Source organism: Motilimonas pumila (assembly GCF_003596335.1).
GTDB classification, from domain to species: Bacteria; Pseudomonadota; Gammaproteobacteria; order Enterobacterales; family CBDFNC01; genus Motilimonas; species Motilimonas pumila.
This window is the reverse complement of sequence record NZ_QZCH01000002.1, coordinates 57,672-173,014: the sequence shown is the minus strand read 5'-3', so window position 1 is coordinate 173,014 and position 115,343 is coordinate 57,672. Positions and strand designations below refer to the sequence as shown.

Below are 115,343 nucleotides of genomic sequence, written 5' to 3'. Positions count from 1 at the left end.
GTGTTGAAACTTTATAACCAAACTGAAAAATAGCTCCACAATGTTCGCTATGACTTTTTTTCTATATTTGATTACGGTAGCATGCGCGGCTTCTTTTTTAGCCATCCCTTAGGTATTTGATTATGTTTGCAGGCTTTGATTACGGCACGTCTAATTGTGCAATCGGCACCATGCTTAACCAACAAGTTCAGCTGTTGCCCCTTAGCCAGCAAAGCCCCTACCTTGCTTCTACCGTGTATGCTCCCGAACGAGACATCATCAGTGCATGGTTAGCACAAGTTTTGCCCGAGTCAGAGCTAAAACAAGCGTGGTTAAAACAACAAAGCAGTACCATTTTTAAAGGCAAACAGATTAGCCAAGAGCTGTCACTCGACGGCATCGCTGCCAACTTAAGTTTTGGTCCACAAGCCCTTGAGCTTTATTTAGAAGAGCCCGACGAAGGCTATTATATTAAGTCCCCTAAATCATTTTTAGGCGCTTCTGGGTTGAACCCACATCAAATCGGTCTGTTTAAGCATTTAGTGTGCGCCATGTTTTGCCATATTAAGCAACAAGCAGAAGCCTGCTTACAGCATACTATCGATCAAGTTGTGATTGGCCGCCCAGTCAACTTTCAAGGCCTCAAAGGTGAAGAAAGTAACCGCCAAGCCATTAATATTCTTACTGAAGCAGGCAAAATGGCCGGTTTTAAAGATATTGAATTTCAATACGAGCCGATTGCAGCAGGCTTTGCTTATGAAGCAACCATGACACAAGAACAAAAAGTCTTGGTAGTGGACATAGGTGGCGGAACCACAGATATATCGATGATGTTAATGGGGCCAGAATTTGCAGCGCAAACCGATCGCAGCGCAAGTGTCCTAGGTCACGCCGGTGAACGCGTCGGCGGTAACGACTTTGATATTCACTTAGCCTTACGTGGTCTGATGCCAGAATTTGGTTTAGGCAGCCAACTAATAACAGGCAAGCCAATGCCCTCACAGCCTTTTTTTGATGCGGTAGCCATCAATAACGTCGCCAGCCAAACCCGCTTTTACAGCCGCGAGAACCTGCTTAGCTTGCAACAATTGCAGCAAGACAGCCAACAACCAGAGCACCTCAACCGCTTAATCAAGGTACAACAACACAAGTTGAGCTACCAATTGGTCAACCAAGCAGAGCAAGTTAAAAAGCGACTTTCTGAACAAGACCAAGCCTACGCTGACCTTAGCTTTATACAAAAACCACTGGCGGTAGAATTAAGTCAACAGCTATTTGCCAATGCCAGCGCGCCGCTGTTACATCAAATTCAACAACTGATCTCTGCCACTCTGGCACAAGCGCAAACGCAACCCGATGTCATTTTTATCACCGGTGGTAGCGCCAAGTCGCCGTTATTCTCCACTTTCTTACAGCAAGCGTTCCCAACCACACCTTTGGTGGAGGGTGATCACTTCGGCAGTGTCGCCAGTGGTTTAACTCGCTGGGCTGAGCGCTGCTTCACGCCTTAAATGAGTGCGCCTTATTCCAGGGTTAACTATGACACTGGATAATTCTCTTTGGCAGCGCTAAGATAACTGTTTTTATATACAGTTAGAGTTTACCTTGAAGCTTTATATTGCTGAAAAACCCAGCTTAGGCCGCGCAATTGCCGATGCATTGCCCAAACCTCATAAAAAACAAGACGGCTACATCGAGGTGGGGAATGGAGATTGCGTCAGTTGGTGTATTGGACATTTACTCGAGCAAGCAGAGCCTGATGCCTACGACCCAAGCTATAAAAAATGGCGCCTTGAGAGTTTGCCCATTAAGCCAAAGCAGTGGCAATTAAAAGCAAAAAATAAAACTAAAAAACAATTAAGTACCTTAAAGAAACTTATAAAAAAAGCCGATCAACTTGTGCACGCGGGTGACCCTGATCGCGAAGGTCAATTATTAGTAGACGAAGTCATCGATTTTGTGGGTACGCCAACGGCCAAAAAGCAAGCGACCTTACGTTGCCTGATCAGCGACCTTAACCTCAGCGCGGTAAAAAAGGCGCTGGCTAAACTGCCGAGTAATCGTGAGTACATGGCATTATCTATCTCAGCTTTAGCTCGCAGTCGCGCCGACTGGCTCTATGGCATGAATATGACAAGAGCTTATACGCTACAGGGCCAAAAAGTCGGGTTTCAGGGCGTATTGTCCGTTGGCCGCGTGCAAACTCCGTTACTGGGGTTAGTCGTAAGAAGAGACTTGGCGATTGAGGCTTTTCAACCAAAGCCTTTTTATGAAGTCATCGCCCATATTAGCCTTGCCGCTGACGATCAAAATATATGTTGCCAAGCAAAATGGTCCCCCAGCGAAGCATGTGAACCACATCAAGATGAAGAAGGCCGAATTATCAACCGCAAATTAGCGGAAAACGTGCAACGCAGAATCCAACAACAGCCAGCTCTCGTCAAAAGTTCCCAAAAGGAACTTAAGAAGCAAAGCGCGCCTTTGCCTTATAATTTATCGAGTTTACAGATAGACGCTGCCAAACGTTTCTCAATGTCTGCTAAGCAAGTGCTGAATGTGTGCCAAACCTTATATGAGCAATATAAATTGATCACCTACCCACGCTCAGATTGTCGCTACCTGCCCAAAGATCAGCACAGTCAAAGCCAAAGTGTGATTAATACTGTGGTGCACAATGTCTCCGATTTTAATAGCGTGACGCCGCAATTAAATCCTAAGCAAAAAAGCCGTTGCTGGAATGATGCTAAAGTCAGTGCCCATCACGCTATTATTCCGACTCTTAAAAGCAAACCTAGCCAGCAACTTGGTAAGCAGGAACAAGACATTTATAAGCTTATTTGCCAGCAGTATTTGATGCAGTTTCTGCCCGCCCACGAATATCAACAAACTCAATTAACATTTGAGATTGCAGGTGGTTTATTCATCAGTAAAAGCAAACAAATCACGGTTGTGGGATGGAAAGTTTTCAACAACAAGCTGCAGCAAGACAGTCCCCCTTTACCGCGAGTTAGCAAAGGGGACAGCCTATACTGTCAGCAAGGAGAACTGCTAGAAAAGCAAACTCAACCTCCGGAGCATTTCACCGATGCAACTTTGTTAGCGGCGATGACAGGTATCAGCCGTTTTGTCAGCTCTGCCGAGTTGAAGAAGATCCTAAAAGAAACCGATGGCCTTGGTACAGAAGCTACACGGGCAGGAATTATCGAGTTGTTGTTTAAACGTCAATTCCTTCAGCGCCAAGGCAAAAAAATTCTCGCAACGGCCGCAGGTCGAGGCTTGATTGCGAGTCTGCCTGAACAAGCGAGCTACCCAGACATGACCGCACACTGGGAGCACCAACTTGAGCTGATCTGTAATAAACAGGCTTCTTATCAGAATTTTATGGAAAGCCTTGAGGCGCAAATAGAAGCTTTAATGGCTCAAGCTAAAAGTCAGTTGCCAACAGCACTGAGTCAAGTTACTCAGTCGCCTTCATCGCCCAAGCGCGAACGAAAAAAGCAATACCGGCGTAAACCGCAAAAAAGAAAAGCACCTCGAGCGAATAATTAAAGTATGATAAAAGAAAACTCCAGCTTATGACTATGTACCTTTGCCCACTCTGCCAATCTCCTCTGCAACGTGAAGCCAAAATGGCACGATGCCAGCATAATCATTGTTTTGATTATGCCAAAGAGGGTTACCTGAATTTGCTGCCAGTAAATAAAAAAAAGTCTGCCGATCCCGGTGACAACAAACAGATGATGCAAGCAAGAAGAGACTTCCTTAATGCAGGTCATTATCAGGTGTTGGCGGAGCAACTGAGTGACATTTGCCGCCGTACCCTGCCTCAGGCATCACAGCTATTGGACATCGGCTGCGGTGAGGGGTATTACACCCAATACTTGTCTCAAGCATTCCCTGAAGGTAGCCAAAGCTATGGCTTGGACATTTCTAAATCAGCGATAAAGTTTGCAGCAAGGCGCGCGAAACAAACGCAATTTTGCGTTGCCAGTGCTTACGACCTGCCTTTTGCAGCAAACAGCTTTGATTTAGTCTGTCGTATCTACGCGCCATCACAAGCCAGTGAGTTAGCGCGAGTGATTAAACCTCAAGGTTACTTACTGACTGTCAGTCCAGGTGCAGAACATTTATTTCAGTTAAAGCAACAGATTTACCAGCAGGCAGAAATGCACGATGAGTCAGCTGCTAGCATTGACGGCTTTACCCTGCAGCACCAGCAACAGTTAAAACACCGCTTGCACCTTACCCAAAGCCAAGACATTAGCAATTTACTAGAAATGACACCCTTTGCGTGGAAGTTAAGCCCAGAGCAAAAAGCGGGCATTGCGCAGCAGCCTCTCACCCTGGATATTGCATTTAATATCGAATTACATCAAAAAAGTTAACTAAGCGACCTTTCAACTCACTTGGTTTAAGCTGAACAAATGTGCAGGCACTGGTCTTGCTCGTGCCACTGCCACCACTTTTCGTGATTAAAATGAGCGCCGCCAAGCCAGAAATCAAACTTCACCAGCTTACTTAAATGCTGCTGACCGGCTAACACATCATGACCCAAAGTGGTTAAACTCAACTCCGTTGACCAATCGACATCCGCTGGAGTAATCAAGCCATATTGAGCCAGCTGTTTGACTCTTGCCATAAACACCAAGTCAGTCATAAAACGGTAAGCTTCCTGCTGTTGGTAGCCGCTAAATGCCGTTTTACAATCCAAGCTCTGTTGTTGTACGAGTTGTAAAATAGTGGTCTGCGTCAGGTTTAAGCCAGTGCTTTGGCTTGGGAACTCTTGCAGTAAACGTTTTAATGCATCGTGTAATTGCGGCAGGCTAGAAAGATCTGAGGTGAGACAATCAACCAATAATTCCGGTTTTCCGCCTGTGAAGGCCTGCCATACTTGATTGGCAGATATCAGCATTTGCGGCATCAAAGGTACGCTGTTAGCTTGTAACTGATGCAACTCCGCAGCGCTGTATTCCGATAAATAGCCCGGCGCAAACGCTAGCGTGACTTTGGGGAGCTTTTGCTGGTAATGATGTAACCAGTTGAGAATTTGCACCAATTGCAATTGATCGTATAAGTCCCCTTCAAACCACAAGTTAATCTGTTTGTAATAACTCAGTCGTTGTAGCTGAAAATCACGGGTACGAAAGCTATTGATGACTTCTGGGTAATAAGCCCAGCCCATAGATGCAATGTACTCGGCACGAACTTCTGCTAGTGCCGGTAAAGGAAGATCAGGAACGGGACCTTCATGCAACACGTCTCGCCAGGGTAAAAAATCACCTTCGATATGGGCCGCTCGCATAACATCAACCGCGTGGTCACCATTGGTAATATTAAGAATTCGGGACATAAACTCGCCTAATGGACTCAATCTAAAATCAGTAACTCATTTATTCTAGAGGAAAAATAGAGAGACGTAGCGAAAAGTTCAGGGCACAAACCACAAAAACCTAACCTGCTCTGATTAATCACTCAATTATCTTAAATATTACGGATAAATCCAGTATTAAACACTCAATTTCGCACTAATATCAGGCTTCTTTTTAGCCACAATCGCTACTTATCGCGGTCGCCTAAACACGTGCATTAAAAAGTGGGTAATCAGCCAAACAAAAAAGCCAGTCAGCAAGGCTGACTGGCTCAAGATTTCCATCAAACATGGAAATTATTTACGATTGCATATTCTCTTATAGTGAGAAAGGTACAATCAGCATTAGCTTAAGATCTTGCTCATCTTGGAACGCATTCTTAAAGCCAGCCCAGCTTGGCTCATTAGACTTGTTGTTGTAGTCAGTGTAATGCAGCTTAGCTGTCGTGCCTTTGAAAGAGCCTTCAGGTACCGTGTACGCGATATCTAGGTTATAAGCTTCTTCACGCAGTTCTTCTGTGGTTGTGATTGACTCACCGCCCCAACCGTAAGCGTAAGAAGCACCCACGCTCCAGCCTTTCGCACCCAAGTCGCTTAGGTCACGCCATAAGCCAACAAATACCGCTTTCTCTTCATCATGGTTCCAGTCAGAACGCGCGTCCCACCATGGTTCGTACGCACCATTAGAACCGCCGTAAGCACTGGTCATACGGTAAGCGAATTGGCCTTGATGGTAAGATTCACTTTGCGGTGCTTTCGTGTATAGACCTTCTGCTTTCACAGTGTAAGGGCCCGTGTTCCAACGCGCACCTAGGTAATGCTGGTAGGCATTGCCATCGAAGTTTTCATTTTCATTATCATGGCTGTTTACGTCAGACATCATGTATAACTGATAAGTAAGGTACAAGCTGTCATCTTGACGCACTGTCATGTTGTGCTTGGCTTTAAAGTGCGCGTTAGTAAGGTAATCTTGTGACTCACCGTAAGCAACTTCTACTGACGTGCCAAAATCGAACGTGTAACGACCACCCACAGACCACATGTAATCAACGTCTGTTTGGCCATCATTCATCTTAAAGCCGTAGGTATCTTTGTACCATGGCGCTTTGTATTCAGAAGCGTATGCTGTCGCAAACTCAAAACCGTTCATGCTTACGCCGGCTTCACCACCTAGGTAAGTACCCGGCATAAATGACCAGTTAACACCCATTACACCAGGACCAGAAGGCTGGAAGTAACCGGCTTTAGCCCATGCTGGGCCGCCTTTTACTTTTACTGCGGCTTTATAAATAGATGCGCCAGAGTCAGCTTTAGATTGGCTCCAGTCAATATCCCAAGGGTTGTTTGAACCAGGGAAGAAAGACATTTCATGGTGCGGGTCGCCGTCATTGCGTAAATCTGCAGCAAAGAAAACACCAAGGTCAACACCAATCACGTCATAGGCGTAGCCTGAAGTGAAGTCTAAGTTAGCGTTGATAGTTGTGTGGGATAGGTTCGTTTGAAAATCACCGTCTGGCGCGTCTAAACGGTCACGGTTACGATCCCAAAGGTATAAGCCACCAGAAAGAGAAGAGTCGTCTAAGAACTGATTGGCGCCTTCAGCTTGTACAGCTGGGGCAGCAGTCATACCTAAACCGGCAACAGCGGCAATAACCGCAGCACCGATGGAATTTAATTTAAAAAAGTTTGAACCTTTTTTCATGGATGAACTCCTAGAAGTAATACTTGTTAATGCTGTGCGGCTAATTGCTTGGTAGGCCTTAACGCTCAGCTTAATAATTATCTTTAGGTGAAGCTTTCTCATCCATGAAGAAGGCTTCTGCCTAATTCAAGCAGTAATTTATGCTTTATTTTTCAACCCCTCAAGATTGTTAAACTAAATTTGCGCTCCTTATAGCAAACATATCACTACCTTAAGTTTTCTTAATGGCTGTTCAGCTTACGTTCAGGTTCAGACTTCGAGAATGGTTTTGCAGCAGGACTCGCTGTCAAGAGAGAGGGATTTCCGTTTTATAAATTGGCAGGCTTTTCTGCTTTCACCCTTCACTTAAAAAACAATTTAAAAACAATTTAAAAACAGGAAATTAGAATGAAAAGAACCATTTTAGCTTTACCTATTGTGCTCGCCTTAGCGGCTTGTGCAAACACTGAAAAAGTAGAAAGCGCAGCCGATATCACGCCACAAATGATCAAAACGCTTCCTGAACGAGAACTGTGTGAAGTATTGGTAAACAAAGGCAGCAGTGATGAGCAAGTATTACTTGCGTTCGAAGAATTGACTCGCCGTGACGTAAACCCAACGCTTTGTCGCGGCTTTTTAACGCCATCAGAAAGCTAAACGTCATACGTATCAGTAAGGCTTCCGCAGGAAGCCTTTTTTGATTCTAATTTTTAGAACAAAATATCTAATATAATCCTCTTTTGTTCTATTGTTTTTTAGGTAATGATGTAGCGATTAGGCTATATGTTAGCACGAAGGAAACAATAGATGTTGCGCAATACTTCCCAAGGGTATGGCTTGGTTGCCATCACCATACATTGGCTCGTCGCCGTGGTGGTCGTAGGCTTGTTCGCCGTTGGCCTATGGATGATAGACCTCAGTTACTACTCGAGCTGGTACCAAACCGCACCTATGTGGCACAAAAGCGTTGGCTTGACGTTGTTTCTGGTAATGATGTTCCGCTTAGTATGGCGCTTAATGTCGGTTCAACCGGCATCGCCTAGTCAGCATCATGCTCTTGAAAAGCTGGGCGCGAAGCTTGGTCATGGCGCTATCTATGTATTGCTGTTTGTCATTATGGTTTCAGGCTACCTGATTTCTACCGCAGATGGCCGCCCTATTTTGATGTTTTCTATGATTGAGATCCCGGCACTTGTCACCGATATACCGCAACAAGAAGATATTGCCGGCTTGGTGCATGAATATGCAGCTTGGGCACTGATCATTATTGCTTCAGGCCATGGCTTAGCCGCTTTGAAACATCACTTTGTTGATAAAGACAACACCCTTAAACGCATGCTAAAACCAGTAAAATAAATAACAAGGAACCCTACACATGAAAAAGATTTTCGCTGCCGCGCTGATTTCTACCGCCAGCTTTGCAACCGCACTGCCAGCCATGGCTGCCGATTATGCTATCGATACTCGCGGCGCTCACGCGTCAATTAACTTTAAAGTGAACCACTTAGGATACAGCTGGCTGCTAGGTCGATTTGATACCTTTAGCGGTGAGTTCAGCTATGACAAGAGCAACCCAAGCGCTGCAAAAGTAGCGGTTGAAATCGATACTAAGAGCGTCAACTCCAATCATGCAGAGCGCGACAAACATATTCGCGGCAATGACTTTTTAGCCGTGGACAAGTATCCCAAAGCCAGCTTTGTCAGCGACAAATTTGAGTCAACTGATGGTGAAACAGGTAAACTTTATGGCAAACTGACACTGCGCGGCGTCACAAAAGATATTGTCATTGACGTCACCAAAGTCGGTGAAGGCCAAGATCCGTGGGGGGGTTACCGCGCCGGCTTTGAAGGCTCAACCAGCTTTTTAATGAAAGATTTTGGCATTGATAAAGATCTGGGACCACAAGCTGCCAGCGTGCACATGGACCTCCATATCGAAGGCATAAAACAATAAAATACGCCTGCATCAAGCAGAGTATTGTGCGGCGCACACGGGTGACTGTTTGCGCCGTTTTTGGTTCTAAAAGACAAAGGAGACACGGTGAACAAAGACGACATAGACTGGGTGTTATTTGATTTAGGCGGCGTATTGGTACAACTCAACGGTCTGCCGTTTAAACCAGAATGGTTTAACGACCCATCACAACAGCCAATATTGCATGAATGGGGCATTTCAGAAGTCGTACGTAACTATGAAACAGGGAAAGCCAGCGTGACTGAGTTTGCTCAATTTACCCTCGAGCAATTCCAACTCAAAACGTCAATTGATGCCTTTATTGATGAGTTCACTCGTTGGCCTGGACCATTGTTTGATGGCAGTTTAGTCATGCTTGAGCAGCTTGGTTCACAGGTGAACACCGCTATTTACTCCAATACTAACGGTGAACATTGGCCAAGGTTAATGCAAGAAATGGCTTTAGCAGACACAGTAAAACACGCTTTTGCTTCTCACTTGATTGGCTTGGCAAAACCAGACTTAGCTGGGTTTAAATACGTGCTGGCGCAACTGAACACGGTACCTGAGCGAGTATTATTCTTAGACGACAATAAAACCAACGTGGAGGCTGCCGCCAGTCTGGGCGTTCAAGCTCAGCAAGTACAAGGTATTAAGCAAGTGATTGAATGTTTACAGCAGGCTGGCTTTACGTTCAACAGTGAGGTAACGGCGAGTTAACCGCGAAACTAAACCAAGTTAAGCCCAAGCAAACACCCGGCGTTCATTTTTCCGCCAATAGCTGCTATGTTAGAAACATGGAACAGTTAGAGTTTTTCAACCTACAAAGCCCGTGCCGCGGTATCTGCCAAACAGACAGCCGAGGCTACTGCTTGGGCTGCATGCGTAGCCGAGATGAAAGGTTTAACTGGATGAATTTATCGCCAGCACAGCAAAAAGAAGTGTTACGTTTATGCCGTCAACGCTTGTTACGAAAACTGCGAGCAAAACGTGCGGCAGAACTGGCTAAGCAGCCCAAAGGCGATAACCCGCAAGGTGATCTGTTCTAACTTATCAAGCTTAGTTAAGGGCGTATTTCTATCGTGGTTCCGTCTTTAACCAAGTTCCAAATTTCCCACATATGGTTGTTCAATAAAGCGATGCAACCGTCGGTCCAATCTTGGCCATGATATTTATCTATCAAATGACCTTTGCCATTGGGCAAACCGTGTATAAAAATGGCTCCGCCAGGGTTGTAGCCTTTTTCACGGGCATACGCTAAATCGGCTTGGTTAGGGTAATTGATATGAATTGAACGAAAGAACTTACTCTCAGGATTTCTAAAATCCAACGTGTAAACGCCCTCTGGAGTGCGTTTATCGCCGCGCCACTTCTTATGGCCTTCGGGACGTTTCCCCAGCGAAATTTGGTATTGCTGCACCACTCTCTCGCCATCAAGCAAGTACAAGGTGCGATCGCTTTTAGATACTAGCACCTTGTCCACTTCAGTGGCCCAACTGGGCGCCGCAAAACAAACCAAGCAAAGTAATACTGCAAACTTCTTAATGATGGTGGTGATGCTCATGATGATGCTTTTTCGCTAATAGGCTAGCCGGTAATAACTCAGCCAAAAACGCCCGCGCTCCTCTTTTAAATAACGACACCGCAAACAATACACATATTAATGCCAACGAGACATATTCCAACCATTCCTGCGCCCAATTGTGATCATGCTCTAACCAAGGCAGTGGCGTCACTGCGGTGTATTGATTGAGCAACATCGCCATCACAAATGCCACCGCGCAAATCGCCAAGGCTAAACTAATCGCAACCCACTGGCCTTTTTTGTCTTTAATAAAGCTCAGCAGAGGTAAATTGATCGTAGGCCCGACTAAAAGTAACGCAATAATCGCCCCTGGAGAGACCCCCATTAACAGTAATACCGCAGCAATCGGAGTGAGCCCCGTTGCGCATAAGTGCAACGGAAACGCCAGTACTATCACCAGTAGCACTTGCAACCATAAATGGTCGGCAAAAAACTGCCAACCCGGGGTGGGCGCCAGAGTAGCCGCGACAGTCCAACCCACAATAACCCAAGGCGCGGTATGGTCTAATAGGTGCTCATAGCTGTGCTTAAAAGCATTAACCAAACGAGAGCCTTGAGCTTGAGTATCCTGAATATGTTCTTGAGGAAGCTGATCGTCTTGCTGTTGTTGTAACCAAGAACCCATCAAAAAGCCAATCAGTAATACCATAAGCAGGGCCAAGGCTAAGCGCAGCACAATCCATTGACTGCCCAGTAATGGCCAAGACAAAATCAACGCATCAAAGCTCAACACAGGAGCAGCAATAAGAAATGACAAGGCAAACACTTGACTAGCGCCACGGGACTGAATTTGTTGGTACATTTTGGCCGCGTCTGGTACGCAAACAGGCACCGATAAGCCTAACATTGCGCCTTTTAAGCTATCAAACTTACTCGCAGAGCGATTGACGTGCCTGAGCCCTAACCAGGGCATGCGAATAAAATTCAGCCAATAGGTTAAGAAATACGCAACCAGCAGCGCCGGTGAACTGTGCAGAGCCAAACTGAAAAAGCGTTGTAGGGCGAGCGCCGTGTCACGGCCATGTTCAGCCACTTCTCCAGCCGCTGCTTGTTGCCACATTTGGGTGCGGTCCCAAATCGATTGCGGGTGCACATGGTCATGGGAAACATAACCCAACCAATGGGGTAACAACACGGCGGCCAAACAAACCAAGCCAAGTAAAGTGCCAATACCGGCTGCTTTTTTCTCTTGCTCTTCAGAACCTTGCTGTGATTTATCTTGATAAGGTCGATGAAATACTACATGCAATATTGAGCCAGTAACCAAGGCTTGAAACCACGCCATCCACTGACTGCTTAAGTGAGGAAATACCTGTTGCCCAAAGTAGCTGCCCGCAATTGTCGCCATGGCCATGGCCAGCAATACCATCAATGGCAGCATGCGACCATATTGAGGCTTTAATAGCCACCACACGGTCAAACCAACCGGTAAGCGGTGCAAGATCACGCCTAAGGCTAATAACCAAGCAGTGTGAGACTCATTCACCACTAACGCGCCGCCATCCGTCACCGCGTGTAATACCAAACCACCCACGCCAAATAGCAAAGTAAAGTTGTGGGTTTTATTGGCAATGGCGTGAAAGTGTTTTTCTATCATGCCGGGGCCAAATAAGCCCGCCGCCAAGAACACAAGGGCTATTAAGCCGCCGTGATACAAGGCCTCTGGCAAGATGTGAAATAAGACAAGCCCGGTAATAGTGACAAAAATGAAAGCGTCAAGCAGCGAAAACCAGCCGCGCTTTTGCTGCAAAGGCTGGCAGGCAAGTGGGCCAAGAAACAGAGCTAAAATACTGAAGGCAACTAACATGGAAATTGGGCTCAAAAAACTGGGACGTGATAATATAACAAAACTTGAACTGGGTCATACTAATTTGGTGAAAATTTCCGCATTGAATCATCACAAACTGAACTTCGCACGTAGGCAACTGGATAAATTATCGTTAATATAAAAGCAAAGCGCTATTTATCGAAGACAAGCTACAATTCCTGTCTCACTCGTCTAAAGGAAGCTATATGAAACATCATCTATTGGCAGCCTGTTTATTGGGCCCCGCTATGCTGTTAAGCCATGGCGCTTTAGCCGATCCACACGAAGATGATGCGGTCGCACAATTGATTGCCAATCGCAGTCAACAAGGTCCTAAGCAGGCGCTAGAAATTGCGACCGTTAACTATACGGGTGTCATTACAGATTTTGAACTGGATGATAAAAACGACCGCATCGTTTACAAAATCACCCTGGTTCACTTGGATAAAAACACCAAAACCATTTTGTTTTACGACGCTGAGACGTTTGACCTAGTGGACGAACAATCCGATACGCTGATTGGTTGGTTTAAAGACGAAGACGATCAGGCTGAAATTCAAGCATTAGAAGAAATTCAAAACAACGGTTTCTCTATGATTCAGGCACTTGAAATTGTTCAAGAAAAACACCCAGGTTTTCTGGTTGAAGCAGCCCTTGAAAGCAAAAAAGGCATTCACTTTTTTGAGATCAAACTGGCTTCACCTGAAGACAAACAAAGATGGCTGGTGGATGTCAGCAGCCGCGACTTGATCCCGGTGTATCGCAGATAAAGCAGGAACCCAATGAAAATACTGGTAGTAGAAGACGATAAAACAACCCTAGAGTACATTCAAAAAGGATTTCAAGAGCAAGGCTACGCGGTAGACGTCTCAGAAAACGGACCCGATGGGTTATTTCTCGCTACGAGCCAGGAATACGACGTAATTATTTTAGACCGCATGCTGCCGCAGATGGATGGCCTAAAAGTATTATCGGCCCTGCGCGCAACGGGTAGCCAAACCCCAGTCATTTTCTTGAGCGCATTAAGTCACGTTGATGAACGCATTAAAGGCTTAAAAGCGGGCAGCGATGATTACCTCACCAAACCATTCTCATTCCAAGAGCTATTGGTTCGCGTTGAAATTCTGATCCAACGTAATAGTCAGCAAAGCACTTTGGTGACAGAACTAAAAGTGGGGGATTTGTTGATGGACTTGGTTGGCCACAAAGTGACGCGCGCCGATCGTGAAATAAAGCTGCAACCAAAAGAATTTCAATTATTAAGATATTTACTTGAGCACCAAGACCAAGTGATTTCTCGTACCTTGCTGTTTGAATCGGTGTGGGATTATCATTTTGATCCAAAAACGAATGTGATTGATGTGCACGTCGCCAAATTACGTAAGAAGTTAGAAGAATACGGTGAGAGCCAGTTAATCCATACAGTTCGCGGTGCAGGTTATGTGGTCCGCGCACCTTAAAATATTTACTCGTACCTCAATTTGGCGCTTTACCCTTACCTTTACCTTTTTAGTGTTATTGATCAGTGGCGGTATTTTGGCAATGGTTTACCACTTCTCCATTGCCGGCCAGCAAAGAGAACAAAGCCAACGACTAAACCTTGCTACGCAAGGTTTTGTTTCTTTAGCCAATGCTGAAAGCATGACGCCACAAAGCTTTATCGGCTCGGTGTCCAAGCGAGCTGCGCTCACCAATAACATGGTGTTGGTATTGCGCCGACAAGGTAATATTTACGGCAATCTCAACCATTTACCCAAAAATATACCTCACTACCCTAACGTGATTCATTTACCGATTTTAGCGTCCAACTTTTTGGGGGAGATGGAACTCAAGAAGGTCATGGCGACCCGCTTAGATACCCGCTTTGGTAACTTGATGGTCGGCTTGATTGATGACACCAATGAATCATTAGACGAAAGCTTTACCACTGCCAGCCTCATCGCTTTAGGCACAGGTTTGATTGTGACCTTGTTCGTGGGTTTTATGTTTAACTCGCAAGTATTATCGAGAATTAAGCAAATCAGTAAACTCACGTCAGAAGTAAAAGCAGGCGAGCTGCACGCGCGCTTGCCGATCACCAATAAAAATGATGAGTTCGATCATATTGCCAATCAAATCAACCAGATGATGGACGAAATTGATGAGTTAATTGGCTCGGTATCAAGCGTTACTGACAACATTGCCCACGACTTGCGCACGCCATTATCACGTTTACGGATCCGCGTCGAAGATAGCCTTAACAAAGATCCTCAAGCAAAAGACGAAGAGTGGCGCCAAGAGTTACTGCAAGAGCTTGATCATATTATTGAAACTTTTAACGCTATGTTAGAACTGTCTCGTCTAGAAAAAGGGGTTTCGGGTACGGAACATAAAGCGTGCGATCTGGTTTCGATTACCCATGACGTGGTTGACTTAATTCAACCTATCGCCGAAGACAAGCAACAAGCCCTCAGTTACGAACACCAACCCAGCATGGTGCTGTCGGGGGATAATAATCTGCTGTTTAGGGCCATTTATAATTTGGTGGATAACGCCGTTAAATATGGGCCAGAAGACACCGAGATAGCAGTATCCATTGCCGACAATATTGTTACCATCAGCGACCAAGGCAGTGGTATTCCAGACGAGGAAAAAGAACACGTGTTCCAACGCTTGTATCGCCTCGATAAAAGCCGAAACAGCGAAGGGTTTGGTATGGGCTTATCCATCGTAAAAGCCATTATTCAGCTACATCACGGGGAGATTGAACTGTTCGATAACGACCCTGGACTGATTGTTAAAATCACCTTCCCCGAACTCGAAGCAGCCTAAATACTCACTCCGCTTGCTATTGCCTTTACCTGTGATGTTTGGCGCGCTCAGTCAGATGCGTCAAACATCCACCTCACATGCCTTCTAACTAAAGCTTGTTTGAATAGCACTTTCGTACTATTAATTAACTATGAGAAAAGGCACAGTAACTCGCATGGCTATCTTGCGCACCGCGCTCGATTTAGCCTCCCGTGAAGGGCTCAAACACATCACCATTGGCAGCTTGGCTAAAGCCAGAGGCATGTCGAAAAGTGGCGTTTATGCGCACTTTAAATCAAAGCAGAAGTTACAACTGGAAGTCGTACAATACGCGCAATTGATGTTTAGTGAGCGGGTATTGCGGCCTACCCGTGGCATTGAAGACACGTTAGCGCGCCTACAGAAAATCGCACATCATTGGTATCACTGGAGTGACCGTTTATCCGGAGGTTGCTTTTTTATTGCCGCAGTGGTCGACTTTGACGATCAAGACGATCCGGTGGCACAAGAACTGAAAATGCAGCAACAAAGTTGGTATGACCACCTGACGCTGTGTTTACGCCAAGGCATCAAACAAGGTGTATTACCCGAAGACCTGGATTTCTCAGCCTTTCTTAATGAATTTAACGGCTTGTATTTAAGCGCCCAGTGGCATAATTGGCTGCTCGACAAGCCCCAAAGTGAGGCGCAATACCAACAGGCGGTCCTCAAATTACTGCAACGTTATCAAGTTACAGACTAACCGCCATGCCTATCAAGACGATGACTTTTTACCGTAACCCGACTGCTTTAAGGTAAAACCGGCATCATTGCTCCAAGCGTCTAACCCACTGCGAGCATTACCGGCCACAAAACACGCCGCCATACTGGGGCTGGCAAACTCATACTCTTTGGTAAACTTAAGTTGATTACCTTGCTTCACCACCGTACCTTCGGCCAGAAGCGCTTCACGCAGTTGTTTGATAGAAGGCCTGAGCGAGCCAACGTTGGAGTTGTTTGCCGTAGAGTCACGCAATACCACAAAAGCCGGTTTGTCTAATGGCCCTTTCGGGTATCCCTTCGCCACCGCATTTTTGGACTCAAAGTGATAGCTTTCTTGCTGCGCAGGCTTTAAGGCTTTGATTTCTTTTTTAATCGAGACCAACTCGTTATACAAGTCGATAGGTAGGACAACAGCTTGACGCACGCCATTTGCGTCGACGATAAATTGCACTTGCTTGTTCACGGTGTTCTTCCCTAAAGCGGACCAATAACCTTAAAGCGTTCCTAAGAGCGTATTAAGAAATGTGTTAATGACACTTATTACAGCAAGAAAACGAAATAGCGGCAAGGATGCAAGTCACACCCTATTTTCTTAACCAAATTTGTTCGACCTGGTGATTCAGACCCTTTTTGAGGATTAAATTAGCGCGTTGTTTGGTTGGCGTGATGTTTTCAGTCAGGTTGACGCCGTTAATCTCATCCCAAATGCGGCTCGCGGTTTTGCTGGCTTCGGTTTCACTCAAACTGGCATAGTGATGAAAGTAAGCGTCAGGATCGGTGAACGCGCCTTTGCGAAAGCTCAAGAAACGCTGGATATACCAATCCTTCAGTAACTCTTCTTCAGCATCCACAAAAATAGAAAAGTCGACAAAGTCAGACACAAATACGCGATGCAGCTGGTTAGGATAGTCCATGCCACTTTGCAGTACGTTCAACCCTTCCAAAATAACTATGTCAGGTTGCTCTACCTTTTGCTCTACACCGGGCAAAATGTCGTAATCTAAATGCGAATACACCGGTGCTGACACGCTCGCTTTTCCGGCTTTAATATCGGCTACAAATTGCACCAAACGGCGAATATCATAACTCGCAGGAAAGCCCTTCTTTTTCATCAAGTCACGGGCTTCAAGCTCTTGGTTGGGGCGTAAAAAACCGTCCGTTGTCACCAGTGCCACAGAGGGGTGGTTAGGCCAACATGCGAGAATGGCCTGTAAAATACGGGCAGTAGTACTTTTGCCCACGGCCACGCTGCCAGCAATGCCAATCACATAAGGAGATTTCGCTGAATCAACGCCTAAGAATGACTCTTGCACCGCACTGCGCTCTTGCCGCGCTGATACATATAGGTTTAGTAAGCGGGAAAGCGGCAAGTATATCTGCACCACCTCTTCCATTGAGATGTCTTCATTAATGCCTTTAAGTCTAGAAAGGTCTTGTTCTGACAGCGTCAGCGGCACGTTGTCGCGCAAATTCGCCCAACTGTTGCGATCAAATTCCAGATAAGCCGAATGAATGAGCTCTTGGCTATTTGTTAATGGCATTAATAATTCCCTGTATAGCGAAGGCGCAACATACAATAGTCTAAGCCCAAATAACAAGCGCTTTAGGCATTACGTACCTGTAATACGACAAAAAAAGCAATAACGCTCAGTATTGCACACGCAATAAATACGGCGTTAAAACCAAACCACTGCGCGACTGCGCCAGCCACCACACCGCCTAAAATACCGCCGGTTTTAATCGAGTTCGAATACAAAGTAGTGACCTGTCCCATTTTTGCAGGCTGTAAATCTTGGAAATAAGAAATGCCCAGCGCCGACGTCACACCAATAAAAATGCCGTTAAAAAGTTGTAAGCACAAAAAGCCTAGCACGCTTTCGTTGATTGCTACTCCAGCATAAAATATCACCCCCGCCACCACTGCAGCGGCGGTTAACCGTCTTTTGCCAAAACGTACCGCATAACTGCCGGACAATAACATTACAGGAATTTCAATTAACGCCGCGGTGCCCATCATAAAACCCGCAAGTGCCGAGTCGAGCTGTAATTCGGTCGCGATATACAAAGGCATACTAATAAGGTACATATTATTGGCCGCATACATGGCAAGAAACGCCACGCTAAGAGCCAATAAATCTTTGTCGCGCCATAACGCGGGAGCCGCGACGGCGTCTTGCTGAGCACGCTCGCGTTCACTGCTAGGTAAGGTGAATAATACAACGGCAAGCAGACATACATACAACAAGGCGGCAACGATAAACAACCATTGAAATCCCACGCCCTCCGCTAAAAAGAACGCCAACGGTGGCCCCAGCACCCAAGCCAGTGCTATTTGAGCCCTTAGTACCGCGCTGAACTTGTCGGCAGCTTGCTGTCGCTTGTCCAATACCTCTCTGGCGAGAGCAAACACTTGCGGCAATGAAGCAGAAGAAGTGCTTAAAAAAATCAAAGCGCTGATCAGCAATACGGTGAAGTCGCGGCTAAAAGCAAACACGAGAAAACCGATAGCGCCCATGGTATTGCACACTAAAATGATCGATTTACGGTCTTTACCTTGGTCCGACCACCAAGCTAAGGTTTGGCTCACGGCTACGCCAGCAATGGCTACCAATGCAAAGAATACCCCCAGTAAGGCGGGTTTCACGCCGACTTCCTGAGTCATAAATAAACTCATTGTTGGCACGGTAAAAGAGCCGGCAATGCCTACAAACAGGCAAGTAAACAACAGAGAAACCGTTGTTCTGTCCGGTTGATGCCCCGGAAACAAAGAATAGAGATACTGCTTCATAAATGGCTGTGCGCACCTTGGATAACGTTAACCGCAAGGTGCTATACCTTGGGCGAGAGCTAAATCACTCGCGAGAACTGCTGTTGTCGCGCTTGCTGGCGGAAATAAACATCAAAGCACATGCAGATATTGCGGATCAGTAACACGCCATTACCATGCACCTGTAACTTCTTCCCTGTCAACGACACTAAACCGTCATCGATAAAAGGTTGTAACAGTTTGATATCTTCAGCAAAGTATTGGTTAAAGCTTATGCCAAATTGATCGTCAATCACAGCGCAATCGAGACTGAAATTACAAATAAGCTGCTTGATGACCGCACGACGAATCAAATCATCTTGGCTCAGAGCAACCCCTTTCCACTGTCCATGTCCTTGTTGTGCTACCTGAGCATAATAGGCTTTTAGCTCTTTTTGGTTTTGGCTATAACTGTGGCCCACTTGGCTGATTGACGAAACACCTAAGCCCAGTAAATCAGAGTCACCTTGGGTAGTGTAGCCTTGAAAATTACGGTGTAACTGCCCTTCTCGCTGCGCCACTGCCAACTCATCGTCTGGCTTGGCAAAGTGGTCCATGCCTATAAATTGGTAACCGTGTTGGGTCAGGTATTCAATGGTATATTGTAAAATAGCCAAGCGCGACTTGGCTGTCGGCATGTCTTGCTCTTTTAACTTACGCTGTGCAGCGAAACGGCTGGGCAAATGCGCATAATTGAAAGTGGTTAAGCGGGCAGGATCTAACGCGACGACCTTGGTTAACGTTTTAGCAAAGCTCTCTGGCGTTTGATGAGGCAAGCCATATATTAAATCCAAGTTGGTCGAGCGAAACCCGCAAGCTTTAGCGCGCTGTAATAGCTCACCAATAAAATCTTCGTCTTGTTCGCGGTTCACCGCTACTTGCACTTTTTTATCGAAATCTTGCACCCCTAAACTCAATCGATTAAAGCCCTGCTCGGCCAATAAATCAATGGTGTCCAAGGCAATTTCTCGAGGGTCTATTTCTATGCTGAGTTCAGCGTTTTCTGCAAATTCAAATGCGCTTCGCAGTAAATCCATCAAACGAACAATTTGCGGTGGGTTCAAAAACGTCGGCGTGCCGCCACCCCAATGCAGTTGGGTAACTTGACGGCCTGCAAAATGAGGCGCTTGCTGAGTGATTTCTTGCGCTAAATAATCCAGGTACTCGTCAGCTTTGTGTTGATGACGCGTCACTATCTTATTACAGCCACAGTAGTAACAAAGCTTATGACAAAAAGGGATATGAACATAAAGGGACAAATGGCGTTGCGGATAGACTTGCGCCGCGCTCAGTAAGTCGTCGTATTGAAACGATTCGCTGAATTCTAAAGCGGTTGGATAAGACGTATACCTTGGACCGCTGTAATTGTATTTTTCAATTAAGCGCTGGTCCCAAACTATTTGTTCCACTGTGAATACCTTATTGGTGATAAGCGGGCGAAGTATAGGTGAGCACGGGGGGAATTGGCTTGCGCCAGAACAAATTATTGAAAAAAGAAGGCTATGAAAAGCGAAAACTCATAGCCGTTGAGAGAAGCGTCAATGCTTAAAACTGGCGATCTTGCAGTAGCTTCATTTCTTCAATAATGGCGGCTTCTAGCCGTTGCTCGTGCTTTTCCCTTTCGCGGTCTAATGCACGGATTTCCTTTTTGGGCTTTTCTTTTCTTACGCTGTGCGTTGGCATGTCTTTTACCACCTGATAAAGCTCACTCATCGCTTGGTACTCCTGCTCAACCACCACAGGCTGGTCCAACTTCAGCTCACCCAATAATACGGTTTGACGAATAGCGCCTTCAGATAGATTGCATTGACCTTGGACCATGGCCTTGGCAATTAAATGAATACTCTCTATTAATTTGTCATTGCGGGTTTTTATTGCCGCAGCTAAGGCTCTTTTTTGCTCTTCCACTTGGCGCAATAAACGACCCGCGTAAACCGCTAGGGCGACAATAATGACCACGCCAAGGGCGGCTAATATCCATAACAACATTACTAATCCTTGTCTTCTAGTTCATCCATCCAGCGAGTATCTATCTTATTAAACGTATCAAACGCGTCTTCGGATTCATCTTCGTCTTCTTCTAATAGGCCAAGTTCAGCCAACAGTACTTGGTGGCGTGCCATTTTGGCCTCAACCCAGGCGTTGTCCTTCGCCGATAAAACACCGCCTTCATCCAAGTAATCCAACAGCTTAGTAAGCTTTGGATCGTCTTCAATTTGCGCCAGCTCTTTTTCTGGCGACAAGTTAACCGCAGGTTTGGCTTTGGCTACCTTCGCTTTCGGCTTAAATTGCGAGAGTTTTTCGACTTTGTTGTCTTCTGGTACTAACGCTATCGGCTTTTTACTGCCCACACGTGGGTCTTTTGAGCCTTGTTGCGACGTAGGCTTGTCTTTCTCTACTTCGCTAATATTGCGGTTGCCAGCTTTAAGACCTTTGCGCTTCTTCAGTCGCTTTTGCAACCTTGCATCTTCTTCTGACTGTTTAATTCTGGTACCAAGTTTTGGTCCATTAGAATTGATTTTTCTAGACTTTTTATTACGTGACATAATTACTCTCTGGTTTGAAACAGAATCACATCTGCGCCAAAAAATTCAACTTGGCAAGCATAATGCTGGGCAATCCAAGTCATGGTTTGTTGACTATAAAAACTCACATGGGTCGGGTCGTTTTTATAGTGCCAGCTTGCAAAAGCGTCATTGCCATGGGCCAGCTTGGTCATAATGCCTAACCACCCGCCCGGCTTAATGCAGCGCATCAATTTGTGCCAATCTGCCTGTGGCTGACAAAAATGCTCTACCACCTCGGTACTGGTGACAAAATCATAGCCTTGTGTCAGTACGACTGGATCAGCATGATAAAACGGGTCATACAATGCCACTTTGTGGCCATGCTCTTGCATCATCACAGACAACGTAGGTCCAGGGCCACAACCAAAGTCTAACCCTTGTTGATGAGGTCCCATCCGCGCTAATAGCGGCTGCGCTAAACGATTCAAAAACCGTCGGTAACCAGCATCCTGTGGATCGTTTTCATGCTGATCATACACTGCTTTTTCTGCCACCGCAGGCAACTGTGAAGCCGGGTCGGCAAATCGTAAATCACAGTTTAAACAGTGAAAATAGCTACGATGTTTGTCTTGGTAAAATGCCTCTGCGCCAGCTTGTTGGCATAAAGGACAAGCATGGGTCATGGCTGCCTCAACGTTTCAACTTCAAGCCTTTTTAGGCCTTATAAAACCAAAAAAACTGCACTGGCCCTTTTGACCAGTACAGTTTTTATCAACCAAGGTCGTCGGGCTTAATGTAAGCCTGCGATGTATTTCGACAAGATTTCAATATCTTCGTCTGTTAACTTCTTGGCAATATCTTGCATCATTCCGTTCATATCATTATTACGTTCGCCGCTGCGGAACAACTCAAGTTGAGACTTGATATAAGCCGGGTATTGGCTCGAGACTTTAGGGAAACCTGAGAGCTCAGTACCTTCACCACGTGGACCATGACAAGCAGTACAAGCAGGAATAGCGCGCTCAATATCGCCACCCATGTACAGCTTTTGGCCTACTTCAACCACGTCTTCTGGGGTCGTTGCAGGGCTCATGGTTTGGCTGCCATAATAAGCGGCTAAATCCGCCATGTCTTGTTCAGACAATCCGGCTACCATGCCGCCCATGATGGCGTTATTACGGCCTTTAGCGCCGCCCGTTTCCATTCCCAGTTTGAATTCTTTCAACTGTTTTTCAATGTACTTTGGGTGTTGCCCAGCGATCTTTGGATACAAGTCAGAAGGAGCATTTCCGTCAGCTCCATGACAAGCAACACAAGTGGCTGATTTAGTTTGTCCTGCGGCCGCATCGCCTTGTGCCAAAGCAGCACCGCTGAACCCGATCATTGCTACAAGAGCTAACGCTATGTTTTTCATGGCTATCCAATTTTATTATTAAGCTTCCAGATCACATGCTTATCCGTGCATGCTACAATCATTATTTTTTAAACACGCATATTTTACACAAATTTAAAAAAAAGTAATCTATCGCAGTCATTTTCCCGCCGGAGTACACAGTTTGTCTAAGCCAACCATGAACTATAACCTTGCTCATTTTATCACCAGCGCGCCCGATATTCGGCAAATGCCAGAAGACATAGGTATTGAGGTTGCGTTTGCTGGTCGTTCAAACGCAGGTAAATCCAGTGCATTGAACGCACTGACTAGACAAAATCACTTGGCGCGCACCAGTAAAACGCCGGGTCGTACTCAGCTGATCAATGTCTTTGAACTGGCTGAACAAAAACGCATTATCGACTTGCCCGGTTATGGCTATGCCAAAGTACCCGAAGACATGAAAAAGAAATGGCAAGCCGCTTTGGGTGAATACTTGCAAAAACGCAAATCACTGAAAGGTTTAGTGGTACTGATGGATATTCGCCACCCCTTTAAAGAGCTCGATCAAGACTTGATCTTCTGGGCGGTAGACAGTGGCCTGCCAGTATTGTGTTTATTGACCAAGGCCGACAAACTAAAGCAAGGATTGCGTAAGAGCACGGTATTAAAAATGCGCAAAGAAGCGAAAAACTTCGAAGGTGACGTAACAGTAGAAGCGTTTTCGTCTACCAAAGGCTTTGGCTTAGACCAACTGAGAGCCAAACTGGATAGTTGGTATCTGCCGGTAGAAGAAAACGCATAAATTATCTATTCAATCAAATTAGAAGAATCGCTTATCTTCTTCTAATTTGCATCGATTGACCTTCACAGCTCACGCTGCTGCGATAGTATCCATTACGATAATAAGGGTATGGGACAGGAGAGTATGAACACACTTGATGTGTGCCATGTCGAGCGTAAGTAAGGCGATAAGAGTTCGAGTTTGAATTCCATGAAGAACCACAAGCAAGAGAGCGCGTTTTACCAATAATCACGTAGCCACTTGGAATTCTTGAATTGATACACACGATCGAACTGGAGCTTACACGCACTAAAGGTGACTGAACTTGAGCTGGCGTATTGTGGCGCGTAAGTTTACTTTCACCTGTTGCTTGTAGTTCATTTTGCGGTGCTAACTTGACGATACGTTGGGCATTATTAATACCAACTGCACAGTCATTTGAGAAAATGGTCTCCTGGGTCGATATCACGACAAAACCGTCAGGCACTGCTGTCGTTTTACAAATCACCGCTGACGCTCCCTTTTGAGCATGAATGATGGCTTTTTGCTCAGCACTCAACTCTTGGAAAACATTGTTACTTTCTTGCGTGGATTGCCACTGCTGTAACTCTTCAAAAGACTCAAATTGAGTCGGTGACTCTGAAGCAAGCAATTGACCTGTAAATAAAAGTGAAGCTAATAAAACGGTTTTTTTCATATATCCTCCTTGATTGGACGACACTAGAAATACACCCTTACTGACCATTAAGTCAATTTAAATTCGATTAAACCATTAGTTCTAATTAGCCAATCGCTTTTTATCAAAAAGCCATCACTATATAGTATTAACCAACTGAAAATTAAGTTAAAAAAAACGCCCGAGCTCACAAGAAGCTCGGGCGGTAATAAAAGTTTTATTCAATGTGATTAAGGCCAACCAAAGTAGACATTGGCCTTCAAACCCTACCTGGCCAATATAACCAATGGCCTGTGGCCTTGAAAGCAGATTCGGATTTAATCCCTTGCTTCTTGATCTAAATTAATAAAATCAGGCTAATGAGCCTGATTCCAGTTATCTCCCGTACCCGCTTCGGCAATCAAAGGAACGTCCAACGTCATCGCTTGCTCCATCAATTGCTGCAGCTGAGGCACATAGCTTTCTAGCTTATCTTCTGCAATTTCAAATACTAATTCATCGTGTACTTGCATGATCATGCGGATACTGCCGGCTTCTTGTTGCGCAATCCAGTCAGCCACGTTGATCATTGCCAGTTTGATAATATCGGCCGCTGTGCCTTGCATTGGCGCGTTAATGGCGGCGCGCTCAGCGGCTTTTTTACGCATGGCATTACGGGCTTTAATATCCGGTAAATGTAAACGGCGGCCTAATAAGGTTTCTACAAAACCGTCTTCTAACGCATTGGCACGGGTGGTTTCCATGTAAGTAAGTACGCCTGGGTAGCGCTCAAAATACAAGTCCATGTATTGCTGCGCCTCAGCGCGGCCAATGCCTAGTTGCTTGGCTAAACCAAACGCACTCATGCCGTAAATCAAACCGAAGTTAATCGCTTTAGCGCGGCGACGCTGCTCTGACGTAACAGCCTCTAATGGCACTTCAAATACTTCTGCGGCCGTGGCTTGGTGAATGTCTTTACCGGCAGAAAATGCCTCTAGCAAGCCTTTGTCTTGAGACAAGTGCGCCATAATTCTTAACTCGATTTGGCTGTAATCTATCGCCACTACTTTACTGCCCGCTGGGGCAATAAAGGCTTCTCGAATTTTACGGCCTTGTTCGTTACGAATTGGAATGTTCTGTAAGTTAGGATCGCTCGACGACAAGCGTCCTGTCGCGGTAACAGCCTGATGATATGAGGTATGTACTCGTCCCGTATTAGCATCGACCATTTTTGGCAGCTTGTCTGTATACGTCGACTTCAATTTACTTAAGCTGCGGTACTCCAAAATCACCGCAGGCAATGGGTAATCAAGGGCGAGTTCTTGCAACACTTCTTCCGCGGTAGAAGGTGCCCCCTTCGGCGTTTTCTTCACCACAGGTAGCTTCATTTTCTCAAACAGAATTTCTTGCAGCTGCTTGGGTGAACCAAGGTTAAACGGCTGCTCAGCAATATCATGAGCTTTTTTCTCAAGCTCAATAATGGCTTCACCAAGGCTGTGGCTTTGCTGTTTAAGCAAATCACTGTCAATCAACACCCCGGTGCGCTCAATCTCAGAAAGCACCTTAGCCAGCGGCATTTCAACCGTATCAAACAGCTCTTTTAAGCGGCTTTGTTCGGTCAATTTAGGCCACAAGGTTTGGTGCAATTGTAAGGTCACATCCGCGTCTTCAGCTGCGTACGGTGCTGCGGTTTCCAGTGGCACCTGGTTAAAGGTCAGCTGTTTTGCTCCCTTACCTGCCACGTCTTCAAAGCTGATAGCTTTGTGGCCTAAGTATTTGAGCGCAAGAGAGTCCATATCGTGACGATTAGAGACGCTGTTAAAGACGTAACTTTCAAGCATGGTGTCGTGAGTCACGCCAGCTATCTGCACGTCATAGCGGGCTAATACGCTGGCGTCATATTTCACATTTTGCAGCACCTTGGCTTGCGACTCATCTTCTAGGAGCGGTTTAAGTTGTGCCAAGACATCGTCAAGTGCCAGTTGCTCTGGTGCGCCCGGGTAGTCATGAGCTACGGGTAAATAAGCCGCTTCACCAGGGGCAATTGCAAACGAGAAACCCACTAATTCAGCTTGCATGTAATTGACACTGGTGGTTTCAGTATCAAATGAGAACAGTTCGGCTTGACGCAGCTTGTCGAGCCATGCATCTAATTGAGGTTGCTCTAAGATCACTTCATAAGCTGAGGTATCAATCGCGCTTGCCACGGGCTCTGCTACAGCAGTCGCTGACGCGCCTTTGCTACCGGCTTGGTTATCGAGCACTTCTGCCAACCAGCGTTTAAATTCCATCTTGCCGTAAAGTTCAACCAACTTATCACGGTTAATGTCGCCGGCTTTTAAATCGGGGTATGCTTGGCTTAGCTCAACGTCGGTTTTTATGGTAGCCAACGTGTAAGACATGCGAGCGCTGTCTTCGTGCTCGGTCATTTTCTTGGCCATCGATTTTGAGCCACGAAAGCCTAAACCGGCCAGATCATCTAAGCGTTGATAGATTTCGTCCATGCTGCCAATGCCTTGCAACATGGCGATCGCGGTTTTTTCACCGACGCCCGGAACGCCAGGAATGTTATCGACCTTATCTCCCATGAGGGCAAGGTAATCAATGATCAATTCTGGGCCAATGCCAAATTTTTCGGTGACGCCTGCGGGGTCTAACACAGTATCTGTCATGGTATTGATTAACGTCACGTGTTCGTCCACCAACTGCGCCATGTCTTTGTCACCAGTACTGATCAAGGTGGCAATGCCTTGCGCACTGGCTTGGCGCGCAAGCGTACCTATCACGTCGTCAGCTTCTACGCCTTCATGCACGATAATAGGCAAACCCAGCGCTTCAATTATTTCATATAAAGGTGCGACCTGAGAGCGTAAATCATCCGGCATAGAAGGCCGCTGCGCTTTGTATTCAGGGAACATATCATCACGAAAGGTCTTACCTTTGGCGTCAAACACCACAGCAATGTGACTCGGGCTAAACTGATTGATCAGACTGCGCAACATATTAATCACGCCGTACACCGCACCTGTTGGCTCACCGGCAGAATTGGTCAGGTGTGGTGGAGCATAAAATGCCCGATATAAATAAGAAGAACCATCAACAAGAACAAAAGGATTTTCTGGAATTTGAGCCATAACAAGCACTATCAATGAAATATTGCTGCTAGCATGCCATAACCGCGCCTTCGGCTCTATGCTTTGGGTTGAGTTTTTAGCGCGACACCCTACAAAGCTTGTGGATATCTCTGTTTACAATATTCTCACATTTATCATAACGATTAATAAAATACCAAAACACTTCTATAACTAACTGTTTTATATAAACAATAAATCCGTCAACATAAAATCTATGTTAACGCAGTGAAAAATGTTGCTGTGGAAAAGTATTTATGCATGCGCACTTGTGACGCAGAATGAGCCTATTGCAGTGAATTATTCTAGGGAATATATCTGCCTCTCAGCTACCTCGATTTTAAAAGGTAACAAGCAGTTTAGTCGACTTTAAAAAAAAGGCAAAAAAAACCGGCTATAAAAATAGCCGGTAAACTGGAAGCAATGTGAGCAATGTCGTGCCATGAAAAGAAAAACTAACAAGCTGTTTTTCTTCGTGTTTGGACAACGAGATAGATATTAATGATATTCATTATCATTTGCAACAAGTTTTTTAATTTTTATTCCATTCACGCATTTTCGCTTTGAACTGCGCCTCTCTGCACATTATTATTCAGCGTGTTACTGGTCCTTTGACTACCAATTGCTAGGATAAAAACGGCGATTACCGATGCCATAATCATTTTCAATTTGGGTTTCATTTACCTCGGTACTGACGAGCATGCCCGACTTATCAAATACAAACTCTGCAACGACATGAGTTTCAACGGTGTCAAAACCAAACAAGAAAGCTTTTACAGGAATGTAATTACTCCAATGTGTTGCTTGTTGCTGACTGATTCCATAAAAGAAATGTTCACCCCCTTCGGGTAATAGCACCACCCGCGTAGGCTCACCAAAACGGTTTAGCACATCTTGCTGCGCCATTTCAGAGTATGGTTGGTAACTTTCAGCTTCCAATAAGCGGCTATAATCAGACGGAACACTGGTGCAACCTGTTACACCCAGAGAAAGAATAATAAGCGAACTAACTAATGGCTGAGTAAATTTCATTTTCTTCACCTTTTCAATTGGTTAACACAGTTTTTTTGGCTTAAACTGGATGTTCAAACTGGTATTAAAAGTAAAGAAATCGGGGATACAGAGACACCAAATGGAACGCAGAAGTCGCACTGCCAGCCTTTTTGATATCTTATGTCCAAACGTCAATGACAATAACTTGATGCAGGCAGTGTCACTAACAAAAGAAACCAAAACCTTGCAGTAAGGAGCACAAGATGAAAGCCATAACAGGGAATACTGCATTTGCTCGTATGGGGCTGTTTAACTTGCTGCTGCGCGCGGTGGATGACTGTTACGGTAATATCAGTGGTCAGCTCGATATTCCCAAGGCCCTCGCACAAGAGCCAATGAGATTGATGCCTTTGTCTGAAATGACACGCTACGCCAGCCAAATTGAGCGGCTCACAGGGGATGAAATGTTTGTGGCTAAAGCTGGCGCTAAAATACACTTGCAACACTTTTCCAGCTTCGAGAGCTTGGTAGCCTCATCAAAGAACTTATTTACCGCCATGCTGCGGTTTAATAATTTATTCGCAAATTTTCAGTCCGGCGTTACCATTGGCGGCAGAGTCAGTGGCAAATTGTTAAAGTGGCGCTACCACTCTCCTTTCATTGCCGATAAGATGCGCTTGCAAGACGGCGTATTCGCTTGTTGGTTGTATGTGCATATTTTGCGTTTGTATCATGGCGCACACTACTGCCCGACTCTTATTCAGCTACCCGGAAGCCAAATTGGCGCTCAAGGAGAAATGGCTGCTTTGTTTGGTTGTGAAGTTCACTGGCATAGTGAAAGTGCGCAAGTGTGGTTCCCCGTGAGTGATATTTCTAAACTGCCGCCGGCTTCATTACAGGTACGACCCAAAGTCTTGGTTGATCAAAATGACTTACTCAGCTTTATTGATATGCCTGCGCCGGAAGATTTTATTCGTTGTGTTTATGAATTGATCAACTATTGCCGCTGCTTTGCTTACCCAAGTCTAAGCCAAGCTGCTAAAATACTGGGCCTTTCCGAACAAAAGCTGCAGCGCCAACTGCAGCTTGAAAACGTCAGCTTTTCAGATTTAGTGCAATTGCAATTGTTGTCCGACCAGGCATTAAAATTACTTTCTCAAAAGCTGTCTGAAGCTGACATTGCTCGCCAGCTGGGTTTTACCAATCAACAAAGCTTCAGCAAAGCCTTTAAGCGCATGCATGGCCTTACACCACGTCAATATCAAGAGCAGCAAAGTTAAGCCAAAGTATCACGAATAACGCTCAGGCCTTACTGCAACCACTTCAAGCCACAGTTATTTTACTCATCATCGACGCTAAGCTAGCCGAAGCGGACTTGTGAACCTATAATAACGACCTTTATCGCTTGGCTTGCCAAGCAAATATGTTGGATTCATTAGCATTAGGAACAAGCATGAAAGCATGTGGTATAGAAATACAAGGTAGCGAAGCGGTTATCGCACTGTTGTCACTGGATCAGGGGTTGTTTGAGATCCCAGAATGCCGCGTGCGCAAGTTCATTCTGCGCGACGACACCGAACAAGCGCAAATCCAAAAGTTTCAATTTGACGTTGCCAAACTGGTTGAAGATTACAAAATTGAAAAGCTAATCATTAAGTCGCGCCCACAAAAAGGCAAATTCGCCGGCGGCGCCATTGGTTTTAAAATAGAAGCCGCGCTGCAATTGATTGATACTGTGCCGGTTGAGTTTATCACCAGCAATGAAATCAAAGAGCAAACCAAACGCAACCCGGTGAGCATAGACTTTGCGGTAACAGGCCTGAAGAAATTTCAACAAGGTGCCTTTGAGTCGGCGTATGCCAGCATGACGGCAGAGATTTATAACAAAGACTAAGTCTGGCAGGCTGTCGCAAGGCAGCCCAAAAAGAAAAGGGACGATGCATATGCACCGTCCCTCGATAGTCATGACATCATATCCGTGATGTATGGTGCTCCCTGCACTGTGACTATAATGGCTACCTTATCCCTAGGTTGCACTTCTTTGGTTTTCCTTAACCTAACAAACCTTCCTGATTTGTTTTCTATCTCCGTCCTGGAGGTGTCCCTTAGCTATTCCTATAGCTTGTCCTTTCATCTTCCTTAATTGCCAAACTTCCTGTCTGACATCAATGTTCAACATCCTGTTAAACATCTTTTCGCTTCCTGCAGGATTAAATATAAGGGAAAACCTTTATAAAAATGCCCACTAAAAACAAAAAAATTTACGACGAGTTGTCACATTTCGGTCAATCAAATAGCAAAAATCAATTATTACAATAACTTAAAAAAATACCTTTGCGATATTCTGATGTAAAAACCGAAATATCTAAAACCATTTTAGGCGCAAAATTACAGCTCGAATGGCGGATCTCTTACAGCGGCAACACGGCCAACAAGCGCGTTACAGAAGTTGGCAATAAAATCTAATAAAAGAAACTGAAACAAGGAGTTACAAACTCATTCAAGCGGACTAAAAACGTGCGCTACATCACTTATAAAAATGCCCTAAATGGCAAAATCTGAAATCAACCCAAATCAGCCTGCTCATATGCGCCTGAAATAACAATAAAAGAGAGTAAGAAGGAAGCCCATCTGCGGCCGCTGACGAGCGGGATAAGGATGTCACTGCATGTAACAAGTGACATCCGTGAGTTCAATATGAAGGTTAAAGCTTGAAGAAGCTCAGCAGTTGCTTCTGCTCTTGTGCTAACTCTGACAATTCTTCGCTGGCCCGCTTGCTTTCTTCAATACCCGAAACGTTCTTATTGACCAAGTCGAACGCATGAGAAGCGTTTTGTGAGATATCTTGCGTCACCCCAGACTGCTCCTCAGAGGCTGTCGCCACTTGAGTGTTCATGTCTGAAATCAGAGTGACCGAGTCCGTAATGGCGGCAAATGCGGCCCGTAATTGCTCGCTGTAATGACGGGAGCCTTCAGCCAACTCAAGGTTAGACTGCATAAACTGATTGGCGTCTTTAGCTTGAGATTGTAATCGCGAGATAATTTCTTGAATGTCGATGGTTGATTGTTGCGTTTTCGCCGCCAGTGAGCGCACCTCGTCTGCCACAACCGCAAAACCACGGCCTTGCTCACCTGCACGCGCAGCCTCAATTGCCGCATTCAACGCCAGCAAATTGGTTTGTTCAGAAATAGAGTTAATCACTTCAACCACGGAGCCAATCTCTACTGAGTATTCTTGCAGCTGATTCACTATGCGAGATGTTTCTTCAATAGAGCCTTCTACCTTACGTGACACCTCATCGGAAGAATCTAAAATTCCCCCGCCTTCTTCAACATTGCGGGTTGCATCTCCTGCGGCAGTTTCCGCGTTGGCCGCATTTTGGCTCACTTCAGACGCGGTGCTAGAAAGCTCAGTAATCGCGGTCGCAATTTGCTCTACCTGGCTAAGCTCTTGTTGCGAGTTATCCTCGGTTTCTGACATTACGCCCGTCAAGGCAACGGATGCAGAAGAAACGTTGTCTGAAATATCGTGAAACCCTTCGATGATTCGTCGCAGCTCTTGGCGCATTTGCAAGATGTTGGCGTATATCCCCGTTTCTTTCCCAGAAGTGGCTATTCGGGTCGATAAGTCGCCCGACGCCACCGCTGCCACAATGTGCTGAATGTCGCTTGGCTCGCCGCCAACCACTTTGAGCACGCTGCGATATATCATGACTGCTACCGCGAGCGCGATAATCACCACCAGAATAGACAGCACAATCAACAATAGCTGTGCATTTTCAAACCGCTGCACCATTTCAGGCCCAACTGTGTCTTGCTCTTTCTTGGTATCAAGCTTGATTTCTTCAATGGTTTTAGCCGCGGATGCGCCCATCACATCTAACGTCCCAGCAATGGTGGCATTGCGCTCATTAATTGTGTTAACCACTTGAACAAAGGTTCGGCGATAGGTGTTTAAAGAGTCGTTAAAGGTTTTCATGTAACCTTGCTGACTGCTAGACCTTAACTGTGTTTGCAGCTTACTGGCCAATTGCGCCGCCGCATCAAACTCTTTCTTGGCCCGCTCTGCGTCTACTTGTTCATTACTGGTAAGAAATTTAGACGCGTACAACCGCGCGAGTAATAAATGCTGTTGTAACGTGCCAGCGCTAACCGCTACGTTCAAATCATTTTCGATAGCGGCTTGCTGCATCATCCCAGTCACCGCTTTGCGCATCGCTAAGCCAGAAGGATCTAACTGTTGCTGCACCAATTGGTTACGTTGACTGATCAAGCTAACTACCTGACTAAAGCCCTTCTCATATTGATCCAGCTGTTGTTGGATAGCTGTAAAATCGGACTTATGCACATCGTCAAGGTGCGAGTCTAATACCCCTTGAATCAACTTTTGCGCGGTGTTAATTCGGCTATCTAGGGCTTTGCTATGGGCGGGGTCATGACTTTTCAGGTATTTCAGCGCGGCTAATCTCGCCTCGAGAATGTTGGCTTGAATACGACCGGTTGAAACGCTGGTCAACGCCAGCGAACGATAGGTATTAAAACCATCGCTCGATTGAAAGAATCGCAGCGACGCCACCACAGAAATGACCAGGATCAGCGCTAAAATCACGCCAAACCCTAGGGTTAAGATTTTTTTCAAACTCATAGCCACACCTTGTTAGTCACAATAAGAGCAACACATGTTGTCTTTTGCCATGCTAAGCACACCTTAACGGAACTGTCCTGAACGCCGACTTAATCACCCTTAAAGGGGCGTTTTTATCGTCCATGCATCGCAGAACTCATACTTTAAGTAATGAGTATGGTTGAAAAATTTAAGAAGCTATAACTGTCTGTCGTGGAAGCAATAATCAATCAGAGTAAGAGCAGCAAAAAAGCAACTGAAACGACATGGAATACGCGCAGAGAAAATACAAAAAGATCAATCAAATCAGATCAATAAAATTTTTAACTGATATTTTCAGTCAAGTTAGAAACAAGCGGTCAAAGTTTTATAAAGACCTTGCTAAATGCGAGGGATATTTCACTTTATCCCTTCAACGAGAAAAGTTTACCTCGAACGGTCAAGATCAATACACTCGCGGCACAACATTCATATGCTCGGCCAATCCGCCGTAATAGAAAAATAGCCAGCACACACAAAAAGCACCAAATATGTAACAGAAAGGTTTATCAGGTTGGCGCATCTTTGCCCCCTTTACTCAGATTTCTTATGCCTGCGCATTGTATTTCCTATTGAGAATTTCCATACTGTTACGTATTGAAATATTTAGCTATTGGGTCTTAATTTGAGTTATTACGACAACCACGCCAAGACCTTCTTCAAAGGCACTGTAGCAGTCGAAATGGCGCCACTTTACAATCGGTTTTTACCCCTAGTAAAACAACATGGGAAAATTCTAGACGCAGGTTGCGGTTCAGGCCGAGACAGTTTGCACTTCCTTCAACGCTATTACCAAGTGGAGGCGTTTGATGCGAGCCCAGCTTTAGTCGAGCTGGCAAGTAAACACATAAAGCAGCCCGTCATACTGGCGAGCTTTTCGAGACTGTCCTAAATTCTGTGTAACTGTCTAAACTTAAAGCCGTAATGGCTAAGGATAGGCACATGGACAAAAAAGCACTTGAAGCTTTTGCTAAAGAAGCTGCAAAGGGAATTAAAACTCAAGATGATTTAACTGAATTCAGCCAGATGCTCAAGAAGATCACTGTTGAAGCGGCACTCAACGCTGAAATGGATGAGCATCTTGGTTATGACAAACACACTCCCTCCAAATCGAAGAACACCCGAAATGGAAAGAGCTCTAAGCGCATAAAAACCGAAGATGGAGAGTTTGAGCTCGATACTCCACGAGATCGTCTTGGCTCATTTGACCCCAAGCTCGTCAAAAAACACCAAACACGATTTACCTCTATGGATGACAAGATCTTGTGGCTCTATGCGCAAGGTATGAGTACTCGTGACATTGTTAATGCTTTCGATGAGTGGTACGGGGCGGAGATATCTCCCAGCCTAGTTTCGCGTGTCACAAATGCGGTAATGGAAGAAATTGTGGAGTGGCAATCTAGACCACTCGATGCCATTTATCCTATCGTCTATCTCGATTGTATTGTGGTCAAGATCCGTCAAGATAAACGTATTATCAATAAGTCTATCTTCCTTGCTTTGGGCATTAACACAGACGGCCAGAAAGAGTTAATGGGCATGTGGATAGCCGAAAACGAGGGTGCTAAATTCTGGCTGAGTGTTTTAACTGAACTCAATCAACGTGGTGTTGAAGATATACTTATCGCCTGTGTAGATGGTCTGAAGGGCTTCCCTGATGCGATCAATACCGTCTTCCCCCAAACACACATTCAGCTTTGCATCGTCCATATGGTGAGGAACTCATTGAAGTATGTGTCGTGGAAAGACTACAAGGCTGTCACCGCCGACTTAAAGCGTGTATATCGCTCAGCTACAGAAGATGAGGCCTTGCTTGAACTGGAGCGCTTTAGTGAAGCCTGGGACAAACAGTACCCACAAATCTCTAAGTCCTGGCGCAATCACTGGCATAACCTCAACACACTCTTTAACTACCCTGAAGATATTCGCCGGGCTATTTACACCACCAATGCGATTGAGTCTCTGAATAGCGTAATACGGAAGGCACTCAAGAAACGTAAGCTCTTCCCAAACGACGAGGCAGCCACCAAGATGGTGTATCTAGCAATCAAAGACGCCAGCAAGAAATGGACGATGCCCATTCAAAACTGGCGCCAAGCTATGAGTCGGTTTATTATCGAGTTCGAGGAACGTTTAGAAAAATACGTTAACTAAATGGCAGATACACAGAATCTGTTACAGCCTCAGCTTTTCAAGTTTTAGCTCACCTCACAATCATTTTGATGGTATTTGGGCTTGTGCATCACTATTACATGTTCCTTACAGCTTACTCACTCAAACCTTTATGCACTTGGCAAAGATGCTCAAATCAGATGGTGCTTTCTATTGCTCTTTTAAATACGGTGATGATGAAGTTGAAAGGGACCAACGCACTTTCACCAACTTAAATGAGTTTTTGCTATCACAAGTGCTACAGGGTACATCACTGACTGTACAGTCTACCTGGGTCACTTCAGATCTCAGGCCTAGCAGACAACAAGAGCAATGGTTAAATGCCATTCTAATTAAATCATAAGAGCACCCCATGCCATTAAGTCCCTTGGTCATCGAAGATAATTTACTGACAACAGGTGGTAATCACCCACTGTTGCCACAACTTATTCATGCTATCAACCACGCCTCTGAAATAGAGATTGCAGTCTCTTTTATACAACCATCTGGATTAGATTTACTGCTTCCTAGCTTACATGAAGCGATAGAGCGCCATCGTGCAACTAACCAAGCTCTTAAACTCAAAATACTCACCTCGGATTACTTGTCCATTACACACCCTGTTGCCCTGCGATCTTTAGCTGACCTTGATGGGGAAAACGTTGAAGTAAGGATATTTGAGTCAAAAAATCACAGCTTTCATATGAAGTCGTATATTTTTGTCTCTGGGGCGACAGAGCACACCATGTTCCATGGCTCTGCTTTTATCGGTTCAAACAATATTTCAAAAAGCGCCCTCACCCAAGCCCATGAGTGGTGTTTAAGGTTGGACTATCAAGCACCGGAAAATTGTTATCAGGCGCAACAGTTTCACCATATACGTGCCGAGTTTGCAGCAATTTTTAGCCACCCTAATACGGTTCCATTAAGTGATGAGTGGATTAATGACTATATTGAACGTCGTCAGCCACCCAGCTTAACGATGTTGCAACACGACGGATTCGTTGAAAATGATCCCTATACGCCAAACACTGCCCAAGCAGAAGCGCTTTTGGCATTAGCCAATTCCCGAAAGGAAGGTTACCAAAGAGGATTGGTAGTATTAGGCACAGGCATGGGGAAAACCTGGCTATCTGCTTTTGATGCTAAACAAATGGCAGCCAAAAAAGTACTGTTTGTTGCTCACCGCGAAGAGATATTATCGCAAGCATTGAACACCTTCGCCAAGCTTTGGCCAGAGAAGTCGTCAGGCTACTATCACGGCAAAACAAAAGACAAACACAAAGACATGCTGTTTGCCTCAGTGCAAACCTTGGGACGCTCCCAACACCTCAAGCAATTTTCAGCTGACCATTTTGATTACATAGTGATCGATGAATTTCACCATGCCAGCGCAAAAACTTATCGCAATATTTTGCATTACTTCACTCCCAAATTTTTGCTCGGTCTAACAGCAACACCCGAGCGCAGTGACCAAGCTAATATTCTGACTCTTTGCCATGACAACTTGGTATTTGAACGTAATTTGGTACACGGGATTGATGAGCAAATTTTAGTGCCTTTCCATTACTATGGAATTTGGGACGAATTTGTAAATTATGAAGAAATTCCATGGCGAAATGGCCGCTTTGATCCCAGTAGTTTAGACGCCCAGTTTGCCACTCAACAAAGGGCTAAACACATCTTCAAGCACTGGCAGCAACATCAACAAACGCGCACCTTGGCTTTTTGCGTATCAAAAAAGCATGCCGATTTTATGGCGCAGGCATTTAATCAGGCCTTCACACAAGCTGGCTATCGCGCAGTGGCCATTCATAGTGACTCTCAGATCCTACGAAATGAAGCCCTGAGTATGCTGGATAAGGGTCATATCAATATCATTTTCTCCGTCGATTTATTTAATGAGGGGACTGATTTACCTGCCATTGACACTATCTTAATGCTGCGTCCAACTGAGTCTCAGATCATCTTTTTACAACAGTTAGGTCGAGGTTTACGGCTTCATCAAGGTAAAACGCATTTAGTAGTCATTGACTTCATTGGTAATCATCAAGCCTTTTTAAATAAACAAGAGTTATTAGCAAAACAACCGGGCAAACAACTCACTGGGCTAGCCAATCAAGGCCAAGCCAGACCTGACTTAGGGGCAGGTTGCTTTGTAAACTTAGACGTAAAAGTGGTGGACTTTTGGAGCCAGCTTGCCAAAAAGCTGCGAAAAAGTGCTCAACAAGAATATCAGGATTTACAGGCTCACTTAGGGCATCCACCCAACGCTACCGAATTTTACCGCGCAGGTTATGACCTCAACAAAGTCAAGAAACAGCATGCAAGCTGGTTTGGCTTGGTTGCAGCCCAGTGCCAAGATCAACATAAGCAACAGGTAATTCAAAAACACCACGACTTTTTATTGGCGGCGGTACAAACTACCGCCATGACTAAATCGTTTAAAATGCTTTTATTAGAAGCATTTATCGAACTAGATGGCTTAAATAACGCGCCGGATATCGCCACCCTAGCAGCCAAAAGCTGGCATATTTTAGCCAGTTACCCGACTCTTAAACAGACAGAGCTGCCTACAAACGTACAACACTTAACCGCCACTGATGACGCTTGGGTTAAATATTGGCTAAAAAACCCCATTGAACACTCGATAAAAAGCAAAAAAGGCAGCTCTCAGCCCCCTTGGTTTACTCTCGATACTGGTCATTTTAAAGCCAACTTTACCATTGCAAACAATGAAGTTGATACCTTACAAGACCTCGTCAAAGAACTGGTGGATTATCGTATTGCTAAGTATATCGACACTAAGCAAATTTCACCGAATCAAACTGAAGGCGTCGGCCCCATTGAAATAACTGAGCAAACAACAACTTTGCTGCCCTATTACCCTGATTTAAAAATTGCTTGTGGTCATTTTAAAGCAGGCCGATACGAAGACGTCGAAATGTATTCAGTACCTATGGCCAACTTGGATCCAAATAGACACTTTTTAGCTCACGCCACAGGCAACTCGATGAATGGCGGCAAGTCCCCCATTTTGGATGGTGACTTATTACTACTGGAACTTGTAAGTTCAACCAGCGCTGGCGCCATCACTGGCCAGACGATGGCGATAGAAATGCAAGATAGCAGTGGCGACGATCTCTACGTTTTAAGAGACATAGAAAAAGATCCACAAGGCCAATATCAACTCCGAGCCAAAAACCCAGACTACGCCGTCATTAGCGCAAATGAGTCAATGAAACCTTTTGCACGATTAAAAAGTGTTATTAAAGACTAACGGCCAAGCCATGTTGCCATGGCTTGGCCGTTGAATTTGCAGCTTTTAAAAGTGGTTAGCAATGGTCAACACAACTGACTGGCTATCGTATTTAATGTTGTGTTTTTTCCATTTTGAGTTTGAGTAAGCGTATTTAAGACCCACTTCCCAGTCTCGGTTAATGTGGTATGCCAGTCCTGCTTCGGCTTGCAATACGTGGTCACCATTCCAGCCTTGCACCTGCGCTTTCGCCAGTAAGTCTAAGTGCTCTGTCACTTCATATTGGGTTCTGAGATTAGCCGCCGGCAATACCCGCATAAAGTCTTCGGCATAGTGATTACCACCATCTTTGCGATCAATTTCAAAGCCTACGTAGTATGCCGACGCCCCGATACCGCCCATTACCGTCAGTTCATCTCCTTGAAATAGGGGCATATTGTAGGTAGCGCCTAGGGACCACTGACGAAATGCTGCGTACACTTCTTGGTCATTACGGTAATCTTTACCTTTAAAGCTAACGCTTTTATTTAAAGAGCCTGCACGGCGAGTTTCATTGGGACTGAACTCAATTTCGAGCATTGCTTTATCATCAAACTGGTATTGATAATTGGCGTATGAAAACGGCTGGAATTTATCTACGGGTGCCGAGCTTGGCATAATGTCTGCCGCGCCTATCTGGCCAAATGAGTCCGCGAAGTTAAAGCCTATGCCAAGCTCAAAGCGTTGGTTTTGAACCGTCGTTTTTTGCGTAAACCCTTTGGCTTTGTCTTCTGCGTCAAAAAATTCATTGGTTAGCGTCACCCCGAGTGCAGCACCGTCTCCTGTGGTCGTGGCATTAAGGTACATACCCTCGACCTGATGAGCTGACGTAAAATACTGGTTCACCAAAAACGCAATGCCGGCTCCGGCTACCACGTCATCTGCAAAGTGGCGATTACCGTGCACTCGACTGGCACCCACAAATGCTGCGGCGGCATATGCTGGTACACCCCATGCTGCGCCGTAGCGGCTTTGTAAAAATGCAGCGCCGGAAAAGGCTGCGCCAGTGTGGCCAGATGGAAATGAATTCCAGCTGGAGTCATTTGGGCGACGACGGCCCACCGCATATTTCATGCCGTGAATAATTGCTTGTGTGCTCACCACTGAATAAGTCAGTTGTTTTGCACCTTCCCAATCATCATGCAACCAAGCGGCAAAGTAACCCATGGCAGGAATGGCAATTTGCAGCGCATCGCCGGCTTCAACGTAACTGTCGTTCACCGAGCTGTTAATTTCATTACTGGCTTGCGCTGCTCCTGCAAAAAGGCTTAAGAATACGGCTGTTTTGGCAAATGTTTTAAGGTTTAACATGGCTGCGTTCCTGTTTGGTTGAAGTGCTAATCACTTGATGGGAACCATGTTAAATCGGATTTTCTTATACTTTTAACCAATACCCATTAACAAAATAGATGGGTCAATATAAGTAACTGCCGTGTAAGCAAAAAATCTATAGATTATGGGTGAATATCAAGGAAAATTTCACCGCAAGGGGCCTTGCGGTGACCAAACAAGATAGGAATGAGGGCTACCGAGTATTAACTGCGCTGTTGTTTGGTTAACTGTTCAATCAAAAAACGCATGGCCGGACCTTGCCGCATATTGGCCTTCCAAATAAGATCAGCGGCATAAAACAACTCTGATTGCTGAAATTCAGGGGTAAATTCAATCAAGGTACCCATCGCTTCTTTCTCAATGGCCATCGACTTGGGTAAAAAAGCCCACCCTAAACCCTGCTCGACCAAACGCACCATGTCGTCTTGGTCAAATGCTTGCCAGATTTCTTGAGACAATTTGCTGACGGTATTCAAAACGGGGTTTTCTAACATGCTGGTACACACAATTTGGCGTTGTGCAATCAAGGTTTCGTTGTCTACCATTTCCATGTCTGCAAAGTCGGAGTCTGGGCTACAGACACAAACCCATTCAATTTGCTCTACCGCCACAAAATCCAAGTTATCTGGCACGCCTTTCGAAGTAAGGTGCAAGCCCAAGTTAGCTTCGTCATTTAACACCGCGTCGGTCAATGCTTCGCCAAATTTTTTACTCAGCTGCACTTGCGTAAAAGGAAACGCTTGCGCCATTTTTTCTAACGCACTGTCGATAACGGATAAAGGAACCAGCGGGTCAACGGTAATATGGATCACGTCTTCTACTTCATCCACCGCACTTTGCGCATAACTTTGGAGCCGCTCTGCTTGGCGCAATAACACCTTAGATTGTTCATATAAACGCTCCCCTTGTGGGGTCATGGTGGGATATTTGGTGGTTCTATCAAACAAGGTGATGCCGAGGTCTAACTCAAGGTTGTTTACCGCGATGCTCACAGAGCTTTGGCTTTTTCCTATGTGGCGGGCCGCAGCTGAAAACGAGCCTTTTTCTGCCGCGGCAATAAAGGCCGTCAATTGTTCAAGGTTTAACATGCTTCACCTATTCAAATATCAATGAGGTTGACTATTAACCTATTAAAGACCAAATCCATTAAATAAGCTATCAAATGTTAGCAGGGACCCGCAGCAGAATTGCGAAGTCGATTGCAGTTGCTTACCAAGCGCTGCCAAATTGAATATGAGTAGTCCAATCTAACGGCCCTTTGGCAATATCAATGCCCACTTTCATACCAAGCTGACGCGCAATAAGGTAACGAAAGCCGGCACCACGACTGGTGCGCCATTTAGTATCCTTGATGCTTTGGTCGCTATCAAAAGCGTTCCCCGTACCCGCAAAGCCTAATACGGTCCAGCGATCGTTTACCTTGTAGCTCACCTCTGCTTCGGCCAATACCGTATTATCACCTTGATAGCGCAAGGCTGGCATGCCGCGCATTTCTAAAAAGGGTCTGGCATAAAATGGGGCATCACCTGAAATAGCTTGAGCGTCGCCGCGTACCGCTACTCCCCATTTATCATTCAACTTCTGGTAATGCTGACCAAACACCCGATATTTCTGGTATTCAAAGTCGCCACCAAACGCTTTATCGTGAAACGACGCCTTTATGCCCACCTTAGTACCTTGCTCAGGTGAAAAAGTATTGTCACGATTATCATAGGTCAGTTTCACTGACACATCGGCGTCACGGCTATCTAGATCAAACTGGTTAACGCCAGGCACGAGCCCCGGCATCTCAAATTTGGTTTTTGAGTCCATGTAACTGTAACTGCCACCCACAAAAAAGTGACTCTTACCGAGGCGAAAGTCGATGTCTTGCAGAAAATAAATGCCTTCCATATTGAATTTCTGCCCTTGGTTATCGTCAGGCTGATAAAAAGTCAGGTTAAACGAGGCACCAAATATGCCACCTAAGTAGCGCACACTGTCATCGCGCCAATTACCTGAATGAAATGCTCCTCCTAAGTAGCTGCCGTTATTGGTGGCCCCCGCGACCACACCCGATACGCTCAATGGTATGCCTTGCACCGACTCAGGATCTTTCACACGCTTGGCTTTTTGTTGCTCTGTTTCATGGAAGAAAAGCAATGCAGCCCCCCCCCCGACGCCCACCGCAGGATCAGTAATCGCAAACGGCACGGGTAAAAAGCCGTGGGCATTATCTAAAATCCACTGACTCGCATCTAACTGGCCATCTTGGGGATCAAAAAACTGGTCAAACGCACCGGCGTGAGACAATGCAGGCGCGCAACTTAGGGCAATGAGTAAACTTAGTGGCTTACGAAGTGCTTTCATAATGGTTCTCTCAATTCAAAAATGGGATTGTTGGCAACTAAGCTGCCGTTGCCTTAATGCTCCCACCGTTTTTTAAATTGATTGAATTAGTACCCATTCGATTCATGAATACATTTAACCAATCGACAGCTTCAATTGCTGAAGCATTTTTTGCTTCATCAACAGCACTTATTAGCTTGTCTGCTGCCTTTGAAAGGATTGCGATAACACATCACTGCTGTGTCGCTATATCCCTTTACCCACCTATTCGTCATCACTCTTAACGTAAATAGCTGGCTCAACCTTAAAGCAGGACTTAAAGGTGTTAACTGTAAGCTTTCGCTGTCTGCCCCTACTATGGGTCCCAACAGAGCGACACACCGCTCACACATTACCCAGAGTTAACCCGACTGAGGAGTCATTCATGAACACATTCAATACCACCAAAACTGCCATCGCTTTTGTTATCGCTGCTGCCGCTTCTGCTGGCACTTTCGGTATCGCCAACGCCTGTACTTCTGCTATCTACAACAACGCCGACGTCAGCATGACGGTGCGCACCATGGACTGGTTCGGCCAAGATAAAGCGCAAATGGTGGGTAAAGGTAAAGGCATGACAAACACCTACAGCGACTCTGACGAAGCCGTGACCACTCAATCTAAATACGCCTCACTGCAAATTAAATCTTTTAACCCCGGCCTAGTAGCTGAAGCCATCAACGAAAAAGGCCTCGTGGCACGCATTCTTTACCTTGGCAAAGACTACACTGAGTTCCCTGAAGGCAAAGCCGGCGTGCCTGACGTCGCAGCCGGTGAAGTGCCACGCTACATCGTCGACAACTTCTCGACTACCAATGAAGCCATTGCGGCGCTTCAATCCATCGATGTCATTGACCAAGAGATTTGTAACTTGCCCGGCCATGCTAACGAGTGTATTTCGGCCCCTGTGCACTATCAAATCACTGACGCCAGCGGCAACAGCGCCGTCATCGAATACGTCAAAGGCGAGCAAAAGATTTACCAAGGCACCTATGAAACCGCACCGGGCGTGCAATTTATGTCCAATGACCCTGAGTTCAGCACTCACTTGATAATGGACCAAGAGCAAACCGAGCCGAACGCCAGCATTCGCTCTTACGACCGCCGTCTGCGCGCCAAAGAGATTGTGGAAGACATGCACAGCCGTAACGTCACTGACCCAGCACAAGCGGCGCTAAGCATCAAAGCCGTTGGCGCCAATGTGTTCTCTGGCTATGACCGCTTGGACCCTTATGTCGACAGCGTATTCCCAACACTTTGGACCATCTACACCGACCAAGCCAACAAATCTGTGGTACTCGACCGCGCTGATACATGGGAAATTGAGCACTACGACTTCACCATGTTTGATACTAATGCACCGGCAGAAACCGTGTTAGGCCAAAACCCGAACGTCAAATAACCCGCCCAAAACCACTTCGCCCAGCCATCGCGCTGGGCTTTTAGTCATTCAATGGCCCGAAACAATCGTCAGCCTCTTTGATATTTTCGAATCTCCCATAAATTAAACAAAAAAGTTCGCCTAAAATGGCCTAGCAATAGCCCCCCAAAAGTAAGTCCACATCAAAGTAATTACTTCCGTAAAGGTTTGCCAAAAGCCAGCATCACGGTTAAATCACGCAGTAAGCAGGTTGCTGCCATATAACAGGCTCATTCACGCCGGCAAGCAGCCGCAAAGTAAAGCATGCCAGAGAGCATTGCATGTAAGGGAGCAAGGCAAGAATACTCGCATGACCCGAGTTCCAGGTTTTCGCCAAGCAGCTTAGGTAAAACTTTGCTTAGTCTGCGATTTCTCAGCGCTTTACTTGTTCCCGGGCAGTAAACCATATTGCTTAATATGCCCGTTTAATTCCCCTTTTCGTTGCGTGTTTTAATTGCCTGACGGCTTAGCATAGAGCCAACCCTTTTGACTTCCATGAACGGTGCTTTGACCATTGAATTGAGTGTAGCCACCTCCTAATTTTGGCAGATATGGGATGCAAGCGAACTTAACCAACAAGAAAACTTGATTTAGCCCTGCGTTATATAATGTATGGCTCGTGGTAAGGGCTTATACGGCTTGATAAAAGGAAAATATAACCAATGAAAAAGCCTCCAATAGGAGGCTTAAATAATGCGTGTGACCCGTCCTAAATAAGGTTGACACTTTTCCAGTCAATAAATGGAGAATGTCATGAAATCAATAGGTAAACGGACACAGAAAGATTATTCCCTTGCTTTTAAATTGGCAGTCGTTGAGCAAGTCGAAAAAGGGGAAATGACTTACAAACAAGCTCAAGAGCGCTATGGGATCCAAGGACGTTCAACTGTTTTAGTTTGGCTTCGTAAACATGGTCAACTAAATTGGACTACAGGACAGTCTGAAATAAAGAGCAAAGGTATCGTCATGTCTCAATCATCTTCTTCTCAAACGCCTGAACAACGTATTAAAGAGCTTGAACAGCAATTAGAAGACACTCAGCTAAAAGCCGATTTTTTCGAGGCGGTGGTTAAGGTTATGGACAGAGACTTTGGGGTTCATCTGTCAAAAAAGCGCAAAGCCGAGTTATTGAGGAAAAAACGCTTTCAAAGTTAACCGTAACGAAAGCTTGTTTGTTCATCGGTATTTCGCGCCAAGCTTATTACAAAAGGTGTGAAGCAGAAAAAGTACGCACAGCTCATGAGGCTAATGTGCTTATTACTGTAAAAAGAGAGCGCCTGACCCAGCCTAGAATCGGTACCAGAAAGCTCAAATACATTTTATCGAAAAAGTGTTTAACTATCGGTCGTGATCACTTGTTCACATTGCTTAAAGCGAACCGGCTTCTTGTACCAACATTACGTGCATACCATCGCACGACTAACAGTCATCATCGATTCCATTGTCACCCTAACATCATAAAATCAGGGTATGTCCCGGAGCGACCCGAGCAGTTATGGGTTGCAGATATAACTTATCTACCGACTCGCCAGGGAGAGGCTTATCTCAGTTTAGTGACGGATGCATACTCACGGAAAATCGTTGGCTACCACGTTGATGATAACATGAAGACTCATACTATTAAGCAGGCATTTATCCGTGCACTTAAAAGGAGAAAGACTTGGCAACCGCTCATACATCATTCAGATAGAGGCGTGCAGTATTGTTCGGCAGAATATCAAAAGCTTCATCAACAACATGGAGTAAATTGTTCAATGACCGACGGGTATGACTGCTATCAAAACGCACTCGCTGAAAGAATCAATGGGATATTGAAAAGTGAATATCTTCTTATCAAACCAGCTAACTTAACGGAAGCTAGAAAAATGGTAGAAGAATCGGTGAAAATCTATAATGAATATAGGCCCCACACAGCCTTGAAGTACAAAACGCCCGATGAAGTACATCGAGCGTTTTAACTAAAATGTGTCAACCTATATCAGGACGAGTCAGTGCTATCTAGCTAATCGCTCCGACAACAAGCTAATAAAATAACGCATGGCCGGTCCTTGCTGCTGGTTAGCTTTCCAAATTAAGTCAGCGGCATAAAACATAGGTGCATGCTGGAACTCGGGCTCAAACGCAATCAAAGTGCCTCCAGCTTGCCTTTCTAGTGCCATGGTTTTAGGCAAGAAAGCCCAGCCTAGGCCTTGTTCGACTAGACGTATCAAGTCATCTTGGTCTGATGTTTGCCACACCTCTTGAGATAATTTACCTAAGTCTTTTAGCACCGGGTTTTCGAGCATGCTGGCGCAAGCTATCTGGCGGTGAGTCATCAAGGTATCTTGATCTATCTTAGCCATGTCGGCCAATTTCGAGTCTGGGCTACACACATAAACCCATTCAATTTGCGAGATAACCAAAAAGTCTAGGTTATCGGGCACACCCTTCTCGGTTAAATGCAGCCCGAGTTGCGCATTGTCATTTAACACAGCATCCGTTAACTGTTGACCATAAGACTTGCTGATCTTCACTTGGGTATAGGGAAACGCTTGCGCCATTTTGTCTAGCGCCCGCTCAACCAGTAACATGGGTACCAAAGGATCCAAAGCTATGTGTAAGGTATCTTCTACCTGATTGAGCGCGCTTTGGGCGTAATGCTGGATCCGCTTTACTTGCCGCAATAAGTTTTTTGCTTGGGTATAGGTGCGCATTCCTTGTTCGGTCAAGGTAGGGTATTTGCTGCTTCTATCAAACAAGCGAATGCCTAGTCCCACCTCTAAATTATTCAGCGCAATGCTAATAGAGCTCTGGCTTTTACCTAAGTATCTCGCGGCAGCAGAAAACGAACCTTTATCCGCTGCGGCAATAAAGGCCGATATTTGTTCTAGGTTTAACATAATTCACCTTCCGAGTAAGCGGTGGACTATCAGCGTGAACACCTATTGCCACAGGCATATCGCCGATAGTTGAAAGCTGAGAAGACTGGTCACATGCCATTACACAGCACGCCAGTGACGCCTGCCTTCTTAACTATTCATGAGGGGCTGACCTCTCGCAGTTAAATTTTATTCGAGATAAAATCGAATTAATCACGGCAAAAGTCCGCTTAACAGGTCAACACGCCTTATTAAAAGAAGTCATCATCATCCGCGCCAAATCCGTCATCGCCCATGCTAAATTCGGTGTCCACTTCCGCAGCTTCAACCGCCATATTTTCAAGATCAGCGACGTCTATCGCGTCATTGATAATGATGTCTTCGACCGCAATGTCTTCCGCGGCTTGCTCTATGATGGCGTCCTCTAAATCACGCATGTCTCTTCGACAGCGTTCTCTTCTCACTTCCCCTTCGACTAAGCCATCCACCGCACCGGCAATAGCGCCAACCGCAGCGCCACGTTTAGCGCCCTCGTGGCCATCAGCAATCACACCTACGCCACCGCCGACCAGAGAGCCCGTTACTGTGCCTTCCACGACATGGCCAAAGGTATTGTCACAGTGGTCGTCATAACTGGCGATAGCGGCCGGGATCATGGCGGCATTGCCAAACACGGCCAGTAATAAAAATTGTTTTGTATTCATGTGTTACTCCCAACTTGCGAAATACAAGGGTTATCTTAGGGCGAGCAAAGCTCGCTCAGAAGTTAGGTCTTATGAGATATTCAGATGGGTCTGCGCATCCACTCACCCAACCAAGCGCAGGAAGGGTGTGGCCGTTGCGCCGCACATTGTTTAGCGGCGCCAGGCAAAGCAGGGAAACAGAGTGCTCTGGATGCATGGCTTAGAATTTATAATCTACGCCTAGGCTCACACCGCCAAGCTCATAATCTTTGTGTGAAGAGATTTGAGTGGCTTCGATATTAATGCCGATGTTGTCTGTCATGGCGTAACGCGCACCCACACCGTAACTCGCGCTGGCTAAACTGTCTTTGCCATAGACTTTTTTGTCCATTTGCACCGACGTTGCCCCAACTAAACCGTACAAGCTAATAGAATCAGTCACTGGCACCATGCCTTTTAGGTAAGCCGATGCTAAGTAATCCGCTTTAATCCCAGTACTGTGCTTGTCCACACCAGACACACGAACTTCGGCGCCGATGTAGTCATTTAAGTCATAACCCGCTTTAATCGAACCGATGACAGTTTCAAGGTCTTTTTTCTCACCGCCTATTGCGTCTGAGAGCTGGCTTTTTTGTGCACCGTAACCTACTTGGCCACCCACGTAGAAGCCGTCTGCCATGGCTGCTAAAGGTGAAGCTAAAAGAGCGGTTAGGATAAGTGCGTTAAGTTTTTTCATGAGTATGTCCTCTAATTTCTGGTTAAGAATATGTTGTTGTAACTAAGCAGCTTGGCTGCCGTTGAGGTCATAATCCCATCGTTTGGCGAATTAACTTAACCAGTTACCATTCGATTATTTAATAGGTTGATAGGTGGTGATGGTTTTCCTTGCCGTAAGCGAGTGGAACCAGAAAAGCGTAAAAAAATAAAAAGTCACCGGATCAAGCGAAGCCGTTTAAAGGTGATTAAAGAGAGCCGTAACTGATGGATAACCCATTGGCATATCGAATGGTACCTAACTCTATATATTTATTATTTGGTGGGAAGATGAGCCTACACACACAAGCTCATTAAGGAACACGCCATGACTCAGTTAATCAAAACAGTCACCGACTTCTCAGACATCATTACATATAGCGTACTGGCTTCCGCCATTTGGTTTATTATTGCTATTACCTTGTTCAGCAAAATGCCAGGCTGCTGGTTATGACTGACACGCAACATGGATCTTGGCCCGCTGTGTCGTTAACAGCATCACGGCCGAGATCAATCTGCGGTTTATAGCGCCGCTTTTTACTTATTTATCTCACTATTGTGCAACCACCAGCCTCACTCAAAATACAACCATGATTCAGCCCTGCTTTCATTCATAAGGCCAGCGGCCATGTTGCCCTCGGCAATCAATTACAAATCAACAAACTCCTCAATCAGCCATAACCCCGCGGGCCCCAATGAAGGCGACCATGCCAGCTCTATTGGCCAACTTGTTTGCTCATCTTCAAAATCCACGCTCAGTTGAACAATATCTCCACGTTCAATAGCATCCACCGTCAAAGTCGATGGAAAATACGCAAAACCCAACCCTGAAAACAATAATGCTTGCAGCTGGTAAATGCGTGAGCAACTCACCACGTTTGGGCTAAAGCGCATGGATTCAATCAACTCTTGCGTGGCAAACTTATTTTCACTGTTCAGCAGCTGCTTGTGGGCTAAAAAGTCGTGACTCGACAACTCGCCCTTTACCTTTGCCAAAGGATGATGCGGCGCCACCACAAAGCTCCACTTTAATTGGTCAATAATGCGCGATTCAAAACCTTGCCGCAGTTTCAACTGCTGCGGTGCAATAATGATGTCGGCGGCGGCTTGATCATTGGCATAGAGCTCGGCACATTCTTCTGCATCAATCAGATTGATCGTGAGCTCTGGGTAAGTAGCTGCCAATTGATTGATTTTGTTTATGTATTGCGTAAAAAAGGTATAACCAAACACGGCGATGGTTAACTTATCTTCGATACCGGCATGATAAGACTGCGCCTTTTTTTCCATCGCATGGAGTCGAGGTACCACTTCTAGCGCTTGCAAATACATGGCTTTGCCTACCGCCGTGAGCTGCGGCGCTTTTCCTGCCACCCGGTCAAAAATCACTACGTCTAGGTCTAATTCCATATTTTGAATCACTTGCGCCACCGCCGACGCACTCACTCCTAACTTTCGCCCAGCGGCCGAAAATGAACCTTGTTCGGCCACATTTAATAAATAAATCAATCGCTCTGGGGTAATCAACATAGGTTTGCTCACTCTTATCATCACATTGGCTAGGCGGTTGCCTATCAAACCTACAACCCAGACTTAAAGGTGTCAACTGTAAGCTTTCGCTGTCTGCCCCTACTATGGGTCCCAACAGAGCGACACACCGCTCACACATTACCCAGAGTTAACCCGACTGAGGAGTCATTCATGAACACATTCAATACCACCAAAACTGCCATCGCTTTTGTTATCGCTGCTGCCGCTTCTGCTGGCACTTTCGGTATCGCCAACGCCTGTACTTCTGCTATCTACAACAACGCCGACGTCAGCATGACGGTGCGCACCATGGACTGGTTCGGCCAAGATAAAGCGCAAATGGTGGGTAAAGGTAAAGGCATGACAAACACCTACAGCGACTCTGACGAAGCCGTGACCACTCAATCTAAATACGCCTCACTGCAAATTAAATCTTTTAACCCCGGCCTAGTAGCTGAAGCCATCAACGAAAAAGGCCTCGTGGCACGCATTCTTTACCTTGGCAAAGACTACACTGAGTTCCCTGAAGGCAAAGCCGGCGTGCCTGACGTCGCAGCCGGTGAAGTGCCACGCTACATCGTCGACAACTTCTCGACTACCAATGAAGCCATTGCGGCGCTTCAATCCATCGATGTCATTGACCAAGAGATTTGTAACTTGCCCGGCCATGCTAACGAGTGTATTTCGGCCCCTGTGCACTATCAAATCACTGACGCCAGCGGCAACAGCGCCGTCATCGAATACGTCAAAGGCGAGCAAAAGATTTACCAAGGCACCTATGAAACCGCACCGGGCGTGCAATTTATGTCCAATGACCCTGAGTTCAGCACTCACTTGATAATGGACCAAGAGCAAACCGAGCCGAACGCCAGCATTCGCTCTTACGACCGCCGTCTGCGCGCCAAAGAGATTGTGGAAGACATGCACAGCCGTAACGTCACTGACCCAGCACAAGCGGCGCTAAGCATCAAAGCCGTTGGCGCCAATGTGTTCTCTGGCTATGACCGCTTGGACCCTTATGTCGACAGCGTATTCCCAACACTTTGGACCATCTACACCGACCAAGCCAACAAATCTGTGGTACTCGACCGCGCTGATACATGGGAAATTGAGCACTACGACTTCACCATGTTTGATACTAATGCACCGGCAGAAACCGTGTTAGGCCAAAACCCGAACGTCAAATAAGGGCTACCCAGACAATCAACTCTGACCCTGCCAACTCCGGCCTAGTCGATTCTCCGGAGAAGGCTGGGCCATTTATTGGAGGAACTTTCATATGAAACCACTTTTTCTTGGCGCACTTATCGCCAGTTTACTATGCCAGGGCGCCATGGCCGCGTTGAATGACCCAGCTGGCACCTATCAAGACTTGGTTGACCAGCAAGGTGAAATCCACTTTCCGGTAGACTTTCAAACCGAGCTGGTACACCTGGGCACCACAGTAGTGATGGCTGAAGACATGAAGCCGGCCAACTTAAACGGCATTTATACTCAACAAAAAGCCATTAATCATTACAACCAAACTGGAGAGTGGCTGGACGGCACAGTGTTTGTGAAAGACGTGAAGTTTGTGCCAACCGAACGCCTCACCACGGGCTTGGTAGGCCACCAAGAAGGTAACGATATTTTCTTTGTGATGGTAAAAGACAACCAGCAACGCTTTAGTGGTCACGAAAACTGGGGAGACGGCTGGGGCTGGGCCATGTATGGCGCTAAACCTACCATGAATGAGAGCCCCAATAAGGAATTTTGCCAAGGCTGTCATATGCCCAGAAAAGACAACCAATGGCTCTATACCGACCAATACCCCGCTTTACTTAAACGCTAACCCTAGCGTATGCCAAGCCAGGTTAATTCAATACCTGCTTGGCAAATGCCGATTTAACATTGTCTAAAATAAATTGATGTACTTCGCTTAAAGGTTGGTTTTTTTGCCAAATCACATCGTACTGCAATTGCATTTGAGTGTGCACAAACTCGGGTGACAAACACACTAATCCTTGTGGTAGCGCGTCTCTAGGGGCGCACAAAAAGCTCCACCCCACCTGTGCTTGTAATAGTTGCACCATGGCCTGAAAGCCATTACAAAACCACATTGCCGGCGACATTTTTACGGCTTGATATAAGCTTTCATTTTGGCGAATACTTTGGCTGACGACTTGGGTGTACGCCATCAGATCATCATTGCTCACTTGCCGCTTTCGGGCCAATGGATGGCGTTGACTGCAAACAATATTGACGTCGCAGTGGCCCACGGCTTTGAAATCATAAAATTGGCTATTGCCCTCAAGGCTCGGCGTGATGGCCAAATCAACTTGTTGCGCCTTTACCTGCTCAAAAATGTGTTGCGAGCTTTGTAATAATAACGTCATGCGCAGATGCGGCCACTGTTGCTGGCAAGCTTGAAACACACTCGCAAAAGCAGCGATGCCTAAGTCTTCGTCTATCGCCACAGTCAACTTAGCAGGCACCCCCGCAGACAATTGGTTAGCACTCAAGGTGAAGCGCTCAACGCTGTCGACAATGACCTTAGCGCTATCATAGAGATTGATGCCCGCATCTGTCAGCTGTGGGTATTTACCTTCGCGGTCAAACAGCAGCAGCCCCAACTCGTCTTCTAACCGAGCAATATTGCCGCTCACTGTGGCTAGGTGCTTACCCAACAAACGCCCCGCCGCGCTGAATGATCCCGTATCCGCCGCCGCGATAAAGCACTTCAGTAAGTCCGGTTTAACCATGCCAACCCTCTATATTTTCCATAGGAAACCTATTAACCAGTATTTAAATAATTATAGATAATAACTTTGCTTTCAACAAAAACCTAACATCATTAAGAGGAACACATTATGAAAACCACGATTAAAGCCCTTGTTATCGCACTTTCTTTAACCGCCACCTTAGGCATGGCTCACGCTGACAGCACACCATCAAATCAAGTGCCACTGAACATTGATACTTGGCAGCAACAGCGCGCGCAAGGTTTAAGCCAGCTCAATACCATCACGCCAAATGTGATGGCGGTAAATGCTCAGGATGTATTCAAAGTAGACCACCAAAAGCGTGATTACGACCTACACGAAATACCTTCGGTAGCGCGCATTATGAATCACCCTGCGGTAGGCTCTGTAGTTATTATGAACCGTGATGGTGACGTCCTACTTGAACACTACCGTGATGCTAACCGCAACACCACGTTCTCTGACCAATCATCAACTAAGTCAATTGGTTACGTGCTACTTAATCGCGCTTTAAAAACGGGCAGCGTGAGCTTAGATGACAAAGTAGAGCAATACATAGGCGACATTGGCAGTGGCTTTAAAGGCCGCACCGTTGGCGACGTCGCTGCCATGGCGGTCAACCACAATGTAGCAGAGCTCGCGGCTTATAAAGGTGACAAAGACGCCCTTGCCATGTTTGACCATGACGAGCGCGTGATAGGCCTGCAACGTAACGACAGCCGCGAAACGCTACGAGAGTTTATTCCCACCATTAAAGCCGCCGGTGAAACTAACGAGTGGGATGGTGAAATTGCTAACTACGCCACCATCAATACCAGCGTGTTAGGGCTTATTTTAGAAGCTGCCACCAATGTGCCACTGGAACAGCAAGTGCGCGAGCTAATGCACGACATTGGCGGTGAAAACACCGTCTACATGGGTACTGACTTTGCTGGAACCCCTGTGATTGGCGCGTCGATGATGTCATCAACCATTGACTTTGCCCGTTACGGTCGCCTATTGATTAGCGATGCGGAAGTGACCAAACAAGACATTAAAGATGCTCAGCAACAAGGCGAAGTCGTCCCTGCAGAGCTCACTGCTGTAGAAGGCCGTTACTACAAATCAGCCATCATGAACCAATACGGCGTAGGCCACAGTGGCTGGGGTGGCCAGCTACTTTGGGCAGACCCAGAGTCAGGCACAGTGGTGGCGATTAACAGCCGCGTGGGCAGCGAGCTAGCCGCACCTTACGACCACTTTGTGAAGCTATATACCGCCGCCATTGATATCGTGAAAGACCAACGCGCAAAACAAAAATAATGGCGTCACACATCAACCACAAAGGGCTGCATTGCAGCCCTTTTTTATTGTCAAACGCCCGCACGTAATAAAGGCTTAAAAGTTAAAACCAATGCCAAATTGCACCGCACTTTCTTCAAAATGATGCTCGTCAAACGCTTTGTTCGTTTGCCGGTATTCAACATAAGGTTTTAAAGTTGAATCAGTGTAAGTCAGGCGCGCTTCGTAATGCAGATTGGTGTCATTGTCTTGCACCAGATTCGACTCAAACTGCTGTTGTATTACGTAGTTGTATGCGAACTCCGCCACGTGACCAATGTCATAACTAAAACCTATATCGGCACGACCTACTTGGCTTTTATACGATTGATTGTCATGGCTATGATAAGCATGATCGTGGTCATGGTCGCCGTCTAATTGCACTTTACTGTTGCCATAATCTAACCCAAGTCTGGCATGTAACGCGAGGTGATGGTTGGCTTGATAATCTAGGCCAACTCTTGCGCGCAGCTCATTACTGTCAAGGTAGCCGCCTTGTGCATACGCGCCGTAAACAAAGGCGCCAAGCTTTTCATTGACATTAAAGTACTTACCACCACCCAATTGGTAGAACTGATGGGCCCCCGTCTCACCTTCAGCATAAATAAAATAGCCTTGCTCATTCATAAATACGGCTTCAAAGCCATAGGCTTTGTCGTCACCATCGCTGTGGTGGTCGTGATGCTTTTCGTTTGCCATAAAGACTTCTATTTGTGAGCCTTTAGATACATCAACATTGCCATGGGCAAACGCAGGAGCAGACAATAACGTTGTGATGGATAATACGAGCAGTGATGATTTCATTGGTGTCCTCAGGATTTGTTAAATATTTAATAACTTGTTGAGGCAACAATATGTTTCGCAGGTCACGAAATACATGATGGGAAGGATATGCAATACATTAAAATTTGGTATGCATGTTCAGCCAACGCCTTGCGCTAGTAGTTAATCACGTCGTACTTGTCGGCATACGGGACATATTTTGCAGCCTTATGAATTAGAATTGTTAGCTCAACTTTAATGCGGTAGCCTTATCATTCAATACCTTGTGTTTTCTTTTAAGGATAAAAGTGCTCTTCACAAAAAAATACCATTGGCCAATCACCATCACGCTGATTGGCAGTTCATTCTTATTGGGTTGTGAGTCAACTCGCTTTGAGGTGTATAAGGATGAAAATATTCAGCAAGAAGAGTCCAAAGAAGTCTTGCAAGCCTTAGCCAGCGCCGCCAATGAATTCCCAGATGTAAACATAGATATCGATTACCTAAAGGCAGTAGTAAACCAGCTTACAATAGAGATAGGCCCTCGTGATTTACAATATTACCAAGGGTTACAACAAGCTAAGAGTTATGTTTCTGATGAATTCCGCCAATTAGGTTACCGACCTGAACTTCAACAATATAAGGTTGAAGGCAAAACCGTCGCAAATGTTATCGCCAGTATTGGCCCAATGGATGCACCGCGAATTATTATTGGTGCCCATTATGACGCTTATGGTTCGCAACCCGGTGCGGATGACAATGCTAGTGGTGTCGCAGGCATGCTAGAAATAGCCAAGTTGCTAAAACCATATGAAAAGCGCCTGCGTAAGCGCGTCGATTTTGTGGCTTACACACTTGAAGAACACATGCCAATCAATCGCAAAGAAATGGGCAGTTACATTCATGCTAAATCGTTGCGACAAGCTAATACGATTGTGGAAGCTATGGTATCACTTGAGATGATAGGTTATTTCTCTGATCAGCCAAACTCACAACAATATCCTTATGAAGACATGAAGCAGGTATATCCCACTACCGCCAACTTTGTGGTAGTGGTCAGTGACGTGGCAAATAGTCCGATTCGTGGCCGCTTCAAAACTTTTATGTCTGAAGCTGACATTCGGGTGCGCTCATTGGCTGCACCCAGTTTTGTAGACGGCATAGACAGATCAGATCACGCCAGTTTTTGGCGCTTTAACTACCCGGGCATCATGGTGACAGATACCTCATTTTACCGAAATCCCAATTACCATAAAGTGGGAGATAATGCCGCCAGCCTAGACTATGAGCGCATGGCGCAAGTCGTCCGCGGGGCATTCTACGGCACCCTCAACTTTGCTCTTTAACCCTAACCACAGGCATACAAGGTAAACCTAGCGTGTAACCGAGCCATATAATGGCTCGGTTAAGCCCGTTCGGGGGACTAAAAGCCGTATTGCAACGACAGCATGGGGCCACTGAATGACATCTTGATGTTAGCGTCCAACAGGCTGTCACCATAATCTACCGAAATGCCGTAATGATTATAGGCGGCATTCACAGACAGAGCATCGGTGACTTGGTATTGCGCACCAAGGTTAAAGTCCAACAAGTGGCCATCGTACAAACGCGTTGACACCATAAAGGCTTGTAAGTGCGACTTTACCGCAAGCTTTGGCGTGAGCTGATAGCTAGCACGCACGCCTACATTAGGTAGCGGCATGGTATTGTTTTTTTTCGCTTTACCGGCCACACTCACGCTTTCTTGGCCATCCACTGCCACTCTGGCATCAATGCCACCTTGGCTTTTTATCGTCATAACGTGTAATCCGGCCATCGCGTCAAGGCGCAGTTTGTCTGTGGTTAAAAAGGTATAGGCATAACCCACGCGCGCAATATCGATGTCTAAGGCCAAGTCGACGTTCACTCCCACTTCCACCTGGCGGTCTAATACATTGACTGGCGCACTACTGAATTGCGCTTGAGTCCGGCGGTGCAAAGCATGCCAATCAAGAAACACACTGTGCTTATTGTCTATTTGGTATTCCAATTTAACGTAGGGTGAATAACGCTTTTTGGCTAAATCGAGATCGCTTTCACCGTCGAGCTTTAATTGAGCGCCCAGCGCAGGCACACCCATGGAAATATTGGTGTCTGCGGTATTGTGCAACGCGCCCACAGTCACTGCAAAATCACCCGCTTGAATATGTCCCGAAACCAAAATTGCTATGGCTAGGCTTAAATATCGCTTGTGCATTGTTTGCCCCTTGTCGCATTGGCTCGCCTCGTCACTGTCTGACAACGTTGCCACTTGAATTGGAAAAGATAAGGCTAAATTAGATTTAAAAAGCGAAAAGGTTAAACCAGAAACCATCTCAAAATCGAATACATAGAAGCATTTCAGGCCTGACACTTGCGGTTTCGCGGGCGCGAAGGTCGTGTATCACCTATCTCAATATCGAATAGTTATCAGTTATTAAGATACGTAAATGCGGCATATCTTAAGGCTACCGCCTCGTTTGTTTGCACTATCAATGGCCGCCCCGCGCCTCTGGTTGATTGTTAGTAAGGTGCTCCGCCACTCAATAACAGCGAAAGCGCCCGTTTATCAACCACAAGGATCCGCCGCTATGAAGTTTTTTATTACCCACCCTAAATTTGCCGTGGTGATTGCCATTTTGATCACCTTAATCGGCGCTTTATCAGCACAGGGGTTACCCATAGGCCGTTACCCAGATGTTGCCCCTCCCACCGTGGAAGTGTATGCGGTGATGGACGGCGCCGATGCGTCGATTGTCAGCAAGGTTATCGCCCCAACCATAGAGCAGCGCGTCAACGGCGTGGATGGCATGCAATACATGAAATCTACGTCTAACAGTGATGGTTCATACTCGCTAGAAGTCACCTTTGACTTGGGCGTTGATCCAGACAAAGCCGTGACCTTAGTGCAAAACCGCGTCAACACAGCCTTACCTGAATTACCACCGGGAGTGGTTCGTAACGGCGTAACCGTTGAGAAAATTACCAGCGGTATGATCATGGGCATGGCCGTGTATGACCCCACAGGTGAAGAATCTGACATTGCCATCAGTGGCTTTGCGGGCGGGCCGCTCAAAGAGTCGCTGCAGCGCGTCGCGGGCGTTTCAAAAGTGGACGTATTGGGCGAGAAAAAATACGCCATGCGCGTGTGGACCGACCCGATAAAACTGGCTAAATACCGCCTCAATATCACGGATATTCAAGACGCGATATTAGAGCAAAATCGCATTGCCTCTGCCGGTCGCATTATTGGCGAGCTCAGCGAATATACCTTATCGGTAAAAGGCGGCTTAGACACCGCAGAAGAATTTGAAAACATCATAGTGCGGGCCGATTTCAATAGCCAAGTGGTACGCCTAAAAGACGTTGCCCGCGTAGAGCTAGGGGCTGAAACCTACATCGCCAACGCGTATATGCAAAACCAAGACGGCGCCATTATCTTTATTTATCGCTCACCCGATGCCAACGCGATGGAAGTAGGCGAAGGCGTTAAGCAAGTTTTGGCAAACATTCAAGCGCCAGGAAGCATTGAGATTCCTGTGATTTACGATACCACCGAATTCATTGGCGCGGCCATCGACAATGTGATTGAAACCTTGGTATTGGCGGTACTGATTGTGTCTTTGGTCACCTTGGTATTTATGCAAAGCTGGCGCACAACGCTAATAACCGTGGCAGCTATTCCAGTGTCTTTGATTGGCACCTTTAGCATTATGCAAGCGTGCAACATCAACATTAATATTGTTTCTATGTTTGGTTTAGTGCTGGCCATTGGCATAGTGGTCGATGCCGCCATTATAGTGGTCGAAAACATCGAACGTATCTTGCATGAGCAACCCGATTGTAGCGTAGAACAAGCGGTAGAACTGGGCAGCCAGCAGGTGATAACGCCAGTCATTGCGTCTGCTTTAGTATTGCTTTCGGTGTTTGCACCCACTTTATTTCTGAGCGGCATGACCGGCATTATCTACAGCGAGTTTGGTATTGTCTTAAGTGCTTCTGTTGTGGTGTCTACCTTGGTAGCGCTGACGTTAACGCCGGCCATGGCTAGCCTGATGATCAAGCGTGAACGTAAAGGCTTGATTGCCAGAGTGCTCGAAATGAACATTAACGCTGGGGTGAATGGCTTAACTTGGATGGTGCGTGCTGCCGTGCGTATTCCCCTCATATTTGTTGCGCTGTTCGTCGCCATGAATTACTACACCTATGATCTTGGCAGCGAACTTCCTCACGGCTTAATTCCTAACGAAGACACCAGCACAGTGTTTGTGGCAGCCAGCTTTGACGCGGGCACCGCGCTGCAACAAACCGACCAAGTCACCGCTGATCTCGTTGAGCAATTAAAAGCCATCGAAGGCGTTAAAGGTGTGGTGTCTGGCGCGGGTTTGAACTTAATCACCAGCGCGCCAGAAATGAACTCTATGATGATGGTGTTAGCGTTGAGCCGAATGGACGAACGCAGCTTGTCTGATGTGGAAATCGCTGAACAAGTGAGCACGCTGATAAGTGAATATGAAGGACTCAATGGCTTTGCTTTTACGCCACCCGCCATCCCTGATTTAGGCTTGGTAGACGGCGTCGAGTTCGTCATTAAGGATCACAACAACGTCTCAGCTATCGAGATGGGCAAAGTGGTTGAGCTATTTATTGCCGATGTCAGCCAAGCTGAACAAGTGGATTACGCCTCGACCCAATACCAAGTTAATAAACCCAGCATTGAGCTGAAGCTTGACCGCCTTAAGATCAAACAGCATGGCCTCAATATTGACCACGCGATTGATGCCTTGCAATCATACACGGGTGGCATGTACGTCAATACTTTCAACATGCTTGGCCGTAACTATCGCGTGATGATCCAAAACGACAAACACTTTAACGAAGACGTTGAAAAGCTCGGCCAATTACAAGTGGCTTATAAAACGGGAGTGACGGTGCCTTTGTCAAAGCTATTCAGCGTCGAACAAAAGCTCAGCCCTACCTTTATAACGCGTCACAACGCGCAGCAAGCTGTGGCGGTCACGGTGATCCCAAGCGTTAGCACGGGAGAAGCCATGAAAGCTATCAACTCAGTTGCTTTACCTGAAGGTTTTAGCATTGAATACACTGGGATTTCTAAGCAAGAAATTGAAACCGGTAACGCCGCGCTATATGCCTTTGGCATGGCGTTGTTAATCACCTTTTTGGTGCTCGTAGCGCAATATGAAAGCTGGTCTATTCCAACCATCATCATGCTGACTGTGCCTTGTTCGTTAATTGGTATTATCGCCGGTGTTAATCAGCTCGGTGGTGACGTTAACCTACTGACCCAAATCGCTGCCATTTTATTGGTGGGTATGACAGTACGTAACGCCATTTTGATCGTCGAGTTTGCTAAAGACCTCAGGGAAAACCAAAGCTTAAGCATAGCCAAAGCCGCAGTGGAAGCAGTTAGATTAAGAACCCGCGCAGTTATGATGACGGCATTGAGCTTTGCGGTAGGTGTATTACCACTGATGTTTGCTGACGGCATTGGCCATGGTGGACAAAATGCCATTGGCTTTGCCAGCTTTGGTGGCATTGCGTCTGCGACCGCTTTTGGCATTATCTTTTCAGCCGTGTTTTTTATTGTGATTCAATCTTTGCGAGAAAAGTTCAAAGGTAAACCTTAACGATACCTAGGTGTGTCGGCTCAATATGCTCGCGCCCATTCAGGCACGGGCATTTTTCTGCGTCAGCCCACTCAGACAAAAGCCCATATTTATCGTAAGATTGTTTGATAGTCAGCCATTAATGCAGGACGACTAAGGTCAATAATACTTAGGATGAGGTAAGACGTTTGAAAACAGGCACCGACAACACCCCACTAGACTGGCTGCCCGCTGCCATCAAAATGACCATAGCATCAAGTATCTTTTTGTTGATGCCCAGTTACTTAGATACCTTATCTCGTCAGTTCGACACGCCTATTCCACAACTGACCTACCTTGCGACCATTGAGCTTTTGGGCTTTGCGTTAGCCCCCCTATTGTGCTTTTTAGCCAGTAAGGCGAAGTTTACTTTGAAAGAAAACATTGCCATTATGCTGCTCACAACCTGCCATTTAGGTAGCGTTTACTGCCCTTCACTGGAGTGGTTTTTAGTGCTGCGCATTGGCGCGGGGATCAGTGCAGGTATTTTGCTGGTCCGAGCGATAGAAGCCATGGCTCACACTCAAAACCCCGACGCTGCTTTCGCCAAAGGCATTGCCACCCAAATGGCGTTTAGCGCTATCATGTTTGTATTGATGCCATCATTAATTAACGCGTTAGGCATTAAAGCTTTTTACTTTGCCTTGGCCCTCTTGTCAGGCTTGCTAATCCTACTTAAACGCCAACCGTCGGTTGCAACAACTTACCAAGTACAAGCGCCTGTCGTTATCAATTACCGCTTATTGTTAGGCGGAATACTCGCCATTTTTATGTTTATGATGGCGCACTCTGCCGCTTGGTCTATGCTGGGTATTCTCGCCACCAGCCACCAGTTTGATCTGCAGCAACAAGGGAATATTCTGGCCGCTGGCACCGTTTTTAGTTTACTCGGGGCAGTTTTGTCAGCCATCCTGAGCCAACAAGAAAGCCATCGCCGCCGCTGGATTTTAGTGGGAATGTTACTGCAAGGGTTGAGCTTATTTGTGTTGTTTAACAGTCCACAACAAGCGCTCTATGTCATTGCGGTGGCCAGCTTTATGTTGCTGTGGAATTTCATTTTACCTCTGTTGATGGGGGCGGTTGCACAAGCAGATATAAATGGTGGTGCGATGCGTTTTGTAGTGGCGGCGCAAACCGTCGGCGCCGCAGTTGGTCCTTCGGTGGTCTTTCGCAGTTGGGTGCTGCTTGAGCTGACAGTGTTTCTTGGTATCAGTTTACTGTTGATTTACCCGTTAATTAATGGCCCAGAAGCATCATCTGATGAGGTGGCAAAAGGGTAACCGAGTAGCCCTAGCTTTGCGTTTCACCATGTTGCAAGCGAGGGGCCTCTGGTGCAACAATTAGTCATCCCAAAGCTCGAACCTGTCGTCATCAAAGTACTGCCTTGGCGCATTCTTATGGGCAAGACCGGGATATGCACGAACACAATCGTCCTCATAAGGATCAAACATGCCATCATCAAAGCAACGAGGGTCTTTGAGTCTTGGGTCTCTTTGCGAAACAATGCTGCCCATCTCTTGCTGTTGAATCAATCGCTTACAGCCATCTTCTGTTAGCACCTGCCCAGTTGGGCAATAGCTACCTGCAAATGCTGAGCTGGCCATCAATGTGGCTATAATTACTGCGACATTTTTCATCATATCCTCACTTTTGTTATCTATTGAATAGTTAAATGGGGCTCAGGTGCGCAGTTTAGGGCCGCTTGTGACCCTAAACTGCGCACCTGAAGCTAGGTTTAGAAGCACACTTGGGTGTACTCTGAGAAGCGTGGGTTGTCGCCTGATACGTAAGCGCAGCCATTGATCGTGTCGAAAATGACCGACTCTACAGTGACAAAGTCCGAGTCGTATTTGGTGATGTTGATAGGCTTTTGTTGCAGGATATATTTCATGCCACCGACATCACGCTCTTTGGCATAACTTAGAAACATATTGCCCGCGTCTTCCCTAGCAAACGTATCGGCAAACTGTCCGTTGGCTTCTAGCAGGGGCGTATGCGATAAATATTTCGCTCGCATTTCTGCGTTATGGTTTGTGTGGGCAATTCCTGCTTCACCGCGCACTAGGCGAGTGCCTGTGGTGGTCATTTCAATGGCGCCGTGATCACCCGAGTCATCCGCCACCGTAAAATTCAGCGCCACATGAGTGGTGTAGCCTTGCAGCTTTTGAAACGCTTCTTCCACGCTGGCAGAAGAAGTAATAGCCGCAAATGCCGCGTCAGTGGTGATGACATTTTCAGTATCTACCGTGGCTGCAGGCGCGCTTGGGTCTCCCATGAAATTGAGTACCGCGGCAGTGTGTTTCCCCATGCCTTGGAAGTGACCGCCGTCGGTGGCAAGGAATATCGTATTGTCCGTTTTCACCACGGTAGTATCGCCTTGTTGTAAAAAGTCGATCCCCATGTCGTTATTGAGGCCAACAATACCGGTTTCGGCAAATGCCAACGTGGTACAACCACTCATCGACTCAGCGGCCTGTTGCAAGGCAGCGGTGTCTTTGGCATTCACAAAGTTCTTGTTGATATCCCAATCGGGTTGAGCAATAGCAGCAAACAGCATGTGCACTGGCACGCCTTTAATCTCTGCTTGGCGCTCCATGATTGCTACATATTCGGGCGCCACTTTACGATTATTTTCAACGGCACGCTTAGCAATCGCGATAACATCAGCTTCGGCGCTTGCACGGGGCATCGCCGCTAAATGTTGCGCAATGGCTTCTGCGCCTTGGCCCGTAAGGTCGGCCACCACGGCGCCATTTTGAACCGCAGCACGGCTTGGCTGGTAATAATCCAATACATCTCCGGCGACATTAGCGGCATTTACGTTGAAGGTCAGCGCGGCAAGCGTTGCGATAGTTAGTAGTGACTTTTTCATCTTGATATCCTCTTTAAGCAATGTTGATTAATGGTTCGAGAGGTATCATCACACCAAATAAGCTATAGTTATGGTTCGAAATAACCCATATATGGGATGGTAGTTATGAGGGAATCAAATGCTGGGGTTAAATAGTCATTACTTAGAATGTTTTGTTGCAGCTGCAGAAACCGGCACCTTTAATAAAGCGGCGAAGCGCCTGGGTAAGTCTTCCTCCACCGTGAGCCGCTGGATTAACGAGTTAGAAGACAGCTTGGGGTACTTACTGTTTGACAGGCAGAGTAATGGCCTAGTGGTCGTACTCAGCCCAAAAGGCGAGTTACTACTACCTAAAGCCAAAATTGCCATTGATTACTTAACCAAATTTGAACACTTGGCGATGTCGATGTATCACGATGATGCCCCTCTAACCCTGACCATGAGCTTTAGTGAGTTAGTTGCAACCGATGGGGTAGCAGAAGTCATTCAAGACCTTAAAACCGCATATCCGCAGGTGCATGTTGCGCTACGCAACGTAGATTTAACCCATGTGCAACTGGCACTCGATAACCAGGACGTTGATTTTGCATTGGGTATTGTCAGTGATTCCCTTTACCCCAATGTGGGTGGCACCTTGGTCGGCGATGAAAACGTAGTACTGATTGCCCACTCTGATAATCCACTGCGCCAAGCTGAGCAAGTAACAACAGATATGCTACTGGGGCAAACGGGGATCTGGTCTTCTCCTTATGAACAAACAGAAAAGTATCAAGCAGCATTATTTAATAGCTTAGAAATGATTGAGTGTGGCGACTTAAACACAGTGGTGGCTCTGGTAAAACAAAATCTAGGCGTTGCTCTGTTACCGGAATACGTGGCTCACGACGCAATCAAATCAGGTGAGGTGGTTGCGTTAAACTTACACCACAGGGAAGTCGACCAAAGCATTCAGTTAATGCTCTATTACCGCTTGGATTACCCCTACCCGGACGTGATCGAACAGCTCATCCAATCACTACAGGCATGGTTTGGTTATCAAGCATAAACAAGGGTAGGGGTAACAACGAAACGCCCCCTACCCAATCAGCGGCCGTAGTTGATTACAACAGTCATCGCCGCCACTTCTATCCGATTCTTCAATACAACCTAGTTATGCATCACCCGTTGTGAATGTTTCAATTGCGGCCAGGACATTCACTCGCTTCTAGGACGAAGACTTTTTTAATAATTCGGATAAGACACGATGAAAAATAAAACCTTAGTTCAAACCGCCTTACTTTCGGCATTATGTAGTTTGGGCTTCGCCACTCAAGCAGCCGATATTGAACTAAAACACGAATACCAAAGCCAAGCAAAATCTAACGTCACTAAGCTCAAAGCCGGCCATCAATGGGACAGTGGCTTTGGCGCCTCTGCTGAAGTTGGTATCTTACATGGCGACGGAAAACTATTTAAAGAACCCACCACCAACAACTTTGAACTCGACGGGTATTACCAAATTGGCGATAAATGGTTTGTTAAACCCGGCATGAACATTAACGTTGAAAATGACGGCACAGCCATTCGTCCATATCTATCGGCAGGCTATCACTTTGATTCCGGTTTTTATACGGAAGGCCGCTATCGTTATGAAGACAAAAAAATTAGCGATAAAAACAGCAGCCTTAACGGCAAATCGAGCGAAATTCACCGCGCCGACCTTTCCGCTGGCTACAAAAATGATAAATGGCTAGTCGATGCCACTTACACTGCGATGAACCAAGCCAACAAGAGTTTTCAATTTAATAATGGCAAACGTGACACCTATGAAGCTAAGCTCAAAGCCGGCTATCGCATGGGAAATTGGATGCCATTTATCGAAGTGGGTGACCTGGATAAATATTCCGGCATCAATCACCAAGGCGATCCTGTGAGTAATAAGCGCAACTATAAAATGGAGCTAGGCGTTAACTACCGGTTCTAATAGTACCTTCGAGCCCTGTACGGAAGCAGGGCTTCGACAATCGCCATACTATACATTCGAATATCGAATACTTACCAACTTAAACTATCTTATTTGTCGTTGCATAATTCCTATCAACAACAACACAGCACACACGAGTTGAGAGGTATAACATGAGAACATTTTGGGATCGCACCCGCTACGCGGTATCTTTCGAATTAATTGGCTTAGGCATTATCATGACTGCGGCCTGGTTATTCACAGACATGCCCGTTTCAAGCTTCGGCATCACCGCTATCATAATGTCGCTATTAGCCACCTTTTGGAACGCTCTGCTTTCGTACGGCTTTGACCGTTATTTAACCAAGCAACAAGGCCATACCAATAAAACAGCGATGCAACGTGTTTGCTATGCGCTCGGCTTTGAGGCAGGTTTAATTATCATTACCGTACCTATTATTGCCTTAGTGCTAGAGGTGACTTGGCTGCAAGCGTTCTTAATCGACTTAGGTATTATTACCTTCTTTTTATTTTACGCTTACGGCTTTAGCTGGGCTTATGACCGCATTTTCCCGCTACCAGCAGCAGCCAATAACGCCGCGTAAATGATCCTTTCGTAAGGCCGAAAATTACCGATAACATCGGCGGCCTTACGATACACACTCCCACGCTTGATTCTATATCACGCCCCTCAGCAGCCCCTATTGATAATGGCTTGAGTCCCTTAGCGCATAATGTTGACGTGATATATTCTGCCCCATAATGAGTCTTCATCACCTACATGGCACGCACGCAGAATCAGTACCATTGCAGCGGCAAAAGCAACAGGCTTGAAGTATCTGAATATCAGATAGCTACCCATTAAATTAATTCCACTTTTCATGGGAAATTAATAGCACATCCTTACTCAATTGGAGCGCTACCATGAAAACTCTCAGCAAAGTATGCTTACTGATTACAACTACCCTTTTTCTGACCGCTTGCGACGATAAAGGGAAAGACTTAAGAGGTAATAAGGCCCCCACGAATGGTGTCTCACCACCGGCGATTTCTATCCCCACGGCTGGCTTGTATAAAGCGTATTGGGAAGCCGACAGGTTTTATCACATATCTCGCCTAGGTAAAGTCACCAACTACGATGACTTTGGCGATGAAGTGGACGGGGAAGGTCAAGTGCAAACCCATGTCATGCAAAATAAAACCTATATTGGCAAGATGAATCAAGCTGATATGAAGTATCACTTTACGGGCACTAAGCCAGAGCGAGTGTTTAATAACTCCTGGGTGTCTAACCGTGATATGCCAGAGGTGCAAAGTTTCGACCGGCAACAAAAACTGAGCCAATTTAACCAATATTCAATGGTCTCATATGCCGGTGATTATTCACTGATTGAAGATCAAACCATTAGCCAAGGAAACATTCAGGCGTTATTTGAAATGAAGACAGGTAAGCTGATTTATTTTGGCGAGTTAGCACACTGTACCGACCAAGATTTTTATTTCGTGGACGACGATAAGCTATTAATCACCCACTCTAAGCAATGTGAAGACGTCACTATTAGCGGCGGTATTTACCAATAAACTTGCCACCCACTAGGCCAACATAGCCACTTCAACGGTGCCGTCTACAATAGCGCCGGCATCGCCTGCTGCAACTACCTGCAACTACCTGCAACCACCTGCTAGCGCTGCACAGCGCTGGCTGCTCCGGTTCATCATACCGCTTTCAATCCCCGCGCCTCACACCCGAAATATGCTTTGCTCCCTTATGACCTGGCAATTTCGATTTGTCGATTTGCAGCAACGGTAACCTCTCGAGGCCTAGAGTCACCACTCGCCTTTCAACCTACCCGAAAATCCAATAGTTTCTAATTAAGTCAATTCGATTTTCAGTGAGATTATACCGTCAACGAAGCAACAGACGCTTTACCTACAAAATCCTAGAGGACTTATTATGAACAAGAAAACACTACTTTCAGCCATCACAACCGCATCTTTAGCTACCGTACTTTCATTTAATGCGCTCGCCGCTGAAGAAGAAAAAGTGAACTACGGTGACCCTACGGCTAGCTTTACTACCTTAGGCGTCAGCGCCAGTGAAGAGGTTACGCAGCTTAACGGCATGATGGGATTAGGCTCTAACATTTTCCAACTTGATATCAACACAAATAACAAAACCGGCGATCTAAGCGGCCGTGGCCGTTATTTCCATGTTACTGACGGTTTAGGCTACTCGGTAGACGTGATTGGAGATAAAAATAGTCAAACCGTGCTGGGTGGGGTGATCTATAAATGGCAAGTCAACGACAACGTATCGGTTTTCCCTATGCTTAGCGTAGGTGCAACGCAGAGTAAACGCTTTGATGACAACGGTAAAGCCACTAAAAAGTACGACAGTTCTAATTTGGTACAAGCAGGCGTATACGCCATGTATGGCTTCGACGCTGGACACTGGGTTTACGCTAACCCTAAAAGCACTTACCACATTAAAAATGAAGCCTTTATTAACCAAGTAGAAGTCGGCGGCGGTTACATGTTGATGGAGAACGTCTCAGTGGGCGCTAAGGTGGAATACACAGACACCATCAAAGACAAACTCGGCAACAAAACTAAGTCAGACACTGTGGGTTGGATCCAAGCGAACTACTACTTCTAACAACACTCCTGCCATCATCGCTTAAGCTCTCCTGCGTTATCGCAAGGGAGCTAATCAGTACTCACGCAAGCAATAACGTACACACCAGTAACCGGCATACTTGTTAGCTAGCAATATTTCCCTAACAACCAACGCTTGAAAATACTCCTCCTGGTTTACCCTTACCTCTGCCACAACCTATTTGATTTTCAGATATTAACTAATTACCAATATATTCATTTCGAATAGAAAATAGCCCTATACCCACTGTTGAGGCTACCATGATGAAAAGTTTCTATTTGCTGATGATAATCTGCTTATTGCACTCCAGTGCGACTTTGTCACCTAACGGACGCAACAGCATTCACTCAGTCAACACCAAAAACATGATGGCGCAGGCGGGGAGGTTTGTCGCAGCAGATAATCACAATCAGCAGGCGCAAAACCCGCCGATTGCATCTGTTTTTAATGGCATAATTGACCGTTCAACGGGCCTTTTCGTTTTCCATGATGTTCGCCACCAACAACAGGTCACAAAAGCACTGCTTGCCGCTGACAAAAAGCTTGCATCGCCTCACCAATCTCAGCCTCGTAACCACCGACAGCAACAAGAACTGTGGCCTGCCGTCAAATATATCAGCCAGCGAGTGTGGTACCACTTATGGCATTAATCATGGCCGAAGCACTGCCTAAATCACCTGAAGTGGCATGTTTTTACGAGTCGCCTGATTCAACAGCGTTCAATACCGATATTACCCCAATAATATCGACGCATTGACTAACGGTTCAGTCTAAGACCCCGGCGTGATTGCGATTGCTTAAGATCAGAAACTGAACCCACTGTGCCAAACCCAGGCACCGACAGCACAACGGGTGAAAATGCGACAACTGAAACCGGCAGCGGTGACCGTAGCTCATTTGGCTGGTGGTCTTTATTACTGGTCGCAACCTTGGCGTACGGCGTAAAACAATGGCAAGGGCTGGCGGGTCACCCTAAAATGTGCTCCCCATTACAACTGTTGAGCGCAAGGGGTTTAGTATTCACCAGAGCCGACATATGACGGCTAGATCATCGTAACGTTTGATTAAACGTCATGAGGTAAAAACACAGTGCCCTGGCATTCATATCTCATAAACTGGTCGTATTATTTATTGATTAAAAAGGGGGAAAGTTAACACTGCCAAAGGGGGAGTTCTACACAGGGTCTACTTAAGTTTTTATCTATGATGAAAGGCTATAGAAAGGCCTTCCATCATCAAAGCGATAAAAACCATCAAAAACATAAATCTAACACGCTTTCACCATCACTTTGGCTGTGTCTAGCATACGGTTGGCAAAACCCCATTCGTTATCACACCACACTAGGGTTTTGACTAAGTGGCCGTTACTGACACGGGTTTGAGTGCCATCCACAATCGCGCTATGGGGGTCGTGGTTATAATCCACCGAGACTAAAGGCGCTTCACTGTAAGCAATGATGTGCGCTTGGTCTTTGGCCGCGTGTTGCCTTAAGCAATCATTCACTTCGGCCACAGTCACATTGCTTTTTAAACTCACGCTTAAGTCCATTGCGGTGACGTTAATGGTCGGTACCCTCACGGCAATGGCTTCAAATTTGTCGGCAAATTGCGGCAAGATGCGTTCAATGCCGCGGGCAAGCTTAGTATTAACTGGAATAATGGCGGCATTCGCTGCGCGCGCTAACCTTGGATCTTCGTGATAAGCGTCTATCACTTGTTGGTCATTCATGGCGGAATGTATGGTGGTGATGGTGCCCGACTCGATCCCAAAGGTTTGGTGCAAAATATCAATGACAGGCACGATGCAATTGGTCGTGCACGAGCCATTCGATACGATAACGTGCTCTGAGGTAAGCTCTTGATGGTTTACCCCATAAATAATGGTGTGGTCTAAATCATGGCTGCCGGGGTGCGAAAACAAGACTTGCTTTGCGCCGGCTTTAAGGTGTTTAAGGCCATCTGCGCGCGAGCCAAACACACCGGTGCAATCAAGTACAATATCCACGTTTAAGTCGTGCCAAGGTAAGAGTTCAATTTCTTGCTGGTGAAACACTTCGATTGGTTCACCGGCCACAAACAAGTGCTTTTGGTCAAAGCCCACGTCATATTGAAAGCGGCCATGGCTTGAATCATATTGCAACAAGTGCGCCATGGCTTGTGGCGCAGCAAGCTCATTGATCGCCACAATTTGTATTTCATGCTGTTGGCTCGATTCATATAATGCCCGCACCACGCTGCGACCAATTCGACCAAAGCCATTGATTGCCATTTTTATCATGTCACACCCTACCTCAGTTAATCGCTTAACTCTGGAGTCATAAAAGTTTAATAAAATGAGAGATAAATCTTATCATTTCATTAATTTATATAAAACTTGGTACAAATAGCTTATATTTTAACAATATTTCAATAAAACCAAGGAGGGTCTTCATGCTGCGCAGCTACGCTTTCTTCATGCGCTTGTGCCTGATTACCTTGGTTTTATTTTGTTTCAACGCCAATGCGGTAAGCCTCAGTGTTGAACAAGAAGCTTTCCTTGCCGAACACCCAGTTATTAAAGTCTCTAATGAAACCGACTGGCCACCGTTTGATTTTGTGGAGCAGGGACAGCCTGCTGGGTACTCGATTGATGTTATGCATCTCATCGCTGCGAGGCTGGGTGTAAAATTTGAATTTGTAAATGGCTACAGCTGGCAACAACTGTTGAAACTGGCTAAAAGCAAACAAATAGATGTTATTCATAGCATTCAAAATACCCCTGATCGGGTTGATTATTTACACTTCAGTGACCCCTTTTTTGATATTCATTCCGTTATAGTGACTACTCAGCAGCAGCGCCATTTAGATCACTTAGCGGCCTTACAAGGTCACAAGCTCGCGGTGATAAAAGGCTATGCCGCCGTTGAGCAGTTACAAGAACAATACCCCAATATTGAACTGGTGTACTTCACTTCACCAGAAAGCGCCCTGAAGGCTTTGGCACTAAATCGTGTCAATGCCTACATAGACAACCTTACTACGATCAATTACTTATCTGAAAAATACTTGCTGTCGAGTTTGGTCATTACGGGTGAAGTAACGCTGAATCAATACCCCAAACCTCAGCTGCGAATTGCCGTGCGTAAAGATTGGCCAATGCTTAGGGATATCATTAATCTCGCATTAGCCGATATCAAAGAACAAGAATGGATTGTCCTGAGAAAGAAGTGGCTCAGTGAAATAACAGGCGAACAATTACAATCTGCACCTGCTGCAGACGCTATCGTAGATGATACAAAAGTGCCAAGTGATGTCTCTAGTTTGCACTTACTGACACCGGCGGAACGCGCCTACCTAAACAGTAAAACCGTCATTACCATGTGTGTTGACCCCATTTGGCCACCGTTTGAGTGGATCAATAACAGTGGCGAACACGAAGGCATTGTCGCCGATACCATGCAACTTTTTTCAAAACGACTGAATAAACAGATTCAACTGGTGCCTAGCCGCAGCTGGAACCAAACGCTGGCTAAAGCCAAAGCGCGCCAGTGCGATATTATCTCGGCTGCATCGGCGACGCATTCTCGCCAAGAATACTTGGATTTTGGCGCTCACTTTATGAAGTTACCTGTGGTGGTCATCACCCAAGAACTGCCCTACTTTATCGGTAATATCGGCCAACTTGGCGATAAACCTTTTGGCATTGTGGCTGGCTACTCCTTGATAGAGCAAATTCAAGCCAAATACCCTAGTGCGAACATTGTGGAAGTGGGTAACGTTCAAAAAGGCTTAGAAAAGGTTGCCAACGGTGAATTGTTTGCGTTTATTGACTCGGTGGCATCGGTCAGTCATTACATTCGAGAAGGCAAAATCAGTAACGTCAAAATCAATGGCGCCGCAGGATTAGACTGGGAAATAGGCGTTGCTACCCGCAATGACGAGCCCATTCTACGGGAAATTTTTGACAAGGTGACGCTAGACATCTCACCCCAAGAACACGATGAAATCTTCAATCGCTGGATCAATATTAAGTTTGAACATGAAGCCAACTACAGCAAATTATGGCCTTTGCTGTTAATGATTCTGTGCATTATTGCGCTGGTCATTTATTGGAATCACAAGTTGGCCACGTTGAACCAGAAAATTAACAGCTACCTCAATCTTATCAATCAACACGTATTGAATTTAAAGATTGATTTACAAGCGCGCATAATCGAAAGCAGCGATGCTTTCTGTGAGGTCAGCGGCTATCACCCTAGCAGCCTGCAACATTCTGATTTCTTACTCTTGTTTCAAGGGGAAAACACTGACGCCGAACAAGCAGGCATTTTAGCTGCCATCACCAACCAACAAAGCTGGCATGGCGAACTCAAATACAAAAACAAAAATGGCAGTATCTTAATCACCGAAACCTTTTTATCACCGATATTACGTCGTGACCGAGTCACGGGCTTTAGCGTGATCCAACAGGATATTACGGATAAAAAGCGGATAGAAAATATTACCCGTATTGACGAACTCACCGGCTTGTTCAACCGTCGCCATTTTAACGAGATTTTTCCTAAAGAACGAATGCGTGCCAAGCGTGATGGCAAGTTGTTTGGTTTTATGTTGCTCGACATTGATAACTTCAAAGCGTTCAATGATACCTACGGCCATCCCAAAGGCGATCAAGTGTTAGTCGCTGTTGCTCAGACCTTGCAACATCAACTGAATCGTTCCTGCGATTACACGTTTCGCTTGGGTGGTGAAGAATTCGGTGTGATAGTTTCTGGTGCCGCTATGGACATAGACATCATGGACATTGCTTACCGATTAAAAGAAGCGGTAGAGAATCTGGCGATTACTCATACTGCCAATCAACCTTATGATGTGATAACCATATCCATTGGCGTGCAAATCCTAACGCCAGATAACCCTGCCTCACAAGCCGTGGTATACCAAGAAGCAGATGACGCTCTATACCAAGCGAAGCATAAAAACCGTAACTGTGTATTAAGAAGCCTATAGCTATCAAATATAGATTTTTAATAGCCTAAGGCTATCGAAGTAATTATCTTAAACAATTTTTCCTTTTTATGATTTTCTTCAATAATTACCTCATCGAAACAACATAAATTATTGCAGATTAATAAATCAAAAGGATTAAATCATGTTAGACAATAAAGAAGGTCAAGCAGTACCACAAGTTACTTTCCAAACGCGTCAAAACGACCAATGGGTTGCTGTGACTAGCGACGAATTATTCAAAGGTAAAACGGTGGCGCTATTTGCCTTACCGGGTGCATTCACGCCAACTTGTTCTTCAACCCACTTGCCTCGCTACAACGAGTTAGCCGGCGTGTTAAAAGAGAACGGTGTTGATGAGATTGTATGTTTAAGCGTGAACGACACATTTGTTATGAATGCTTGGTTAGCAGACCAAGAAGCCGAAAACATCACAGTGATTCCTGATGGCAACGGTGAGTTCAGCGAAGGCATGGGCATGCTAGTAGACAAGTCTGAAATTGGTTTTGGCAAGCGCAGCTGGCGTTATTCGATGCTGGTTAAAGACGGCATCATCGACAAAATGTTTATCGAGCCGAACGAGCCAGGTGACCCGTTCAAAGTGTCTGACGCCGACACTATGCTGAACTACATTAACGCAGAGGCTAAAGCGCCAGCGGCGATCAGCATCATTACCAAGCCTGGTTGCCCTTTCTGTGCCAAAGCAAAAGCGCTACTTGCAGACAAAGGTCTGGCTTACGAAGAAGTGGTACTTGGTACAGACGCAACCAGCGTTAGCTTAAAAGCCTTAACAGGTCGCAGTACGGTGCCGCAAGTATTCATCGACGGCCAGCACATTGGCGGCAGTGAAGAGCTAGCAGCACACTTAGCTTAACTCCAAGCCTGAGGAAGGCTAGCGCCTTCCTCTTTCGCTTTACCTACTTTCTCATTTTATTTTCGCTCATGTTGCGGTGATCGACACCAGCATTGCCATGGCGTAGGAGTCTTATTGTGTCAATCAAACAGTTAGATGTTGCAGTGATTGGTGGTGGTACCGCAGGTTTAGCAGCGTATCGCGCCGCCAAAGAACAAAATCAATCCGTGGCGATCATTGAAGGTGGCCCATTTGGAACCACCTGTGCACGCGTAGGCTGTATGCCAAGTAAATTGCTGATTGCAGCAGCAGAAAATGCGCACCAATACGAAAAGTCTGCCGCGTTTGGGGTAAACCTTGGCCGCCCAGCAATTGATGGCCAAGCGGTAATGAAACGGGTTCGTGATGAACGAGACCGCTTTGTTGGCTTTGTACTTGAATCCGTTGATGGCATTCCAGCAGAAGATAAAATTCAAGGCTTTGCCAAGTTTATTGACGCCAATACCTTGCAAGTAGGCGAACAAACCATTGCAGCAAAACGCATCGTTATTGCTACTGGCTCACGCCCTGCTTGGCCAGCGCCTTGGCAGTCATTAGGTGACCGCTTGGTGGTGAATGACGATATTTTTGATTGGCACGACTTACCCGAATCGGTTGCTGTGTTTGGCCCAGGCGTTATTGGTTTAGAGCTGGGGCAATCATTGCATCGCTTGGGCGTAAAAGTACACATGTTTGGCATTGGTGGCCAAGTAGGCCCCTTAACCGACCCTAGCGTGATGGCGTATGCCAAAGAGACCTTTGCCAGTGAATTCTACCTAGATCCTGACGCTAAGGTAGATAACATTCGCCGCGAAGGTGAACACGTGGTGTTGGACTTTGTTGACCTAGAGGGCAAGGCTCAGACCATACGTGTTGACTACCTTGTAGCAGCCACAGGTCGCCAGCCGAATGTTGATAATATCGGCTTGGAAAATATCACCATAGAGCTCGATGCGAAAGGCGTACCGGTGGCAGACCCATACACGATGCAAACGTCTGTACCGCATATTTTCATCGCCGGTGATTCAAGTAACCAAATACCGTTACTGCACGAAGCCGCAGACCAAGGCAAGATTGCCGGTACTAATGCCGCTCAGTTCCCAGATATTCGCGCCGGTCTTCGCCGTACGCCTATCTCTGCTGTGTTTAGTGACCCACAAATCGCCATGGTAGGTGAGACTCACCGCCAGATCACCGAGCGCCTTGGCCCTTGTGGCTGTTTTGAAACGGGCGAAGTCAGCTTTGAGAACCAAGGTCGTAGCCGTGTCATGTTGGTGAATAAAGGGGTATTGAAACTCTATGGTGAAAACGGCACCGGCCGCTTTTTAGGTGCGGAAATGATAGGCCCGAACGCGGAACATTTGGCACACTTACTGGCATGGGCACATCAAAACCAAATGACCATAGCGCAAATGCTGGATATGCCTTTCTACCACCCCGTGATAGAAGAAGGCGTGAGAACGGCACTGCGAGACCTGAATGCCAAGCTACACCTTGGTCCAGCCATGACACAAATGTGCCTAGAATGTGGCCCAGGTTGCTAGAGGTAGCACAGATAAATAAGTAAACCTCAGGTTAGAGCGGCACAAAGATCACTTTTTTTTGTTAAATAGTTGGCTTTTAAATGCTCAAAAAACGATGATATGGCTATTATCACATGCTTTAACCTGAGACTCTCCATGCCTAGCATTAAAACAATAAGTACGACTCTCATCCTTAGCGTCAGCATCCTTAGTGGTTGCGGTGGGGATGATATCAATTTAACCGGGAAACCAGAGCCAAGTTCAGGTACTGGCTCAAGTGAAAATACTGCAGAAGCCGATTTATCATCAAAAGTAGCGCTAAGGGTAGCAATAGAAAATTCGCCTTTTGCCGAGAACCTGGTGAAATGTGTCCAAGCCGACCAAGCAAGCAATTCCTGCTCTATCGATGAATTGCCTTTTATCTATCATACCAACTCAAACCCTAGCATTCAGGATGTTATGGATCGGTTAGTCGTTTCCGACGACTGGATGAAAACACGTTTTCAACAACTGCTTGAACACCCAAACACCGCCAAAGAACTACTGCCTTTATTCCAAAGCGTCAGAGCAGTAGTGATAGCTTCCGATATTCGACCCGCTTACTTCAATTTATACACTGGAGCGATATACATAGATCCCTATTATTTATGGACCACCAATGCTGAGAAAAACACCATAAATAAGGAAGCTGATTATCGTGGCGAGTACAGTAAAACGTTTGATTTTTCCACTGCAAGCCGCTTCGTTTATGATAACCAATATTTGTTTAATTTTAGTTTATTTAATAGCGCGGAACGCAGTATTGATCAGGTAGTTGTGCATGCTGCAACAGTATTATTTCATGAGCTTGCTCATGCCAGAGATATCTTCCATGACAGCTACTTAGCAAATATCTCTGCAGATGATGTGAGCAGATTGTCACAACTTGTTGAGGCACATAGAACCAACTTCGAACATAAGCAGTTATTCATCAATACGTTTGAATTACATGATTCAACCATGAAGCGACTTTCCCAAGCGCTATACGGTGGTGCTGCGGTGACAGACGACCTTAAGGCGTTACGTCCGGAAGAAGTAGGTTATATGCTAGAAAGTGAAGGGGCGAATGACCAATACGCTTACTACCACAGTGCTGAAGATCTGGCGATGCTGTTTGAAGAAAGCATGATGAAGTTAATTTATAGAGTAGATCGCGATGTGGCGTATACCAGTAATCCCGATGAGTACACAACCTGTAATGACAGAGTAGTTGCATGGGGCCAAAGGAATAGAATCGCTGCCAGTGAAGTACGCCCTAGAGCACATATGGTAACAAAGCGCATACTTGCCAACGCGACCGCGAATGAACTTTTAGCAGTCGATGAATTTTTTAACAACCTTGGCTCGCCCACCGCTCTGCCACTCGTCGGCTGGTGCGATAGTATCAATCCAATTTCTGGGCTATCTCCACGCTCAGCTTGGCCTGAGCCAGATGTTATTGAGCAGGACTTTCGTCCAAGGCACTATTAATCTGGGTGAACTCAAGCGGCGTGGTTACGCCGCTTGGTTTTTCTTAATTCACGAAAGCAAAACGGGTCTCGGTAGATTCGCTTATGGTGAGCCCCTAACGATAACGCCAGGGTTTGGCCTTGCTCAACCAAGTCTTTGTCTCCACATAAATAAACCGAAAAGTCTCTCAAATCAGGAAAATGTTTAAAGCTAAATGGCAGCAAATCGGCCAATTGATACTGGCTATCACAAGGTTGTGAACAAGTGAGTACACCTTGGTAAAATAGGTTGTCTGTCACCTTGGCAAGGTTATGTAACGCCTGATGCAAATACAAACCTGATGGCTTTTTACTGCCATGAAATAAATAGATTTCACCTTTAAAGCCACTGTTTATAGCATCCCTGACAATGCCGAGCGCTGGGGCCAAACCGCTTTCATTTGCCACTAATAACATCGCTTGTAGATTGTCGAGAGGCCGGTAATAACACTCACCGTAAGGGCCTTGAATTTGTAGGTGATCGCCTACCTCTACCTCATCAACTAACCAATTACTTAGGATCCCATTTTGCATCCGTTGCACGTGTATTTCCAGCGGCCCCTGCGCTGCAGGTAGACTGGCGAGGGAGTAGCTGCGGGTTTCACCGTCTGCACGGCGAAGATTGATAAACTGGCCAGCGTGATAATAAAGTGAGGTGGCGGGCTCTAAAAAGATTTCACACACGCGGTCACTTAACATTCGCTTCTCGGTAACGACCGCTTCTCCAAGATAATCTTTGGGCTCACCACCAGAGACCACTAAATCGGTGCTGGCGAAAGCGCAACAGGCTTTAAAGTACCCTAAGTCGACCAAGGCTTGTTTTAAACCGGCGTGGGTATCTAGGTCCAATTGGCCCGATTTACATTGCAGTAAACAGCTTTGGCAGATGCCGGATTTACAAGAATACGGCACACTAATGCCCGCGTTGAGTAAATTATCTAATACAGATTTAGCGCTATTAAAGACCACCTTTTGGCCATTGTAAGTAAGCGCTAGCGGAGCATTATTGGCAGACATATCTGAACCTCAATCGTCAAACTATCAACTGCTGTTTGATCAAGTTATAGCTCAGCTTGCCATTATCAGCGACCCCGTTAACACAAAAAACGCCACCGTCAATTAAGCCGGTGGCGTTTTTAGCGAAAAATTAACCTTTTTATCGATTAATCAAATTGGTAAACAGATGTAGAACCGCTTACTTCATTACCAATAATCAGCAATGGTTTAGCCGTTGGGCTGTCAGCTGCAGAGACAAACTTCATGCCTTCTGGGCCTACATCTCCCGCGGCTTCCGCCGTAGGATCTTTGGTAAAGTCACGGTTCACTATGTAGCTCACAAACTGTGGTGCTTGAGCAGAAGTAATATCGTAAATCATAAAGCCACCCACACGCTCTAGGCCTACAAAAGCGTACTGGCGACCGTCAATTTCTCCCACCGCAAGTGCTTCCGGCTCAGGGCCTTTAGCACTTGAGCGATCATTTTTCTTATGATCTACGCTCCGGTCGTTACTGACATTAAAATACTGCCCTACACGACCTGCAGTGATGCGCTCAAAGTCGTTTCCTGAGTCAAATACCAGCTCACCAGCAGCATTCCAAATTGAAAAAGAACGCGCGCCGTAAGAGTGGATAGTTTCGATTTCACCGGCAGCATTGACGCCAGAAACATTTGATAACTTAACCCGGCCAAGGGCTTCTTCGCCGGTTAAGCTTGCCAATTCGCCAGCAAACACCACTTTACCCACCAAGTCTTCCACTCGGTATTCTTCCAGGTAAGCCAAACAGCCATCGTCTGCGTCCCAAGCTAACCCTGACATCGCGGTACATTCTGCTTCTGTGGCATCAAAGAAATACTCACGAGCGTCACCTTCGTTTGCCGTCACCACGTACGTTTCACCATTGACGCTGTAGCTCGCAATGGAGTCTGGCTGATACATACCGACCACATTGTTCCAAGTGGCTAAGTTGATCTTCGCTTTACCGTTAGCCGTTGGAGTACCCGTTAGTTCAGGCAGGTTATCACGATCGTTTAAGTCCAATGAGTTAGTGGCTAAGCTATAATCTTTCACGCCAAGTGAGACGATTTTAGCCACTTTTTTGTCGGCTAAATCAATGACTGCCAAACCGTTATTTTCTTGCAATGATACCCATGCAGTTTGGCTATCTGCTGCCACTGCAATGTACTCAGGCTCAACGTCTTGGGCCAAAGTGGATTTAACTCCCGCTAGGCTTTGACCATAAACGCGAAAATCAGCTGGCACTTCGCTGGCACGACTGCCACCTTGATTGAAGTCTGCAAAGCTAATGTCCGTAGCAGTATCCGCTGGCACACCTGCCGTAATCGCAATGTAAGAAACCGAACCAACAGGGTCGACTTCATAATTACCAGCAGGTTCACCTTCGTTTGCAACCAGCGCAGCAGAGCCGTCTGGCGTAAACGTCACCATGTCTGGTAAAAAGCCCGCTTGTACCGCTTTGATGAAGCTAATGGTGCCATCAGTGTTTAGGCGATAGAACGCAGCGAAACCTTTGCCTTGGCGTTTGTTTCCTAGCTCATCACCGGCTTCAATAGCCACCGCTAATAAGTCACCGTACACCGCAACGCTATTGGCAGCGCCGATGTTCGCGGCGGCTACGTCAGTGCGAACATCTAACGTACTGGTTTTACTTAAGTTGTTTAAAGTTAGTGGGTTATCCACTTGGGTATCAGCAGTCAAGCCGCTAGCATCAAGCACGTCAATCGCCCCGCTTTGCGCATTCACCACAAATATACGCTGCTTCACTTTATCAAACGCAACAATTTCAGCTGCGCTGGCATCGTATTTATTAGAAGCGTAACGGCCTATCAATTTCGCTTGTGGTGCTTGGCTAGCCACTTTTAGCTGCTCAGCAATTGGCAATACTTGAATTTGCGTTGTTTCACCGTCAATGCCAAAGTCATTATCATTGATAAGGGCTAAATGGCTTTCATCTAGTAGCGCTAAGCCTTCTACCTTTTTAGGTAGCTGATGGCTGCTGGTTAAACTATTAAATACCAACTGCTTTTGAACCGGTTTCGCGCCCACTGAAACTAGGTCGTAAACTTGTTCTAGGGTCTTAGTTTGTGTGCTTTCTTGGTTTTCCACCGCACCCGTGCTGATGTCTTTGCCGTGAATATTATCACCAGAGGCTAAATCGATAGCATACAGCTTAGTCACCTCACTGATTCGCTCCAGCACAACCAGTTTGTCGCTATCAATCGCGATCATTTCACTGACTTTTACGTCAGACTGTTTACGCACAGCGCCGTCTTTTAAATCACCTTGACCACTGGCAACATTGGCAAAAGTATGCGGTGTGTCTAATACATATACGTATTCACCTTCAATGCCGGTCACGCTGCCTGCTGTGAGGCCAAGCTTCATCACACGAACGTGACGAGATGCTTTGTAGCTCTCTGTATCCGGGTTAGCCAGCGGGCTTTGCATTGCAAAATACAATGCGTCTTCGGCTGGAGACAACGCCAGAGACTCGATACCGCGGTTAAGCTTACGCTTGCTGTAAACTTCTGGTAACGCAGGCGTGACCGTGTAGTTGGCATCGGCTAACGCAGATGCAACAGAAGGCGTCACTAAACGTTCAATCACGGTGCCATCCGCTGCTACGTGCAATAAACTTGGGCCATATTCTTCTGCTAACCAGAATGTGCCATCAGCCAGTTTCACCAAGGCTTCTGTGTCAACACCATTAGCGTCAAATGCCAGCTCTTCGCCAGTGCTGCTAAAGGCTTTTTCTGTGCTCGCCAAAGGATTCGTAATACCGGTTAAGGCATTGCCTTCTTTGTCTTTAAGGGTAATCGACTCGACCACTTGCGCTGCGCCATCGACCAATTCGATTTTAGAGATAACCGGAGCAAAGTCGGTCACGGGGAAAATTTTGCCTTCGCTATCCCCTTTACAGAAATCAGCTTGGCCAATAATTTCACCGGCTTTGTCACAAGGGATATTTGGGCCGCGGTCTGAGATGGTGTAAAACACGTTCGCTGCGTCGGCTTTAGCATGATAAGCACCAGAGCCAAAGCCCAGAGTCAGATCTAAGCTTTTGTCATTACTGAAAGTAACTGTCTTTAATGCTTGAGTTAGGCTGTACTCGCCCGCTAATGACACTTCTGGAGCAGGAGTGATATCGCTACGGCTCGCATCATCTGAAGAATCACAGGCAAACAGTGCCAGTGCAATACTTGTTGCAAGAATGCTTTTGATACCCTTAGTGGTGTTCATGAACTTCCCTTGTGAGTGTTAAAATCGGCCATATGCTAGAAACAAGGCGTGACAAACGCAGGTCAGATTTATGACATTAACAAGTCGGCTATTGATAGCTAACGCCATGTTTTAGATATGGTTGTTTACTAATTAATTCGGCCTAGATAGTGGCACAGTCAAATCTAAATAGGAAGCATTTACAGGGGCTAACAGGAAGTGAGTAGCAGATATATCAAATAAATGTGAAACAGTCTCGCAAATTTTCAATTTTTGTAGCCTAGCCCAAACTAAAGGTTTAGGCTAAGCATAAGTAAAATCTAAACTTTATTTAATAAACTCGAAAGCATCACCGTATAAATGTGCTTCTTCAATACCTTGTTTACGGAAGTCTTCTCGCGCTGCGCCAGACATTTCAAAGCGGCCCGCTATATAAACGTCATAACCTTCAAGGCTCACAAAATCTTGTAATACCGCTTTATGAACTAAGCCTGTTTTACCGCTCCAGTCTTGCGGCGGCTGCTCAAGCACAGGCACGTAAGTCAGCTTAGGCTGCTGCTTACACCATTGCTCAATTTCATCACGGTAGTACAAGTGTTCAGCTTGCTTACCACCCCAGTACAAAAAGATGTCCTGTTGGCTATCGATGCCTAAGCAGTAATCTATGATAGATTTAACATAAGAAAACCCGGTACCACCGGCAATCAAAATCACTGGACGCTTCGACTCTTCACGGTAGAAAGCTTTACCCGCCGCAATCTCTACCGAGAGCTCGCCGTGTTGCTTAGCTTGCTCAATCACTTCCATCGCGTAAGGGTTGTGCTCAGACGCGCCAATGTGCAATTCAACTTGGCGTGATTGCAACGGACTGCTGGCGATTGAGAATGGGCGTTTGTCCTTTTCCCCCATGACTACGGTTAAGTATTGTCCCGCTTGGAACTCAACATCTTGTTCAAACGCTAATACTAACTTGTAAACAAAGTCCGAAAATTGACTTAATTCTACAACCTTACCACTGTATGCTTTCATTTCTTTTCCAATCTATTACAAGCGAATTTCTAAATCAGAAATTGGCTTAGCTAAACAAGCGTATGTCCAACCCTGGGCTTGTTCTTGTTGAGTTAACCATGGCTCCATCGGGCCATATTCTACTTCTCCCTGCACTCGCTGACAGAGACAGCTCTGACAGCCACCAGTGCGACAACGGTACGGCCACGGCACGTGTTGGCGAATAGCCGCAGCCAAGATGGTTTCATCGGCGCGAATGTCGAATTCTACCCCATCTGGCAGGAGTTTTGCTTTAAACATTTAAAAAACCTGCATTTTATTCATCGTACTCAGTCGAGCCCTAATGCTGGCCAAAGCTCATCAACGCGCTGCTTGACGGCATCATCCATGACGATAGGCTCGCCCCACTCGCGATTCGTTTCTCCTGGCCACTTATTGGTAGCATCCAAGCCCATCTTTGAGCCTAATCCGGAAACCGGCGACGCAAAGTCTAGGTAATCAATTGGAGTGTGGTCAATTAAGGTGGTATCTCGACTCGGATCCATACGCGTTGTAATGGTCCAGATAACATCATTCCAGTCTCGGGCATTGACGTCATCATCACATACGATCACAAACTTGGTATACATGAACTGACGTAAGAAAGACCAAACGCCCAACATCACGCGCTTAGCATGGCCCGGGTATTGTTTTTTAATGGTCACCACAGCCATCCGATAAGAGCAACCTTCTGGAGGCAGGTAAAAATCGACAATTTCCGGAAATTGCTTTTGCAAAATAGGCACAAACACTTCGTTTAAAGCAACACCGAGAATCGCCGGCTCATCCGGAGGCCGACCAGTGTATGTACTGTGATAAATAGGTTCATCGCGCATGGTAATATGCGTCACCGTCATTACTGGAAATTCATCCACTTCATTGTAATAACCCGTGTGATCACCATACGGACCTTCTGGAGCCATTTCGTCTGGGTAAATCAAACCCTCTAAGACTATCTCAGCACTGGCTGGCACTTCTAAATCATTGGAAACACTTTGCACGACCTCGGTTCTACCGCCCCGTAATAATCCGGCAAATGCGTATTCACTTAACGTATCAGGTACTGGCGTTACCGCGCCTAAAATCGTCGCGGGATCAGCCCCTAGCGCAACCGACACAGGATAGGGCTCACCTGGGTTTTGCTGTTGAAACTCACGAAAGTCTAAAGCGCCGCCACGGTGGGATAACCAACGCATAATCAGCTTGTTCTTACCGAGAACTTGCTGACGATAAATACCGAGGTTTTGACGCTTTTTATTGGGTCCACGAGTGATGGTTAAACCCCAAGTAATTAAAGGGGCCACGTCACCTGGCCAGCAACGCATCACAGGGATTTTTGTCAGGTCAACTTCATCGCCAGACAACACCTTATAATGACAGGGAGCCTTACTTAGCTTTTTCACCGGCATATTAAGCACTTGCTTAAATATAGGGATCTTTTGCCACAGCTCTTTCAAACCTTTTGGTGGCTCAGGCTCTTTCAAATATGACAGCCAAGTACCGACTTCACGTAATGCTGCAACATTGTCTTGCCCCATCCCAAGCGCTACCCGCTCAGTGGTGCCAAACAGGTTAGCCAATACTGGCATGTCATAACCGATAGGGTTTTCAAATAAAATGGCCGGCCCACCCGCCTTTAAAGTGCGGTCACAAATCTCGGTCATTTCGAGATCAGGGTTAATAGGTTGGCTAATGCGCTTTAATAAGCCTTTGTTTTCTAACAAAGCAATAAAGTCACGTAAATCGTTGTATTTCATTTCGTGGTCATACTCGGCTGATTTGTCGCCAGTATAACAAAAGCCAGCCGTTTTAGGCGATGAGGATTTAGCTTTGCCAGTAAGGCGAATATAAGCCCATTAACAGCAGATATGTAGTATCAATAAAGTAACGCAATAGGGCCGTACTTGAGCCGCTATTGCTGTTGTACTGGGCCATAGTTTTTACGAATAGAATCAAGCTCAAACAACTGTTTAATCAGCTTGCGCGCTTCACTGGAGTTATTAAGAAATAAACTGAGCCAAGCATTTTGGGTCTGGTTTTTCGCCGGGTCCCCTTCCGTGACAATCTTCACTAAGCGGGTTAACACGTTGCGGTCATTCAATTGCGCTAACACTTGAGCGGCCACTTCGCCCATGTCGTCACTGGCCAGCGCAGACACTAAATACGCTTCTGCAGCAGATGGCATAGGTTTGAGCTCCGCCATTAACTGCCAAGCGTGCTCGGTAAGCTCAGGGTTTTTAGCGGCAATTTTTAACAGCTCAAACGCTTGCTGTGAAGGGTAATTATTCTTGACCCACCAAGCGGCTTCCATGCTGTATTGATCAACAGGGCGCAGCCATAAACGGCGATAAAGGGCTTCACTGCTATTGAGATTGGCCATGGTGGCAATGATCAGGTTGTCCGCAAAAAATACCGAAGGCTGTTGAATTTGGTCTTCTAACCACAATAAACGTTTTGGCGTTTGCATCGGTAATACGCGCGCTAACGAAGCCTGTTGTTCATTTAGGTAGGGATTATTGCTATTAAAGATAGCTTCAACTTCAAGCTGACCTTGGCTTAACTGCCGATGGAAATCTAGATGCTGGTGTTTATCACGCCAGCTTTTCAAAGCCGCTCGTGCTTGGGCCGGATAATCAAATGCGGGCTCACTGACAACAAAGTCGGCGTCATGCTGCTTTTCAGTTAAGGCGGTAGGACGCGCCATGGCCAATTGCTCCAACCAAGCCTGAGTCTTATCGTCAAGGTAGTTAACGTCCATAGCGTACTGGCAAAACAGGTAGAACAAATACTCGCGCTGAATCACCGGCAAGGTAGTGAGGTTATAGTTTAACGCTTCGAGTTCGCTGTCTAAAAACAACGGCAGCAGTACGTCGAAACGTTCTTTCAGCTTATGACTGCGTTCGACTTTAGCGACTTGTTCCGAAGTAAAAATGTTGCTGGCGGTAACCTGAGACTGCTGCGCAAATACGTGGCTAGTAAACAACAAGACCATCAGCCCAATCCATTTGGCTACGGCCATATACTTTCCTTTGCGGCATCAACCATTGAGCAATACGCTTAGGTTAGCAGAATTGGCTATTGATAACAGGCTTTATGAGAAGAAATTAAAAGGGGCGTCACAAAGCGCCCCTTGGAGAGTTTTTAAGACTTTTGACGCTTCATTGCATCAAAGAACTCGTCATTGGTTTTGGTCATCGACAGTTTATCGATCAAGAACTCCATCGCGTCGATCTCACCCATTGGGTGAACAATCTTACGTAAGATCCACATCTTCTGTAGCTCTTCAGACGAAGTTAATAGCTCTTCACGGCGCGTGCCACTGCGGTTGATATCAATCGCTGGGTAAACACGTTTTTCTGCAATCTTACGGTTCAAGTGAAGTTCTAAGTTACCAGTACCTTTAAATTCTTCGTAGATAACTTCATCCATCTTCGAGCCAGTATCGATTAAGGCTGTGGCGATGATGGTTAAGCTACCGCCTTCTTCTACGTTACGCGCGGCGCCAAAAAAGCGCTTAGGACGATGCAATGCATTCGCATCAACACCACCGGTCAGTACTTTACCTGAACTTGGAATAACCGTGTTATAAGCGCGCGCTAAACGAGTTACCGAGTCTAATAAGATGATCACGTCTTTTTTGTGTTCAACAAGACGCTTGGCTTTTTCAATCACCATTTCTGCAACTTGCACGTGACGGCTAGCAGGCTCATCAAACGTTGACGCAACCACTTCACCGCGCACTAAGCGCTGCATTTCAGTTACTTCTTCCGGACGTTCGTCAATCAGCAATACCATTAGCTCAGCATCAGGATGGTTAAAGGCAATGCTTTGTGCAATATTTTGCAGCAGCATGGTTTTACCGGCTTTTGGCGGTGCAACCACTAAGCCACGCTGACCTTTACCAATCGGCGACGCTAAATCAAGGATACGCGCAGTGATGTCTTCAGTACTGCCGTTACCACGTTCCATCCGCAGGCGATCGTTCGGGTGAATAGGCGTTAAGTTTTCAAACAAGACCTTGTTACGCGAGTTTTCAGGTTTGTCGTAGTTAACTTGGTTGATTTTAAGCAGGGCAAAGTAACGCTCGCCTTCTTTCGGCGGGCGAATTTTACCTGCGACAGTGTCACCAGTGCGCAAGTTAAAACGACGAATTTGGCTCGGTGATACGTAAATATCATCAGGCCCCGCAAGGTACGAACTATCGGCACTTCTTAAGAATCCAAAACCGTCCTGCAAAATTTCTAATACGCCACCGCCAAAGATGTCTTCACCGCTTTTCGCGTGAGCTTTGAGGATGGAAAAAATAATGTCTTGTTTACGCAGGCGAGCTAAATTTTCTAAACCCATTGTTTCACCGAGTTTAATTAACTCAGGAACAGGGGTGTGTTTCAAATCGGTAAGGTTCATAGTTGTGGGGTGATTCAGTGTGAGTTTTGTTGATAAAAGGGGTTAATCTGTCTGTGCGATAGCGAGTCGGCGAGAAAATGATTTCACTATGCGAGTCTTAAAGTAGCATTAATTAAATATGCCGTCTAGTTATTAGGCAGCACAAAGGGCACGAATTGTGCCCGTTCACTAAACTTAAGCATATTTACAGTAGCAAATACCGTGAAATGCTTAATTATAGGTTTTCGTCTAGGAACTCTTTAAGTTGAGTCTTAGATAGTGCGCCGACTTTAGTCGCTGCTACTGCACCATCTTTAAATAGCAATAGAGTTGGAATGCCACGAATACCAAACTTAGGTGGAGTTTCGTTGTTTTGGTCGATGTTAAGTTTACCAACCACTAACTTGCCTTCGTATTCTGTTGCCACTTCATCAAGAATCGGGGCAATCATCTTACAAGGGCCACACCACTCGGCCCAAAAGTCCACTAAGACCGGCGTTGCTGAGTTCACTACATCAGCTTCAAAGCTGGCATCACTTAGTTGAACAATTTTGTCACTCATTTGTTTCACTCCAAAATTTTGGCTTTTGATGGATCTTTATCCGTAAAGAGTCCCCATATTTGAATAGATCCTGTTTCTTATTGCAAGCTTTACCTGATATGCTAGTCAAATGAGCAAAACACACTTAACTGAACAGAAATTTTCGGACTTTGATTTAAGGCCTGAAGTTATTTCTGGATTGGAAGCAAAAGGCTTCCAACAATGTACGCCGATTCAAGCGCTTAGCTTACCTGTTCTGCTAGAAGGCAAAGACATTGCCGGACAAGCACAAACCGGCACAGGCAAGACCATCGCTTTTTTATCCGCAGCCTTCCATCATTTATTGGACAACCCTGCGCCAGAAGGCCGTAAGCACAACCAGCCGCGCGCCTTGATCATGGCACCTACTCGCGAACTGGCTATCCAGATCCATAATGACGCCATCGAGATCGCTAAAGCTTGTAACCTTAAAATGGGCTTGGTTTATGGCGGTGAAGGTTATGAAAGTCAGCGCCAACAGTTAGAGCAAGGCGTCGATGTTATCATTGGTACCACGGGCCGCTTGATTGATTATTTCAAACAAGGCGTATTCTCGCTAAATAGCATTCAATGCGTCATTCTTGATGAAGCCGATCGTATGTTTGATCTGGGTTTTATCAAGGATATTCGTTATTTGTTCCGTCGCATGCCTGACGCAAAATCGCGCTTGAGCATGTTGTTCTCTGCTACTCTATCATTTCGTGTGCAAGAGCTGGCGTTTGAGCACATGAATGACCCAGTACACGTTCAGGTTGAACCGGAACGGATGACGGGCAGCCGCATCAAAGAAGAATTGTTCCGCCCTTCTAACGACAATAAAATTTCGCTGTTTATGACGTTAATGGAAGAAGAGTGGCCAGAAAAAGCCATTGTGTTCGCCAATACTAAGCATAAATGTGAACTTGTTTGGGGACATCTGGCCGCAGACGGCCACCGTGCTGGGCTACTCACAGGTGATGTGCCACAGAAGAAAAGACTTAAGATCCTTGAGGAGTTCACCAAGGGAGGGTTAGACGTCTTGGTGGCAACCGACGTTGCCGCTCGTGGTTTACATATTCCATCGGTGACTCACGTATTTAACTATGATTTACCTGATGATGCAGAAGACTACGTACACCGTATTGGCCGTACTGGTCGTGCCGGTGAAAGCGGTCACGCTATCAGCTTAGCATGTGAAGAGTACGTATTTAACTTGCCTGCGATTGAAGAGTATATCAAGCATAGCATCCCGGTCAGTGAATTTGACCAAGATGCCTTGCTAACCGATCTACCTGCGCCGTTGCGTTTACACAAAACGCGCTCGCCCAATGCCAAGAAATTTAAAGACAAACCTCATGGCAAGCCGCACAATAATCGCAGAAGACATTAATCGTCTGCCGACGAATAAATTGCTGACTGCCCCTGCAGTCAGCCCGTTATTTTGGTGAATGTGTGAGTAATAAATCCCCCCTGTATGCTGCCATTGATTTAGGCTCAAATAGCTTTCATATGTTAGTGGTTCGCGAAATTAAACAAGCCGTGCGCACCATAGCAAAAGTGAAACGTAAGGTACGTTTAGCTTCAGGCTTAGATGCTAATAACAACCTCAGCCAAGAAGCCATGGTGCGAGGCTGGCAGTGCTTAAGTTTATTTGCTGAACAGCTGCAAGGTATTCCTCGAGACAATATCCGTATCGTCGGCACCGCCACATTGCGACTGGCGCAAAATGTGGATGTCTTTCTCGAAAAAGCCGAGCAAATCCTTAACCATAAAATTGACATCATTTCAGGTGAACAAGAAGCTGCGACTATCTACCAAGGCGTGGCTTATACCAGCTGTGGCTTAGGCAATCGCTTGGTTATTGATATTGGCGGAGCCAGTACTGAGTTGATCATCGGCGCAGAAAACCAGGCTCAACTACTCAACAGCCTCGACTTAGGTTGCGTGACTTGGCTTAACCGTTATTTTTCGGACCAACAACTTAACCAAGGTAACTTTGACCAAGCCATTAAGGCAGCCAAGCAAGTTATTAACAAAGTTTCCAGTGAGTACTTAAGTCTGGGTTGGCAAACGTGCATCGGAGCATCAGGCACAGTACAAGCTTTACAAGAAACCTTAAAAGCGCAAGGGTTGAGTGAACAGATAACCCTGGCCAAGTTGCAAGAAATCAAGCTTCAGTGTATCGCCTGCGGCAATATGCCCCAGCTCAGAATTAAAGGCCTAGCCGCCGAGCGCCTGGCAGTATTTCCAAGCGGCTTAGCCATCTTAATCGCGTTATTTGAACACCTTGCGATTGACTCTATGACTTTAGCCGGTGGCGCTTTGCGTGAGGGCTTAGTGTACTCCATGATAGGGGACAGTGATTACCTTGAAGTGCGCGAGCGAACGCTGCATAGCCTTACTCGCCGTTACCAGATTGATGCAATTCAAGGCCAATACGTTAAAGATACTACTGAATACTTACTTAATCAGTTGCAACAGCAAGGCGTCACATTCTCAGACAGCGCTGACGTTATGTTAGCCAGCGCTGCCAGCTTATATGAGATAGGCCTCTGTATCGAATACAAAAAATCACCACAGCACGCGGCTTATATCATCGACAATATTGACCTGCCCGGTTTCACTCAAGCGCAGCAAACCCTGTTGTCAGCACTACTCGTGAATCAAAGGGGTAGATTAAATATTGCCGCACTACAAGCCCAAAACGCGGTGCCAGTGGAGCAAAGTATTGTACTCGTCAGGGTGCTCAGGTTAGCCATTATTCTGTGCATGCGTCGCACGCTAGGGTCTATACCTGAGCTGAAATTGCAATTGCATGAGCAAACGCTGACGGTCACTCTGCCGCAGCGATGGCAGCAAGAGCATGCTTTGCGGGCAGCGGAGTTAGCCATTGAAGCTCAGCAACAAACCGATGCAGGATTCCCTCTGCGCTTAGTAGAAGCCAGTTAACGACAGATGCCTTATATCACGTAAAAAAAAGCCAAGGTGAATACCTTGGCTTAATGATTTTTACGGCTATAAAAAGCTAATGGAGCGCGTGTTTTAACTGCGTCAACAAGGTCATGGCTTCATCAAAGTCGTAGTCTTCAATTGCCGCCTTTATTTCATTACCACTGGCTAACGCGGTAGTTTGTCCGGTTAATTCAAAGTGCGCCAGCAAAGGGACTAACAAGTCTTCTGCGCCGGTTTGAAAATCTTCAATCGTCACTTCGAGCTCGTTCATGATATGGTTTATTTCATCATCACTGAGCTCAGTCATTACTTCAGCTGAAGCAGCAGGCTTTTTGTGCTGCTCCACGTCATTGACTTGTAACCAACTGAGCTTAGCCGCGATACTGGCCGTTGAAGCCGGTAGCAATACGCCATGAGGCTCAGCGTGTAATTGGCTTTGCTGAGTTAACAGCGGCAATACCTTGCAAGGAGGGTTTAAGAGCCACGCCGCAAAATCAGCATGGGTTTCGCTGACAGCTGCATCGAGCAGTAATATGCTATCAGGCGCCGCCTCCAAACAATCCATCACTTCTGCCACATTAATACAATGGTGCACTTGGGTAGGTAATCGCAAACAAACCTGCGCTAAGGTTTTATTAGTGCTCAACAAAATACAATTAGGCCCATTCGCTTCTGCAATTTCTTGTGCAACTACGGTACTCGGTAAACTCACGGTGAAGCAACTGCCCTTACCAATGACACTTTCAACTTCAATGCTGCCGCCTAACTGAGTGACTAAATGCTGGCATAAAGCCAAGCCTAGCCCCGTTCCGCCATACTTACGCTGCGCGCTACCATCTAACTGAGTGAATGACTTAAATAACTGCGAGAATTGATCCGGTTCAATGCCAATTCCGGTATCTTTAACCCGGATTTGCAAGGTCTTTACGTCGTCATCTGCGGCAAAACAATGAAATGCAATATCAATACTGCCCTGATGGGTAAACTTAAAAGCGTTAGCCAATAACTGAGTCAATACAGACTTGATTTTGTCGGTGTCATTGACGAGGTAAAACGGCACATCCGCATGAATATAACAGTTGAAATCTAAGCCTTTTTCATTAGCTTCAAACTTAAACGGGTCTATCACTTCGTCGATCAGTTGGTCGAGCGCAAATTGACTGATTTGTGGCTCTGAAGCTTTTGCGGTCACTTTAGAAAAGCTCAAAATGCCATCAATCACCGTCATTAAGCGACTCGAAGAGGTTTGCACACGCTCCAAAAACATACTTTGTTGCTGGTTTAATTTGGTTTCAGACAGCAGCCAAGTATTTCCTTGGATCGCATTCATGGGCGTTTTTAATTCATGAGATACGTTAGATAAAAACTCAGACTTGGCCGTGTCTGCCGCTTCCGCCTTTAGCTTGGCTTCACTGATTTCTTTTTGCATCTCTTTAAGGGATAGCAAATCTTGAGATAAGTGGGCTTGTTGCTGCTTAGAATCTTGTAATGATGTTTGCGTATCAATCAATTCATCTAAGGTGGCTTTAAGCTTTTCTTTTTCTTTTTGTAACGCAGCGGTACGTTGTATGACCTTTTCTTCGAGCGATAAATTGGCCTGCTCTAATTGCTTTTGTGCAATAAGTAACTCATGGGTACGTTGTTGTACCTTATCTTCTAACACCACATTCATAGCCGCGATCGACTCTTCCGCTCGCTTACGTAAAATAAGCTCGCCTAATAAGGTGCCAAATAGGCGCAATACGTGGCTTTGATAAGCTCTAAAAGGGGTTTTAGTTAGCAAGTTATCACAGGCTACCCAACCTATTACTTCATCGTCTTGCCAAAATGCAATGGCGGCATTCCAACCTTGGCCTACATTATCAAGATGCTCAGAACGACCAAACTCTTTCAGTTCACGTTTGTGCCACACACACACTTTACCTTTACTGGATATCTGTTGAATGGCTTCAGCAATGTCGTCTTCTAATTCTGCCGACTCATCCATTTCACAACGTACGTTGCCTTCGAGATCAACCCCCCAAGTGCCTTGCATGCGGTTATTTTCAATCAGCAAGATCCCTAAGCGTTCAAAGCCCAGCTTTGCCAATGCAAGTCGCACGGCTTGCTCGTATAACTCATCCAAGGTGCGGGTCTTAGACAACGCCACCGATACTTGGTTAAGTTCATACAAGGCATGATAAAAACTTGCAGCATCTTCACTGTCTTGAGACAAATCTTCCAATGCATCATCGTCATACGTTATCAGCTCGGCCATAAAATCACTCATTTGCAGCATATCGACTCTTTTTCAGCTTAACATGGGCGAGCGACACATTAACGGAAATCAAGCTTAAGTTTGGGCAAATAAACAGCATTTTTTTCTGTTTTGAGAAACAAAAAGGCAGGGTTAGACAACTAAAAATCGGTTTAAGTGGTTTAAAATGCCAGTGACAAGGAGCCACTGGCAGCAAAATAGAAGGGTTAACGTAGCCCTTAAGACTCCGCTAACCAAGTCGCCACATCTTTGGCGAAGTAGGTCAAAATGCCGTCGGCGCCCGCCCGTTTAAAACAAAGAAGCGACTCCAATACACATTCACGTTCTTTTAACCAACCGTTGTTAATGGCGGCTTTATGCATGGCGTATTCCCCACTGACTTGATAAGCAAAAGTCGGCACTGCCAGTTCATGCTTAACGCGACGTACTATGTCCAAATAAGGCATGCCTGGCTTAACCATTACCATGTCGGCACCTTCTTCGATATCTAATGCCACTTCTCGAATCGCTTCATCGCTGTTAGCAGGATCCATTTGATAAGTGGCCTTATTGGCACCTTTAAGATTACCGGCACTGCCGACGGCATCTCGAAATGGACCATAGTAGTGGGAAGCATACTTAGCGCTATAAGCCATAATTTGGGTATGAATAAAACCGGCTTGCTCTAACGCGTCACGAATGGCGCCAATGCGGCCATCCATCATGTCTGAAGGAGCAACAACATCAGCCCCCGCCTCAGCATGAGAAAGGGCTTGTTTGATCAAAATATCCGTTGTCAAATCATTGATTACGTAGCCATCTTCATCAATGATGCCGTCTTGCCCATGAATCGTAAAAGGATCGAGTGCGACATCTGTGATAACCCCTAATTCAGGAAATTCAGCCTTTAAGGCTCGTACCGCTTTTTGCGCTAACCCTTGTGGATTAAAGGCTTCCTCGGCACACTCACTTTTCAGCTCTGCCGGGGTCACAGGAAATAAAGCGATGGCTGGAATCCCTAAGGCCACCAACTCAGCTGCCTCTTGCAGCAATAAATCGATCGATAATCGACTCACTCCAGGCATCGAGGGCACTTCCTCGCGACGGCTATTACCTTCAAGCACAAACATTGGGTAGATAAGATCATCTACCGTTAAGTGATGCTCAGCAACCAAGCGACGAGAGAAGTCATGCTTGCGTAATCGACGAGGCCGTTGGCGCGGAAATCCAGCTAGTTTAGTCACACAATATTCCTTGCTATCAATGAGAATTAAAGTGCCACTATCTTATCAATGAAATCACCATTTAGCAGCATACGAAATGGACGATTCTGTCCCTATACTTATACTCAGACAACCCTATGCAGTAAGAAAAGTTGCGATCAAAACGAAGGCTTAGCGCTAGAAAATGAGCCATTGCTCATTTACACTGAGGAGGTCTTTTTCGAGATAGAGGGAATTATCTTGCTTCGATTTTCTGCTTTGTTGTTGGCCTTAGGGGCTATGAGCACGGTTTGCTATGGGCAAAGCCAGCGGCAACAGCCTTCAACGTTTTCGGTGAGCCAATACGTACCTGAATATGCCCCTGATATGAGGCAGCAAGATATTGCACTTAAAGTGCAAAAAGGCGACTTCATCGCCGTTCCTATTCCGATATCTAACCCCACAGTCGGTACCGGCCTAGTAGCGATGGCGGCGTATTATTATGGTCAAACCAAACTTGAAGAATCGGTACAGCCACCTGCTGTCACTCAAGTCGTAGCCATGTACACTGACAACCAAAGTTACGGTGTGGGTTTAATGCACCAAGATTACTGGCGCGACGATCGCTGGCGTTTCACTGGCATTGCCGGCTACATGGACCTGCAACTGGATTTATTAGATACAGAGATATCCGGTCAGGACTTTGCTATCACTTGGCAAGTCACTGGCAGCTTATTAAAAACTCAACTTTTGCGAAGCTTTGCCGAAGATTGGTACTTAGGTGGCCAGCTTAAAATTGTCGACAATAAACAAACCTTTGGCGCCAATTTTAGCCGCTCTGATTACGCCTTTAGCGCATCTGGCCGCGCCAATGGTTTTGGCGTTTTGCTGCAATACGACTCGCGAGACAACTTAACCAACGCCTACAACGGTCAAAGGTTTGAAGTCGACGCTATGTTTAACGACGAAGCCATCGGCAGTAGCTCTACTTATCAGTCTTACCAAGTACGTTACCGTTATTATCAACAATTAATGCAGCCTCTCGTATTGGCACTTGAAGCCAGGGGCTGTGCCAAATACGGTGAAACACCGCTGTGGGATTATTGTACCGTTGGGTTGCGCGGCTTCTCTGCCACCACTTACTTAAACAAAGCCTCCGCCTCGGGGCAAGCCGAGCTACGCTGGAAGGCTTGGCATGATCTGGGTTTGGTAGCCTTTGCCGGCCTGGGTTACGATGCAGACAAAGTCTACAACCTAGGCGATAGCGACCGCATAGACAGCGTTGGTGTAGGTGTGCGCTACATGGTGCTCGACTCACAACGAATCAATTTACGCATTGACTATGCTCACTCGGGCAACGAAGACGCCGTCTATTTATCTGTTACCGAAGCATTTTAATCCAACGAGGATAACTGAATGAAGTTAAAGGTCTTTCCAATTGCTAGTGCCTGCTTATTAGCTTGGCAACTGTGTTTTACAACGGCATGGGCCGAGGATCACAGTAACGTCATAAGTGACGTGTTGGAGCCCATTACTCTGGGTGAAACCTTTCGCATCGGCCAAGACCCGATTCATGAAAGTAAGCTGGTTTCTTACCTGTACCAAGGTAACGACATGACACTGCTCTGGCCTGATAAAGCCTACGTGGAACAAGTCATTGTCGCCCTAGGGCAAGCTGAAGCAGAAGGCTTGCGACCACAAGACTACCATTATCAAACCTTGCTGGAATTGTTTCAACAAGGCCAACAAAGCCAGTGGCAAGATATTTACCTCACTAGCAAGTTTGATATCTTAATGACAGACGCCACCATTCGCTATGCCTCACATTTAGCCAATGGCAAGGTGGACCCCAGCACTCTCAGCGAAACGTGGAACTATGACGCTGTTAAAGCTAACTTTGATACTGGCGCCGCCGACTTTGCAGATGCTATCACCGAGCAAAAGGTCGTCGAAAAGCTTGAAGGCCTAAAACCACAGTTGGCGCTTTACGATGACCTCAAACAGCAGTTAGCGAAATTTCGTGACTTAGCCAAACAACACCCGTTTGAACCTATTTCACTGACACAACGCGTGCTCAAACCAGCGGAATTTGACGACGCCTTACTCGCTATTCGAGAGCGCCTAACCTTACTGGGTTATGACGTACCTCCAGCAGATGAACCAAGCCAATACACGCCAGCCATGGTGGCACTGGTGAAGCTTTACCAAAGCCATCATGACCTAGAAACCGACGGTGTCATTGGTCCTGGCACGCTTAAAGTGCTCAATACCAGCTTTGCTGCACGCGCCGAGCAAATTCAACTTAATTTAGAGCGTGCTCGTTGGGTCTCTTCTAACCTGAGCCAAGAGTTTATTGTGGTGAACGCGGCGGGGTTTCAACTCTACTATTTCAAAGACGGTGAAAAGCAGTGGCAAACCAATGTGGTTGTGGGCTTACCTTATCGTAAAACCCCCATGTTTAAATCGCAGCTGCAATATCTTGAGTTCAACCCTACCTGGACGGTCCCTCGCAGCATAGTGCGTGAAATGTGGCACCACGTTGAAAAAGACCCTCATTATCTGCAGCAACGCAACTATAAGGTCGTTGAATCAAATGGCACGCCGGTCGACATGGCAAGCATTGATTGGAGTCGCTACACTGGACGCAACTTTCCTTACTACTGGGTACAACAACCCGGGCCAGGTAACGCGTTAGGGCAAGTTAAATTCATCTTCCCCAATCCGCACTCGATTTTCTTACACGATACCCCACAAAAAAGCTTATTTAATAAAGCGCAACGAACATTTAGCCACGGCTGTATTCGGGTAGAAGATCCGCTGGAGTTTGCCAATCAATTGCTGGCAGATCCCAGCAATTGGTCGGAACAAAAAATTCATCAGGTCGTTGATTCTGGTAACCGTACTCGGGTCAGCTTTAAACGCCCTATCGATGTGTTTATCATGTATTGGACCACGACGGTCAAACAAGGGCAGATTTATTTCCACCAAGACCCTTACCACCGTGATGCAGCGATTTTGAAACAACTACTGGAATCATAAACGAGGGAAATCACCGTGGTGAGATGGCGCTGGAAAATACTCAAAGAGTCGCTGAAAGCCTTAGGTTATGGCGCTTTATTTACTTTTTTCGCCGCCATTGCTCTTGCCGTTTATATTTTGGATAGCCGCCCAGACCTGAGCTTTTGGCACACCGAGGTATTGCCGCAAGAGTTTGATCAAAACAGCGAAATAACCACTTTAGCGCAGTATTTTGCACTGGAGCGGGCGCTATTTGCCGCCTTAGATGCTCGTACTGCCCAAGCCAGTCAACGCGACCCCGCGAACAAGATAAATCGCTACGACGACCGCAGCCTAGCTTCCCCAAAAAGATGGCCGCAAGACTGGAATCGCAGCTTTGAGGTTACTCCAGATAATCCAGACTTTGGCATAGTGTTACTGCATGGCTTGTCTGACTCACCTTACAGCCTTCGTGACGTTCATCTTGCATTTTACCAGCACAATGCTTACCAGCTTGGCCTTCGCTTGCCGGGCCATGGCACCATGCCCAGCGCACTTACTCAGACCAGTTGGCAAGATATGTACGCAGCGACTGAGCTTGCTATGCGCCACGCCAAAGCTAAGCTGGGGGATAAACCTTTGTATGTGGTCGGTTATTCCACCGGTGGCAGCCTCATCATTCATTATATTTTGCAGCAGCTAAAACAAACGGGCACCACAGATGTGACAGGTTTAGCCATGATTTCCCCTGCTATCGCCACCTCAAAAGTGGCCATGGCGGCGCAGTGGCAAGAGCGATTGGGCAGTTGGCTAGGACTCGAAAAGCTCGCCTGGAACAGCATTTCGATTGAGTATAATCCCTACAAATATGGGTCATTTGCAATTAATGCTGGCAACCAAATCTATCAACTCAGCTTGGCAAACCAAGCCCTGCTTGCAAACATTAAACAGCAGCAGCCCGAGTTACTAGCAGACTTTCCCGCCACCTTGAGTTTCCAATCGGTGGCAGACAGCACCATCCTACCCAGCGCGGTGTTGAGCCAATTTTACGATTATTTGCCCGCGCCTAACACCGGCCAGCATGAGCTGGTATTATTTGATATCAATCGTTACGGCAAACAACAAGTATTGCTCAAACGTGAGCCATTAAAGTCTTTTGAGCGCTATTTGAACCGAGTTGGCAATGCCCCGCATTTAGCCATTCATCTCATCACTAACATTCACTCCGATAGCCGCGAAATGGCCCTTAAAAGCTATCCAGATACTTCAGCACAAACACCACTATTGCTACCATATAGCTGGCCAAGTACGGTATATTCCTTGTCTCATGTGGCGCTCAGCTTTGCGTATAACGATCCTTTGTATGGCGCCTTACCATCTGTTGAACAACAATCTATCCACATTGGTTCAATGGCTCTAAGCGGTGAAATAGGACTGATCCATATCGGCAGCGCCAGCATGTTGCGCCAAAAATGGAACCCCGCTCAACCTTGGTTAGTCAACTACCTCGTCAATCGTTTACAACCCGCCATTTAATATGTTAATAATTTGACCAATAAACCTATCACACAGAAATCCCTCATTCAGTAATGCTAGCTGGCTAACACATTCATATAGAAGATAAAAAAATTCATTATTTCGACAAATTATTATGTTGCAATAGGTTAATCAGCTAGCAGATCCTAGCTAAAACGTCTAATGTAAAAAGTATGTAAAATAATCATTCAACCTAGGTAGCGCTATGTCGAGCAATGAATCCCCCACAGATAACACTTCGCGTTTAGGCGAGTGGAAAACCTTTATATTTATCATCGTATTTTTATTTCCCATCTTAAGCGTGATGCTTTTTGGTGGTTACGGCTTCATCGTCTGGATGATGCAGTTGCTAATGGGCCCACCGGGACACGGCTAATAACACACAAAAATAATAATGTTCTGGCCATTAAATATGTTTTTTCCAAACTGGAATCACCGCAATGAAACAGCTAATTAAAAAATTCTGGCGAACCTTTAGCACCCCCAGCGTGCACTTAAGTTTCGGCCTACTCACCATGGGCGGCTTTATCGCCGGCATCATTTTCTGGGGGGGGTTTAATACCGCCCTTGAAGTAACCAATACCGAAGAGTTTTGTATTGGGTGTCACGAAATGTCTGACAACGTGTACGTTGAGCTACAAGAAACCGTGCACTGGCAAAACCGCTCGGGAGTCAGGGCCACTTGCCCAGATTGCCACGTGCCACACAACTGGACCGATAAAATGGCTCGCAAAATGCAGGCCTCTAAAGAAGTCTGGGGCGCCATTTTTGGCACCATCGACACGCGTGAAAAGTTCTTAGCTAAGCGCGGTGAGCTTGCGCAACACGAATGGGACCGCCTCACTGCCAATAATTCACTGGAGTGTAAAAACTGTCACAACTACGACAGCATGGATTTCAGCATCATGTCTGAGCGCGCCCAAGTACAAATGAAGATGGCTGCAGAGCGAGACCAAAGCTGTATTGACTGTCACAAAGGCATTGCCCATCACCTGCCTGAAAACATGAATTCAGGCGAAGGCATGCTAGGCAAACTAGAAGAAATGGCAACCTCTGGTTACCAAACCGGCCAAGCTTATTACAGCGTGCGTCAGTTACCACTGTTTGAAGACCAAGGTTTAAGCACTGAAGCAGGCCAGCTAAACGCAGCAACCAAGGTGAAAGTGTTAGCGATAGAAGGCAACGCAATCCAAGTTGAAATTGACGCTTGGCGTAAAACCAAGGGCTTTGGCCGCGTGCTATTTGAAGACTTTGCGATGAATATTAATGACGGTTACCTCACCAAAGAAGTGGCGCAAAGCGACCAATTTATGACCCAAGGCGAAAGCAAAACCGATGATCTCACCGGTCTACCTTGGCAAAAAGTCAACGTTACCCTGTGGATGCGCAACGGCTCGTTAACCGACTCTCGCGATACTTTGTGGACCTTTGCTAAGTCTACCTACGACAGCAGCTGTAGTGTGTGTCATACCCAACCTGCTGAAGCTCACTTTGATACCAACACTTGGCCCGGTATGTTTAACGGCATGTTGTCGTTCGTTAACCTAGACGGTGACACTCAAGCCTTGGTCTTGAAGTATTTACAAAAACATTCGTCTGACTTTTCTGACGCACACTAATTAAGGGAGCACGTAGCATGAGTATTTCACGCCGAAGTTTTTTAAAGGGCATTGTAGCGACCAGTGCGGCGACCTTGGTTGGACCCGGTTTACTGAACGTGGCTAAAGCAGCCACTGCAGACTCCGCCGGCCAATGGAAAGTGTCAGGCTCTCACTGGGGCGCATTCCGTGCTCGGGTGTACGCCGGCAAAGTACAAGAAATCAAACCATTTGAGGCCGACAAATACCCCACCGAGATGCTCAATGGCATTAAGGGAATCATTTATAGCCCATCGCGAATTCGTTACCCTATGGTGCGTTACGATTGGTACTTAAAACGCCATAAAAGTGATACCACCTTACGCGGTGACAATCGCTTTATTCGAGTTACTTGGGATGAAGCCATCGACTTGTTCTATCAAGAATTAGAACGAGTTCAAACCCAATATGGCCCTTGGGCATTGCACGCCGGCCAAACCGGCTGGCGACAAACCGGCCAAGTACACTCTTGTGGTAACCATATGGAACGTGCCATCTCAATGCACGGCTACTCGGTGAAAAAAGTCGGAGACTATTCCACCGGCGCCGGTCAAACCATTATGCCTTACGTTCTTGGCACCACCGAGGTATACGCGCAAGGCACCTCATGGCCATTGATCCTAGAAAACAGTAAAACAATTATTTTATGGGCCAATGATCCGGTCAAAAACCTGCAAGTAGGTTGGAACTGTGAAACGCACGAATCGTTTGCCTTTTTGGAGCAGTTAAAAGCCAAGGTTGCCAATAAAGAGATCCGGGTGATCAGTGTTGATCCCGTCAAAACCAAAACCCAGAACTACCTCGATTGTGAGCACAAATACATCAACCCACAAACCGATGTGCCTTTTATGCTCGCCATCGCTCACACCCTTTATAAAGAAAAGCTGTACGATAAAAAATTCCTCGACACTTATGCGCTTGGGTTTGAAGACTTCATTCCTTATGTCACCGGTGAAGGCAAAGACAAGGTAGAAAAAACACCAGAATGGGCCGAAGCTATTTGTGGCGTGAAAGCCGATGAAATTCGAGACTTTGCACGCTTAATGGCAAAACACCGCACCCAAATGCTGTTTGGCTGGGCCATACAGCGTCAGCAACATGGAGAGCAACCTTATTGGATGGGCGCAGTGGTTGCCGCAATGCTGGGCCAAATAGGCTTACCTGGCGGTGGTATCAGTTACGCTCACCACTACAGCAGTATCGGGGTGCCTTCGACCGGAGCCGCGGGGCCAGGAGCTTTTCCTCGAAATCCTGACAAGCCGGACGACAGGATCCACAAAAACAACGACTTCAAAGGCTACAGCAGCACCATTCCTGTCGCTCGCTGGGTGGATGCCATCATTGAGCCGGGTAAAGTAATTAACGCCAACGGCGCTAAAATCACCCTGCCCGATATCAAAATGATGGTGTTCTCGGGCTGTAACCCTTGGCATCATCATCAAGACAGAAACCGGATGAAGCAAGCCTTCCATAAGTTGGAAACCGTGGTTGCGGTAGACTTTACCTGGACGGCGACCTGTCGCTTTTCCGACATAGTGTTACCCGCATGTACTCAATGGGAGCGTAACGATATCGACTTGTATGGCTCTTACAGCGGCCGCGGCATTATTGCCATGCAGAAGCTAGTAGATCCTTTGTATCAATCAAAAACAGACTTTGAAATCTTTACCATGCTGGCTCGCCGCTTTGGCAAAGAAAAAGAATATACCCAAGGTAAAGGCGAAATGGCTTGGGTGAAAGAACTTTACGATGGCTGTGTCGCAGCGAACAAAGGCAAGTTTGAAATGCCGGATTTTGCCAAGTTTTGGCAAGACGGCTGGGTCGACTTTGGTACAGGTCCCAACTGGACTCGCCAAGCCGATTTTAGGAAAGATCCTGAGATCAATGCGCTCGGAACCCCTTCAGGATTTATCGAGATCTTCTCACGTAAAATAGATCGCTACGGCTACGAAGACTGTCAGGGTCACCCCATGTGGTTTGAAAAAGCCGAACGCTCTCACGGCGGCCCTGGCTCAGACAAACACCCCATCTGGCTGCAATCGTGTCACCCCAACAAACGCTTGCACTCGCAGATGTGTGACTCAGAAGAGTTTCGCGCCACCTACGCAGTACAAGGACGCGAGCCTATTTATATCAACGCCGGTGATGCCAAAGCAAGAGGGATCAACGATGGTGACTTAGTAAGGGTATACAATGACCGGGGTCAATTATTGGCCGGCGCGGTCATTTCCGAGAACTTCCCACCGGGCGTTGCCAGGATTGAAGAAGGGGCATGGTATGGCCCTACCGACAACACCATTGGCGCGATTGATACTTATGGCGATCCTAACACGTTAACTTTAGACAAAGGTTCTTCGCAACTGGCGCAAGCCACCAGCGCCAATACTTGTATCGTCAACTATGAAAAATTCACCGGTGAAGCCCCGGCGGTTACTTCATTTGGCGGACCTAAGGAGATGGCGTAATTCATGAGTGAAATGCAACAAGCTGACAACTGGCACGAAACCCGTGCCAGTTTATATTGGTGGTTGGCCACCTTGTTCACCAAAGAATTAGATAAAGACGAATTCAAACGTTATAGCAGCGGTGAAGGGCGTGACTTTATTCAACAACTGGCGGCTGACGATGAGTTGCAAACTGGCGCACTGGCGATGCTAAGCGCCCTGAGCAAACTCACCGTCTTGCAATACCCAGAGCTGGAATTGGCCGCTGACTTTAGCCAGATTTTTCTCACCGACAAAAAAGCTGGCGCGCCACCTTACGCTTCGGTTTACCGGTCTGAATCAGGCTTGATGATGCAGCAGCCCCATCAAGACATGGTGAACCTACTCCAGCAACAAGGTTTAGCCGTGACCAAAGACTTTAATGAGCCTGCCGACCACATCGCCATTCAGCTCGACTACATCGGCAATGTGATCATGCGTGACGCTGAGCAAGTTAGCCCGGAGCAAATTGATTTTATCGAGCAGCAGTTACTCAGTTGGGTACCCGAGTTTGCGACCGCAAGCCATAAAGTGACCAATTCGGGCTTTTACCAAGGAGCGTGCGACCTGTTGGCTCAATTTATAAAAGCCGATTTAGCCGACATTAAGGCGCCAGTCGCAAGCGTTTAACGCTTCTAACAAGAGTGGTAAGTACTTGTCACTGGCCACTCTTGCTTTTATTATTGCCGCTATCACCGCATGGATGCTCAATATTGCGGAGCGAACCACTTGAAAACACAAGACCTCAAACTTTTCCTACAAGTCGTTGAGAGCGGAACCTTGTCCCTCGCGGCTAGCTCGTTAAATTTGGCTAAATCGCAGATTAGTCGCCGTATCAGCGCCCTTGAAACCGAACTCGGCTGTCAGCTATTCCACCGCAGCGAACAAGGTTTACAACTGACTGAAGCAGGGAAAGTGTTCTACCCACAAGCCTTGAAGATTACTCAAAACGTCGACCAAACCTTGGCAATGTTACAACCAGGCTCACAGGCAATAACTGGTAAGCTCAGGGTGATGATCGTATCGAATGCTCACGCTTACCTCATTGCCAACGTGATTTACCGTTTTATGGCGCAATACCCAAACACTCAGTTTGAAATCATCTACGCCAATCAAGCGCCCAATATTGTGCAGCAACATATCGACGTTATTTTTACCTTTGGCGAGCGTCTTCGTGACAGTAACTTGATCGCAAAACCCCTAAACAGTAGCGAAATTAAGCTCTATGCTGCGCCAAGGTTATTGCGTGCCAAGGAAGATTATCGCCAAGTAGTTTCGCTCGGCCACCTGCCGTATATCGATACAAAATTGCCCCATGGCGGCCGCTTTAGTGAGCCGTTATTGGCTGAGTTAGAACCGTTTCCATTTCAATCAGTGTTAACGGTCAATGATATTGAAGCCAGTTTAGGGGCTTGCCTAGCAGGTGTCGGCATGACATTGCTGCCAACCCACCTGACCGCAGACTTAGTCGCCCAGCAACGCTTAATACCCTTATTAGATAACGCATGTATTTACCGCTGTCACAGCTGGCTCATGTTTCAAAAGCAAGCTTTTATGCCGCCCTTACTACGCAGCTTTATTGATTATGCTTGGCAACAGCTTAGCCATAAGAATTTACAATCTGTGGCGCAACATTTAACTCAGAAATTTGAATAGCGGGAAGGGTCAAGCTGCATCCGTGCAGCAAAATGCAAGAAGTGGCAAGGTTAGAAGCGGAAATTTAACGTCATATAGACTTGTTGACTGTCATCAATGACGCTGTCATCAGAATCAAAGTCATGACTCATATAACGGTACCCAAGGTCGGTATTAATGTGTTCGGTAATTTGCCAGTTAACACCCGTTTGGCCACCCCATGAAAAGGCAGAGTCTGACCCTGTATTATCGTCCACTTTTGAGCTCGCAATACTAGGGCCGACAAACCATGACCATTTACCATTACTGGTAAACGGCACCATGTAGTCGTAGCTGGCAATAATACTCTCGAGCTTTACATGGCCAATCGGCGTATCGCTTTCATTGAAGCTGTAACCCAAACTGACTCGGTGATTGTGATTTTCACCCAAGTAAGCACCGCCTTGTACACCATATACGCCGTCATCATCGTCATAGCCACCGGCATTATCAGTGCCGTTTTTTTGGTAGCCTAACGTACCGCCAACAAACCAGTCAATGTCATCAGCAAAGGTCGCGCCACTGGTAGTGAATGCGAGCAAACCTAGCATAAGGGGCAATTTTTTCATTCTTTCATCTCTCTTTTTATTATTAATACTGGCCTTTATTCAGGCGCCCCCAGCATAGTGATTTTATCGAGATTGAAAATAGCGCGCACAGCAACGAGCGGTTGCAAAAACTGCAACCGACAACAAAAACAATAACTTAAAAAATCATGTACAACGAAGCCATGTCGCGAACGGGGCAGTAGCCGTGCTTTTCGTCAACATAAGCGGATGTGAAGTAACTAACTCGGCAGCTCTAACTTATAACCCACGCCATAAACCGATTGCACATACTCTTGCTCAGGCGAAACAGCGTTAAACTTTCGGCGTAATTTTTTAATGTGGCTGTCGATGGTCCGCTCACTGACTATCCGGTGGTCTTGGTAAATATTGTCAATCAATTGCTGGCGAGAGTAGATTTGTCCAGGTGCTTTGGCGAGTAAAGTTAATAAATTAAACTCGATTGCCGTCAGCTCAATCTCCTGCCCTTGCAGCATGACACGGTGCTTCGCTTGATCAAGCACCAAGCCTTGTGAGCCAGGTTCACTCTCTTTGTTTGGCGTTCGCCGCAAGACGGTTTTCACTCTAGCGACCACTTCCCGCGGCGAAAACGGTTTACAAATATAGTCGTCGGCGCCGAGCTCTAGTCCCAGTAATCGGTCAATCTCCTCTACTCGCGCGGTAACCATGATGATGGGCACGTTAGAAAACTGACGGATCTCACGGCACAGAGTTAGGCCATCTTTACCGGGTAACATTAAATCAAGTAACACGAGATCAGCTTGATGCTGTTGTAACCAAGGCAAGACGTCATCGCCATGATGGATCTGCTGCGTATCAAAGCCAGACTGAACTAAATAGTCATGTTGAAGAGCGGCAAGCTTTATTTCATCTTCAACGATTAACACCTTGGCCATATCGACTCCTTGTGGATTAAATCTGCGGTAACGTAATCTTGATACCTAAGCCGCCTAATGAGGAATGATAAGCGGTCACCTGACCATTATGCCCCGCAATAATTTTTTGGCATAACGCTAAACCTAAACCTGACCCACCAGTTTGCCGGTTACGTGAGCTTTCTACTCGATATAAATGATCAAATAAATGCGGTAAAGCTAGATCCGGCACGCCAGGCGGTGAGTCTTCTATGGTCAGCTCAACGTTTTGCCCTTGTAAAATAAGTTGGAGCGCCAAGGTACCTTGGCTATCGGTATATTTGAGGCTGTTGCTGATGATGTTATCCAATACTTGATTTAGTCGCGTCGCGTCTCCCCACACTTCAGCCTGCGGCGCATTTAATGACAACTGCAATTGGCAACTTTGCGCACTTAACGCGACTTGGTGGCGCTGCATATTACTCGCGATTAAGGCTTGCCAGTTAAGCTCTTCTTTGTAATAGCGCAACCCGCCTACCGCAGCACTGCTAAATTCATGCAAGTCATTGATCAACTTTTGCAAATGCTGAATTTCTTCTTCTAACGATTGCAAGTTATCACGGTTAAACGGTCTTATGCCGTCCATCATGGCCTCTATCTCGCCTTTGACGATAGACAAAGGCGTGCGCAATTCATGCGAGACGTCAGACAGCCACTGCTTGCGAGAACTATCATTTTGCTCCAGCGACGTAGCCATGTCTTGAAAGTCTCTTGCCAAACGCGCTAATTCATCACGACCTTTAGTATCTAATTCAACGTGGTAGTTTCCCCGCTTAAGCTCATTGGTTGCCGCTGCCAAGCGCTTTAAGGGCCGAACTAAATGCCATGACAACGGAATTGCCACCAGTAAAACAATGCCTAGCATCACCAAACTGATACTCAGGAACACTTGGTTTTGTTGCTTCACAAATGCGACATCAATGCCTTCGGTGATTTTTTTGGCCGGTGGGGCGGCAAGCCAACCTACCGTTTCTCCAGACAACTCAATGGGCATAAGCTGAAAGTCATCGTGATAGCGCCCCAGCACAGGCTGCTTATTGGCATCCAATAACGTTAACTTCATGCCTTTAATACCGCGCCCCTTATGCCTAGAGTTAGGCCGGCGCGGCGGCGGTTCGAATGACGCCGAGTTAAATTCGTCTGCACTCGAAGACTGAGGCGGTGGCCGACGCTCATGGCGCCGAGGTGGCGGCTCAAACAGCTCGTCGTCAAACCAATCCATGTCATCGGCAGCATTGCGTTGGGGAGGTGGGCGTCTTTTCACTCGTCTGGAAGGCGGCTCACTTTGCTGAGAGATTAATGCCCACGCTTGCTCGTCATAAGCTGTACCCGCTGACGACATGTCTATCATATTGCGCCAATTGCGTGACTTTGGATAAAACGCCTGCCAACTGCCCTCATGAGCATAATACGCAGAGAGGTTATCAACCAATAACGATAGCTTGGCAGCGCGTCGCTGATTTACGTACTCCAACATACCGCGATCTAGGCTCCATTGTAGCAAGCCATACATGGCGCTAAACAGCAGGGTCAGCGCAACAAGAATGGCAACAATGATTTTACTGGTAATCGGCATAAACCTGCATTTCCTCAACTACAACCGCGCCTAAATTGTGACGTTTTTCTGTCAAACTCTCCAGTTTTTAGCGACCCTTTGCACAAGACTTCCTTATTTCATGCGCAAGATTTGCATACTTTAGACTTAGATTTATTTACTTCATCCACAAGCTTTAGGCATGAAAGGAAGTAAGATGAACAGATATCTCATTTGGGTCAGCAGTCTTGCACTTAGCTTCAGTGTAATAGGTTGTGGTGGAGGCGGCAGTACTGCAGATGAAAACAGTGTGGTGGCCAACAATGACCCTGCCAGCGATGTCATCATACCGGCCAATGTTGAAACGGACCCGATTAACGGCACTGACACTGACAACGTCAATACAGCACAGAATATTGCGTTTTCCGGCAGCGAACTCGACCAAACACTGCGGCTACGACTAGAGGCCCAGGGCATCAATCAAAGCCCTGCCGCCCATATCAGCGTGGTGGACATTAACGAGCCTCTGGCGCAACTCGGTAAGAAGTTATTTTACAGTAAAAGTCTAAGCGGCGATTTGGACACCGCCTGCGCCAGCTGTCATCACCCGCAACTTGGCGGAGCAGACGCTCTGAGTTTAACCGTAGGCGTAGCTGCCGTTGCTCCTGAAGTGCTAGGCACAGGCCGTGAGAATGCTACTGCACTGCCCGAAATTGGCCGTAATAGCCCAACGGTTTTTAATAGCGCCTTGCTCGATCAAGGCTTATTCTGGGACTCGCGCATTGCGCGCTTAGCCAATGGCGGTATATCAACGCCGGATTCAGGTTGGCAAACGCTTGACCCGCAAGCCGGTAATAGCCTACTGGCAGCGCAAGCGCGGTTCCCGGTAACCGCTACAGCAGAAATGCGTGGCCAACATCCAGGGCTAGGCGATGACAATCCCTCCAACCGCCAATATTTGGCCGCCCGCCTGAGCCAGCAAGCGCCCGCAGCCGGTGATCTCACCTTAAACTTATGGTTAAGCGCCTTTCAACAAGGCTTTGAATCCAGCGCCGACGCAGCTGAGTTGATCACCTTCGATAATATCGCCCTCGCCTTGGCACACTTTGAGCGTTCAATGATCTTTGTCGACTCGCCTTGGCAACGTTACATAGCCGGAAACCTTAACGCTATCAATGAGCAACAAAAACAAGGCGCATTATTATTTTACAGTACACCACAACAAGGCGGTGCTGGTTGCAGTGGCTGTCACAGCGGCAATAACCTGACCGACCAAAGGCACCACACAGTGGCATTTCCGCAATTTGGCCCAGGCGCAGGCGATGGCGTCACCGCAGACGATGATTTTGGCCGTGAACGCACCACTGGCGATCGCGCTGACCGCTATCGGTTTCGCACTCCAAGTTTGCACAATGTCGCTTTAACAGCCCCTTATGGTCACGCTGGCAGCTATCTTACGTTGCAACAAGTTGTGCGCCACTACGCGAACCCTAGAGGTCGAGTAAATGATTTTTTCCAGCAACAACAAAGTTGTCAGTTACCACAGTTTGAAGACCTTTCACAATGCGCAAGTATCTACCCCAATAGCCAACTTCACTCTCGTGCGGCATTAGCTAAACTGGGTCAAGAGCAGAACGAAAGCACCTCTTTGTTACCCAATATAAACTTGAATAATGATCAAGTTGCCAGCTTGGTGGCCTTTTTAGAAAGCCTTACTGATGACTGCTTAACACAACCTAATTGCCTGCAACCTTGGATTGCCAACGCTAACAGCGACAATCCAGATGACCAAGTGTTAATCGGCACCGATAGCAGTGGCGCCCCGCTTTAGCAGAGTTGCAGCAAGGCGCAATACCTTGCTGTTTTTTTGTTCAGTTTAGGTTCAGCCAAGGCACGTTATGCTATGGGCACATGCAATTAATGTGAGTAGCTTATGGCTTTATTAAAACAATTATTCGTACTTACCTGTGCTGCCAGTATTTCTTTCACGGCGAATGCCAGCGATATTTATAAGCGTAAACAGGGACATAAACACCACACTCAGCATCATAGAGTTCATCAGCCGGTACACTTACCAGCACATCGTCCGCCTCATGTTAGGCCACCCCATGTGCGCCCCCCGCATCATAAGCCGGGATATGTCGTGGTACCCCGCCATCGCCATTTCCACACCGTGGTGATATATCGCCCGTACGGTCATGCTTATCATGGCTACGGTCATTACCACAGTGACAATGACGCTTTTAAGTGGCTGGCTTTCACCGCGATTACTTTAAAGCTACTGGACAATCTCAATGAGTCCGCGCAGCGTCGCCATGAAGCGGCACAAGTGGCGGCAACCACAGCCAACACAGGCCAAAAGATTACCTGGCAAGATGGCAGCAGCTCAGGTTATGTCGTAGCCACCAAAGAAGGCACTCATAATACGACTGGCCTAACTTGCCGCGAATTTCAGCAGTCTATTACGGTAGGTGGCAAAACAGAAAAAGCATATGGTACCGCATGCTTACAGCCTGACGGCGCATGGAAAATCGTCAGCTAAAGCGGTTAATCTCCCCTTCAAGGCCTGCCAAGTAGGCCTTTACACATCTCTGCCTAACACGATCGAACTCCACAGTGAAGATGACTGATTTTTGTGCCTTGGTCCTCAAAATGCCATTAGTTAGCCAGTATGCGAACTGCTCTAAATTTCGACAACTTTTGTCTTTTTATCTTCCAAAGAGTGTGCTAAATAACCACCTTAATTTATTTCACCATCATTATTTCATTGCTAAGCTAGGAAGCGCTAATTACCCATGCAGCCCAAAAGTGTCATTATTATTTTACTATCGCTTATTAGCCTGACATTTATCGCACTCCTCGCCTTTCACCAGGGTGTGTATAAAAAACATGTTGTTAACTTAAATGATCCCGCACTGATAGAGATAGTAACTGACGCCTCCCAAGGAGGAAAAACTCGAGCTGAAATGCGTATCGATAAACAAGGGTTACATTTAACTTGTCAAATAAAAGCGCAATATCAATGGCCATTTTGTGAAATACAAATAAAGTTTTCTGCACGAGATGCCAATGGTCGTTTCTTATTAGATCAGGGGATCGACTTATCAAATTACACTCAACTCTATATGGATTTAGCTTTTCAAGGTGAGCAAGCGGATAGAGTGCGCCTCTACATTCGAAATTTTAACCCGCTATATAGCAATCTGGAGAAAGATGAAAACTCCTTTAAGTTAAATGAAGTCGAGTTTTCTGCGAATGAGTTTAACGGTGGCATGCTATTACCAATTAAAGATTTCAATGTTCCTTCTTGGTGGTTGCATCCACGTAAATTACCGATTAAACAGCATGGTGTTGAACTCACCAATGTGCCTTTGATTTCTTTTGCTTCCGGCAGCGAAGTGGAAGAAGGAGAAATCACACTTTCCATCAAGCAAATGTATTTCCGTTACAACCTCATTTCTCAACAAAATATTTTATTTTTCATCATTGCTTTGTGGTTGTCGGCAGCCTTCATCACTTTATTTATGATGTTAAAAAATTATCGCCTCCGTTTATACGCTTCTAACAAGGTACAAAAAAAGCAAAAACAAATACTAAAAACACTAAAGCTTGAAAAAAGTGAAATGGAGCAGCTTGCTCATAGAGATCCGTTAACCGGATTACATAATCGAGCAGGTATAAGTAAGTATCTCATTGAGTATGAAGACAAAGCTCAGAAAAAAGGAGCAGCTTTCAGCCTAATCTTTATTGATATCGACTTTTTCAAAACAATAAACGACCAGTATGGGCACAACGTAGGTGACGACATCTTAGTCGCTTTTAGCCTTTGTATTGAACGTAACATTCGCGAACAAGATAAACTCGCGCGCTGGGGAGGTGAAGAGTTTATTCTATTATCAATCAACACAGACATCACCGAAGCCCAATACCTTGCTGAAAAACTACGTAATCTGATAGCTAAACAATCGTTTATCAAAAAAATAAAGGTTACTGCTAGCTTGGGTGTTGCACAAATGGAAATAGGAGAAACTACCGATTCATTCTTTGAACGTGCAGATAATGCCTTGTATCAAGCAAAATCGAACGGCCGAAATCAAGTTTGCGTTGCTATCAAACCTTAACAATTATCATAGATAATGTGTACATATAGAAATCCCCTAGAAGGTTATGAAAAAGCCTCTAGGACACGGCAAAGAAGGGAGCCAAAAATTAAGCAGAAGGTGCCAACTTAAGCCATACTCATGCCCATTATCAAGTGATAAAGGTGTTGAAATGCAGTTATTTGGCAGCTATACCTCTCCGTTTGTTCGCCATTGTCGCATTGCGATCCGTCAACAAGATTTGCCGGTCACGTTTATTGCTACCACGCTGGAACAGGCACAGTTAGACTCACCAACCATGAAGTTACCCTACTTCAAAGATGATCAGACACTGCTGACAGATTCAAGCGTCATTTTGAGATACCTAAGGCAACAATCATCGCTGCCATTTTGCGCTGAGATCCAAGATCATGAGTGCTTTGCTTTAGCCAGTACTTTGCTGGATGCAGGGATAAGTGCAGTAATGCTAGCGCGAGCAGATGGTTTAACCGCAGCCAATAGCGCCTTTGCCGCGAAGCAGCAAGCGCGAGTAACGCAAAGCCTTGCCTACCTAGACCAACTTATCGACCCGAGAACTTGGTCCTTTCAAAATGATGGCCATATCCGTTTAGCATGTGCCCTAGATTGGGGTTTATTCAGACAAAGTTTTAGTCTTGAAGCATACCCTCAGCTGCATGCTGTACTCGGCCAAGCCAATGAGCAAAAGCACTTTGTCGCTACCGCCCCCCATGAGTAACCAACAAAAAAGCCCAAAGCGATGCTTTGGGCCAAAACTTCAGTCGGGAAGTTTGTAGTATCAGTCGTCTAGGCTGATTACGTTAACGCCTGTTGCTGCGTCTGGGTCATCAACGGCTACTAGCGTAGTGATTGAACCGCCTTCAAGATTTAACATCGCAGGACCGATAGCAATCGTGTTCATGTCATCTGCTGGTGTTACCATGATGTAAACTTCACCAGGCATTACCGATAGTAATGTGCTGTCGCCTTTGTAAGGTACATTTTCAAGGATAACATCGTCTTCACTTGGCGTAGCATCTGCACTCACATAGATATCAACTTCACCTGCTAGTGTAGAGGCGTGAATGGCTCGTAGTTTGGCTTCAGTTGCCACACGACGGGTATCATCGCTAACAACAAACAACTCATCGTTATCCATACCGTCGCCAAGATTACCAATTGCCATCGCGGTGTAGCTGTAATTAGCCATTAGCTCGGCACCTTCTAGGCCAAGGGCGTCAACCACAACGACTGGGTCTGTGCCATTTACCCCAACAGCAAAGTCATAGCTTGCGGCAGGAACAGATAAGTAGTCGGTCTTATCTTTGTACATCAGGTTGTATAGTGGGCTATCCATTGCTGGCGCATCGCCGTTAATCCATACGTCTACGCCAGGCGCGTCAGAGATAGTATGGACAACACGTATGTCTGCACCGCTGTTGGCATCTTGCACAACCAATGGACCCTCACCGGTGTCAACTAATAAGGCAACGGGTGAACCTCCTGCCATGGTATTATTGGTTGCCGCAGCAAACCAATCAGCACCTGCAGGTACTTCTACGGTGCCTGAATCAAAGTACACCATCGTTGGGTCATCTTTGTCGGTAATACGAATTTGGTATGAACCTGCTGGTACTTCAACTGCGTCGGTGGCAGCTAAGTATGCAGCGTCATCTACAAATGGGGTCGCCATGCTTAGGTCTTCACCAGGTGCGGTGATGAACACGTCTACTGTTGGCGCGTCTGGCGCAGCATGCATTACTTGAACGCGAGCACCTTCAGGCATTAGTGCATCGCGAGTTACAATTTGCGGACCGAAGCCTGTATTGTCAGATCCATCTGCACTTACTTTACCTGCTGCCACTACGTTGTATTCTGTGTTGGCGGCTAAATCGAGGTCCGTTGCTGGAATTACTGTAGTAGTAGTGCCATCAGGTAAAATAGCTTCAACTTGTACCGTGTGCATGCCTGCTGGAACAGTTATCATGCCTGAGCTTTGCTGATAATCGACACCTTTCAGTGCTTCGTTGCCGTCTAACCATACGTTAACGGCTGGTGCATCTGGAGATGCATGGTAAACGCGAAGGTAAGAGTTTTCGACTACTTCGTTGTTGTCGTCGTTGCTGTCGCTGCCACATGCTGTTAGGGCTGTGGTGATGGCTGCTGCTAATAAAATTTTATTGGTCTTTTTCATGGTAGTAATTCCTCGTATTCAAGTAACAATCAAAATTACGCCGCGAAAAAAAATTTAGATCAGAAAGGTTTGCACAAAAAAAACTCGTATCCCCCATTTTTATTGCTGAAATACTCTACAACCCTTGTTTTTAAAGGGGTTTATGATAGATCAAAAAAAATTCGTCATATTCAGTTTTTGGCGGTGGATCACTAAAATAATACAGGTCAATAACAATAGACTACCGCTGGCGTCAGCTTGATAATGGCTATCAAGTGACACAGGAGTATGAGAAAGCGCTGCCTGGGTATCAATCAATACTGTCGGCTCAAAAATCACAACAAAAACAGATAACACACTGATAAATAATAAAATAAAGTTCACCGCTAAATACGACTTAGGGGCATGAATCATTAAGGACATATGACAACTTCTCTCTAACTGCTCGATAAATGAGAGTAACGTCACATTTTGCAAACAATATGCATTCAGCACGAAAATAACATCAGAATCCGTATTGGTATATCACCTACAGTCAATAATGGCTCTATTATGCCAGCGGTCGCCGGCACAAATATCAATTGCTGGCGGCGAGTACCAAGCAATCATGCATATAGCCCCTCTTATCTACTTGGTTAAAACCCAGCCACTGTCGGTTTTGACAAATACGCCATTTTGCTGCTGACTAAGGCGGTAACCGGCAGGAAAATCACCGTGTTGCATTTGCAATGCCATCACGCCAAAGCTGTTGCTCACTGAGTCCATCATGTCTTCGCCCGCTTGCGCTTGCTTTAATGCTTTAATCTCTTGCAAGCTTTTAGTAAATACTAAGTCATAACTTAATTCGGCGATAAAGGTATTGTCACTTTCCTGAATGCCACCAGACACATTAAAGTTATCAATTTTAATGTATTGACCCGCATCACCTTGCAGTATTTGGGTCGCAATAAGTTGTTCCATGGTGCTGTCACTGGGGGCTTTCGAACAAGCAAATAAGCCCAAAGCTAAAACCAATATGATGATACGTTGCGTCATTATTACTTCTCCTTTGCTAGCGCGTTCTAGGTTATCCGAACGAAGTAACAAGCAGATGACAGCTGCCCTACGGTAACCTTAGTGTTACAAGCATAGGCACAAATTCATGATCAAGAGGCTGATAAACCAAAGCAGCGTACGGTATTTTTCTGGGTTTGTGTCACGAGATCCGCCAAGGTTTGTGAGCGCGCATGAGCAATCGTTTCGGCAATATAGGGCAGGTATTGTGGCATATTACGGCTAGATTTAGGCTTTGGCCGCATACTGCGAGGCAATAAATAGGGACTATCAGTTTCTAACAGTAAACGATTATCAGGAATAATGCGCACCGCATCGATCAGGTGTGTACCTCGGCGTTCATCACAAATCCAACCCGTAATGCCAATGTACAAGCCCAAATCAAGACACGCCTCGAGTTCTGCCATCGTACCTGTAAAACAGTGCAGCACAGCAGGCGGTAAATCTCCCTGATGAGCTTTTATCATATCAATAAACCGTTCGTGGGCATCTCGCTCATGCATAAACAGCGGCATTTGTTTATCGCAGGCAATGGCTAATTGCTGCTCAAAAACTTGTTGTTGTGTGGGTCGAGGCGAAAAGTCGCGATTAAAATCAAGGCCACACTCACCAATCGCTTTTACTTGAGGTAGGTCATACAGCTTCGCTAATGCCGGCCAAGTCTCTGTGGTGACGGTCTTGGCATCATGAGGGTGTACTCCCGCAGTGGCGTATAAAAATGCCGGATGCTGCGCGGCCAGTTGCGCCGCTTGTTGGCTTTCTTCTAGATTTGTACCGGTTACAAGCATGCCTGTTAGGCCCGCTTGTTTGGCGTCTGTAATGACGACATCGCGGTCTTTATCAAACCGCGAGCTGGTTAAGTTTACGCCAATATCAAACATGGCCAGATCCTTTTACTTCTATGGCAGTTAACAAGCATTAAGCGTCTTGGTTTATTCCGCTTCTTCGCCTTCTTCTGCCTTAGCTTCTTGCTCAGGCTTTCGCACGTAAAAGCGAGAAAATAACAGGCCTAACTCAAATAAAATGAGCATGGGAATGGCCAACAGCGTTTGTGAAATGATGTCTGGAGGCGTCAACAGCATGCCGATAACAAATGCAGCGACGACAATATAGGGACGTTTGGCTTTTAGACTTTCAGGGGTTGTAGCACCCGTCCAACAAAGCAATAAAGTAGCAATCGGAATTTCAAACGCCAAGCCAAAGGCAAAAAAGATCTTTAACACAAAATCTAAATAACTGCTGATGTCAGTGGCAATCGTCACGCCTTCAGGTGCGACGCTGGTAAAAAATTGGAAGGCCAGCGGAAAAACGACAAAGTAGGCAAACGAAATACCCGCGTAAAACAACAACGCACTGACAAATACCAAAGGCGCGATCAAGCGCTTTTCATGCTGATATAACCCAGGTGCAATAAAGCCCCAAGCCTGATACAACAAAAATGGCATGGCTGCAAAGATACTCAGCACTATGGTTAATTTGATGGGGGTAAAAAACGGCGTAGCCACATCCGTCGCTATCATACTCGCCCCTTCAGGCAAGTGCGCTGTCAAGGGTTCTGCGATAAAGTGGTAAATGTCGTTTGCGAAATATACCAAACAAAAAAACACCAATAAGATAACTACAACAGCCCTTAGCAAACGGTTTCTCAGTTCGACTAAGTGGCTAATGAGCGGCGCTTGTGAAAGCTCAGGTTGAGGCGTTGTCATGGCACAGGGTCCAATTATTATTTATCTGACTTTGGCGGTGTGGCGGAGTCTGTTGGTTTATCGTAAGGTCGGGTAACGGACTCGGCAGCCTGTTTAAGGCTTTCTACCGAGTCAGACAATTCAGGATCCAAGTCATTTAAGCCTTGTTGCTCTGCTTTGCGCAAGTTCTCATGCATTTCATGTAACTTGAGCTCTTGCGAAATCTCGTTTTTGACTGAATTTGCCGTGCCTTTTATCGTGC

At 46.2% G+C, this 115,343-nt stretch carries 100 protein-coding genes (1 of these 100 only partly in view); 52 read left to right on the top strand and 48 right to left on the bottom strand.

All coding sequences use genetic code 11. The annotated features are described in order from the left end of the window. Positions 1-122 precede the first annotated feature (122 nt). The 3 genes from yegD (at position 123) to rlmA (ending at position 4,364) form a co-directional block, all read left to right on the top strand. Complete coding sequence (gene yegD, locus D1Z90_RS03430; RefSeq protein WP_119909346.1) at positions 123-1,490, top strand: molecular chaperone; 1,368 nt, start codon at positions 123-125, stop codon at positions 1,488-1,490. A gap of 94 nt (positions 1,491-1,584) precedes the next feature. After that, entirely contained in the window at positions 1,585-3,528 is a 1,944-nt protein-coding gene (locus D1Z90_RS03425) for a DNA topoisomerase III (protein ID WP_119909345.1), read from the top strand. Between the two features lie 26 nt (positions 3,529-3,554). Continuing rightward, positions 3,555-4,364 carry a 23S rRNA (guanine(745)-N(1))-methyltransferase gene (gene rlmA, locus D1Z90_RS03420; protein ID WP_119909344.1) on the top strand — a complete coding sequence of 270 codons (810 nt, stop codon included), beginning with the start codon at positions 3,555-3,557 and terminating at the stop codon, positions 4,362-4,364. Between the two features lie 26 nt (positions 4,365-4,390). Here rlmA and D1Z90_RS03415 read toward each other — a convergent pair whose 3' ends face one another. After that, positions 4,391-5,329, bottom strand: a complete 939-nt coding sequence (locus tag D1Z90_RS03415) for a DUF1835 domain-containing protein (protein ID WP_119909343.1) — start codon at positions 5,327-5,329, stop codon at positions 4,391-4,393. A 337-nt stretch (positions 5,330-5,666) separates the two neighbouring features. After that, positions 5,667-7,049, bottom strand: a complete 1,383-nt coding sequence (locus tag D1Z90_RS03410) for an OprD family outer membrane porin (RefSeq protein WP_158587045.1) — start codon at positions 7,047-7,049, stop codon at positions 5,667-5,669. 387 nt (positions 7,050-7,436) lie between these two features. Here D1Z90_RS03410 and D1Z90_RS03405 point away from each other — a divergent pair, with 387 nt between their 5' ends. From D1Z90_RS03405 to D1Z90_RS03385, 5 genes are all read left to right on the top strand, one after another. Continuing rightward, positions 7,437-7,685, top strand: coding sequence for a lipoprotein (locus D1Z90_RS03405; RefSeq protein ID WP_119909341.1), 249 nt, complete (start codon positions 7,437-7,439; stop codon positions 7,683-7,685). 150 nt (positions 7,686-7,835) lie between these two features. Next, positions 7,836-8,384 carry a cytochrome b gene (locus tag D1Z90_RS03400; RefSeq protein WP_119909340.1) on the top strand — a complete coding sequence of 183 codons (549 nt, stop codon included), beginning with the start codon at positions 7,836-7,838 and terminating at the stop codon, positions 8,382-8,384. Between the two features lie 19 nt (positions 8,385-8,403). After that, complete coding sequence (locus tag D1Z90_RS03395) at positions 8,404-8,982, top strand: YceI family protein (RefSeq protein ID WP_119909339.1); 579 nt, start codon at positions 8,404-8,406, stop codon at positions 8,980-8,982. 87 nt (positions 8,983-9,069) lie between these two features. Then, positions 9,070-9,702, top strand: coding sequence for an HAD family hydrolase (locus tag D1Z90_RS03390; protein WP_158587044.1), 633 nt, complete (start codon positions 9,070-9,072; stop codon positions 9,700-9,702). A gap of 77 nt (positions 9,703-9,779) precedes the next feature. Continuing rightward, positions 9,780-10,031: a DUF1289 domain-containing protein gene (locus tag D1Z90_RS03385; RefSeq protein WP_119909337.1), complete on the top strand. Its 252-nt coding sequence runs from the start codon at positions 9,780-9,782 to the stop codon at positions 10,029-10,031. A 14-nt stretch (positions 10,032-10,045) separates the two neighbouring features. Here D1Z90_RS03385 and D1Z90_RS03380 read toward each other — a convergent pair whose 3' ends face one another. Both D1Z90_RS03380 and D1Z90_RS03375 read right to left on the bottom strand, forming a co-directional pair. Further along, positions 10,046-10,546, bottom strand: a complete 501-nt coding sequence (locus D1Z90_RS03380) for a L,D-transpeptidase family protein (RefSeq protein ID WP_119909336.1) — start codon at positions 10,544-10,546, stop codon at positions 10,046-10,048. Beyond that, entirely contained in the window at positions 10,524-12,374 is a 1,851-nt protein-coding gene (locus D1Z90_RS03375; protein WP_119909335.1) for a permease, read from the bottom strand. Before D1Z90_RS03375 ends, D1Z90_RS03380 begins: the two co-directional genes overlap by 23 nt. Before the next feature lie 206 nt (positions 12,375-12,580). On the opposite strand from D1Z90_RS03375, the gene D1Z90_RS03370 reads away from it, so the two are divergent. The 4 genes from D1Z90_RS03370 (at position 12,581) to D1Z90_RS03355 (ending at position 15,906) form a co-directional block, all read left to right on the top strand. Further along, positions 12,581-13,144, top strand: a complete 564-nt coding sequence (locus D1Z90_RS03370; protein WP_119909334.1) for a PepSY domain-containing protein — start codon at positions 12,581-12,583, stop codon at positions 13,142-13,144. A 12-nt stretch (positions 13,145-13,156) separates the two neighbouring features. After that, the gene (locus tag D1Z90_RS03365) at positions 13,157-13,834 is read left to right on the top strand and encodes a response regulator (protein ID WP_119909333.1); all 678 of its coding nucleotides are present in this window, start codon (positions 13,157-13,159) and stop codon (positions 13,832-13,834) included. Beyond that, positions 13,815-15,185, top strand: coding sequence for a sensor histidine kinase (locus D1Z90_RS03360; protein ID WP_119909332.1), 1,371 nt, complete (start codon positions 13,815-13,817; stop codon positions 15,183-15,185). The genes D1Z90_RS03365 and D1Z90_RS03360 overlap by 20 nt, the downstream gene beginning before the upstream one ends. 154 nt (positions 15,186-15,339) lie before the next feature. Continuing rightward, on the top strand, positions 15,340-15,906 hold the full coding sequence (locus tag D1Z90_RS03355) for a TetR/AcrR family transcriptional regulator (RefSeq protein ID WP_158587043.1): 567 nt from the start codon (positions 15,340-15,342) through the stop codon (positions 15,904-15,906). A gap of 12 nt (positions 15,907-15,918) precedes the next feature. Here D1Z90_RS03355 and D1Z90_RS03350 read toward each other — a convergent pair whose 3' ends face one another. From D1Z90_RS03350 to D1Z90_RS03315, 8 genes are all read right to left on the bottom strand, one after another. After that, positions 15,919-16,389 carry a DUF4357 domain-containing protein gene (locus tag D1Z90_RS03350; RefSeq protein ID WP_119909330.1) on the bottom strand — a complete coding sequence of 157 codons (471 nt, stop codon included), beginning with the start codon at positions 16,387-16,389 and terminating at the stop codon, positions 15,919-15,921. A 121-nt stretch (positions 16,390-16,510) separates the two neighbouring features. Next, a complete protein-coding gene (coaA, locus tag D1Z90_RS03345; protein ID WP_119909329.1) occupies positions 16,511-17,467 on the bottom strand; it encodes a type I pantothenate kinase in 957 nt (318 codons plus the stop codon). Between the two features lie 62 nt (positions 17,468-17,529). After that, on the bottom strand, positions 17,530-18,714 hold the full coding sequence (locus D1Z90_RS03340; protein WP_119909328.1) for a sugar efflux transporter: 1,185 nt from the start codon (positions 18,712-18,714) through the stop codon (positions 17,530-17,532). A gap of 59 nt (positions 18,715-18,773) precedes the next feature. Next, entirely contained in the window at positions 18,774-20,141 is a 1,368-nt protein-coding gene (gene hemN, locus D1Z90_RS03335; RefSeq protein ID WP_119909327.1) for an oxygen-independent coproporphyrinogen III oxidase, read from the bottom strand. Positions 20,142-20,277: 136 nt separating this feature from the next. Next, on the bottom strand, positions 20,278-20,721 hold the full coding sequence (locus tag D1Z90_RS03330) for a DUF2489 domain-containing protein (protein WP_232525190.1): 444 nt from the start codon (positions 20,719-20,721) through the stop codon (positions 20,278-20,280). Positions 20,722-20,723: 2 nt separating this feature from the next. Then, positions 20,724-21,278, bottom strand: coding sequence for a Der GTPase-activating protein YihI (gene yihI / locus D1Z90_RS03325; protein ID WP_119909326.1), 555 nt, complete (start codon positions 21,276-21,278; stop codon positions 20,724-20,726). A 2-nt stretch (positions 21,279-21,280) separates the two neighbouring features. Next, positions 21,281-21,922, bottom strand: coding sequence for a class I SAM-dependent methyltransferase (locus tag D1Z90_RS03320; RefSeq protein WP_119909325.1), 642 nt, complete (start codon positions 21,920-21,922; stop codon positions 21,281-21,283). 107 nt (positions 21,923-22,029) lie between these two features. Beyond that, positions 22,030-22,653 (bottom strand): c-type cytochrome, encoded by a 624-nt coding sequence (locus D1Z90_RS03315; RefSeq protein ID WP_119909324.1) that lies wholly within the window; start codon positions 22,651-22,653, stop codon positions 22,030-22,032. Positions 22,654-22,810: 157 nt separating this feature from the next. Between D1Z90_RS03315 and yihA the strand changes: the two genes are divergently transcribed. Continuing rightward, positions 22,811-23,416, top strand: coding sequence for a ribosome biogenesis GTP-binding protein YihA/YsxC (gene yihA, locus D1Z90_RS03310; RefSeq protein ID WP_119909323.1), 606 nt, complete (start codon positions 22,811-22,813; stop codon positions 23,414-23,416). Between the two features lie 31 nt (positions 23,417-23,447). Here the strand turns inward: yihA and D1Z90_RS03305 are convergent, their stop codons facing one another. The 3 genes from D1Z90_RS03305 to D1Z90_RS03295 all read right to left on the bottom strand — a co-directional run bounded on the left by D1Z90_RS03305 (position 23,448) and on the right by D1Z90_RS03295 (position 28,213). Continuing rightward, positions 23,448-24,092 carry a hypothetical protein gene (locus tag D1Z90_RS03305; RefSeq protein ID WP_119909322.1) on the bottom strand — a complete coding sequence of 215 codons (645 nt, stop codon included), beginning with the start codon at positions 24,090-24,092 and terminating at the stop codon, positions 23,448-23,450. A gap of 335 nt (positions 24,093-24,427) precedes the next feature. Continuing rightward, positions 24,428-27,184, bottom strand: a complete 2,757-nt coding sequence (polA, locus tag D1Z90_RS03300; RefSeq protein WP_119909321.1) for a DNA polymerase I — start codon at positions 27,182-27,184, stop codon at positions 24,428-24,430. Between the two features lie 612 nt (positions 27,185-27,796). Continuing rightward, entirely contained in the window at positions 27,797-28,213 is a 417-nt protein-coding gene (locus tag D1Z90_RS03295; RefSeq protein WP_119909320.1) for a hypothetical protein, read from the bottom strand. Between the two features lie 224 nt (positions 28,214-28,437). Here D1Z90_RS03295 and D1Z90_RS03290 point away from each other — a divergent pair, with 224 nt between their 5' ends. Both D1Z90_RS03290 and D1Z90_RS03285 read left to right on the top strand, forming a co-directional pair. After that, positions 28,438-29,454 (top strand): AraC family transcriptional regulator, encoded by a 1,017-nt coding sequence (locus tag D1Z90_RS03290; RefSeq protein ID WP_119909319.1) that lies wholly within the window; start codon positions 28,438-28,440, stop codon positions 29,452-29,454. 173 nt (positions 29,455-29,627) lie between these two features. Continuing rightward, positions 29,628-30,068: a DUF3010 family protein gene (locus D1Z90_RS03285; RefSeq protein ID WP_119909318.1), complete on the top strand. Its 441-nt coding sequence runs from the start codon at positions 29,628-29,630 to the stop codon at positions 30,066-30,068. 810 nt (positions 30,069-30,878) lie between these two features. Here the strand turns inward: D1Z90_RS03285 and D1Z90_RS03280 are convergent. Next, positions 30,879-32,819 carry a HAMP domain-containing methyl-accepting chemotaxis protein gene (locus D1Z90_RS03280; protein ID WP_119909317.1) on the bottom strand — a complete coding sequence of 647 codons (1,941 nt, stop codon included), beginning with the start codon at positions 32,817-32,819 and terminating at the stop codon, positions 30,879-30,881. Positions 32,820-33,462: 643 nt separating this feature from the next. Between D1Z90_RS03280 and D1Z90_RS03270 the strand changes: the two genes are divergently transcribed. The 3 genes from D1Z90_RS03270 (at position 33,463) to D1Z90_RS03255 (ending at position 38,268) form a co-directional block, all read left to right on the top strand. Continuing rightward, on the top strand, positions 33,463-33,729 hold the full coding sequence (locus D1Z90_RS03270) for a class I SAM-dependent methyltransferase (RefSeq protein ID WP_198419041.1): 267 nt from the start codon (positions 33,463-33,465) through the stop codon (positions 33,727-33,729). 50 nt (positions 33,730-33,779) lie between these two features. Further along, positions 33,780-34,991 carry an IS256 family transposase gene (locus D1Z90_RS03265; protein ID WP_119909314.1) on the top strand — a complete coding sequence of 404 codons (1,212 nt, stop codon included), beginning with the start codon at positions 33,780-33,782 and terminating at the stop codon, positions 34,989-34,991. A 370-nt stretch (positions 34,992-35,361) separates the two neighbouring features. Beyond that, entirely contained in the window at positions 35,362-38,268 is a 2,907-nt protein-coding gene (locus D1Z90_RS03255) for a DEAD/DEAH box helicase family protein (protein WP_119909312.1), read from the top strand. 45 nt (positions 38,269-38,313) lie between these two features. Here D1Z90_RS03255 and D1Z90_RS03250 read toward each other — a convergent pair whose 3' ends face one another. The 3 genes from D1Z90_RS03250 to D1Z90_RS03240 form a co-directional block, all read right to left on the bottom strand. Then, positions 38,314-39,597: a phosphatase PAP2 family protein gene (locus tag D1Z90_RS03250; protein ID WP_119909311.1), complete on the bottom strand. Its 1,284-nt coding sequence runs from the start codon at positions 39,595-39,597 to the stop codon at positions 38,314-38,316. Positions 39,598-39,821: 224 nt separating this feature from the next. Beyond that, on the bottom strand, positions 39,822-40,706 hold the full coding sequence (locus D1Z90_RS03245) for a LysR family transcriptional regulator (RefSeq protein ID WP_119909310.1): 885 nt from the start codon (positions 40,704-40,706) through the stop codon (positions 39,822-39,824). Between the two features lie 121 nt (positions 40,707-40,827). Beyond that, positions 40,828-41,967, bottom strand: a complete 1,140-nt coding sequence (locus tag D1Z90_RS03240; protein WP_198419040.1) for a BamA/TamA family outer membrane protein — start codon at positions 41,965-41,967, stop codon at positions 40,828-40,830. A gap of 403 nt (positions 41,968-42,370) precedes the next feature. Here D1Z90_RS03240 and D1Z90_RS03235 point away from each other — a divergent pair, with 403 nt between their 5' ends. Together D1Z90_RS03235 and D1Z90_RS03230 are read left to right on the top strand one after the other, a co-directional pair. Then, on the top strand, positions 42,371-43,387 hold the full coding sequence (locus tag D1Z90_RS03235) for a linear amide C-N hydrolase (protein WP_119909304.1): 1,017 nt from the start codon (positions 42,371-42,373) through the stop codon (positions 43,385-43,387). Positions 43,388-44,158: 771 nt separating this feature from the next. After that, positions 44,159-45,363 (top strand): IS3 family transposase gene (locus tag D1Z90_RS03230; RefSeq protein ID WP_198419039.1). Its coding sequence is split into 2 segments (ribosomal slippage): positions 44,159-44,501 and positions 44,501-45,363, totalling 1,206 coding nucleotides; the frame shifts between segments, so codons are not numbered across the junction. A gap of 36 nt (positions 45,364-45,399) precedes the next feature. On the opposite strand, the gene D1Z90_RS03225 is transcribed toward D1Z90_RS03230, so the two are convergent. The 3 genes from D1Z90_RS03225 to D1Z90_RS03215 form a co-directional block, all read right to left on the bottom strand. Continuing rightward, a complete protein-coding gene (locus D1Z90_RS03225; protein WP_119909308.1) occupies positions 45,400-46,284 on the bottom strand; it encodes a LysR family transcriptional regulator in 885 nt (294 codons plus the stop codon). Positions 46,285-46,514: 230 nt separating this feature from the next. Continuing rightward, a complete protein-coding gene (locus D1Z90_RS03220; protein WP_119909307.1) occupies positions 46,515-46,967 on the bottom strand; it encodes a hypothetical protein in 453 nt (150 codons plus the stop codon). Between the two features lie 199 nt (positions 46,968-47,166). Further along, positions 47,167-47,682: a porin family protein gene (locus D1Z90_RS03215; RefSeq protein ID WP_119909306.1), complete on the bottom strand. Its 516-nt coding sequence runs from the start codon at positions 47,680-47,682 to the stop codon at positions 47,167-47,169. Between the two features lie 345 nt (positions 47,683-48,027). Here D1Z90_RS03215 and D1Z90_RS21905 point away from each other — a divergent pair, with 345 nt between their 5' ends. Beyond that, on the top strand, positions 48,028-48,153 hold the full coding sequence (locus D1Z90_RS21905; RefSeq protein WP_269777023.1) for a hypothetical protein: 126 nt from the start codon (positions 48,028-48,030) through the stop codon (positions 48,151-48,153). A 194-nt stretch (positions 48,154-48,347) separates the two neighbouring features. Here D1Z90_RS21905 and D1Z90_RS03210 read toward each other — a convergent pair whose 3' ends face one another. Then, entirely contained in the window at positions 48,348-49,229 is an 882-nt protein-coding gene (locus D1Z90_RS03210; RefSeq protein ID WP_119909305.1) for a LysR family transcriptional regulator, read from the bottom strand. 171 nt (positions 49,230-49,400) lie between these two features. Here D1Z90_RS03210 and D1Z90_RS03205 point away from each other — a divergent pair, with 171 nt between their 5' ends. Then, positions 49,401-50,417: a linear amide C-N hydrolase gene (locus D1Z90_RS03205; protein ID WP_119909304.1), complete on the top strand. Its 1,017-nt coding sequence runs from the start codon at positions 49,401-49,403 to the stop codon at positions 50,415-50,417. Positions 50,418-50,508: 91 nt separating this feature from the next. Further along, positions 50,509-51,060, top strand: coding sequence for a cytochrome P460 family protein (locus D1Z90_RS03200; protein ID WP_119909303.1), 552 nt, complete (start codon positions 50,509-50,511; stop codon positions 51,058-51,060). Between the two features lie 22 nt (positions 51,061-51,082). Here D1Z90_RS03200 and D1Z90_RS03195 read toward each other — a convergent pair whose 3' ends face one another. Then, on the bottom strand, positions 51,083-51,970 hold the full coding sequence (locus D1Z90_RS03195) for a LysR family transcriptional regulator (protein WP_119909302.1): 888 nt from the start codon (positions 51,968-51,970) through the stop codon (positions 51,083-51,085). A gap of 108 nt (positions 51,971-52,078) precedes the next feature. Here D1Z90_RS03195 and D1Z90_RS03190 point away from each other — a divergent pair, with 108 nt between their 5' ends. After that, complete coding sequence (locus D1Z90_RS03190) at positions 52,079-53,272, top strand: serine hydrolase domain-containing protein (RefSeq protein WP_119909301.1); 1,194 nt, start codon at positions 52,079-52,081, stop codon at positions 53,270-53,272. Positions 53,273-53,347: 75 nt separating this feature from the next. Here the strand turns inward: D1Z90_RS03190 and D1Z90_RS03185 are convergent, their stop codons facing one another. Further along, entirely contained in the window at positions 53,348-54,094 is a 747-nt protein-coding gene (locus tag D1Z90_RS03185) for a hypothetical protein (protein WP_198419038.1), read from the bottom strand. A 266-nt stretch (positions 54,095-54,360) separates the two neighbouring features. Between D1Z90_RS03185 and D1Z90_RS03180 the strand changes: the two genes are divergently transcribed. Beyond that, the gene (locus D1Z90_RS03180) at positions 54,361-55,398 is read left to right on the top strand and encodes a M28 family peptidase (protein WP_119909299.1); all 1,038 of its coding nucleotides are present in this window, start codon (positions 54,361-54,363) and stop codon (positions 55,396-55,398) included. 77 nt (positions 55,399-55,475) lie between these two features. Here the strand turns inward: D1Z90_RS03180 and D1Z90_RS03175 are convergent, their stop codons facing one another. After that, on the bottom strand, positions 55,476-56,288 hold the full coding sequence (locus tag D1Z90_RS03175; protein WP_158587042.1) for a DUF481 domain-containing protein: 813 nt from the start codon (positions 56,286-56,288) through the stop codon (positions 55,476-55,478). 373 nt (positions 56,289-56,661) lie between these two features. Between D1Z90_RS03175 and D1Z90_RS03170 the strand changes: the two genes are divergently transcribed. Together D1Z90_RS03170 and D1Z90_RS03165 are read left to right on the top strand one after the other, a co-directional pair. Further along, a complete protein-coding gene (locus D1Z90_RS03170; RefSeq protein WP_119909297.1) occupies positions 56,662-59,718 on the top strand; it encodes an efflux RND transporter permease subunit in 3,057 nt (1,018 codons plus the stop codon). Positions 59,719-59,885: 167 nt separating this feature from the next. After that, positions 59,886-61,016 carry an MFS transporter gene (locus D1Z90_RS03165; RefSeq protein WP_119909296.1) on the top strand — a complete coding sequence of 377 codons (1,131 nt, stop codon included), beginning with the start codon at positions 59,886-59,888 and terminating at the stop codon, positions 61,014-61,016. A 60-nt stretch (positions 61,017-61,076) separates the two neighbouring features. On the opposite strand, the gene D1Z90_RS03160 is transcribed toward D1Z90_RS03165, so the two are convergent. Further along, complete coding sequence (locus D1Z90_RS03160; RefSeq protein ID WP_119909295.1) at positions 61,077-61,376, bottom strand: hypothetical protein; 300 nt, start codon at positions 61,374-61,376, stop codon at positions 61,077-61,079. 95 nt (positions 61,377-61,471) lie between these two features. Beyond that, on the bottom strand, positions 61,472-62,608 hold the full coding sequence (locus D1Z90_RS03155) for a carcinine hydrolase/isopenicillin-N N-acyltransferase family protein (protein WP_119909294.1): 1,137 nt from the start codon (positions 62,606-62,608) through the stop codon (positions 61,472-61,474). A 118-nt stretch (positions 62,609-62,726) separates the two neighbouring features. Between D1Z90_RS03155 and D1Z90_RS03150 the strand changes: the two genes are divergently transcribed. The 7 genes from D1Z90_RS03150 (at position 62,727) to D1Z90_RS03120 (ending at position 68,225) form a co-directional block, all read left to right on the top strand. Continuing rightward, positions 62,727-63,632, top strand: a complete 906-nt coding sequence (locus D1Z90_RS03150) for a LysR family transcriptional regulator (protein WP_119909293.1) — start codon at positions 62,727-62,729, stop codon at positions 63,630-63,632. Between the two features lie 198 nt (positions 63,633-63,830). Continuing rightward, positions 63,831-64,550 (top strand): oligogalacturonate-specific porin KdgM family protein, encoded by a 720-nt coding sequence (locus tag D1Z90_RS03145; protein ID WP_119909292.1) that lies wholly within the window; start codon positions 63,831-63,833, stop codon positions 64,548-64,550. A gap of 152 nt (positions 64,551-64,702) precedes the next feature. Beyond that, a complete protein-coding gene (locus tag D1Z90_RS03140) occupies positions 64,703-65,134 on the top strand; it encodes a PACE efflux transporter (RefSeq protein ID WP_119909291.1) in 432 nt (143 codons plus the stop codon). Between the two features lie 319 nt (positions 65,135-65,453). After that, entirely contained in the window at positions 65,454-66,110 is a 657-nt protein-coding gene (locus D1Z90_RS03135) for a hypothetical protein (protein ID WP_119909290.1), read from the top strand. Positions 66,111-66,483: 373 nt separating this feature from the next. Beyond that, positions 66,484-67,185 (top strand): hypothetical protein, encoded by a 702-nt coding sequence (locus D1Z90_RS03130; RefSeq protein ID WP_119909289.1) that lies wholly within the window; start codon positions 66,484-66,486, stop codon positions 67,183-67,185. Positions 67,186-67,448: 263 nt separating this feature from the next. Then, on the top strand, positions 67,449-67,835 hold the full coding sequence (locus D1Z90_RS03125) for a hypothetical protein (RefSeq protein ID WP_119909288.1): 387 nt from the start codon (positions 67,449-67,451) through the stop codon (positions 67,833-67,835). 171 nt (positions 67,836-68,006) lie between these two features. After that, positions 68,007-68,225: a hypothetical protein gene (locus tag D1Z90_RS03120; protein ID WP_119909287.1), complete on the top strand. Its 219-nt coding sequence runs from the start codon at positions 68,007-68,009 to the stop codon at positions 68,223-68,225. A 227-nt stretch (positions 68,226-68,452) separates the two neighbouring features. Here D1Z90_RS03120 and epd read toward each other — a convergent pair whose 3' ends face one another. Next, positions 68,453-69,463, bottom strand: coding sequence for an erythrose-4-phosphate dehydrogenase (gene epd, locus D1Z90_RS03115; protein WP_119909286.1), 1,011 nt, complete (start codon positions 69,461-69,463; stop codon positions 68,453-68,455). A 152-nt stretch (positions 69,464-69,615) separates the two neighbouring features. Here epd and D1Z90_RS03110 point away from each other — a divergent pair, with 152 nt between their 5' ends. From D1Z90_RS03110 to D1Z90_RS03095, 4 genes are all read left to right on the top strand, one after another. Further along, on the top strand, positions 69,616-72,174 hold the full coding sequence (locus tag D1Z90_RS03110) for a transporter substrate-binding domain-containing protein (RefSeq protein WP_119909285.1): 2,559 nt from the start codon (positions 69,616-69,618) through the stop codon (positions 72,172-72,174). Positions 72,175-72,316: 142 nt separating this feature from the next. Beyond that, positions 72,317-73,045, top strand: coding sequence for a glutathione peroxidase (locus D1Z90_RS03105; protein WP_119909284.1), 729 nt, complete (start codon positions 72,317-72,319; stop codon positions 73,043-73,045). 122 nt (positions 73,046-73,167) lie between these two features. Further along, the gene (locus tag D1Z90_RS03100) at positions 73,168-74,607 is read left to right on the top strand and encodes a dihydrolipoyl dehydrogenase (protein WP_119909510.1); all 1,440 of its coding nucleotides are present in this window, start codon (positions 73,168-73,170) and stop codon (positions 74,605-74,607) included. Between the two features lie 135 nt (positions 74,608-74,742). Then, on the top strand, positions 74,743-76,095 hold the full coding sequence (locus D1Z90_RS03095) for a hypothetical protein (protein ID WP_119909283.1): 1,353 nt from the start codon (positions 74,743-74,745) through the stop codon (positions 76,093-76,095). An 11-nt stretch (positions 76,096-76,106) separates the two neighbouring features. Here the strand turns inward: D1Z90_RS03095 and D1Z90_RS03090 are convergent, their stop codons facing one another. From D1Z90_RS03090 to trxA, 8 genes are all read right to left on the bottom strand, one after another. Beyond that, complete coding sequence (locus D1Z90_RS03090; RefSeq protein ID WP_119909282.1) at positions 76,107-77,129, bottom strand: FAD-binding oxidoreductase; 1,023 nt, start codon at positions 77,127-77,129, stop codon at positions 76,107-76,109. A gap of 146 nt (positions 77,130-77,275) precedes the next feature. Then, positions 77,276-80,371, bottom strand: coding sequence for a choice-of-anchor I family protein (locus tag D1Z90_RS03085; RefSeq protein WP_119909281.1), 3,096 nt, complete (start codon positions 80,369-80,371; stop codon positions 77,276-77,278). A gap of 306 nt (positions 80,372-80,677) precedes the next feature. Beyond that, the gene (fre, locus tag D1Z90_RS03080) at positions 80,678-81,379 is read right to left on the bottom strand and encodes an NAD(P)H-flavin reductase (protein WP_119909280.1); all 702 of its coding nucleotides are present in this window, start codon (positions 81,377-81,379) and stop codon (positions 80,678-80,680) included. A 15-nt stretch (positions 81,380-81,394) separates the two neighbouring features. Next, a complete protein-coding gene (locus D1Z90_RS03075; RefSeq protein ID WP_198419036.1) occupies positions 81,395-81,658 on the bottom strand; it encodes a 2Fe-2S iron-sulfur cluster-binding protein in 264 nt (87 codons plus the stop codon). A gap of 29 nt (positions 81,659-81,687) precedes the next feature. Beyond that, positions 81,688-83,154, bottom strand: a complete 1,467-nt coding sequence (gene ubiD / locus D1Z90_RS03070; RefSeq protein WP_119909279.1) for a 4-hydroxy-3-polyprenylbenzoate decarboxylase — start codon at positions 83,152-83,154, stop codon at positions 81,688-81,690. 155 nt (positions 83,155-83,309) lie between these two features. After that, a complete protein-coding gene (locus tag D1Z90_RS03065) occupies positions 83,310-84,416 on the bottom strand; it encodes a hypothetical protein (protein WP_119909278.1) in 1,107 nt (368 codons plus the stop codon). A gap of 122 nt (positions 84,417-84,538) precedes the next feature. Then, positions 84,539-85,804, bottom strand: coding sequence for a transcription termination factor Rho (rho, locus tag D1Z90_RS03060; protein WP_119909277.1), 1,266 nt, complete (start codon positions 85,802-85,804; stop codon positions 84,539-84,541). 214 nt (positions 85,805-86,018) lie between these two features. After that, entirely contained in the window at positions 86,019-86,345 is a 327-nt protein-coding gene (gene trxA, locus D1Z90_RS03055) for a thioredoxin TrxA (RefSeq protein ID WP_119909276.1), read from the bottom strand. 109 nt (positions 86,346-86,454) lie between these two features. Between trxA and rhlB the strand changes: the two genes are divergently transcribed. Both rhlB and gppA read left to right on the top strand, forming a co-directional pair. Further along, on the top strand, positions 86,455-87,732 hold the full coding sequence (rhlB, locus tag D1Z90_RS03050; protein ID WP_119909275.1) for an ATP-dependent RNA helicase RhlB: 1,278 nt from the start codon (positions 86,455-86,457) through the stop codon (positions 87,730-87,732). A 62-nt stretch (positions 87,733-87,794) separates the two neighbouring features. Continuing rightward, a complete protein-coding gene (gene gppA, locus D1Z90_RS03045) occupies positions 87,795-89,291 on the top strand; it encodes a guanosine-5'-triphosphate,3'-diphosphate diphosphatase (protein WP_119909274.1) in 1,497 nt (498 codons plus the stop codon). A gap of 76 nt (positions 89,292-89,367) precedes the next feature. Here gppA and D1Z90_RS03040 read toward each other — a convergent pair whose 3' ends face one another. Beyond that, on the bottom strand, positions 89,368-91,572 hold the full coding sequence (locus tag D1Z90_RS03040; protein WP_119909273.1) for an ATP-binding protein: 2,205 nt from the start codon (positions 91,570-91,572) through the stop codon (positions 89,368-89,370). A 197-nt stretch (positions 91,573-91,769) separates the two neighbouring features. Further along, complete coding sequence (gene hemB / locus D1Z90_RS03035; RefSeq protein ID WP_119909272.1) at positions 91,770-92,774, bottom strand: porphobilinogen synthase; 1,005 nt, start codon at positions 92,772-92,774, stop codon at positions 91,770-91,772. Positions 92,775-92,993: 219 nt separating this feature from the next. On the opposite strand from hemB, the gene D1Z90_RS03030 reads away from it, so the two are divergent. The 8 genes from D1Z90_RS03030 to D1Z90_RS02995 all read left to right on the top strand — a co-directional run bounded on the left by D1Z90_RS03030 (position 92,994) and on the right by D1Z90_RS02995 (position 103,041). Continuing rightward, a complete protein-coding gene (locus tag D1Z90_RS03030; protein WP_158587041.1) occupies positions 92,994-94,130 on the top strand; it encodes a BamA/TamA family outer membrane protein in 1,137 nt (378 codons plus the stop codon). 18 nt (positions 94,131-94,148) lie between these two features. Further along, positions 94,149-95,771: a L,D-transpeptidase family protein gene (locus D1Z90_RS03025; protein ID WP_119909270.1), complete on the top strand. Its 1,623-nt coding sequence runs from the start codon at positions 94,149-94,151 to the stop codon at positions 95,769-95,771. A 15-nt stretch (positions 95,772-95,786) separates the two neighbouring features. Continuing rightward, a complete protein-coding gene (locus D1Z90_RS03020) occupies positions 95,787-97,265 on the top strand; it encodes an alpha/beta hydrolase (RefSeq protein WP_158587040.1) in 1,479 nt (492 codons plus the stop codon). A 205-nt stretch (positions 97,266-97,470) separates the two neighbouring features. Beyond that, positions 97,471-97,641, top strand: a complete 171-nt coding sequence (torE, locus tag D1Z90_RS03015) for a trimethylamine N-oxide reductase system protein TorE (protein WP_119909268.1) — start codon at positions 97,471-97,473, stop codon at positions 97,639-97,641. A 64-nt stretch (positions 97,642-97,705) separates the two neighbouring features. Further along, complete coding sequence (gene torC, locus D1Z90_RS03010; RefSeq protein WP_119909267.1) at positions 97,706-98,884, top strand: pentaheme c-type cytochrome TorC; 1,179 nt, start codon at positions 97,706-97,708, stop codon at positions 98,882-98,884. A gap of 17 nt (positions 98,885-98,901) precedes the next feature. Then, complete coding sequence (torA, locus tag D1Z90_RS03005; RefSeq protein WP_119909266.1) at positions 98,902-101,367, top strand: trimethylamine-N-oxide reductase TorA; 2,466 nt, start codon at positions 98,902-98,904, stop codon at positions 101,365-101,367. Between the two features lie 3 nt (positions 101,368-101,370). After that, positions 101,371-102,015: a molecular chaperone TorD gene (gene torD, locus D1Z90_RS03000; RefSeq protein ID WP_119909265.1), complete on the top strand. Its 645-nt coding sequence runs from the start codon at positions 101,371-101,373 to the stop codon at positions 102,013-102,015. A 99-nt stretch (positions 102,016-102,114) separates the two neighbouring features. Further along, a complete protein-coding gene (locus D1Z90_RS02995; RefSeq protein ID WP_158587039.1) occupies positions 102,115-103,041 on the top strand; it encodes a LysR family transcriptional regulator in 927 nt (308 codons plus the stop codon). A gap of 50 nt (positions 103,042-103,091) precedes the next feature. On the opposite strand, the gene D1Z90_RS02990 is transcribed toward D1Z90_RS02995, so the two are convergent. From D1Z90_RS02990 to D1Z90_RS02980, 3 genes are all read right to left on the bottom strand, one after another. Continuing rightward, on the bottom strand, positions 103,092-103,628 hold the full coding sequence (locus tag D1Z90_RS02990; RefSeq protein WP_119909263.1) for an outer membrane beta-barrel protein: 537 nt from the start codon (positions 103,626-103,628) through the stop codon (positions 103,092-103,094). Positions 103,629-103,846: 218 nt separating this feature from the next. Then, positions 103,847-104,521 (bottom strand): response regulator, encoded by a 675-nt coding sequence (locus D1Z90_RS02985; protein WP_119909262.1) that lies wholly within the window; start codon positions 104,519-104,521, stop codon positions 103,847-103,849. A 16-nt stretch (positions 104,522-104,537) separates the two neighbouring features. Further along, a complete protein-coding gene (locus D1Z90_RS02980) occupies positions 104,538-106,115 on the bottom strand; it encodes an ATP-binding protein (protein ID WP_119909261.1) in 1,578 nt (525 codons plus the stop codon). 175 nt (positions 106,116-106,290) lie between these two features. Between D1Z90_RS02980 and D1Z90_RS02975 the strand changes: the two genes are divergently transcribed. The 4 genes from D1Z90_RS02975 to D1Z90_RS02960 all read left to right on the top strand — a co-directional run bounded on the left by D1Z90_RS02975 (position 106,291) and on the right by D1Z90_RS02960 (position 110,909). Beyond that, on the top strand, positions 106,291-107,904 hold the full coding sequence (locus D1Z90_RS02975) for a cytochrome-c peroxidase (RefSeq protein WP_119909260.1): 1,614 nt from the start codon (positions 106,291-106,293) through the stop codon (positions 107,902-107,904). Positions 107,905-108,006: 102 nt separating this feature from the next. Further along, positions 108,007-108,615 (top strand): RT0821/Lpp0805 family surface protein, encoded by a 609-nt coding sequence (locus D1Z90_RS02970; RefSeq protein ID WP_119909259.1) that lies wholly within the window; start codon positions 108,007-108,009, stop codon positions 108,613-108,615. Between the two features lie 253 nt (positions 108,616-108,868). Continuing rightward, positions 108,869-110,194, top strand: a complete 1,326-nt coding sequence (locus tag D1Z90_RS02965) for a GGDEF domain-containing protein (RefSeq protein ID WP_119909258.1) — start codon at positions 108,869-108,871, stop codon at positions 110,192-110,194. Positions 110,195-110,345: 151 nt separating this feature from the next. Continuing rightward, positions 110,346-110,909, top strand: a complete 564-nt coding sequence (locus tag D1Z90_RS02960; protein WP_158587038.1) for a glutathione S-transferase family protein — start codon at positions 110,346-110,348, stop codon at positions 110,907-110,909. A 60-nt stretch (positions 110,910-110,969) separates the two neighbouring features. Here D1Z90_RS02960 and D1Z90_RS02955 read toward each other — a convergent pair whose 3' ends face one another. From D1Z90_RS02955 to tatB, 6 genes are all read right to left on the bottom strand, one after another. Next, positions 110,970-112,364 carry a DUF4397 domain-containing protein gene (locus tag D1Z90_RS02955; protein WP_119909256.1) on the bottom strand — a complete coding sequence of 465 codons (1,395 nt, stop codon included), beginning with the start codon at positions 112,362-112,364 and terminating at the stop codon, positions 110,970-110,972. A gap of 150 nt (positions 112,365-112,514) precedes the next feature. Next, a complete protein-coding gene (locus D1Z90_RS02950) occupies positions 112,515-112,766 on the bottom strand; it encodes a hypothetical protein (protein ID WP_147378725.1) in 252 nt (83 codons plus the stop codon). A gap of 204 nt (positions 112,767-112,970) precedes the next feature. After that, complete coding sequence (locus D1Z90_RS02945; protein ID WP_119909254.1) at positions 112,971-113,378, bottom strand: hypothetical protein; 408 nt, start codon at positions 113,376-113,378, stop codon at positions 112,971-112,973. Positions 113,379-113,488: 110 nt separating this feature from the next. Beyond that, the gene (locus D1Z90_RS02940) at positions 113,489-114,277 is read right to left on the bottom strand and encodes a TatD family hydrolase (protein ID WP_119909253.1); all 789 of its coding nucleotides are present in this window, start codon (positions 114,275-114,277) and stop codon (positions 113,489-113,491) included. A 51-nt stretch (positions 114,278-114,328) separates the two neighbouring features. Next, positions 114,329-115,102: a twin-arginine translocase subunit TatC gene (gene tatC, locus D1Z90_RS02935; RefSeq protein ID WP_119909252.1), complete on the bottom strand. Its 774-nt coding sequence runs from the start codon at positions 115,100-115,102 to the stop codon at positions 114,329-114,331. A gap of 17 nt (positions 115,103-115,119) precedes the next feature. Then, a protein-coding gene (tatB, locus tag D1Z90_RS02930) for a Sec-independent protein translocase protein TatB (protein WP_119909251.1) crosses the window boundary here: on the bottom strand, positions 115,120-115,343 show its 3' portion. The gene runs 109 nt beyond the window's last position; only the last 224 of its 333 coding nucleotides appear in the window; its start codon lies off the right edge, out of view; the stop codon is at positions 115,120-115,122.

Coding starts and splice junctions, on each gene's coding strand:
- D1Z90_RS03245 (WP_119909310.1), bottom strand. CDS start 40,706: ATGTTAAACCTTGAACAATTGACGGCCTTTATTGCCGCGGCAGAAAAA.
- D1Z90_RS02945 (WP_119909254.1), bottom strand. CDS start 113,378: ATGACGCAACGTATCATCATATTGGTTTTAGCTTTGGGCTTATTTGCT.
- D1Z90_RS03205 (WP_119909304.1), top strand. CDS start 49,401: ATGAACACATTCAATACCACCAAAACTGCCATCGCTTTTGTTATCGCT.
- D1Z90_RS02965 (WP_119909258.1), top strand. CDS start 108,869: ATGCAGCCCAAAAGTGTCATTATTATTTTACTATCGCTTATTAGCCTG.
- D1Z90_RS03400 (WP_119909340.1), top strand. CDS start 7,836: ATGTTGCGCAATACTTCCCAAGGGTATGGCTTGGTTGCCATCACCATA.
- D1Z90_RS03140 (WP_119909291.1), top strand. CDS start 64,703: ATGAGAACATTTTGGGATCGCACCCGCTACGCGGTATCTTTCGAATTA.
- D1Z90_RS03085 (WP_119909281.1), bottom strand. CDS start 80,371: ATGAACACCACTAAGGGTATCAAAAGCATTCTTGCAACAAGTATTGCA.
- D1Z90_RS03215 (WP_119909306.1), bottom strand. CDS start 47,682: ATGAAAAAACTTAACGCACTTATCCTAACCGCTCTTTTAGCTTCACCT.
- yihI (WP_119909326.1), bottom strand. CDS start 21,278: ATGTCACGTAATAAAAAGTCTAGAAAAATCAATTCTAATGGACCAAAA.
- D1Z90_RS03295 (WP_119909320.1), bottom strand. CDS start 28,213: ATGAAATTTACTCAGCCATTAGTTAGTTCGCTTATTATTCTTTCTCTG.
- D1Z90_RS03305 (WP_119909322.1), bottom strand. CDS start 24,092: ATGAAAAAAACCGTTTTATTAGCTTCACTTTTATTTACAGGTCAATTG.
- D1Z90_RS03135 (WP_119909290.1), top strand. CDS start 65,454: ATGAAAACTCTCAGCAAAGTATGCTTACTGATTACAACTACCCTTTTT.
- D1Z90_RS03090 (WP_119909282.1), bottom strand. CDS start 77,129: ATGTCTGCCAATAATGCTCCGCTAGCGCTTACTTACAATGGCCAAAAG.
- D1Z90_RS03075 (WP_198419036.1), bottom strand. CDS start 81,658: ATGTTTAAAGCAAAACTCCTGCCAGATGGGGTAGAATTCGACATTCGC.
- D1Z90_RS03195 (WP_119909302.1), bottom strand. CDS start 51,970: ATGGTTAAACCGGACTTACTGAAGTGCTTTATCGCGGCGGCGGATACG.
- D1Z90_RS03375 (WP_119909335.1), bottom strand. CDS start 12,374: ATGTTAGTTGCCTTCAGTATTTTAGCTCTGTTTCTTGGCCCACTTGCC.
- D1Z90_RS03395 (WP_119909339.1), top strand. CDS start 8,404: ATGAAAAAGATTTTCGCTGCCGCGCTGATTTCTACCGCCAGCTTTGCA.
- trxA (WP_119909276.1), bottom strand. CDS start 86,345: ATGAGTGACAAAATTGTTCAACTAAGTGATGCCAGCTTTGAAGCTGAT.
- D1Z90_RS03410 (WP_158587045.1), bottom strand. CDS start 7,049: ATGAAAAAAGGTTCAAACTTTTTTAAATTAAATTCCATCGGTGCTGCG.
- D1Z90_RS03265 (WP_119909314.1), top strand. CDS start 33,780: ATGGACAAAAAAGCACTTGAAGCTTTTGCTAAAGAAGCTGCAAAGGGA.
- D1Z90_RS03340 (WP_119909328.1), bottom strand. CDS start 18,714: ATGAAGCAGTATCTCTATTCTTTGTTTCCGGGGCATCAACCGGACAGA.
- D1Z90_RS02975 (WP_119909260.1), top strand. CDS start 106,291: ATGAACAGATATCTCATTTGGGTCAGCAGTCTTGCACTTAGCTTCAGT.
- D1Z90_RS03330 (WP_232525190.1), bottom strand. CDS start 20,721: ATGTTGTTATGGATATTAGCCGCCCTTGGCGTGGTCATTATTGTCGCC.
- D1Z90_RS03220 (WP_119909307.1), bottom strand. CDS start 46,967: ATGAATACAAAACAATTTTTATTACTGGCCGTGTTTGGCAATGCCGCC.
- rho (WP_119909277.1), bottom strand. CDS start 85,804: ATGAACCTTACCGATTTGAAACACACCCCTGTTCCTGAGTTAATTAAA.
- torD (WP_119909265.1), top strand. CDS start 101,371: ATGAGTGAAATGCAACAAGCTGACAACTGGCACGAAACCCGTGCCAGT.
- torC (WP_119909267.1), top strand. CDS start 97,706: ATGAAACAGCTAATTAAAAAATTCTGGCGAACCTTTAGCACCCCCAGC.
- D1Z90_RS03365 (WP_119909333.1), top strand. CDS start 13,157: ATGAAAATACTGGTAGTAGAAGACGATAAAACAACCCTAGAGTACATT.
- D1Z90_RS02990 (WP_119909263.1), bottom strand. CDS start 103,628: ATGAAAAAATTGCCCCTTATGCTAGGTTTGCTCGCATTCACTACCAGT.
- D1Z90_RS03210 (WP_119909305.1), bottom strand. CDS start 49,229: ATGTTGATTACCCCAGAGCGATTGATTTATTTATTAAATGTGGCCGAA.
- D1Z90_RS03385 (WP_119909337.1), top strand. CDS start 9,780: ATGGAACAGTTAGAGTTTTTCAACCTACAAAGCCCGTGCCGCGGTATC.
- D1Z90_RS03065 (WP_119909278.1), bottom strand. CDS start 84,416: ATGGCCGTAGCCAAATGGATTGGGCTGATGGTCTTGTTGTTTACTAGC.
- epd (WP_119909286.1), bottom strand. CDS start 69,463: ATGATAAAAATGGCAATCAATGGCTTTGGTCGAATTGGTCGCAGCGTG.
- polA (WP_119909321.1), bottom strand. CDS start 27,184: ATGGCTCAAATTCCAGAAAATCCTTTTGTTCTTGTTGATGGTTCTTCT.
- D1Z90_RS02955 (WP_119909256.1), bottom strand. CDS start 112,364: ATGAAAAAGACCAATAAAATTTTATTAGCAGCAGCCATCACCACAGCC.
- D1Z90_RS03370 (WP_119909334.1), top strand. CDS start 12,581: ATGAAACATCATCTATTGGCAGCCTGTTTATTGGGCCCCGCTATGCTG.
- torE (WP_119909268.1), top strand. CDS start 97,471: ATGTCGAGCAATGAATCCCCCACAGATAACACTTCGCGTTTAGGCGAG.
- D1Z90_RS03125 (WP_119909288.1), top strand. CDS start 67,449: ATGAAAAGTTTCTATTTGCTGATGATAATCTGCTTATTGCACTCCAGT.
- D1Z90_RS21905 (WP_269777023.1), top strand. CDS start 48,028: ATGACTCAGTTAATCAAAACAGTCACCGACTTCTCAGACATCATTACA.
- D1Z90_RS02940 (WP_119909253.1), bottom strand. CDS start 114,277: ATGTTTGATATTGGCGTAAACTTAACCAGCTCGCGGTTTGATAAAGAC.
- D1Z90_RS02970 (WP_119909259.1), top strand. CDS start 108,007: ATGGCTTTATTAAAACAATTATTCGTACTTACCTGTGCTGCCAGTATT.
- D1Z90_RS03240 (WP_198419040.1), bottom strand. CDS start 41,967: ATGAAAGCACTTCGTAAGCCACTAAGTTTACTCATTGCCCTAAGTTGC.
- D1Z90_RS03320 (WP_119909325.1), bottom strand. CDS start 21,922: ATGACCCATGCTTGTCCTTTATGCCAACAAGCTGGCGCAGAGGCATTT.
- D1Z90_RS03145 (WP_119909292.1), top strand. CDS start 63,831: ATGAAAAATAAAACCTTAGTTCAAACCGCCTTACTTTCGGCATTATGT.
- D1Z90_RS03360 (WP_119909332.1), top strand. CDS start 13,815: ATGTGGTCCGCGCACCTTAAAATATTTACTCGTACCTCAATTTGGCGC.
- D1Z90_RS03155 (WP_119909294.1), bottom strand. CDS start 62,608: ATGAAAAAGTCACTACTAACTATCGCAACGCTTGCCGCGCTGACCTTC.
- fre (WP_119909280.1), bottom strand. CDS start 81,379: ATGAAAGCATACAGTGGTAAGGTTGTAGAATTAAGTCAATTTTCGGAC.
- D1Z90_RS03150 (WP_119909293.1), top strand. CDS start 62,727: ATGCTGGGGTTAAATAGTCATTACTTAGAATGTTTTGTTGCAGCTGCA.
- D1Z90_RS03250 (WP_119909311.1), bottom strand. CDS start 39,597: ATGTTAAACCTTAAAACATTTGCCAAAACAGCCGTATTCTTAAGCCTT.
- D1Z90_RS03185 (WP_198419038.1), bottom strand. CDS start 54,094: ATGAAATCATCACTGCTCGTATTATCCATCACAACGTTATTGTCTGCT.
- D1Z90_RS03110 (WP_119909285.1), top strand. CDS start 69,616: ATGCTGCGCAGCTACGCTTTCTTCATGCGCTTGTGCCTGATTACCTTG.
- D1Z90_RS03225 (WP_119909308.1), bottom strand. CDS start 46,284: ATGTTAAACCTAGAACAAATATCGGCCTTTATTGCCGCAGCGGATAAA.
- yihA (WP_119909323.1), top strand. CDS start 22,811: ATGAACTATAACCTTGCTCATTTTATCACCAGCGCGCCCGATATTCGG.
- D1Z90_RS02960 (WP_158587038.1), top strand. CDS start 110,346: ATGCAGTTATTTGGCAGCTATACCTCTCCGTTTGTTCGCCATTGTCGC.
- D1Z90_RS03095 (WP_119909283.1), top strand. CDS start 74,743: ATGCCTAGCATTAAAACAATAAGTACGACTCTCATCCTTAGCGTCAGC.
- D1Z90_RS02980 (WP_119909261.1), bottom strand. CDS start 106,115: ATGCCGATTACCAGTAAAATCATTGTTGCCATTCTTGTTGCGCTGACC.
- D1Z90_RS03200 (WP_119909303.1), top strand. CDS start 50,509: ATGAAACCACTTTTTCTTGGCGCACTTATCGCCAGTTTACTATGCCAG.
- D1Z90_RS03315 (WP_119909324.1), bottom strand. CDS start 22,653: ATGAAAAACATAGCGTTAGCTCTTGTAGCAATGATCGGGTTCAGCGGT.
- D1Z90_RS03160 (WP_119909295.1), bottom strand. CDS start 61,376: ATGATGAAAAATGTCGCAGTAATTATAGCCACATTGATGGCCAGCTCA.
- D1Z90_RS03415 (WP_119909343.1), bottom strand. CDS start 5,329: ATGTCCCGAATTCTTAATATTACCAATGGTGACCACGCGGTTGATGTT.
- ubiD (WP_119909279.1), bottom strand. CDS start 83,154: ATGAAATACAACGATTTACGTGACTTTATTGCTTTGTTAGAAAACAAA.
- yegD (WP_119909346.1), top strand. CDS start 123: ATGTTTGCAGGCTTTGATTACGGCACGTCTAATTGTGCAATCGGCACC.
- D1Z90_RS03235 (WP_119909304.1), top strand. CDS start 42,371: ATGAACACATTCAATACCACCAAAACTGCCATCGCTTTTGTTATCGCT.
- D1Z90_RS03405 (WP_119909341.1), top strand. CDS start 7,437: ATGAAAAGAACCATTTTAGCTTTACCTATTGTGCTCGCCTTAGCGGCT.
- D1Z90_RS03105 (WP_119909284.1), top strand. CDS start 72,317: ATGTTAGACAATAAAGAAGGTCAAGCAGTACCACAAGTTACTTTCCAA.
- tatC (WP_119909252.1), bottom strand. CDS start 115,102: ATGACAACGCCTCAACCTGAGCTTTCACAAGCGCCGCTCATTAGCCAC.
- D1Z90_RS02985 (WP_119909262.1), bottom strand. CDS start 104,521: ATGGCCAAGGTGTTAATCGTTGAAGATGAAATAAAGCTTGCCGCTCTT.
- D1Z90_RS02950 (WP_147378725.1), bottom strand. CDS start 112,766: ATGTCCTTAATGATTCATGCCCCTAAGTCGTATTTAGCGGTGAACTTT.
- rlmA (WP_119909344.1), top strand. CDS start 3,555: ATGACTATGTACCTTTGCCCACTCTGCCAATCTCCTCTGCAACGTGAA.
- D1Z90_RS03170 (WP_119909297.1), top strand. CDS start 56,662: ATGAAGTTTTTTATTACCCACCCTAAATTTGCCGTGGTGATTGCCATT.
- D1Z90_RS03285 (WP_119909318.1), top strand. CDS start 29,628: ATGAAAGCATGTGGTATAGAAATACAAGGTAGCGAAGCGGTTATCGCA.
- coaA (WP_119909329.1), bottom strand. CDS start 17,467: ATGCCATTAACAAATAGCCAAGAGCTCATTCATTCGGCTTATCTGGAA.
- D1Z90_RS03255 (WP_119909312.1), top strand. CDS start 35,362: ATGCCATTAAGTCCCTTGGTCATCGAAGATAATTTACTGACAACAGGT.
- D1Z90_RS03025 (WP_119909270.1), top strand. CDS start 94,149: ATGAAGTTAAAGGTCTTTCCAATTGCTAGTGCCTGCTTATTAGCTTGG.
- D1Z90_RS03175 (WP_158587042.1), bottom strand. CDS start 56,288: ATGCACAAGCGATATTTAAGCCTAGCCATAGCAATTTTGGTTTCGGGA.
- D1Z90_RS03290 (WP_119909319.1), top strand. CDS start 28,438: ATGAAAGCCATAACAGGGAATACTGCATTTGCTCGTATGGGGCTGTTT.
- D1Z90_RS03380 (WP_119909336.1), bottom strand. CDS start 10,546: ATGAGCATCACCACCATCATTAAGAAGTTTGCAGTATTACTTTGCTTG.
- rhlB (WP_119909275.1), top strand. CDS start 86,455: ATGAGCAAAACACACTTAACTGAACAGAAATTTTCGGACTTTGATTTA.
- D1Z90_RS03040 (WP_119909273.1), bottom strand. CDS start 91,572: ATGCTGCAAATGAGTGATTTTATGGCCGAGCTGATAACGTATGACGAT.
- D1Z90_RS03130 (WP_119909289.1), top strand. CDS start 66,484: ATGAACAAGAAAACACTACTTTCAGCCATCACAACCGCATCTTTAGCT.
- D1Z90_RS03355 (WP_158587043.1), top strand. CDS start 15,340: ATGGCTATCTTGCGCACCGCGCTCGATTTAGCCTCCCGTGAAGGGCTC.
- D1Z90_RS03280 (WP_119909317.1), bottom strand. CDS start 32,819: ATGAGTTTGAAAAAAATCTTAACCCTAGGGTTTGGCGTGATTTTAGCG.
- D1Z90_RS03190 (WP_119909301.1), top strand. CDS start 52,079: ATGAAAACCACGATTAAAGCCCTTGTTATCGCACTTTCTTTAACCGCC.
- torA (WP_119909266.1), top strand. CDS start 98,902: ATGAGTATTTCACGCCGAAGTTTTTTAAAGGGCATTGTAGCGACCAGT.